Here is a 115,343-nt window from a genome sequence, read left to right on the forward strand (position 1 = left end):
ATCATAAGACTGAGGTTGGTTAATATTATTTTCTGGCATTTCTGACTCCACTGTCACGCTAAATTCCCTTTGCCAAAGTACAGTAATAACTTCGAAAAATATGATTTACCATGCAGATACAACAAGCGAAAGAGAATTGTTTAAAATTCGGAAAATATAAAGAGTCTCCCGACAAAAGATGAGATTGTGCATCCCATTAATGAAGAGATAAAAAATGGATCAAATGATATCTAAAACTTTAGTGCAGGCATGAAAACATAAACCAGACAAATAAACAATCACCTGCCTCGTTAATAATGACTTAAGCATTATTAAACTATTAATACAAGGCGCCCTTATTTTGTTAACAAATTTCTATCATTATCGTTAACCTAAATACGCGAAACCCATTCACTAAACTTATAAATCAATGAAAGTAAACACATTTCATTTCACATCATACCGGCATAAACAATATGTTTAATTGCTACCAATTATATTCAAATTATTCCAGAGATGAATCTCCAGTCCAATAATAGACAATTAAATCGGCCTTCCGTGTAAAAACCAGCACAATTAGCTAATGTGTTGCCGAGGCTCAGGCACGCCGTTTGGACCGATTTTACTGGCAGGGGTTGACATGGATCGCCGTATCCAGTACCACTAAAAGCATATCGCATTTACCTGGAGCACGATTCATGATCCGCACCCTTCGTTTCACCGGTCTACTACTACTAAACGCATTCACTGTGCGCGGTAGACTGGCGGGCGAAATTCAGCGTTGAATCGTCACCAGTAACACTAAAAACCCGCGCCACTGCGCGGGTTTTTTTATGCTCGTAGCAAGGCGCCCTAAGACTGACAAGGACCAAACCCATGAGCCAGCAAGTCGTTATTTTCGATACTACCTTACGTGACGGTGAACAGGCATTACAGGCGAGCCTGAGCGTTAAAGAAAAATTGCAGATTGCGCTGGCCCTCGAACGTATGGGCGTGGACGTGATGGAGGTGGGTTTTCCCGTCTCTTCGCCGGGAGATTTTGAGTCAGTACAGACCATCGCCCGCACCATCAAGAACAGCCGCGTGTGCGGCCTGGCACGCTGCGTAGAGAAAGATATCGACGTGGCCGCGGAATCGCTGAAGGTCGCTGAAGCTTTCCGTATCCATACGTTTATCGCCACCTCCCCCATGCACATTGCGACCAAGTTACGCAGCACGCTGGATGAAGTGATTGAACGTGCGGTGTACATGGTCAAGCGCGCGCGCAACTACACCGATGACGTCGAATTCTCCTGTGAAGATGCAGGCCGTACGCCGATTGAAGATCTGGCGCGCGTGGTGGAAGCCGCCATTAACGCGGGTGCCAGAACCATCAACATTCCTGACACCGTCGGCTACACCATGCCGTTTGAGTTCTCCAGGATCATTACCGGCCTGTACGACCGCGTGCCGAATATCGATAAAGCCATCATCTCCGTTCATACCCATGATGATTTGGGCCTGGCGGTGGGCAATGCCATCGCCGCCGTTCACGCCGGTGCGCGCCAGGTTGAAGGTGCGATGAACGGTATCGGCGAGCGCGCGGGCAACTGCTCGCTGGAAGAAGTGATCATGGCGATTAAAGTGCGCAAGGACATCATGAACGTGCACACCCGCATTAATCACCACGAAATCTGGCGCACCAGCCAGACCGTCAGCCAGATTTGTAATATGCCTATTCCGGCTAACAAGGCGATTGTCGGCACCGGCGCATTCGCGCACTCGTCCGGCATTCACCAGGACGGCGTGCTGAAGAACCGTGAAAACTACGAAATCATGACCCCGGAATCCATCGGCCTGAACCAGGTCCAGCTGAATCTGACCTCACGCTCTGGCCGTGCGGCGGTTAAACACCGTATGGAAGAGATGGGCTATCAGGAAAGCGACTACAACATGGATCAGCTGTACGACGCGTTCCTGAAGCTGGCCGACAAGAAAGGCCAGGTCTTCGATTACGACCTGGAGGCGCTGGCGTTCATCAACAAACAGCAGGAAGAGCCAGAGCACTTCCGCCTGGATTACTTCACCGTACAGTCAGGCTCCAGCGATATCGCAACCGCCTCAGTCAAGCTTGCCTGCGGCGATGAAGTTAAAGCGGAAGCGGCCAACGGTAACGGCCCTGTGGACGCCATCTATCAGGCGATTAACCGTGTCACCGAGTACGACGTTGAGCTGGTGAAATACGACCTGACGGCTAAAGGGCACGGTAAAGACGCCCTGGGCCAGGTTGATATCGTCGTCAACTACAGCGGCCGCCGCTTCCACGGCGTGGGTCTGGCAACGGATATCGTCGAATCCTCCGCGAAAGCGATGGTGCATGTCCTGAACAACATCTGGCGCGCCGCTGAAGTGGAAAAAGAGTTGCAACGCAAAGCTCAGAATAAAGAGAACAACAAGGAAACCGTGTGATGTCGAAGAATTACCATATTGCTGTGTTGCCGGGTGACGGTATTGGCCCGGAAGTGATGGCACAGGCGCTGAAAGTTCTGGAAGCCGTTCGTTCGCGTTTTGCGATGAAAATCACCACCAGCCACTACGACGTGGGCGGTATTGCGATTGATAACCACGGTACGCCGCTGCCAAAAGCGACCGTGGAGGGCTGCGAGAATGCCGATGCCGTGCTGTTCGGCTCCGTGGGCGGGCCAAAGTGGGAACACCTGCCGCCGGCAGAACAGCCGGAGCGCGGCGCGCTGCTGCCCCTGCGTAAACATTTTAAATTGTTCAGCAACCTGCGCCCGGCGAAGCTGTATCAGGGGCTGGAAGAGTTTTGCCCGCTGCGTGCGGACATCGCGGCCAACGGCTTCGACATTCTTTGCGTGCGTGAGCTGACGGGCGGCATCTATTTCGGCCAGCCTAAAGGTCGCGAAGGCAGCGGCCAGCATGAAAAAGCGTTTGATACCGAGGTCTATCACCGCTTCGAAATTGAACGTATCGCCCACATCGCTTTTGAGTCTGCGCGCAAGCGCCGCCGTAAAGTGTCGTCCATCGATAAAGCGAACGTGCTCCAGTCGTCTATTTTGTGGCGCGAGATCGTCAGCGAAGTCGCGAAGCAGTACCCGGACGTCGAGGTATCGCACATGTACATCGACAACGCGACGATGCAGCTGATTAAGGATCCGTCTCAGTTTGACGTGCTGCTCTGCTCCAACCTGTTCGGCGATATTTTGTCTGACGAGTGCGCGATGATCACCGGCTCTATGGGCATGCTGCCGTCGGCCAGCCTGAATGACGAAGGCTTTGGCCTGTACGAACCGGCGGGCGGCTCCGCGCCGGATATCGCAGGTAAAAACATTGCCAACCCGATTGCGCAAATTTTGTCTCTGGCCCTGCTGCTGCGCTACAGCCTGGACGCAGGCGATGCAGCAGCCGCAATAGAAAACGCCATCAACCGTGCGTTAGAAGAAGGCGTCCGTACCGGTGATTTAGCACGCGGTGCGGCGGCAGTCAGTACTGATGAAATGGGCGACATCATTGCCCGCTATGTCGCTGAAGGGGTGTAACATGGCTAAGACGTTATATGAAAAGTTGTTTGATGCGCACGTTGTCTACGAGGCGCCAAACGAAACCCCGCTGCTGTACATTGACCGTCATCTGGTACACGAAGTGACCTCACCTCAGGCCTTCGACGGGCTGCGCGCGCACAAGCGCCCGGTTCGCCAGCCGGGTAAAACCTTCGCCACGATGGACCACAACGTCTCCACTCAGACCAAAGACATCAACGCGTCCGGCGAAATGGCGCGCATCCAGATGCAGGAACTGATCAAGAACTGCAACGAGTTTGGCGTTGAGCTGTACGATTTAAACCACCCGTATCAGGGCATCGTCCACGTTATGGGCCCTGAGCAGGGCATTACCCTGCCGGGCATGACCATCGTCTGCGGCGACTCTCATACCGCGACGCACGGCGCGTTTGGTGCCCTGGCGTTCGGGATTGGTACCTCTGAAGTTGAACACGTTCTGGCGACGCAGACCCTGAAACAGGGCCGCGCCAAAACCATGAAGATTGAAGTGAAGGGCAAGGCCGCGCCGGGCATCACCGCGAAAGATATCGTGCTGGCGATTATCGGCAAAACCGGCAGCGCAGGCGGCACCGGGCACGTTGTGGAATTTTGCGGTGACGCTATCCGGGCGCTGAGCATGGAGGGTCGTATGACCCTGTGCAACATGGCCATTGAAATGGGCGCCAAAGCGGGCCTGGTTGCGCCAGATGAAACCACCTTCAGCTACGTGAAGGGTCGTTTGCATGCCCCTAAAGATCGAGATTTTGTGGATGCCGTTGAGTACTGGAAAACCCTGAAAACGGACGACGGTGCCACCTTCGATACCGTGGTGACGCTGCAGGCGGAAGACATCGCGCCGCAGGTAACCTGGGGCACTAACCCGGGACAGGTGATCTCCGTCAACGACAGCATTCCCGATCCGGCGTCCTTCGCCGATCCGGTCGAACGCGCCAGTGCGGAAAAAGCGCTGGCCTATATGGGGCTTAAGCCAGGCGTGCCGCTGACCGACGTAAACATTGATAAAGTGTTCATCGGTTCCTGCACCAACTCCCGTATCGAAGATTTACGCGCGGCGGCAGAGATTGCCAAAGGTCGCAAAGTGGCCCCGGGCGTGCAGGCGCTGGTAGTGCCGGGTTCCGGCCCGGTGAAAGCTCAGGCGGAAGCGGAAGGCCTGGATAAGATCTTTATTGAAGCGGGCTTCGAGTGGCGCTTGCCGGGCTGCTCCATGTGTCTGGCGATGAACAACGACCGACTGAATCCGGGCGAGCGCTGCGCTTCTACCAGCAACCGTAACTTTGAAGGCCGCCAGGGCCGCGGTGGGCGTACCCATCTGGTCAGCCCGGCTATGGCCGCCGCTGCGGCTGTCACCGGCCATTTCGCCGATATTCGCAGCCTGAAATAAGGAGACAATCATGGCAGAGAAATTTACCCAACATACGGGCCGGGTTGTCCCACTGGACGCCGCAAACGTCGATACTGACGCCATCATTCCTAAACAGTTTTTGCAGAAAGTGACCCGCACGGGCTTTGGTGCGCACCTGTTCAACGACTGGCGTTTTCTCGACGATAAGGGCGAAGTGCCCAACCCCGAGTTCGTCCTGAACTTCCCGGAATACGAAGGCGCATCCATTCTGCTGGCGCGGGAAAACTTTGGCTGCGGTTCATCCCGTGAGCATGCGCCATGGGCACTGACCGACTACGGCTTTAAGGTGGTAATCGCCCCGAGCTTTGCGGATATCTTCTACGGCAACAGCTTCAACAACCAGCTGCTGCCGGTGACGCTGAGCGACGAACAGGTGGATGAGCTGTTTGCGCTGGTGCAGGCGAATCCGGGCATGGCGTTTGAAGTGGATCTGGAAGCTGAAGTGGTAAAAGCAGGTGAAAAGACCTACAGCTTCAGCATCGACGCTTTCCGTCGCCACTGCATGCTGAACGGTCTGGACAGCATTGGCCTGACGCTGCAGCACGAAGACGCTATCTCCGCCTACGAGAAGCAACAGCCTGCGTTTATGGGCTAAAGGCAATGGCCCGCAGCATGCGGGCCATTGATAAGGGTGCGTTGAGGCGTAACCACGCTGGAGAGGCGAGGAAAATCCCCGCCAATACCGCTAACGTTTTGCTTCGTAAGCCAACACTGCCGCCAGCTCCGTTTTCTCCTGTCTGAAATGCAGCTCACACAGCGAGTCGCGTACCATCCAGGTGAAGATCAACAGCGTTGAACAGATCAGAAACAAACCTAACAGCAGAGTACGTTTTGGCATTCCAGCCTCCTTATTGCTTTTCGGCAATGAAGAGACTAACCTCGCAATGATGGTTGTGAAGTTGGTCTCCCCATCAGTTTTTTTGATGTGGGACTCTCCACTGTTTGCCTCTTGCGAAAGCCTGAGGCAAACAGCCTCAAGCACCCGCCACGCACTCTATGCTCCTTAGCCGCACCTGTCAGAAAGTCATTTCATTTCGTGAAGCAGCCTTCCAGAATCAGACGTCTTTAACCCTGCACGTCAGGGCCAGCGTGACGACGGATATCGCCGCAATCATCCAGTAAACCGAGGCGTGGCCATAGCTTTGCGCCAGCGCGCCCTGAATCACACCCGCAAGAATGACGCCCGTCGAGATGCTGTTGGTAAAAAGCGTGGTCGCAGAGCCCGCACGGCCGGGCATTAAATCCTGGAACCAGAGCATGCCGATCCCGGCGACAATCCCGATGAAAACGGCGTTAAACAGCTGAAGCGCCAGTAACGCCTCACGGGAATGGAAAAGGAGTAGCCCCGCGTAGAACAGCACGCCGGCCGCCACGGCGACAATCATCATCCGGCGCTTTCCGAAACGCTTAACGTAATACCCCGCCAGAATCATCGCCGGGATTTCCAGCCCGGCGGCGGTCCCCATTAAGATCCCGGCGAGCTTGTCCGGCAGGCCCAGATCGCTGCTGATCCACAGCGGCATATCGATGATATACATGGTGTTGCAGGTCCACATCAGCGTGGAAGCAATAAACAGCATGCGGACGTTTTTATCCTGCCAGCCGCTCACCTGGGTTAACGGTTTATCCGTCGTTTGCTCAACCCGGGCAACAGACGGCAGCGCAAAAGCAATCAGCGCCAGGCTAACGGCAAAAATCCCCGCCGCGATGGAAAACATGGCGGTGAAGCCATAGTTCAGGGCCAGCATGAACGCCAGCGGCGGGCCGATAACCCAGGCGAGGGAGAGCTGGGCACGCATCACCGAGCTGAACATCACCACTTCACGCGCCGAGTTATCGGCATATTCCCGGGCCAGCGCGAACAGCTGCGGCATGGCGGTGTTGGCCAGCGAGGCAAGCAGTACGCCACAGGTGATTAGCGTCAGGTAGTGGCGGTTGAAGGCAAAAAGCAGCGCGTTGCCCACGGCCATGGCGCAGCAAAAGAGGATTAATTTGCGGCGATCGCCCCGGCTGTCGGATCGTTTCGCCAGCCACAGGCTGACCAGGATCCCGGCGATAGCGTTGACGGTATAAAACAGGCCGACCCAAAACGGCTGCGCCCCCACCTCGCGGCTGAGAAACAGGCTCAGCGTCGGTGCCTGAAGCGCGCCGGCTACGCCCATCATGAAGGCCACCAGCATAAAAGCGGCATACACGCCGTTCAGGCGTCGCCCCATCGTCATCAACCAGAGCATGCGCAAATCCTTATGAAAGCGAATCGAAATTAGGTGAAATAGTAAACGAAAAAAGCCAGCAAAAACATTTTGCTGGCGGGTGATTAGCACCAATACTCAGTCACACATGATCGAGGCGAGTTAGCGAGAAGAGGTCGGTTTCGTAACGTCCCACTGCATCAGATCTTCCAGTATTCTCAGCCGCTGCTCTGCGCACTGGCGGGCCAGCCAGGACACTCCTTTTGTCGCTGAAAAATAGTGCTGATAAAACTGACGTGCGGTAGACCTCTTCATAATTTACCTCCTCGCTTCATCGGGAAGAATTATTGGCTTAATATAGGGATTAATAAATTGCTGATTTTTTGTCAGGAGTTCCTCTTTTATGCCGTCTGGTCGTCTGCAACAACAATTTATCCGCCTGTGGCAGTGCTGCGAGGGGCAATCGCAGGAGACCACGCTGAACGAGCTGGCAGAACTCCTCAACTGCTCTCGCCGCCACATGCGTACGCTGCTTAATACCATGCAGCAGCAGGGCTGGCTTAACTGGGAGGCCGAGGCCGGTCGCGGCAAGCGTTCACGCCTTACCTTCCTCTATACCGGGCTGGCGCTGCAGCAACAGCGGGCGGAGGATCTGCTGGAGCAGGACCGCATCGATCAGCTGGTACAGCTGGTGGGCGACAAGGCCGCCGTGCGCCAGATGCTGGTCTCGCATCTTGGGCGCAGCTTTCGCCAGGGGCGCCATATTCTGCGGGTGCTCTACTACCGTCCGATGAAAAATCTGCTGCCCGGCACGGCGCTGCGCCGCTCTGAAACCCACATGGCCCGGCAGATATTCAGCGGCCTGACGAAAATAAATGAGGAAAATGGGGAACTGGAAGCGGATATTGCCCACCACTGGCAGCAGCTGTCCCCGCTGCACTGGCGCTTCTTTTTACGCCCCGGGATCCACTTCCACCACGGACGCGAGCTGGAGATGCGGGACGTCATCGGCTCCCTGGAGCGGGCCCGCACGCTCCCGCTCTATTCGCATATCGCGCGGATCCACTCCCCGACGGCCTGGACGCTGGACATTGAGCTGTCGCAGCCGGACAAATGGCTTCCGTGGCTGCTGGGCTATGTGCCCTCGATGATCCTGCCCGGCGAGTGGGGATCGCTCAACAATTTTGCCAGCCTGCCGATCGGTACGGGCCCCTACTCCGTTTCGCGCAATAACAATAATCAGCTCAAGATCCGCGCCTTTGATGACTATTTTGGCTATCGGGCGCTGATTGACGAAGTTAACGTCTGGGTATTACCGGATCTCAACGAGGAGCTGAGCGCAGGCCTGACGCTGGAAGGGCCAACAACAAGCGAAAAGGCTTTCGAAAGTCGCCTGGAAGAGGGGTGTTATTACCTGCTCTTTGATAGCCGCAGCCATCGCGGCGCAAACCACGACGTTCGCAAGTGGATCAGCCATATTCTCGCCCCTGCTAACCTGATTTATCACGCAGAGGAGCAATACCAGACGTGGTGGTTCCCGGCCTATGGCCTGCTCCCGCGCTGGCACCATGCTCAGCCGGTACGCAGTGAAAAACCTGCCGGGCTTGAGACCATCACCCTCAGCTACTACCGCGATCACATTGAGCACCGGTTTATCGCAAGGATCATGAGTAAGCTGCTGGCGGCCGAGGGCGTGACGCTGGCGATACAGGAAGTGGACTATGATGAATGGCACCGCGGTGACGTCGTCAGCGATATCTGGCTCAACAGCGCAAACTTCACGCTGCCGCTTGATTTCTCCCTCTTTTCTCACCTGTATGAAGTGCCGCTCATTCAGCACTGCATCAACCGGGACTGGCAGCAGGACGCCGCGCGGTGGCGGGCAGGAGAAATGGATCTGGCCGCCTGGTGTCAGGAGCTGCTGGCCGGGCAGACGATCGTACCGCTGATCCACCACTGGCTGCTGATCCAGGGGCAGCGCAGCATGCGCGGCCTGCGGATGAATACCCTGGGCTGGTTTGATTTTAAATCCGCCTGGTTTGCGCCGCCGGAGCCATAACGCTTTCGTAATATTCACCAAATCATTACAATAGCGCCGTTCTCAACGGGGTGCTGCATCACTGATGTGCGCTGAGATAATACCCGTCGAACCTGATCCGGATAACGCCGGCGAAGGGATTTGAGGCTGTCTCTCAAAATCCTTTGCCACTCAACCCTGAGGTGCAAAGTGTTAAAAAACGTTCTTCCTCTGCTGGCGCTGTTTGCGCTGCCTGTTTTTGCCAAGCCCGTGCTCACGGTTTACACCTATGACTCTTTCTCCGCCGACTGGGGCCCCGGCCCGGCGGTAAAAAAAGCCTTTGAGGCCGACTGCGGCTGCGAGCTGAAGTTCGTGGCGCTGGAAGATGGCGTGTCGCTGCTTAACCGTCTGCGCATGGAAGGAAAAAACAGCAAAGCCGACGTGGTGCTCGGGCTGGATAACAACCTGCTGGAAGCCGCCACGCAAACCCGATTGTTTGCTAAAAGCGGCGTTGCGGCAGAGGCCGTTAAGGTGCCTGGCGGCTGGAAAAACGACACCTTCGTTCCCTTTGATTACGGCTACTTTGCTTTCGTCTACGACAAAAACAAGCTGAAAAACCCGCCGAAAAGCCTGAAAGAGCTGGTCGAAAGCGACCAGAAATGGCGCGTGATTTATGAAGATCCGCGAACCAGCACCCCGGGCCTTGGCCTGCTGCTGTGGATGCAAAAGGTCTATGGGGATAAAACGGCGGAAGCGTGGCAGAAACTGGCCGCAAAAACCGTGACCGTCACCAAAGGCTGGAGCGAGGCCTACGGCCTGTTCCTGAAAGGGGAAAGCGATCTTGTACTGAGCTACACCACCTCCCCGGCCTACCACATTATTGCCGAGAAGAAAGACAATTACGCTGCCGCGAACTTTGCTGAAGGGCATTATCTGCAGGTGGAAGTGGCGGCGCGCACCGCCGCCAGCAAACAGCCGGAGCTGGCCGAAAAATTCCTGAAATTTATGGTCTCACCGGCATTCCAGAACGCCATTCCGACAGGCAACTGGATGTACCCGGTGACTGACGTTGCGCTGCCGCCGGGCTTTGAGCAGCTGAACAAACCGCAAACCGCGCTGGAGTTTACGCCGCAGCAGGTTGCTGCCCAGCGCGCCGCATGGATAAGTGAATGGCAACGCGCCGTCAGCCGCTGATCCCCGGCTGGTTACTCCCGGGGCTGCTCGCCGCCATGCTGATGGTGGCGGTCAGCCTGGGCGCATTCCTTGCGCTGTGGTTTAACGCGCCGGAGAGCGATCTGCTCGCGCTCTGGCACGACGGCTATCTCTGGCACGTTATCCGCTTCTCCTTCTGGCAGGCGTTTCTTTCCGCGCTGCTGTCGACGATCCCGGCAATTTTTCTCGCGCGCGCCCTGTATCGGCGGCGTTTCCCCGGCAGGCAGGCCCTGCTGCGCCTGTGCGCCATGACGCTGATCCTCCCCGTGCTGGTCGCGGTGTTTGGCATCCTGAGCGTATACGGCAGGCAGGGCTGGCTGGCATCCCTGTTCAGCCTGCTTGGCCTGGAGTGGACCTTCTCTCCCTACGGGCTGCAGGGCATTCTGCTGGCGCACGTTTTCTTCAACATGCCGATGGCAACGCGCCTCTTTTTGCAGGCCCTGGAAAACATTCCCGGCGAGCAGCGCCAGATTGCCGCCCAGCTCGGCATGCGCGGCTGGTCGTTCTTCCGCTTTGTCGAATGGCCCTGGCTGCGACGCCAGATTGCCCCGGTTGCCGCGCTAATCTTTATGCTCTGCTTCGCCAGCTTTGCGACCGTGCTCTCTCTCGGCGGCGGGCCGCAGGCCACCACGATTGAGCTGGCTATCTATCAGGCGTTAAGTTACGACTACGATCCTGGCCGCGCCGCGCTGCTGGCCCTCGTACAGATGATTTGCTGTCTGGCGCTGGTGTTATTGAGCCAGCGTCTGAGCAAAGCGATCCCCGCAGGAAGCAATAACATTACCGGCTGGCGCGATCCGCAGGACAGCCTGCACAGCCGCCTCACGGATGTAATGCTGATCGCACTGGCCCTCCTGCTTCTGCTCCCGCCGCTGCTGGCCGTCATCGCTGATGGGCTGAATAGCAATGTGCTGTCGGTATTGCAACAGCCTGTCCTGTGGCAGGCTACGTGGACCTCATTGCGCATCGCCCTGGCAGCCGGGCTGGTCTGCGTGCTCCTGACCATGATGCTGCTCTGGAGCAGCCGCGAGCTTTATGCGCGCCACGCCCGCAAGGCCGGAAACGCGCTGGAGCTGACAGGCATGCTGATTCTGGCAATGCCCGGCATCGTGCTGGCGACCGGTTTCTTTTTACTGTTTAACAGCACCATCGGCCTGCCGGAAAGCGCCGACGGGATCGTTATCTTTACCAACGCCCTCATGGCTATCCCATATGCGCTTAAGGTACTGGAAAACCCGATGCGGGATGTGAACAGCCGGTATAGCGTCCTGTGTCAGTCCCTTGGGATAGCGGGCTGGCGGCGTTTGAAGGTGGTCGAGCTACGCGCCCTGAAGCGCCCGCTCGCCCAGGCGCTGGCCTTCGCCTGCGTGCTGTCGATTGGCGATTTTGGCGCAGTGGCCCTCTTTGGCAACGAAGATTTCCGCACGCTGCCGTTCTGGCTTTATCAGCAAATTGGCTCTTACCGCAGCCAGGACGGTGCCGTCACGGCGCTGCTGCTGCTGATCCTGTGCTTTGCCTTATTTACCGTTATCGAAAAATTTCCGGGGCGTGATGCTAAAACTGACTGATGTAACCTGGCTTTACGAGCACCTGCCTATGCGCTTTACCCTCTCCGTTCGCCAGGGTGAGCGAATTGCGGTGCTTGGCCCAAGCGGTGCCGGAAAAAGTACCCTGCTCAATTTAATTGCCGGTTTCTTGCAGCCTGCCAGCGGATCGATAGCAATCGATAATCGTGATTTTACCCACGCCCCTCCGGCTAAACGTCCGGTGTCGATGCTGTTTCAGGAAAACAACCTGTTCAATCACCTCACGGTGTGGCAGAACATCGCGCTGGGGATGGATCCGGGGCTGAAGCTCAATACCGCGCAGCGGCAGAAGCTGGGAGCAATCGCTGAACAAATGGGCCTGTCCGCGCTTGTCGACAGGCTGCCCGGCGAACTCTCCGGCGGCCAGCGCCAGCGGGTGGCGCTGGCGCGTTGCCTGGTGCGCGAACGGCCGCTGCTGCTGCTTGACGAACCTTTCTCGGCGCTCGACCCAGCCCTGCGCCAGGAGATGCTCTCGCTGGTGGAGGAGGTTTGCCAGCGCCAGCAGATCGCGATGCTGATGGTCTCGCACAGCATTGAGGATGCCGCGCGCATCGCGCCGCGATCGGTGGTGATCGCGGAGGGGCGCATACTCTGGGATGGCAAAACGGAAGAGCTTCTTAGCGGGAAGGCTGGGGCGTCTTCACTGCTGGGAATTTCTGCGGTCTGATACCCTCTCCCCGTGGGAGAGGGAAAACACGCTAACGGCTCACCACCTTCAACAGGATCTCGCCGTACACGGGCATCAGAGGATGGCGAATCAATGCCACCAGCGCCACCACCGCAACGCCCAGCGTCAGCGGGGCCAGCCACATCAGGCGAGCGCGCGGGAGATAGTGCGTCAGGCGATCGACGCTGGCTTTTGCGCTGCGCCACAGCCGCCAGCAGAGCCAGGCCGCCAGCCAGAGCAGCACCGCCGTTGCCAGCAGCAGCCACTTAAACTCACCGCTTTGCATACCGTCAGGAATATCAATGGCCGCGCCCGCGAGGATCCCCGGCAGGAAGTAGAACGGCGGCCAGAAGACGCAGCCGATGATGTTCGGCACCACGAATTTCGCCACGGGCAGATCCAGCATGCCGGCAACCATCGGCACCAGCGGACGCGTTGGCCCGACAAAACGCCCCACGAGGATAGTAAACATGCTGTGCTGGTGCAGGGCGTGCTCGGTCTTATCCAGCAGCGCTTTGTGTTTTTTCAAAAACGACCAGCGGTGGAGCGGCTTCTTAAAGCGCCAGCCCAGCCAGAAGGAGATCCAGTCCCCCAGAAAACAGCCGATCGTACCGGCCAGCCACGCCTGCCAGAAATTGACCTCACCGCTGCCAATCAGCGCTCCAAGCCCCGCCATCAGTACGGTGCCGGGCAGGATCAGCCCGACCAGCGCCAGCGATTCGAGAAACGCCACCAGAGTTACCGCGATGAGCGAATACATAACGGACTGGGTAATAAAATGTTCCAGCAATGCCTGCATAACTATTCCGGTCAGAAAACGAATCAGCGATTCTGCTTAGCGCCCTGCACCGCGTCAAGGCAACAATTGTCTGAATAGTTTACAGGGTGCTTTCTGAGTTCACCTGTATGTTTAGCTTTTTTTACCGATTATTCACATCCAGCGCGAAATTCACTGGGGCTGGCGCCGGTGCATTTTTTAAACACGCGGGAAAAATAGAGCTGATCTTCAAAGCCCACGTTGCGCCCAACGGTAGCAATCGGCATTCGGGTTGTGCTGAGCAGCAGTTTCGCCTGGCTGATGCGCTGATCCTCACGCCAGCTCAGCACGCTGACGCCAAGCTGCTGGCGAAACAGATGCGACAGGCGTGACGGCGACAGGCAGACGTGCTGGGCGACGCTGGCGATATCAAACTGGCTGTCGGCCAGGTGGTCGCTGATGTACTGACAGGCGTCACGCACGCGGTTGTCCAGCGGCGGGTTAAGCGACTCGTTGATGGCCTCCATGCGCCGCAGCAGCACCTGCTCCAGCAGGTTAATGGCCAGCAGTTCGGCATAGCGCCCGCCCGCCTGCCCCGCCTCTATAATCTGCGCGAAAAGTTCACGGAACTGTGCCAGATGCGCTTCATCCGGACGATAAAAGCCGGTATGGGCGAAAATGGCCGGCCACGACAGCCACTCCTGCCAGTAGGCGCGCGGACGGAAATAGACCCACTGGTGATACCACTCTTTGGCGTCCGGGTGTCGGCCGTAGTGGTGGATCTCCCCAGGCGGGAACAGCAGCATATCGCCGGGACGGCAGACGAATTGCCGATCGCCGTTTTTGATCACCCCCTCCCCGCGTACGGTAAGGTTCAAAATATACCCTTTCATGCCGAGCGGTCGATCGACGTAAAAATCGAGATAACCCTCGGCCTCAATTGGCGTCAGCCCCGCCACCAGATGGGCGTTAAATGAGTAGCCCGGCAGTAAGGGATCGTTTTGCGGTTCGGCCATAGATTCAGTTCTCCCAAGGGTCCTGAAGGAAACCAATTGTCCATATCGTTAAAAGCAGTATAAAAAGGGGCCGCGAAAAGATCCAAAAAGCATCACGCTTCTTTTACGTCCGCCATGTTTCAGCCTTTTCCCCTGATTTATCTGCCGACAGGGACAGATAAGCAGTAACAAAAGTGTCTATAAGTACGGCAGAAATGTCCACATTGAATATTTGCACGGCGTCACACTTTCCGTTGCTACAGCAATTTTATCCATAAGATTAGCGGATCCTGCCTGACGATTTTTGTCCCCAGTCTCTAATGTTCTTCCATACCTGTTTTCTGGATGGAGCAACACCATGGCAATTGCAATTGGCCTCGATTTTGGCAGCGACTCGGTTCGCGCGCTGGCAGTGGACTGTACGACTGGCCAGGAGATAGCAACCAGCGTTGAGTGGTACCCGCGCTGGCAAGAGGGGCGCTACTGCGATGCGCCGAATAACCAGTTCCGCCACCACCCGCGTGATTACATCGAATCTATGGAAGCGGCGATGAAAGCCGTGCTGGCTGAACTGACGGATGCCCAGCGGGCCGACGTGGTGGGGATTGGCGTCGACAGCACCGGTTCAACGCCGGCCCCGGTTGATGCCGAAGGCCGCGTGCTGGCGCTGCGCCCGGAGTTTGCCGACAACCCGAACGCCATGTTCGTGCTGTGGAAAGACCATACCGCCGTGGAAGAGGCGGAAGCCATCACCCGCCAGTGCCATCAGCCAGGCCACACCGACTACTCCCGCTACATCGGTGGGATTTACTCCAGCGAATGGTTCTGGGCCAAGATCCTTCACGTTACCCGCGCGGACGCCTCCATTGCGCAGGCGGCGGCATCGTGGATTGAGCTGTGCGACTGGGTACCGGCCCTGCTCTCCGGCACCACGCGCCCGCAGGATATCCGCCGCGGTCGCTGCAGCGCCGGGCATAAATCCCTGTGGCATGAAAGCTGGGGCGGCCTGCCTCCGGCAGCGTTCTTCGACGAGCTCGACCCGATTATCAACAAGAACCTGACATATCCGCTGTTTACCGACACCTTCACCGCCGATATTCCGGTCGGCACGCTCTGCGAAGAGTGGGCAAAGCGTCTCGGCCTGCCGCAAAACGTGGCGATCTCCGGCGGCGCGTTTGACTGCCACATGGGCGCCGTGGGCGCGGGTGCGCAGCCCAATACGCTGGTGAAAGTGATCGGCACCTCTACATGCGACATTCTGACGGCGGACAAAACGACCGTTGGCGACCGCGCGGTGAAGGGTATCTGCGGCCAGGTTGACGGCAGCGTGGTGCCGGACTTCATCGGCCTCGAAGCCGGTCAGTCCGCTTTCGGCGACATCTACGCCTGGTTTGGCCGCGTGCTCGGCTGGCCGCTGGATCGCCTGGCGGCGGCGCATCCCGAGCTGAAAACCCAGATTGACGAGAGCAAAAAACAGCTTCTGCCGCAGCTCACGGAGGCCTGGGCAAAAAATCCGTCTCTCGACCACCTGCCGGTAGTGCTGGACTGGTTTAACGGTCGCCGCACGCCGTTTGCGAACCAGCGTCTGAAAGGGGTGATTACCGACCTCAACCTGGCGACCGACGCGCCGGCGCTGTTTGGTGGCCTGATTGCAGCCACCGCATTCGGCGCGCGCGCCATCATGGAGTGCTTCACCGAACAGGGCATCGACGTGAACAACGTGATGGCTCTGGGCGGTATCGCCCGTAAAAACCCGGTGATCATGCAGGCCTGCTGCGACGTGCTCAACCGTCCGCTGCAGATTGTGGCCTCCGATCAGTGCTGTGCGCTGGGCGCAGCGATTTTCGCGGCCGTAGCCGCAGGCGTTCATGCCGATATTCCGACCGCGCAACGGCATATGGCGAGCGCCGTCGAAACCACGCTCCAGCCGCGTGCCGGACAGGCACAACGCTTCGAACAGCTTTATCAGCGCTACCAGCAATGGGCAAAAAGCGCCGAACTTCACTATCTCCCTGTCGCCGCCCCGGCCAAACGCACCGCGGACACTACGGCAACCCTGACCCATTAAGGACACGATGATGACCATTTTTAATAATTATGAAGTGTGGTTTGTGATTGGCAGCCAGCATCTGTACGGACCGGAAGCGTTACAGCAGGTGACGAAACACGCGGAGCACGTGGTCAACGCCATGAACGCCGAAGCCAAACTGCCGTGCAAACTGGTGTTAAAGCCGCTGGGGACCACCCCGGATGAAATCACCAACATCTGCCGTGACGCCAACTACGACGACAAATGCGCCGGTCTGGTGGTGTGGCTTCACACCTTCTCACCGGCCAAAATGTGGATCAACGGCCTGGCCATCCTCAACAAGCCGCTGCTGCAGTTCCATACCCAGTTCAACGCCTCCCTGCCGTGGGACAGCATCGACATGGACTTCATGAACCTGAACCAGACCGCGCACGGCGGTCGCGAATTCGGCTTCATCGGCGCGCGTATGCGTCAGCAGCATGCCGTCGTGACCGGCCACTGGCAGGACGGTCAGGCGCAGCAGCGTATCGGCGCGTGGATGCGTCAGGCGGTCTCTAAGCAGGATACCCGTCACCTTAAAGTGGTGCGTTTCGGCGACAACATGCGTGAAGTTGCCGTAACCGACGGCGACAAAGTGGCCGCGCAGATCAAGTTCGGCTTCTCCGTGAATACCTGGGCGGTGGGCGACCTGGTGCAGGTGGTGAATGACATCAGCGATGGCGACGTGAACGCGCTGGTGGACGAATACGAAAGCAGCTACCGCCTGACGCCTGCGGCACAAATCAACGGCGACAAGCGCCAGAACGTGCTGGATGCCGCGCGCATTGAGCTGGGCATGAAGCGCTTCCTGGAACAGGGCGGCTTCCACGCCTTTACCACAACCTTTGAAGATCTCCACGGCCTGAAGCAGCTACCGGGCCTGGCGGTACAACGCCTGATGCAGCAGGGCTACGGCTTTGCGGGCGAAGGCGACTGGAAAACTGCCGCTCTGCTTCGCATCATGAAGGTGATGTCGACCGGTCTGCAGGGCGGCACCTCCTTTATGGAGGACTATACCTACCACTTCGAGAACGGTAACGACCTGGTGCTCGGCTCGCACATGCTGGAAGTTTGCCCCTCCATCGCGGTTGAAGAGAAGCCGCTCCTCGACGTACAGCACCTCGGCATCGGCGGCAAGGCGGACCCGGCTCGTCTGATCTTCAATACCCGTACCGGCCCGGCCATCAACGCCAGCCTGATCGACCTCGGCGATCGTTTCCGCCTGCTGGTGAACTGCGTCGATGCGGTTGAAACCCCGCACTCCCTGCCAAAACTGCCGGTCGCGAACGCCCTGTGGAAAGCACAGCCTGACCTGCCAACCGCGTCAGAAGCGTGGATCGTGGCGGGCGGCGCGCACCACACCGTCTTCAGCCACGCGCTGGATCTTAACGACATGCGTCAGTTCGCCGAGCTGCACGATATCGAGCTGACCGTTATCGATAACGATACCCGCCTGCCTGCCTTTAAGGACGCGCTGCGCTGGAACGAAGTCTATTACGGTTCAAAACGTTAAGTACGGAGAGCCCGGCGGCGCAGCGCTTGCCGGGCCTGGAGACAGCAATGCTAGAAGATCTTAAACGTCAGGTTCTCGAAGCCAACCTGGCGCTGCCAAAACATAACCTGGTGACGCTTACCTGGGGGAACGTCAGCGCCGTCGATCGCGAAAAAGGCGTGTTCGTGATCAAGCCATCGGGCGTGGATTACACGGTGATGACCGCGGAAGATATGGTGGTGGTCAGCATCGAAACGGGCGAAGTGGTTGAAGGCAACAAAAAGCCCTCCTCCGATACGCCCACGCATCGCCTGCTGTACCAGTCATTCCCGACCATCGGCGGCATCGTGCATACCCATTCGCGTCACGCCACCATCTGGGCGCAGGCCGGCCAGTCCATTCCGGCCACCGGCACCACCCACGCGGACTACTTTTACGGCACCATTCCGTGCACGCGGCTGATGACCGACGCGGAGATCGACGGCGAGTACGAATGGGAAACCGGCAACGTGATTGTCGAAACCTTCGAAAAACAGGGTATCGACGCGGCGCAAATGCCCGGCGTGCTGGTGCACTCCCACGGCCCGTTTGCCTGGGGCAAAAACGCGGAAGATGCGGTGCATAACGCGATAGTGCTGGAAGAGGTAGCCTATATGGGGATCTTCTGCCGCCAGCTGGCGCCGCAGCTGCCGGATATGCAGCAGACCCTGCTGGATAAACACTACCTGCGCAAGCACGGCGCGAAGGCCTATTACGGGCAATAAACTGTATATAAACCCAGCTTAAAAACGTTAACCAGGCTATAATCAGGCCTGGTTTGTTTTATGGGATAACGGCGTGGCACAGGCGCAAGAAGGCTTTTTACTGACCCGACACTGGCGGGACACCCCTCAGGGTACCGAGGTCGCGTTCTGGCTGGCCACGGATAACGGCCCGCTGCACGTTACTCTGCCGCCCCAGGAGTCCGTGGCGTTTATCCCTGAACACCACGTCGAAAAAGTAAAGCAGCTCCTGCACGGTGAAAACGGCTGGCGCCTTACTCCCCTTGAGCTGAAAGATTTCCACCGCCAGCCGGTTTATGGCCTCTACTGTCGCGCCCATCGCCAGCTGATGCGCTATGAAAAATTGCTCCGCGAAGCGGGCGTGACGCTCTATGAAGCCGACATCCGCCCGCCGGAACGTTTTCTGATGGAGCGGTTTATTACCGCTCCCGTCTGGGTGGACGGCGCTGAGCAGAACGGTTGTCTCGTGCACGCGCGCCTGAAACCTAACCCGCTCTATCGCCCGCCGCTGAAGTGGGTCTCGCTGGATATCGAAACCACCCGCCACGGTGAACTGTACTGCATCGGCCTGGAGGGCTGCGGGCAGCGGGTTGTCTATATGCTCGGCCCGCCAAACGGCGACGCGTCTGCGCTGGATTTTCATCTGGAATACGTTACCAGCCGACCACAGCTGCTGGAGAAGCTTAACCAGTGGTTTGCCGAGCACGACCCGGACGTGCTGATCGGCTGGAACGTGGTGCAGTTTGACCTGCGCGTGCTGCAAAAGCATGCCGAGCGGTACCGCATTCCCCTGACGTTAGGGCGCGGAAACACGGAGCTGGAGTGGCGTGAGCACGGTTTCAAAAACGGCGTTTTCTTCGCGCAGGCCAGTGGCCGCCTGATAATCGACGGCATCGAGGCGCTGAAATCCGCCTTCTGGAACTTCTCTTCCTTCTCTCTGGAAGCGGTGGCGCAGGAGCTGCTCGGTGAAGGTAAATCCATCGATAACCCCTGGGACCGGATGGACGAGATCGAGCGGCGCTTTAACGAGGATAAGCCGGCGCTCGCCACCTACAACCTGAAGGACTGCGAGCTGGTAACGCAGATTTTCCACAAAACCGAGATCATGCCGTTCCTGCTGGAGCGCTCGACGGTGAACGGTCTGGCGGTCGACAGGCACGGCGGCTCGGTAGCGGCCTTCAGCCACCTCTATTTTCCACGAATGCACCGTGCGGGCTACGTCGCCCCTAACCTCGGCGACGTGCCGCCGCAGGCCAGCCCCGGCGGTTACGTGATGGATTCACGGCCCGGGCTGTATGACTCGGTTCTGGTGCTGGACTATAAAAGCCTGTACCCGTCCATTATTCGCACGTTCCTGATCGACCCGGTGGGGCTGGTAGAGGGGATGGCGCAGCCAGACGACGCCCACAGCACCGAAGGTTTTCTCGGCGCCCGTTTTTCGCGCGAGAAACACTGCCTGCCAGAGATCGTGGGAAACATCTGGCACGGCCGCGACGAGGCAAAACGCCACGGCAACAAGCCGCTCTCGCAGGCGCTGAAGATCATTATGAACGCCTTTTACGGCGTGCTGGGAACCAGCGCCTGCCGCTTCTTTGATCCTCGCCTGGCGTCATCCATCACCATGCGCGGGCACGACATCATGCGTCAGACCAAAGCGCTGATTGAGTCCCGGGGCTATGACGTCATTTACGGCGATACCGACTCCACCTTTGTCTGGCTGAAAGCCGCCCATTCGGAAGACGACGCCGCGCGAATCGGCCACGAGCTGGTCGCCTTCGTGAACGGCTGGTGGCGTGAAAATTTGCAAAAAGAGCGGTTAACCAGCGCGCTGGAGCTGGAGTTTGAAACCCATTTCGCCCGTTTTTTAATGCCCACCATTCGCGGCACCGACCAGGGCAGCAAGAAGCGCTACGCCGGGCTCATTCAGGAGGGCGAAACGCAGCGGATGGTCTTTAAGGGGCTGGAGACGGTGCGCACCGACTGGACGCCGCTGGCGCAGCAGTTCCAGCAGTCGCTCTACCTGCGGGTATTCCGCAACGAGCCTTACCAGGATTACGTGCGCGAGACCATCGCCAGCCTGATGGCGGGGGAGCTGGACGATCGGCTGGTCTACCGCAAGCGCCTGCGCCGCCCGCTGGCGGAGTACCAGCGTAACGTGCCGCCCCACGTGCGCGCCGCGCGGCTGGCGGACGAAGAGAACGTTCGTCGGGGCCGCGCGCCGCAGTATCAGAACCGGGGGACCATCAAATACGTCTGGACAATTAACGGTCCGGAACCGGTTGATTACCAGCAGTCTCCGCTCGATTACGATCACTACCTGACGCGCCAGCTTCAGCCGGTTGCGGAGGGAATATTACCGTTCATCGACGATGACTTTGCTACACTAGTGACAGGACAACTGGGGCTATTTTGACGCGTGACGAAACCGTTGCCATCCAGTACCATAGCGCCCTTTCCATTCCCGGACCCATTTTTCGATGACCGTCTTTTTTGACGGGGTCGAACTATTGCCTGCAATTAGAGATTAGAGCCGAACAACTATGCCTTTTACACTTGGTCAACGCTGGATCAGCGATACAGAAAGCGAACTTGGATTAGGAACCGTCGTTGCCGTTGATGCGCGCATGGTTACCCTCCTTTTCCCTGCTACCGGTGAAAACCGCCTGTACGCTCGCAATGACTCCCCTGTTACCCGCGTGATGTTTAATCCGGGTGACACCGTGACCAGCCACGACGGCTGGCAACTGAAGGTTGAAGACGTAAAAGAAGAGAATGGACTGCTCGCCTACATTGGTACTCGTCTTGATACGGATGAAGCCAATGTCGTCCTGCGTGAAGTGCTGCTCGACAGCAAGCTGGTCTTCAGCAAGCCGCAGGATCGCCTGTTTGCCGGGCAAATCGACCGTATGGACCGCTTCTCCCTGCGCTACCGCGCGCGTAAGTTCCAGAGCGAACAGTACCGCATGCCGTGGAGCGGACTGCGCGGTCAGCGTACCAGCCTGATCCCCCACCAGCTGAACATCGCCCATGACGTGGGCCGTCGACATGCGCCTCGCGTGCTGCTGGCTGACGAAGTGGGCCTGGGTAAAACCATCGAAGCAGGCATGATCCTGCACCAGCAGCTGCTCTCTGGCGCCGCCGAGCGCGTGCTGATTGTGGTTCCAGAAACGCTGCAGCATCAGTGGCTGGTTGAAATGCTGCGCCGCTTCAACCTGCGCTTCTCCCTGTTCGACGATGAGCGCTATGCCGAAGCCCAGCACGACGCGGACAACCCGTTTGAAACCGAACAGCTGGTCATCTGCTCGCTGGACTTTGTGCGCCGCAGCAAGCAGCGCCTGGAGCACCTGTGCGACGCCGAATGGGATCTGATGGTGGTCGATGAAGCGCACCATCTCGTCTGGAGCGAGGACGCGCCGAGCCGTGAATACATGGCGATTGAGCAGCTTGCCGAACGCGTGCCCGGCGTGCTGCTGCTGACCGCCACGCCGGAGCAGCTGGGGCTGGAGAGCCACTTCGCCCGTCTGCGCCTGCTCGACCCGAACCGTTTCCATGATTTCGAGCAGTTCGTTGAGGAGCAGCAAAACTACCGTCCGGTTGCGGACGCCGTCGCGCTGCTGCTGGCGGGCAATCGTCTCTCTAACGAAGAGCTCAATACCCTGAGCGACCTGATCGGCGAGCAGGACATCGAGCCGCTGCTTCAGGCTGCAAACAGCGACAGCGATGACGCGGGATCCGCGCGTAAAGAGCTGATTGACATGCTGATGGATCGCCACGGCACCAGCCGCGTGCTGTTCAGAAATACCCGCAACGGCGTAAAAGGGTTCCCGAAACGCGAACTCCACACCATCAAGCTGCCGCTGCCGACCCAGTATCAGACGGCGATTAAAGTCTCCGGCATCATGGGTGCGCGTAAAACTCAGGAAGAGCGTGCTCGCGACATGCTTTACCCGGAGCAAATTTATCAGGAATTTGAAGGCGACACCGGCACCTGGTGGAACTTCGATCCGCGCGTGGAGTGGCTGATGGGCTACCTGACCGCGCACCGTTCCCAGAAGGTGCTGGTGATCTGCGCCAAAGCCGCCACCGCGCTGCAGCTGGAACAGGTTCTGCGCGAGCGTGAAGGTATTCGCGCAGCCGTGTTCCACGAAGGCATGTCCATTGTCGAACGCGACCGCGCTGCGGCCTGGTTTGGCGAAGAAGACAGCGGCGCGCAGGTTCTGCTGTGTTCCGAAATCGGCTCAGAAGGCCGTAACTTCCAGTTCGCCAGCAATCTGGTGATGTTCGATCTGCCGTTTAACCCGGATCTGCTGGAGCAGCGTATCGGGCGTCTGGATCGTATCGGCCAGGCGCACGATATTCAGATCCACGTTCCGTATCTGGAAAAAACCGCCCAGTCCGTTCTGGTTCGCTGGTACCACGAAGGTCTGGATGCGTTTGAGCATACCTGCCCGACGGGCCGCACCATTTACGATCGGGTACATACGGATCTGATCGCTTATCTCGCCGCTCCGGAAAACACCGACGGTTTTGATGAGCTGATCAAATCCTGCCGCGAGAAGCACGACGCGCTAAAAGCCCAGCTGGAACAGGGCCGCGACCGTCTGCTGGAGATCCACTCCAACGGCGGCGAAAAAGCGCAGCAGCTTGCTGAAAGCATTGAAGAGCAGGATGACGATACCAGCCTGATTAGCTTCTCCATGAACCTGTTCGACATCGTCGGCATTAACCAGGACGATCGCGGCGAGAACCTGATTGTGTTGACCCCGTCCGATCACATGCTGGTTCCGGATTTCCCGGGCCTGCCGGAAGACGGCTGCACCATCACCTTTGAGCGTGATGTGGCGCTGTCCCGCGAAGACGCACAGTTCATCACCTGGGAGCATCCGCTGATCCGCAACGGTCTGGATCTGATCCTCTCCGGCGATACCGGCAGCAGCACCATCTCCCTGCTGAAGAACAAAGCGCTGCCGGTGGGGACCCTGCTGGTGGAGCTGATCTACGTTGTGGAAGCTCAGGCGCCGAAACAGCTTCAGCTTAACCGCTTCCTGCCGCCAACGCCGGTGCGTCTGCTGCTGGATAAAAACGGTACGAATCTGGCCGGTCAGGTGGAGTTTGAAAGCTTTAACCGTCAGCTGAGTGCGGTAAACCGTCACACCGGCAGCAAGCTGGTGAATGCGGTGCAGCAGGACGTGCATGCCATTCTGCAACTGGGCGAAGCCCAGGCCGAGAAAGCGGCCAGAGCGCTGATCGACGCGGCGCGCGGCGAAGCCGATGAGAAGCTCTCAGCCGAGCTGTCGCGTCTGGAAGCGCTGAAGGCGGTGAACCCGAACATTCGTGACGATGAACTGGCCGCGATTGAGAGCAACCGCCAGCAGGTGCTGGAAAGCCTGAATCAGGCGGGATGGCGTCTCGACGCCCTGCGTCTTATCGTTGTGACGCATCAGTAAGCGGAGCGCAAGATGGTAATGGAGCCCTACAATCCCCCGACGGATCCCTGGCTGGTCATTCTCTATCAGGATGAGCACATTATGGTGGTCAACAAGCCGAGCGGCCTGTTGTCCGTGCCCGGGCGCCTGGATGAGCATAAAGACAGCGTGATGACGCGTATCCAGCGTGATTATCCGCAGGCCGAGTCCGTCCATCGCCTGGATATGGCGACCAGCGGCGTGATTGTGGTGGCTCTGAATAAGCCGGCGGAACGCGAGCTGAAACGCCAGTTCCGCGAGCGTGAACCGAAAAAGCAGTACGTCGCCCGCGTGTGGGGCCATCCGGCGCAGGCGGAAGGGCTGGTGGATTTACCGCTGATTTGCGACTGGCCGAACCGGCCTAAGCAGAAGGTGTGTTATGAAACCGGCAAGGCCGCACAAACCGAGTATGAAGTGCTGGAGTACGCGCCGGATAACACCGCGCGCGTTCTCCTGAAGCCGATTACCGGGCGCTCCCACCAGCTGCGCGTGCATATGCTGGCGATGGGTCACCCTATTCTGGGCGACAGATTCTATGCGCCGGCGGAAGCGCTGGCACTCGCGCCGCGCCTGCAGCTGCATGCGCAGACGCTCACCATCACCCACCCCGCGTTTGGCAACGCGATGACGTTTAAAGCCCCGGTAGACTTCTGAAAAAATGGCCCGACGCTGTCGGGCCATTTTTTTATTTAAAACCTTTCTGCTCTTTAATCAGCTCGTAGGCTTTCTGGATTTCCTGCGCTTTCTGTTTCGCCATCTCCATCATCTCTGGCGGTAAGCCTTTCGCCACCAGCTTGTCCGGATGGTGCTCGCTCATCAGTTTACGATAGGCGCGTTTGATGGTCGTGACATCGTCAGACGGCTTCACGCCGAGCACGTTACAGGCATCTTCCAGCGTGGGACCACGCTGCGCCTGCTGCCAGCCGCCGCCGGAGGAGTGCTGCTGATATCCACCGCCAAAGTGCGCGCCGCCCTGCATCATGCGCAGGAACTGGTCGAACTGCATGCGGGATATGCCCAGCTCTTCGGCAATGACGTACAGGACGTCCCGTTCATTCGGATGCAGAGAGCCGTCCGCAAAGGCTGCCTGGATTTGAATTTCCAGAAACATCCGAATTAAATCAAAACGCCCGAAACAGATGCTACGGAACTGGCGCATTTTTTCACGCAGCGGATAGTTATCCGATTTCCCAATCCTGAACGCATTTTGCGCGGCCACGCGTGATTCGCCGTGCAGGTTCATGCGATCCATAAAGACGCTGGCAACCTGAATATCGGCCTCCGTTACGCGTCCTTTCGATTTGGTTAAGTGCCCCATCACCTCAAAGGTGGTGGAGAAAAAGAGTGACTGGCGCTCGCGCTGATTGGCAAACCAGGCCATTTTGCGGCTGCGTGCTTTATCAAACATATGGCCGATAATGAGGCCAAGAACGACGCCCCAGAATCCGGCACCCATAATAATTGCGAACGCAACGCCGATTATTTTACCCCAATACTGCATATACTCCCCGAATGGTCATGTTCCTGGCCGACGCAACGCCATCATTACAGTGGTCGCGCCACGGTCAATTGAGGGACATCGCCTATAATTTGCATTATCATACTCGTCATTCGATAGCGAGCCTAACACTCTGGCGCGCAAACGGGCAGGATTAACGCTGGTACTGCGCTGATGAGTAAGATAGTCTCTGAGCGTTTGTAAGCCGTAGCCACTGATGACGGAACAATAAAATACAACGTATGAAAAAACGTATCCCCACCCTTCTGGCCACTATGATTGGCACCGCCCTGTATAGCCAACAGGGGCTCGCAGCCGATCTCGCCTCGCAGTGTATGCTTGGCGTTCCAAGTTACAATCGCCCACTGGTGAAAGGCGATACGAATGATTTACCCGTCACCATTAATGCCGACAGCGCGAAAGGTAATTATCCTGACAATGCGACCTTTACGGGCAATGTCGATATTAACCAGGGAAACAGCCGACTGCAGGCTGACGAAGTGCAACTGCACCAGAAGCAACCCGAAGGTGCTCAGGCACCCGTTCGTACGGTGGATGCGCTGGGTAATGTGCACTATGACGACAATCAGGTCATCCTGAAAGGTCCGAAAGCCTGGTCAAATCTGAATACAAAAGATACCAACGTCTGGGAGGGTGATTACCAGATGGTGGGTCGTCAGGGGCGCGGTACCGCAGACCTGATGAAGCAGCGTGGTGAAAACCGCTACACCATTCTTGAGAACGGCTCGTTCACGTCCTGTTTGCCTGGGTCAAATACCTGGAGCGTGGTGGGGAGCGAAGTGATCCACGACCGTGAGGAACAGGTTGCTGAGATCTGGAACGCCCGTTTCAAACTCGGCCCGGTACCCATTTTCTATAGCCCTTACCTGCAGCTTCCCGTGGGTGACAAACGTCGTTCAGGCTTCCTGATCCCGAACGCGAAGTACAGCACGTCGAACTACTTTGAGTTCTACCTACCGTACTACTGGAACATCGCGCCCAACATGGACGCCACGATCACGCCGCACTATATCCACAAGCGCGGCAATATCATGTGGGAGAACGAGTTCCGCTATCTAACCAAAGCGGGCGCGGGTCTGATGGAGTTCGATTATCTGCCGTCCGATAAAGTGTTCCAGGACGAGCACCCAACCGAAGGCGATAAACACCGCTGGATGTATTACTGGCAGCACGCCGGGGTGCTGAATCAGGTGTGGCGCTTCAACATTGACTACACCAAAGTCAGCGATCCGTATTACTTCAACGACTTTGACTCTAAATACGGTTCCAGTACCGATGGATACGCCACGCAGAAATTCAGCGTGGGCTACGCCATTGAGAACTTTGACGCGACGGTGTCGACCAAGCAGTTCCAGGTGTTTGATACGCAAACAAACAGCACCTATGGTGCCGAGCCGCAGCTGGACGTGAACTGGTACCAGAACGACGTCGGGCCTTTCGACACGCGCGTTTACGCTCAGGCGGTGCATTTCGTCAACACCAACTCGGATATGCCGGAATCAACGCGTCTGCATATTGAGCCGACGATCAACCTGCCATGGTCAAACAACTGGGCGAGCCTGAATACCGAAGCCAAGCTGATGGCAACCCATTACCAGCAGAAAAACCTGGACTGGTATAACAATCGCTATGGCACCGATCTTGAAGAATCGGTAAACCGTACGCTTCCGCAATTCAAGATGGACGGTAAGCTGATCTTCGAACGTGATATGGGCCTTCTCGCGGACGGATACACCCAGACGCTTGAGCCGCGCATGCAGTACCTGTACGTGCCTTATCGCGATCAGAGCAAAATTCAAAACTACGACTCGTCCTTCCTCCAGTCTGACTACAGCGGCCTGTTCCGCGACCGTACCTACGGCGGGCTTGACCGTATTGCATCTGCTAACCAGTTGACGACCGGCGTCACAACCCGCGTTTATGATGATGCTGCCGTTGAACGTTTTAATGTTTCTGTTGGTCAAATCTACTATTTCACCGAGTCTCGTACCGGTGATGACGACATAAACTGGGAGAAAGACAACAAAACGGGTTCACTGGTTTGGGCGGGCGATACCTACTGGCGCATGACGGATCGCTGGGGTCTGCGTGGTGGGGTTCAGTACGATACGCGACTGGACAATATCGCGACGAGCAGTGCCGCTATCGAGTACCGTCGTGATGAAGATCGTATGATTCAGTTGACGTATCGTTACGCCAGCCCAGAGTATATCCAGGCGACATTACCTAAAAACAGTAGAGATACAACCTGGAATGCGCCTCAGTATAAGGAAGGTATTTCACAGGTAGGTACCGCCGCAAGCTGGCCGATTGCCGATCGTTGGTCAATCGTCGGAGCCTACTACTATGACACGAATGCCCAAAAACCTGCTGACCAGATGTTAGGTCTGCAATATAACTCCTGCTGTTACGCAGTACGTGTCGGTTACGAACGCAAACTTAACGGCTGGGATACACAAAACAGTCAGGGCAAATACGATAACGTGATTGGCTTTAACATCGAGCTGCGCGGCCTGAGTTCTAACTACGGTCTGGGCACGCAGCAGATGCTGCGCTCGAACATTCTGCCATATCGCAGTTCCTTGTAATGTGCTTGATTTACAACGTAATCCGCTTTGCGGTTAATTGAAATGGAAAAAGTATGAAGAACTGGAAAACGCTGCTACTCGGTGTCGCTATGGTTGCGAATACCAGCTTCGCGGCCCCACAGGTTGTCGATAAAGTCGCGGCCGTGGTTAACAACGGCGTCGTGCTTGAAAGTGACGTTGACGGTTTGATGAAATCTGTAAAGCTCAACTCGGGTGAAGCAGGTCAGCAACTTCCGGATGACGCTACGCTGCGCCACCAGATCCTGGAACGTCTGATCATGGATCAGATTGTCCTGCAGATGGGCCAGAAAATGGGCGTGAAGATCTCTGACGAGCAGCTCGATCAGGCGATCGCAAACATTGCTAAGCAGAACAACATTACCCTGGATCAGATGCGTAGCCGCCTGGCCTACGACGGCATCAGCTACGCCACCTACCGTAATCAGATCCGCAAAGAGATGCTGATTTCCGAAGTGCGTAACAACGAAGTTCGCCGCCGCGTCACCATCCTGCCTCAGGAAGTGGATGCGCTGGCAAAACAGGTGGGTAATCAGAACGACGCCAGCACCGAGCTGAACCTGAGCCACATCCTGATCCCGCTCCCGGAAAACCCAACCTCCGATCAGGCTGCTGAGGCGGAAAGCCAGGCACGCGCTATCGTGGAACAGGCGCGCAACGGTGATGACTTCGGTAAGCTGGCAATCACGTATTCTGCTGACCAGCAGGCGCTGAAAGGCGGCCAGATGGGCTGGGGCCGCATTCAGGAGCTGCCATCCCTGTTTGCTCAGGCGCTGAGCACGGCGAAGAAAGGCGACATCGTCGGTCCAATCCGTTCCGGTGTTGGCTTCCACATCCTGAAGGTGAACGACCTGCGCGGCCAGAGCCAGAGCATTTCCGTCACCGAAGTTCACGCGCGTCATATTCTGCTTAAGCCATCGCCGATCATGACTGACGATCAGGCCCGTGCGAAGCTGGAGCAGATTGCAGCTGACATCAGGAGCGGTAAAACCAGCTTTGACAAGGCGGCAAAAGAGTTCTCCCAGGATCCTGGCTCAGCTAACCAGGGCGGCGATCTCGGTTGGGCGGCTGCCGATATTTACGATCCGGCTTTCCGCGACGCGTTGATGAAGCTGAATAAAGGCCAAATGAGCGCCCCTGTGCACTCCTCCTTCGGCTGGCATCTGATTGAACTGATGGATACCCGCAACGTGGATAAAACCGATGCGGCGCAGAAAGACCGCGCTTATCGCATGCTGTTTAACCGTAAGTTCTCTGAAGAAGCGGCAACATGGATGCAGGAACAGCGCGCCAGCGCTTATGTGAAAGTGCTGAGCAACTGATGAAACCGCATCGTGTGGCGATCACCCCCGGCGAACCCGCCGGGATTGGGCCTGATCTTGTCGTCCAGCTTGCCCAGCGCAGCTGGCCGGTAGAGCTGGTTGTCTGCGCCGATGCAACACTGTTACAGGACCGGGCGACGTTGCTCGGTCTGCCCTTAACGCTTATCCCCTACGTCGAAGGCCAACAGCCTGCACCGCAGCAGGCGGGTACCCTCACCCTGCTTTCGGTTCCGCTTCGCGCCCCGGCTGTTCCCGGTGAGTTAAACCCTGGAAACGGCCACTACGTTGTCGAGACGCTGGCGCGCGCCTGTGACGGCTGTCTGAACGGTGAATTTGCCGCTCTGATCACCGGACCGGTGCACAAAGGGGTTATCAACGACGCGGGCATTCCGTTTACCGGGCATACCGAATTTTTCGAAGAGCGCTCGCACAGCCCGAAAGTGGTGATGATGCTGGCAACCGAAGAAATGCGCGTAGCCCTGGTGACGACTCACCTGCCCATCAAAGCGATTCCGGACGCCATTACGCCTGAACTTCTGCGCGAAATTATTGGGATTCTGCATCACGATTTGCAAACCAAATTCGGCATCCCGCAGCCCCATGTCCTCGTCTGCGGCCTGAATCCGCACGCGGGCGAAGGCGGACATATGGGAACCGAAGAGATCGACACCATCATTCCGGTGCTCGAGGAAATGCGGGCGAAGGGAATGAACCTCAGCGGGCCACTGCCTGCCGACACCCTTTTCCAGCCCAAATACCTGGATAATGCCGACGCCGTGCTCGCGATGTACCACGATCAGGGCCTGCCCGTGCTAAAATACCAGGGCTTTGGCCGCGGTGTGAATATCACCCTCGGTTTACCCTTTATTCGAACGTCCGTTGACCACGGTACTGCGCTGGATCTGGCAGGCCGGGGAGAAGCGGATGTCGGCAGTTTTATTACGGCGCTTAATCTCGCCATCAAAATGATTGTTAATACTCAATGACTAATCGAGTCCATCAGGGCCACTTAGCCCGTAAACGCTTCGGGCAAAACTTTTTAAACGATCAGTTTGTGATCGACAGTATCGTCTCTGCCATTAATCCGCAGAAAGGCCAGGCCATGGTCGAAATCGGCCCGGGTCTTGCCGCGCTGACCGAGCCGGTAGGCGAACGTCTGGACGAACTGACCGTTATCGAACTCGACCGCGATCTGGCCGCGCGTCTGCAAACGCACCCATTCCTGGGGCCAAAGCTGACGATCTATCAGCAAGATGCGATGACCATGAACTTTGGCGAACTGTCAGAAAAAATGGGCCAGCCGCTGCGCGTGTTCGGTAACCTGCCGTACAATATCTCCACCCCGCTGATGTTCCATCTGTTTAGCTATACTGATGCCATTGCCGACATGCACTTCATGTTGCAAAAAGAGGTCGTTAACCGTCTGGTTGCAGGCCCGAACAGTAAAGCGTATGGTCGTTTAAGCGTGATGGCGCAGTATTACTGCAACGTGATCCCGGTATTAGAAGTACCGCCTTCCGCGTTTACGCCACCACCAAAAGTGGATTCTGCGGTTGTGCGCCTGGTGCCGCATAAAACGATGCCGTACCCGGTGAAAGACCTGCGCGTGCTGAGCCGCATCACCACGGAAGCCTTTAACCAGCGCCGGAAAACGATTCGTAACAGCCTTGGCAATCTGTTTACCGTTGAAGTGTTAGCTGAGTTGGGCATCGACCCGGCAATGCGAGCGGAGAACATTTCCGTAGAGCAGTACTGCAAGCTGGCTAATTACATCAGCGACAATGCGCCGCCGAAGGAGAGCTAAGCCATGATTGATTCGCCCCGCGTCTGTGTTCAGGTTCAAAGCGTCTACATTGAGTCCCAATCCACACCGGATGAAGAACGTTTTGTCTTTGCTTATACCGTAACCATTCGCAATCTGGGGCGGATGCCTGTGCAGCTGCTCGGGCGCTACTGGCTTATCACCAACGGCAATGGCCGTGAAATTGAAGTCCAGGGCGAAGGTGTGGTCGGTGAACAACCTCATATCGCCCCTGGCGAAGAGTATCAGTACACCAGCGGCGCGGTGATTGAGACGCCGCTGGGTACCATGCAGGGCCATTACGAAATGGTCGATGCCGACGGTAATGCCTTCCGCATTGCCATTCCTGTGTTCCGTCTCGCCGTTCCTACACTTATTCATTAATCTAATGGCTACATATCTGATTGGCGACGTTCACGGTTGCTACGATGAACTGATCGCATTATTAAAGCAGGTCGACTTTACCCCGGCGCAGGACACGCTCTGGTTAACGGGCGATTTAGTGGCACGCGGCCCCGGCTCCCTCGACGTCCTTCGCTATGTTAAATCTCTGGGCGACAGCGTGCGGCTGGTGCTGGGTAACCACGATCTTCATCTGCTTGCCGTTTACGCCGGGATCAGCCGCAATAAGCCGAAAGATCGCGTTACCCCTCTGCTGGAGGCGCCGGATGCGGACGAATTGCTTAACTGGCTGCGCCGCCAGCCGCTGCTCCAGATTGATGAAGAGAAAAAGCTGGTGATGGCCCATGCCGGCATCACGCCTCAGTGGGATCTTGAGACGGCAAAAATCTGCGCGCGCGACGCTGAAGCGGTTCTGGCGAGCGACTCCTACCCGTTCTTCCTTGATGCCATGTACGGCGATATGCCGAACAACTGGAGCGAGGATCTCAGCGGTCTGGCGCGGCTGCGTTTTATCACCAACGCGTTTACGCGGATGCGCTACTGTTTCCCGAACGGACAGCTGGATATGTATTGCAAAGACACGCCGGAAAATGCGCCTGCGCCGCTTAAGCCGTGGTTTGCCATCCCGGGCCCCGTGGCTGATGAATACAGTATTGTGTTCGGGCACTGGGCATCGCTGGAGGGGAAAGGTACGCCGGAAAATATATATGCGCTGGACACCGGATGCTGCTGGGGCGGGGATCTAACCTGCTTACGCTGGGAAGATAAACGTTATTTTGTGCAGCCGTCCAACCGACAGCTGGATCTGGGAGAAGGCGAGGCCGTTGCCTCCTGAATAATCCGCTTCCCCTCACCCCAGCCAGGGGTGAGGGGAACTATCGCTTAACGACGCTCCAGAATTTCGAAGCAGTAGCTGTGTGAGTTCTGCGCATCCGCGTCGTGAAATTCGCTGAACACTGATTCCCACTCGTCCGGATCGTAATCCGGGAAATGGGTATCCCCTTCCACTTCGGCATCAATATGGGTCAGATACAGCTTCTGCGCTTTCGGCAGGAACTGCTCATACACGCGTCCGCCGCCGATCACCATGATCTCTTCGGCATCACCGCAGGCGGCAATCGCTTCATCAACGGACTTAACCCACTGAACGCGATCGTCAGTGCCCGCCTGGCTACTGATAACGATATTCTTACGGCCCGGCAATGGACGACCAATCGACTCCCAGGTCAGGCGGCCCATCACTACCGGCTTGTTTAACGTAGTACGTTTAAACCATGCGAGATCGGCAGGCAGGTTCCACGGCATGGCGTTTTCCATACCGATAACGCGGTCTACCGCCAGTGCTGCAATCAGACTGATCATTGAAAATTTCCCGGATGCAAAAAATTGCCGCCACTATACGGAAAGCTTAATCTTTCGTCGACTGGCGGCAGGGTAAAGAATCAGAAATTTTTTAATATTGCTGGCAACTCCTCTTCACGCAGACGGTTTACTCTCCGGTTCATCGGCAGGATCGCCGGTATGCTTGCCCTCTTCCGTCCCTTGCCAGCCGTGACGCTGTACCAGCGACAGGTGATTACGATCCTCGTTAATAATCTCCGTCAGCATGGTGCTGGTGCGCTTAAATACCGCCGCACGCTCGGATGCCGTACTGCTGGCCATCGCCACCATCTCTTCCACCATGTCAGTATTAAAACGACGGAACAGATCGGCACGTTCACGCGCTTCATACGCGCCAAGCCCCAGGCTTTCCAGCGCCATGCGGCCAGACTTGAGCGCACCTTCGAAGGTTTCACGCTCTGGCGCGGCCACCCCTGCCTGGCGCAGCTGGATGTAATGATCCACATCGCGCGCGCGCGAGATGATAGTCAGATGCGGGAAGTGCTCTTTGACAAGCTCTACCAGCTGCATGCTGGCCTGCGGATCGTCGATGGCGTTAATCAGCACTTCAGCCTTTGCCGCCCCCGCCGACTCGAGCAGGTCGACGCGGGTCGCATCGCCGTAAAAGACCTTCATGTCGAATTTACGCAGCGTATCAACATGGTCGGGATCGTGATCGAGGATAACCATTTTCACACCGCTGGAGAGCAGTAAACGGCCGGTAATCTGTCCGAAGCGGCCGAATCCGGCAATAATGACCCGCGGCTGCTCTTCATCGATCTCATCGGCTTCGCGCTCCTGTTCGCTGCCGGTTTTTTCCAGACGCGTCAGCAGGACCAGCAGGACCGGCGTTGCGGCCATCGACAGCGCAACCGCCAGCGTCAGCGCTTTTGCCCATTCCGGATCGAGTACGTTGGCCATCTGCGCGGCACCAAAGACCACGAACGCAAATTCACTCCCCTGCCCCAGCAGCACGGCAAACCAGCGGCGCTGCGGCTTTGGCACGTTCAACGGGCGGGCAATAAGCCACAGCATACCCATTTTTATGACCAGGAAGCCCACCAGCAGAATGATGATCCGCAGGGGATGCGTCACCAGCGTACCGAAGTCGATTGACATCCCGACGCCGATGAAAAACAGCCCCAGCAGCAGCCCTTTAAACGGCTCGATATCGCTTTCCAGCGCATGGCGGTATTCGGAGCTAGCCAGTAACACCCCGGCGAGGAAGGCCCCCATCGCCATCGACAGCCCGGCCTCTTCCAGCAGCAGGCCAAAGCCAAACACCAGGAATAGCGCCACGGCGCTGAACACCTCGCGCAGGCCGGAGCGCGCCACAAAGCGCAGCAGCGGCCGCGTTACGTAACGCCCCAGCAGAATAACCAGCGCCAGCGCGCCGACCACCTTCAGCGCCGAAAGGGCAAACGCCCCCATCGTCGTCGAGGCGCCGCTGGCTGCCAGCAGCGGGATCATCGCCACCAGCGGGATTGCGGCAATATCCTGGAACAGCAGCACGGAGAAGGCGCTACGGCCCATTTGCGTCACCGTCAGGTTACGCTCGTTCATTGCCTGCATGGCAATTGCCGTTGAGGAGAGCGCCAGCGTCATGCCGATAAGCTCCGCGACTTTCCACTCCATGCCCAGCAGAATGCAGAACCCGCCGAGCAGCAGACCGCAGGCCAGCATTTGCAGAGCGCCGCCTCCAAATACCGAGGCGCGCAGTTTCCACAGGCGCTGCGGATCGAGCTCCAGGCCAATCACAAACAGCATCAGCACAACGCCAATTTCAGCGAAATGGAGAATCGCTTCTGCATCCGTGACCAGACGAAAACCCCACGGCCCGATGACGCAGCCAGCAATCAGATAGCCGAGAACCGAGCCCAGCCCCAGGCGTACCGCCACGGGCACAATCAGCGCCGCCGCGCCGAGGTAAATCAGCGCCTGTATTAGCGTATGGCTATCCATGATGCGTCTCCTGCCACTCAAGTAAGCGTTGTTTATAATGTCGAGCCTGCGCCTGGAGCGTTTCATCGTCGCAGACAAACGTGCAGTGCATGGCAAAAGGCGGGAGCCAGTTCAGGCCACAGTAGAGGGACGTCGCCTGTAGCGGCTGTGCCAGCACGTCAAACCCCGGAAACGCGCCGACAGAAAAATGGCTTTCACCACCGCCGGTAGTGACCGCCCACATCAGGCTTTTCCCTTTTAGCGCATTGCCGTTATGACCATACGCCCAGCCGTGAGAAAAGACTTTATCGATCCACAGCTTCAGGAGCGGGGGCACGCTGTACCACTGCATGGGATGCTGCCAGATAATCAGATCGGCACGGGAGAGCGCCTCCTGTTCGGCGGCGACATCGATATTAAAGTCGGGATAAAGTTGATAGAGGGAACGTATCTCTACGTTATCAAGCGTCCTTACCTGTTCAAGCATCCGTTTATTCGCATGCGAATGGTGCGGATAAGGATGCGCGTAAATTATCAGAATCATGAATGGGCCTGTCTTCTTCTATTCTTGTAGCAGTGAGTGTAGACAGTTACCTTCCCGACTGAAAGGGGTTAACGAGCGCATTAAAGCAAAACGCAATTTTTGGCAATCGACGCCGCCATGCCATTTTGCTGGCGCGAAAGTAAGAAAACGACGCACTAAATAAATTCACCCCATAAAATAGAATCAATAACTCATATAATTAACCGATATTTTTAGATTGTCTTAACTCATTATTTAACAAATCAACCTGTACATAAACCCTTGAAAAATTAATAATTTTATGCTCTGTTTTTTGAGCTCACTCTTTAACGCGGTCAATATACATTTTCACCCACGTTACCTGATGTTCCTTCTCACTCAAATGGATGTGTACATGAGCAACAAATTCTTCACATTAAATAATACAACCCAAAGTCTTGGAAAGATATTTCCTGCCTTGTTGATATGCACCCCAGCAGTTGCGTTTTCTGCAACTATTGAACAATCAACGTCTGTTCCGCAAACCTTTTCAGACGATGCTGAATACGTTATCAATAAAGACGTCACAATTACCTCCGCCGGTAGTGAAGCGGCCGTGACCGTATCAGGTTTTACCGTCACCAAAGCCACTAACCAGGGGAATATTTCCGGTACCGGAAATGGCATGGATGTTAATACTGGCGCACAACGCGTCGTTATTAATAATGACAGCGGTGCGACCATTTCCTCCACTACAAAGAATGCAGTAAATATTCAGTCATTGCTCGGTGATTTTAATAATAGCGGGAGCATAATTGGCGCCGAAAATGGCATTTTTGTCAGCGAAAGCTCCTCCGCGTTAAACATTACCAATACAAGCAGTGGAGTGATCAAGGGTAAAACAGGCCTGAATTCTCAGATTGGTATTGGCATAAATAACAGCGGAACAATTATCGGAACAAACGGTGACGCCAGTACGTTTAGCGACGGCAATACCAAAATTTTAAACAGCGGCACCGTGCAGGGAACCCAGTACGGCATTCATGTAAAAAACACTGCAAAAGTCGACATCACGAATAGCGGAACCATTAGCGGCGATTCAGCCGCCATTCTGTTTGCCAGCGATAAAAATAACACCCTTGTTCTTAATACTGGCTCCTCCCTCGTCGGTGACGTTATTTCCACAAATTCAACAGGGAACACCCTGACCCTGATCGGCACCGGTACGGAAGACAGTAACTTCGTTGGGCTAAATGAAGGCGAGGGCTTTGCCAGCGTCAAAATGAACGGTGAGAACTGGACGCTTACGGGCGATCTCGACATTATCGGTACCGATGATTCTCTGCAGGTGAATAGCGGTGATTTAACGCTAGCGGGTGCCGTCTCTAATAGCGGTAATACCCTGGTTGCAAACGACAGCACGTTACGTTTAGGCGATGGTAAAAATACCGCCAGCCTTAGCGGTGGTCTGGAAAACAACGGTACCGTCATTTTCAATCAGGGCAGCGATTTCACCTTCGCCACCAGCATGACCGGCAGCGGTAACGTAGAGAAAGCGGATTCCAACACCCTGACGCTGACGGGTAACAACAGCTACACAGGAAATACGGTCCTGCACGGCGGCACCACGCTGGTCTCCGCCGGAGCAACGCTCGGCGTCAAAGGCAGCAACGCCACCGTCACCGTGGAAAACGGTGCAACCTTTGCCACCGCAGGCGAAGTTAACAACAACGTCGCCGTTCTTACCGGCGGTACGCTGGCAGCGTGGAATGCGATTGCGGGTAACTCAACGCTAAGGGATGCCGGAGTTGATACGGTGAACGGCAACGTGACGAACGGCGGCACGCTGCTGCTCAGCGCGGCCGATCGTAGCGTTGGCAATGATTTCACGATTAACGGCGACTACACCGGTTCTGACGGCAGCCAGATTGTGATGAACAGCACTCTGGGTGAAGATGATGCGCCAACCGACCACCTCACCATTACCGGCAGCAGCTTCGGTCAGTCCGGCGTACGCATTACCAATATTGGTGGCGCAGGCGCGCAAACCGTTAACGGTATGGAAATTGTAAGCGTAGGCGGCAGCTCCGAAGCCCAGCTGACCCTGGCTGCACCGGTTGTTGCCGGCGCTTATGAATACAACCTTTATCAGCACGACGACGGCAACTGGTACCTGGAATCAAAGGCGACACCTTCTGATGAGCCTTCTGACGGCGGGGATAACACCGATGGCGGTGATAATACCGATGACGGTGGTAACGCTGATGGTGGCGGTAATACCGACGGTGGTGGCAATACCGATGACGGCGGAAATAACGACGGTGGCGGCAATACAGACGGCGGCGATAACAGCGACAAGGGTGACAATACCGACAACGGCGGCAGCAATGCCCCGGAAGTGATGGCGCCTGAAGTAGGGGCTTACTTAGGCAACTACCTCGCCGCACAAAGCATGTTCCTGCATAAGCGCGACGATCGCGACCAGCTTACCTTCCGCAATGAAGACGATCTGAACACCTGGATGTACGTTAAGGGTCGCTATCACGAGAACGATGCCGGTGGCGACAAAGTCAGCTACGACACTACGACCACCGTTCTGCAAGTCGGCAGCGATTTCCTGAGCAAGCCAATGGATAGCGGTATCCTGCATGCCGGCGGCATGTTCGGTGCAGGCCAGGCGAAGACCCACTCGGATGCGAAACACAACGTGCGTGACGCACAGGGTAAGGTCGATGGCTTCAACGTTGGGCTCTACGCCACCTGGCAGGAAGATCAGAAGTTACGTCTGGGCAGCTACATTGATACCTGGGCCGCCTACAGCTGGTACAACAACAAAGTGACCAGCAACCGCAATGATGAAGACTACAACAGCGAAGGTTTTGCCGCGTCTGTTGAGGTCGGCCACGCGTGGGTTATCCCGTCTGAAAACGAACGTACCTGGAAGATCGAGCCGCAGGCGCAGGTGATCTACAGCTATCTCGATCAGGAAAATCACACCGATCGCGACGGCGTACGCGTAACCACGCTGGACAATGACAGCGTCTTTGGTCGTCTGGGTGTGAAATCCAGCTACTTCCAGCAGAAGGACGTTAAGGCGTGGCAGCCATACGTGGCGGTTAACTGGCTGAAAGGTGCGGGTCAGAACGACCTTGCGTTTAACGACGAGACCGTCAGCAACGATACGCCGGAAGATCGCGGTCAGTTAGAGCTGGGCGTCACCGGCAACCTGAACGAAACGACGACCATCTCTCTGCGCGCCAGCGGCGAGTGGGGTGAAAACAGCTACGCCGCTTACGGTGGTCATATCCTGTTAAACCACCGCTGGTAATCTGTCAGCATGAAGCAAAAAAGCAGTGGCATTCGCCACTGCTTTTTTTTAGTTATCCAGCTCACCCATGGATTTAACCTGGTCACGGTTAATCTGCTCAGTTTGGCCCGTTTCGGCGTTTTTGTACGACACCAGACCGGTATCGTCATCCACCTGCGGCTTCCCGTCAGTGACAATGGTTTTGCCATCGGTGGTTTTGACGGCCTGATTGGACGAACAGCCCGCTACGGTGAACATTGCAGTGGCAGCCAGAATGGAAGCGATCAGTAGTTTATTTTGCATGGTGTTTTCCCCTGCTCTCAGTTGAATTTCGTTATCGACCTAACCATTTTAGGCTAACTGACTGAAAGCGGATGAAAAACCAGAAGGTTCCGAAGATGGAAACAGAGCCCGGCAACCGAACGGTGCCGGGCAATTTGTCTTACTTGTTAATCTGGGCGTGCATTTCCTGCACCGAAATGACCTTCTCGGTGGCATCCGCATTCAGCGCCATGGCCGTTGCGAAACCGCCGTTCAGGGTGGTGTCGTAATGCACTTTGTACTGCAGCGCGCTGCGGCGAATCAGCTTGGAGTCTTCAATCGCCTGGCGGCCCGCAGTGGTATTAATGATGTAGGTGTATTCGCCATTCTTGATGCGGTCCTGAATGTGCGGACGACCTTCATGCACCTTGTTAACCAGACGCGGGTTGATTCCCGCTTCGCCCAGCACAATCGCCGTACCGTGGGTTGCATCCAGCTCGAAGCCCTGTTTCAGCAGCTTGGCGGCCAGGTCAACCACGCGCTCTTTATCGCCTTCGCGAACGGAGAGCAGCGCACGGCCCGATTTTCTCATGGTGGAGCTACTGCCAAGCTGCGCCTTGGCGAACGCTTCTGCGAAGGTGCGGCCTACGCCCATTACTTCCCCGGTAGAGCGCATTTCTGGCCCCAGCAGCGGGTCAACGCCCGGGAATTTGTTGAACGGCAGCACCACTTCTTTCACCGAGTAGTACGGCGGGATGATTTCTTTGGTCACGCCCTGCTGAGCCAGCGTCTGGCCCGCCATCACGCGCGCCGCAACCTTGGCCAGCGGGATGCCGGTTGCTTTGGAGACGAACGGAACGGTACGCGCCGCGCGCGGGTTCACTTCAATCAGGTAGACTTCGTTGTCTTTCACCGCAAACTGGACGTTCATCAGGCCGCGTACCTGCAGCTCAAAGGCCAGCTTCTGAACCTGCTGGCGCATCACGTCCTGAATTTCCTGGCTCAGGGTGTACGCTGGCAGAGAACATGCAGAGTCACCGGAGTGAACGCCCGCCTGCTCGATATGCTCCATAATGCCGCCAATCAGCACCATTTCGCCGTCGCAGATGGCGTCAACGTCCACTTCAACCGCGTCGTCGAGGAAACGGTCAAGCAGCACCGGCGCATCGTTGGAGACGCTTACCGCCGTCTGGAAGTAGCGGCGCAGGTCGGCTTCGTCATAGACAATTTCCATCGCGCGGCCGCCCAGCACGTAGGAAGGACGTACCACCAGCGGGTAACCAATCTCTTTCGCCTTCTCAACTGCCATTTCAATGGCCGTTACGGTGGCGTTCGCCGGCTGCTTCAGCTTCAGACGGTCAACCGCCTGCTGGAAACGCTCGCGGTCTTCCGCACGGTCAATGGCATCCGGGCTGGTGCCGATAACCGGCACGCCTGCCGCTTCCAGCGCGCGCGCCAGCTTCAGCGGAGTCTGGCCGCCGTACTGCACGATAACGCCTTTCGGCTTCTCGATGCGCACGATTTCCAGCACGTCTTCCAGGGTTACCGGCTCGAAGTAGAGGCGGTCAGACGTGTCGTAGTCGGTAGACACGGTTTCCGGGTTACAGTTGACCATAATGGTCTCGTAACCGTCTTCGCGCAGCGCCAGCGAGGCGTGTACGCAGCAGTAGTCGAACTCAATGCCCTGGCCGATACGGTTTGGACCGCCGCCCAGTACCATAATCTTGTCGCGGTCGACGGAAGGGTTCGCCTCGCACTCTTCTTCATAGGTGGAGTACATATAGGCGGTGTCGGTGGAGAACTCAGCCGCACAGGTATCCACGCGCTTGTAAACCGGGTGCAGGTCATACTGGTCGCGCAGCTTGCGGATTTCCGCTTCACGCACGCCCGCCAGCTTAGCCAGACGCGCGTCGGCGAAGCCTTTACGCTTCAGCACGCGTAGGAAGTCAGCGTCCAGGCCGTTGATGCCCAGCTCCGCGACTTTCTCTTCCAGACGCACCAGCTCTTCAATCTGCACCAGGAACCAGCGGTCGATGTTGGTCAGGTTGAATACGCCGTCAACGGACAGACCCGCGCGGAAGGCATCGGCGATGTACCAGATACGCTCTGCGCCCGCGTCTTTCAGCTCGCGGCGAATTTTGGTCAGCGCTTCCGGGTCGTCCAGGCTGACTTTCGGATCGAAGCCGGTCGCGCCCACTTCGAGGCCGCGCAGCGCTTTCTGCAGGGATTCCTGCTGCGTGCGGCCAATCGCCATGACTTCACCCACGGACTTCATCTGGGTGGTCAGACGGTCGTTCGCGCCTGCGAACTTCTCGAAGTTGAAGCGTGGAATTTTGGTCACAACGTAGTCGATGGACGGTTCGAAGGACGCAGGCGTGCGGCCACCGGTGATGTCGTTCATCAGCTCGTCGAGGGTGTAACCGACCGCCAGTTTCGCCGCCACTTTCGCAATCGGGAAGCCGGTCGCTTTAGAGGCCAGCGCGGAGGAGCGGGACACGCGCGGGTTCATTTCGATAACAATCAGACGGCCGGTTTTCGGGTTCACCGAGAACTGCACGTTAGAGCCACCGGTTTCTACGCCGATTTCACGCAGTACCGCCATCGAGGCGTTACGCATGATTTGATACTCTTTGTCGGTCAGCGTTTGCGCTGGCGCAACGGTGATGGAGTCGCCGGTGTGGATCCCCATCGCATCGAAGTTTTCGATGGAGCAGACGATGATGCAGTTGTCGTTTTTATCACGCACCACCTCCATCTCGTACTCTTTCCAGCCAATCAGCGATTCATCAATCAGCAGCTCTTTGGTTGGGGAGAGATCCAGCCCGCGCTCGCAAATCTCTTCGAACTCTTCGCGGTTGTAGGCGATACCGCCGCCGGTGCCGCCCATGGTGAAGGAAGGACGGATGATGCACGGATAGCCAACTTCAGCCGCAACGGCCAGCGCTTCTTCCATGTTGTGCGCGATGCCGGAACGCGCGGTGTCGAGGCCGATTTTTTTCATCGCCACGTCGAAGCGGCGACGGTCTTCTGCTTTATCAATCGCGTCGGCGGTTGCACCAATCATGGTCACGCCGAACTCTTCCAGCACGCCCTGACGCTCCAGCTCCAGCGCACAGTTCAGCGCCGTCTGGCCGCCCATGGTCGGCAGCACCGCGTCCGGACGCTCTTTCTCAATGATTTTACGCACCACTTCCCAGTGAATTGGCTCGATGTAGGTCGCATCGGCCATTTCCGGGTCGGTCATGATGGTGGCCGGGTTAGAGTTGACCAGGATAACGCGGTAACCCTCTTCACGCAGGGCTTTACACGCCTGCGCGCCGGAGTAGTCAAATTCACAGGCCTGGCCGATGACAATCGGGCCAGCGCCAAGGATCAGGATGCTTTTTATGTCTGTACGTTTTGGCATGGTCTTTTCGGCTCCTGATTATTTAGCGGTCTTACGGTATTGCTCGATAAGTTCGATAAAGTGATCGAACAGCGGCGCGGCGTCGTGCGGGCCCGGGCTGGCTTCCGGGTGGCCCTGGAAGCTGAACGCTGGCTTATCGGTACGATGAATACCCTGCAGGGTGCCATCGAACAGCGATTTGTGCGTTACGCGCAGGGTAGCCGGCATTGACGCTTCGTCTACGGCGAAACCGTGGTTCTGCGCGGTAATCATCACCGTGTTGTTGTCGATATCTTTAACCGGGTGGTTGCCACCGTGGTGGCCGAACTTCATCTTGAGGGTATTCGCACCGCTCGCCAGCGCCAGCAGCTGATGGCCGAGGCAGATGCCGAATACCGGAATATCGGTTTCGAGGAAGGACTTGATGGCGGCGATGGCGTAATCGCACGGCGCCGGATCGCCAGGACCGTTTGAGAGGAAAATGCCGTCCGGGTTCATCTTCAGCACGTCTTCAGCGGACGTTTGCGCCGGCACCACCGTCAGGCGGCAGCCGCGGTCAACCAGCATGCGCAGGATGTTGCGCTTGGCACCGAAATCGTAGGCCACCACGTGGAACGGCAGCTCGCTCTCTTTTTTCGCTTCCGGCAGGTCGCCTTCCAGCGTCCAGCTCCCCTGCGCCCAGCTGTAGGCTTCCGCCGTGGTCACTTCTTTCGCCAGGTCCATGCCGTTCAGGCCAGGGAAGGCTTTCGCTTTTTCCAGCGCCAGCGTCGCATCGAGGTTATCACCCGCGATGATGCAGCCGTTCTGGGCACCCTTCTCGCGCAGCAGACGCGTTAACTTACGGGTATCGATATCGGCAATCGCCACGATGTTATGGCGCTTCAGCCAGGAAGAGAGATCTTCGGTATTGCGGAAGTTGCTGGCAATCAGCGGCAGGTCGCGAATGACCAGACCCTGCGCGTGTACCTGAGAAGATTCGTCGTCAGCAGCATTGGTGCCGACATTGCCGATATGAGGATAAGTAAGAGTAACGATTTGGCGAGAATAGGAAGGATCAGTGAGGATTTCTTGATAACCGGTCATTGAAGTATTGAAAACGACTTCCCCAACCGCCGAACCCGTTGCCCCTATGGCCCGACCGATAAACTGGGTTCCGTCTTCCAGAACCAATAGCGCTGACTTAATCAAAACACCCTCCAGAGAATATTCACTCACTTTATTTGCATATTAATTCATAACCACGTCATGAATCAATGCAAATGTGTTGCCAGCGGATTTTTGGCAAACGGCGGCATTCTGGGGATTTGCCGGGTAAAAGTCAACTCAAAACGGCTTTTTTGCTTATTCTTTTGCAGCCCTGGCTGCTGAAATACGTTTTAACGGGCAAAAAGATCATGCAAATCATTCTGGAAAACGCTTGCGCGGCAGGTTTAATGAGATTTTTGAAATGAGAGCATTAAAAAGTGGACCAGATGGTCAAAATTTACATTCATTTCACACAAAACGGAGAGAAGATGGAAGCTTATAGCGATTATGTGATTTATTTCATCTTAAACAGGAAAAATAAGAGGGCAATAAATTATTGCCCTATGCAATCAATACATTACGACTGCAATAACCACATCACGATGGGTAATAACGCTTACAAATTATTGAGATCGAGGACATCTCGCATATCAAAAAGACCGTGTTCTTTGGATTTCAGCCACAAAGCGGAGCGAACCGCACCGTTGGCAAACGTCATGCGGCTGGAGGCTTTATGGGTGATCTCTACGCGCTCGCCAATATCGGCGAACATCGCCGTATGTTCGCCGACGATATCCCCGGCACGCACGGTAGCAAAACCAATAGTACCCGGCACGCGTTCACCGGTATGGCCTTCACGGGTGTAAACCGCGCACGCTTTCAAATCTTTATCCATGGCATGAGCAATCGCTTCGCCCATCGCCAGCGCCGTGCCCGAAGGGGCATCAACTTTATGACGGTGATGCGCTTCAATAATCTCAATGTCGGTATAGTCGCCCATCACCTTCGCCGCTTTCTCCAGCAGCTTCAGCATGACGTTAACGCCTACGCTGAAGTTCGCGGCGAAGACGATAGCAATCTCGTTTGACGCATCCTGAATGGCCTGTTTACCGGCATCGTCAAAACCCGTGGTGCCGATGACCATGCCTTTACCGTGCTGCCGACAAAATGCCAGATGCGCCAGCGTGCCTTCCGGACGGGTAAAATCGATAAACACATCAAAATCATCCTTCACCGCGTCAAGGCTGCTCTGAACGGTTACGCCCGTCCTGCCCGTGCCGGCCAGCTCACCCGCATCGGCACCCAGCAGGGATGAACCTTCACGCTCCAGCGCCGCGCCCAGCGCCACGCCGTCCATCTGTAGTGCCGCCTGAATCAGCTGGCGGCCCATACGTCCACCCGCGCCCGCAATGGCGACGCGGATCTGTGCATCATGCATAGTTATTCTCTTACGTTAAAATGATGTAAACCGTTTTCAGATTAACCAGCCTTCGCAAAGGGTGCCACTGAAAACGCCAATAATTAGAATTTAATGATAAACAGGGAGAGATATCAGTGAAAGACATGATCGTCAGCGAAAACCGCATGATTCCCGCACCACCAGCCGCTGTGCTGGCTGATACGGTGAACGTGCCCCTGGCTGCGAACCGGCTCATCGCCGAGCGTGCCTGCGGCGCAGGTGACCACGCCAAACAGCAGCATCCGCTTTTCGAGCTCCGGCCTGTCCGCCTGGCGCGCCACGTCCATCGCGATGGCATACACCTGCTCTGGCCCTTCGCAGTCCGGATTGCGCAGCGACGGTCGGATCTGATCCAGCGTTCGGATCTCCGGCATTGGGCCAGTGACGTCGCCTCCGTAGCTAAAGCCCAACGGCCGATGCGTGATGGTCATATCCAGCCCAACGTTAAGCATGGCTGACCTCCCGTACCTGGAGGTGACGTTCAGAGGCTAACAGGCGGTATGCGGTAAGTAGAATAATGTGAGGTTTCATGTTTATCTCCGGCCCGAGGAGAACAACACGACAAGCTTACCAGATTTACCGCTTCCCCTCCTGTGAAGCCTCCCGCTCTGTCGGGTTAATCACACTCCGGCTACGCCTGCTCGTTGAGGGCGTAAGTGACCACCAGCTGTCCTTTTTTTATTTTCATCCCCGAGATCTGCATTTCACCGATTTCCGCCAGCTGGGTAACGTGCGTTCCGCCGCACGAGTAGGCCGGGAGATCGCCGAAGCGCACCGTGCGTCTGCCCGCTTCCGTTTCGGTATAACAACGCAGATTGTCGGCCTTCCAGCCGTTGATGAGGGCGATCAGGGAGCCGGCATCAGGCACTGAGGCCTGCTGCTCCCTGGCCGTAAAGGTAATCCGGCCTTCACCCGGCCAGTGGTGGGCTTTTACCGGTTGCCAGCCAAATCGCTCGCCGGCATAGCCAATCAAATGGCCCGCGCTGTGCCAGCGGGAGTGACGCACGCGCGCGCTTTTATCGACCTGAATCTCCACCTCCCCTGGCGCCAGCGGTTTAGCCAGAATATGAACGAGCTGCTCCCCCCGCAGGCTCACGCCCTCCACGGCGATCCCCGCGATTAAGCCCCGATCGGCTGGCTGCCCTCCTCCCTGCGGATGGAAAAGCGTCTGATCCAGCTCGACGGCGTAGCGGCCATCAGCTTCTTCAGTGCAGCGGATCGCCTTCACCCGGGCTTCTGTCGCGTCACTGGCGTAATAAAGTCGTTCTGTCATGGTTGTTCTCCTCTGTACCCTGACAGTATATTCATTACTTACGCATAGATAATCTGCCTTTCAAACAATACACTCTTGCCTGGTATGCACAAATGAAACCTGCACTGCTTCCCGATCTCGCCACCTTCGTTTCCATCGTTGAACACGGTAATTTTTCAACCGCGGCCCGCATTGCGGGCGCGACCCCCTCGGCGATCAGCCGCTGTGTTTCACGCCTGGAAAAGGAGATGGCATGTAAGTTACTGAACCGCACCACGCGCAAGCTGGCACTTACCGAAACCGGAAAATCCGTTTATGAACATGCACTGGAGATGCTGGAAGCAGCACAGCAGGCATTAGATTCCGGCAGCAGTCTGCAAACCATCGCGCAGGGAAAGCTCACATTGAGCGTGCCGAAAGCGGTGGGAAGGTTTGTGATCCATCCGCTGATACCCGCCTTTCTGGAGCGCTATCCGCAAATAGACGTCTGCCTGCGCCTGGAAGATCGCTACATGGATCTGATCGATGATGGTGTCGATCTGGCCTTACGGATCACCAACTCACCTTCTCCAGGCCTGTACGGAAAACCGCTGATGCCGGTAAGCCATATTATTTGCGCTACGCCAGAATACCTTCGTCGCGCGGGCACGCCTCAGCATCCGCAGGACCTCCTGGCGCATAGCTGTATTTCGCTCGGTGAAACCCCGGCCGATTCACGCTGGAAATTTACGCTGCAGGGGAAAACGGAGGTGGTACAGACGCACGGTCGCTACGCGGCTAACCACACGGGCGTGCGGCTTGACGCGGTTAAACGTCATGTTGGTATCGGAAGCTTACCGCTGTTTACGGCGCGTGAGGCGCTTGAAAATGGGGAAATTGTGCAGGTTCTGCCGGAGTGGAATTTCATCGGCAGCTATTCAGGTGAGCTATGGCTGCTGTGGACGCGTAACAAGCATATGCCAGCCAGAATGCGGGCTATGATTAACTATCTGAATGAAAAAATGCCAGTCACCTGATGACTGGCATTTTTTAAAGCTTATTCCACTTCACGCGCGTCGATACGCAGCTCTTTCGGGACTTCGAAGACAATATTCTCTTCCCGGCCTTCCAGCGGAACGGCTTCACCACCGCCCAGCTCCTGCAGGCGGACAATCACGTTCTGCACGAGGATATCCGGCGCGGAAGCCCCGGCGGTGACGCCAACGCAGGCCGCGTTTTTCACCCACGCTTCCTGGATGTCCGTCGCGTCGTCGATCAGGAACGCCGCCTTGCCCATCCGCTGTGCCAGTTCGGCCAGGCGGTTGGAGTTAGAGGAGTTTTTCGAGCCGACCACCAGCACCACGTCGGCCTGTTCAGCCAGCGCACGCACCGCTTCCTGACGGTTAGTGGTTGCGTAGCAGATATCATCTTTACGCGGCCCGACGATTTTCGGAAAACGCTGGCGCAGCGCGTCAATCACGTCCGACGTATCATCAACCGAAAGCGTGGTCTGCGTCATGAACGACAGGCGGCCTTCGTTTTTCACGTTGAGCGTCAGGACATCTTCCGGCGATTCAACCAGGTACATCCCCCCTTCCGGGTTGCTGTACTGGCCCATCGTGCCTTCGACTTCCGGGTGACCGGCGTGACCAATCAGGATCGACTCTTCACCACGACGGCTGGCGCGCGCCACTTCCATATGCACTTTCGTCACCAGCGGACAGGTAGCGTCGAATACGGTCAGATCGCGGCTTTTGGCTTCGTTACGCACTGCCTGTGACACGCCGTGCGCGGAGAAGATCAGGATAGCGCCGTCCGGCACTTCGCTGATTTGCTCGATGAAGATCGCCCCGCGCTCGCGCAGGCTGTCGACCACGTAGCGGTTATGCACCACTTCATGACGCACGTAAATCGGCGCGCCGTAAATCTCCAGCGCGTTTTCAACAATGCTGATAGCGCGGTCTACACCGGCGCAGAAGCCGCGCGGGTTAGCCAACAGGATCTGCATTTCAGGCCTCCAGTGCCGGATCGATCTCCAGCACTTCTACATCAAAATGAACGGTACGCCCGGCAAGCGGATGGTTGAAGTCAACGGTAATCGAGTCGCCGTTGATTTCGCGGATCACGCCAGGCATTTCGCTGCCGTCCATAGCGGTGAAGAGCATAATCGCCCCGATTTCCGGTTCGCCCGCGTCCATAAACTCACGACGCGAAAAGTACTGAATCAGGTCCGGGCTTGGTACGCCGAATGCCGCATCCGGCTCCAGCGAGAACGCCTTTTTTTCACCCTCTTTCAGGCCGAGAAGCTGTTGCTCCAGCCCTTCAGAGAGGGAGGTGTCGCCCAGGCGAAACAGCGCGGGTTTACCGTTGTTGCGGGTGGACTCAGCAGTGGAGCCATCGTCCAGCTTCAGCGTGAAGTGAACGAGGAGTGCGCTGTTGCTCTGTACGGATTTAGACATGCAAATTGCTCGCTGGTTTTCGCCCGGCGGCGCTACGCTTGCCTGACCTGCGATAACCGCAGGCTGGTGCAGACGTAGCGCCGCCGGGCAGGTTTGTTACGCCTGCTCTTTCGCCGCCGGTTTAGGCAAGAAGCCTTCCAGCACGATTAACGCCGCACCGATACAAATTGCGCTATCGGCGAGGTTAAAGGTCGCGAAGTGCCAGTTGCCGACGTAGAAGTCGATCATGTCGACCACAAAGCCGTGCCACAGGCGGTCAAACAGGTTGCCCAGTGCGCCACCAATGATCAGCGCATAGGCGATATTATTCAGCTTTTGTGTTGCCTTCGAGCGGTACATCAGCACCGCCAGCACGACGCAGATACCCATTGCGATACCTGCGAAGAACCAGCGCTGCCAGCCACCGCTGTCAGCAAGGAAACTAAACGCCGCGCCGTAGTTACGTGCATAGTGCAGGTTAAGCGACGGGAACAGCGGAACCGTATCCCCCAGAGCGAAATTCTGCAGGATCAGGAACTTGCTGCCCAGATCGATAATCAGCACCACCACAACCAGCCACAGCCAGCGCAGTCCTGTTGAACAGAGAGTTTTACTCATCAGGCAAACTTACGTTTTTCGCCGTCACCGGCGACGTTGCTTACACAGCGTCCGCAGATGTCTGCGTGTTCCGCCACCTGACCGACATCGGTAGTGTAATGCCAGCAACGCGGGCATTTCTCACCGTCGGCTTTGCTCAGCGCGACCTTCAGTCCTTTGAGCAGTTCGCTCTGCTGAGCATCAGCAGAAGCATCGGCATAATCCGCAACTTTCGCACCGGAGGTCAACAGGACAAATCGTAATTCATCGCCCAGCGCCGTCAGTTTTGCCGCCAGCTCCGGTTCGGCGTACAGGGTCACTGCCGCTTCCAGGGAGCCGCCGACTTTCTTGTCAGCTCGCGCCTGCTCGATAACCTTGTTCACTTCGCCACGCACCTTCAGCAGCTCGTCCCAGAAGGCGTCGTTCATCGCTTCGGTGCTGGAGAGATCGAACAGACCTTCGTACCACTCGCCGGTGAAGACATACTTCTCGCGGTCGCCTGGCAGGTAGCCCCAGATTTCATCTGCGGTGAAGGACATGATCGGCGCCATCCAGCGCACCAGCGCTTCTGCGATATGGTACAGCGCAGACTGGCAGCTACGGCGCGCCACGCTGTCCGCTTTCGCGGTGTACTGGCGGTCTTTGATGATGTCGAGGTAGAACGAGCCCATCTCGATGGAGCAGAAGCGCATCAGGCGCTGCACCACTTCATGGAAATCGTAAGACTCATATGCCTTAACGATGTCTTCCTGCGCCGCTTTCGCGCAGCCGACCGCCCAGCGATCCAGCACCACCATCTCTTCCGGCTTCACCATGTCTTTCACCGGATCGAAACCGTTCAGGTTTGCCAGCAGGAAGCGCGCGGTGTTACGGATACGACGATAGCTGTCGGCAGCACGCTTCAGGATCTCGTCAGACACCGCCATTTCGCCGGTGTAGTCGGTAGACGCCACCCACAGACGCAGAATATCTGCGCCCAGCTTGTTCATCACGTCCTGCGGAGAAACGGTGTTACCGATGGACTTGGACATCTTGCGGCCCTGGCCATCAACGGTGAAGCCGTGGGTCAGAACCTGACGGTAAGGCGCTTTGCCCTTCATGGCGGTGGAGATCATCAGGGATGACATGAACCAGCCGCGGTGTTGGTCGGACCCTTCCAGATACATGTCGGCAGCGTGACCGGCGAACTCAGGGCGCACGTCAACCACGGAGGCGTGGGTTGAACCGGAGTCAAACCATACGTCCAGGGTATCGGGTACTTTCTCGTAGTTATCCGCGTCCGCGCCCAGGATGTCGCGGGCGTCGAGATCCCACCACGCCTGAATGCCGTCGATTTCGACGCGCTTCGCCACTTCTTCCATCAGCTCCAGCGTGTTTGGATGCAGTTCCTGCGTCTCTTTATGCACGAACAGAGACATCGGCACGCCCCAGGTACGCTGACGGGAGATACACCAGTCAGGACGGTTAGCCACCATGGATTCAATACGCGCCTGCCCCCAGTCCGGGATCCACTGCACGCCCTTGATCTCCTTCAGAGACTGCTCGCGCAGGCCCTTCTGATCCATGCTCACGAACCACTGCGGCGTAGCGCGGAAGATGATCGGCGACTTGTGACGCCAGCAGCACGGATAGCTGTGCTGCATTTTCTCAACGTGCAGCAGCGCGCCGCGCTCACGCAGCATCTCAACGATGATGTCGTTCGCCTTGAAGACGTTGATACCGTCCAGCGCCGGGTAAGTACCTGGCAGGTATGAACCGTCCGGACCAACCGGGTTAGCGATTTCCAGACCGTATTTCAGGCTGATGTTGTAGTCGTCAGGGCCGTGGCCACCGGCGGTATGTACCGCACCGGTACCCGCGTCCAGCGTGACGTGGTCGCCCAGGATCGCCGGAACGTCGAAGTCCAGGAACGGATGTTTAAAGCGCATCAGTTCCAGCGCGTCACCTTTCACGGTGCCCAGCACGGCGTAGTCGGTGATGTTCGCGCGTTTCAGCACGCTTTCAACCAGATCTTTCGCCAGAATCAGCGCACGACCTTCAACCTGCACCAGCGCGTATTCGAACTCAGCGGACAGGGAGATGGCACGGTTCGCCGGCAGGGTCCACGGGGTGGTGGTCCAGATAACAAGAGAGATCGGGCCGTTTACGCCAGGCAGGCCGAATTTACCTTTGATCGCATCCTGATCGACCGCTTCGAAGGCCACGTCGATTGAAGGCGAGGTTTTGTCGTAATACTCAACTTCCGCTTCTGCCAGGGCAGAACGGCAGTCCACGCACCAGTGCACCGGCTTCGCACCTTTGTGCAGGTGTCCGTTACCGATGATTTTGCCCAGCGCACGGATGATGTTGGCTTCGGTTTTGAAGTCCATGGTCAGGTACGGGTGCGACCAGTCGCCCAGCACGCCCAGACGGATAAAGTCCGCGCGCTGGCCGTCAACCTGGGTGGCTGCGTATTCGCGGCACTTCGCGCGGAACTCTGCGGCGGTGAACTTCTCACCCGGCTTGCCAAACTCTTGTTCCACCTTCAGCTCGATTGGCAGACCGTGGCAGTCCCAGCCCGGAACGTAAGGCGAGTCATATCCCGCGAGCCCTTTGGACTTCACGATAATGTCTTTCAGAATCTTGTTTACAGAGTGACCAATATGAATGCTGCCATTCGCATATGGAGGGCCATCATGCAGAATGAAGGTTTTTTTGCCTTTTTTGGCTGCACGAATGATGCCGTACAGATCATCATCGGTCCAACGCGCCAGCATTCCCGGTTCGCGCTTGGCGAGATCGCCGCGCATCGGGAACCCTGTTTCCGGCAAATTCAGGGTTGATTTATAGTCACTCATCAGATTCTCGGTTCCGTATTTATCACGTAGGCAGTTAAGCCGGTTCTAAAGCCCAAAAAACTCGCGGGCCGTTAATTCATCTCGCGCGATTTGCGCCTTAAGTTCATCCAGCGAAGCGAATCGCTGCTCGTTGCGTATTTTTTTACGCAGTATCACATCTATATGGCGACCGTAGAGGTCCATTACAACGTCCAGCAGGTGTACTTCTAACTGTTGACGTACACCGGCAACCGTTGGACGTGTGCCAATGTTGGCGACACCGTAGAAAGGCTTATCGCCCAGTCCTGCCACTTCCACCGCATACACCCCTTTCACCGGGGAGACCTGACGGCGCAGCGGTATATTCGCCGTCGGGAAACCTATCGTGCGGCCCAGCGCATCGCCATGAACCACACGGCCTGAAATCGTGAACGGATGGCCCAGCAGCGTTTCTGCCGTATCCAGTTCATCATTCGCCAGCGCCTGGCGTACCGCCGTGCTGCTGACGCGAACGCCGCCCTCGCAGAAGGTCATCGTACTGGTGACGTCAAATCCGTACTCCAGGCCAGCCTTCTGTAATAACAAGAAATCGCCCTGACGACCAGCGCCAAAGCGGAAATCATCGCCCACGGCGAGAAACTGCACGCCAAGCTGTCTGACCAACAGGTCGCTGACAAAGTTTTGTGCGGTCAGTGCGGCAAAGCGACGATCGAATCGTACGCACAGGACGTAGTCCACACCTGACTCTGCCAGATAGCGTAACTTCTCGCGCAGACGGGTCAGGCGTGCGGGTGATTTTTCGCCTGCAAACAGCTCCAGCGGCTGCGGTTCGAAAATCATCACCACGACGGGCAGGCCACGCGCCTCGCCTTCTTTACGCAATCCCTGCAGCAGCGCCTGATGCCCACGATGCACGCCGTCGAAATTACCAATGGTCAGCACGCACCCGTGCGGGGCTTGACTGAGATTATGTATGCCGCGTATCAGCTTCATGACTGGCTCAAGACAGTGAAAATCGCCAAAGTATACCTTGTACAGCGGTTAAGGTTAACCGGCGATTGTTCACGCTAAACAGAAAGCCGTATGATTTCATCGCGCTGACCTTTCACAGCAAAAAAATCTGCCCGCGAACTGCGATTTTTACGCCGAAAAGCTGTATTCACGAACGACAAGCTGGTAGAATCCTGCGCCATCACTACGTAACGTAGCGTCGCCATATTAACGGCGCTTATTTGCACAAATCCATTGACAAAAGAAGGTATAGAGGGCATATTCCTCGGCCTTTGAATTGTCCACATAGATCATATTTGGGAGTTGGACCTTGGCTAATATCAAATCAGCTAAGAAACGTGCCGTTCAGTCTGAAAAGGCTCGTAAGCACAATGCAAGCCGTCGCTCTATGATGCGTACTTTCATCAAGAAAGTATACGCAGCAATCGAAGCTGGCGACAAAGCTGCAGCGCAGAACGCATTTAACGAAATGCAACCAATCGTGGATCGTCAGGCTGCTAAAGGTCTGATCCACAAAAACAAAGCAGCGCGTCATAAAGCAAACCTGACCGCGCAGATCAACAAACTGGCTTAATCGCTACTTGTTGTTGCTTGTTTGAAAGAACCCGCTTAACGCGGGTTTTTTTATGTCTTCAGAACGCCGGCGGCGTAAACAGCGCCGAGTAGTCACGGTTGCAGATACGCTGCACCGCCGGATGCTGAATCATCCTTTCGGCGAATATGGCGTGATACTCCTCCATCACGTTATCCACTCTGCCAATCTCCGTAATCTTATCGTCTGAATAGAGATCGTGTGCGTACAGCGTCGGGGCAACGAAGATAGCGTTGTGCGCCTCGCCGAAGGCTTTCATCAGCGCGGCATCGTCGAACTCGCCGAGGATTTCCACGTTCAGCCCCTGCGAGTTAAACCAGTTCAGCAGCTTACGCCCGAGCATGGAGCGTCTTCCCGGCACCAGCAGGCGGCGCTCTTCCAGACAGGCCGGGAACGGTTTTTCCGGCGGCGGATTAATGCACCAGAAGCTGACGCCGCACTCGCCAATTTTCACCGAGAACAGCCCTTCCTGCTGCGTGGAGTCGATCGGGCAGTCCGAGATAATCATATCCAGCTTGTGCTGGCTCAGCTGTTCCAGCAGCATCTCGTGAGTGGATTCGAAGCAGCGCAAATGAATCTGCTCATCTTCCACTACCGCCGCATCCAGCACGCCGCTTACCAGCCGTTTTGACAGCGCATCCGCCACGCCCACGTCAAACAGCAGGTTGGACTCTTTGCGGTAGTTGACGATATCCAGCATCTCCTGGCTTAGGGTGAACATTTTGTCCGCGTAGCGGAAAACCAGCTCGCCCAGCTCGCTCGGCTCAATCCCGCGCCCTTTCCGCTTGAACAGTTTTCCCTGCAGGCGCTCTTCCAGAGCCTTGATTTGCCCGGTGATGGTCTGCGGCGTCAGGTAGAGCGCCTCAGCGGCTCCCACGACGGATCCCTGCTTGTAGACATGCCAGAAGTAGTAGAGATGGTTGTAGTTCAAATGAGACATCACGTTTTCACTCCCTGATAACCGATCGGGAGAAGGCTTCCCTTCTCCCGGCTCCCGTTATGCCCGGACAGCCTGTCCGGACAGCTTAACCTTCAATAAGGTATAACCCACCACCGCGGCCAGTAACGACCCGATGAGAATGCCCAGCTTCGCCCAGACGATAAGCTCGGGCGCGTTTGCGCCAAACGCCAGCGTCGAGATAAAGATCGACATGGTAAATCCAATACCGCACAGCACGCCGACCGCCATAATCTGACTAAACGAGGTCCCGTTTGGCAATGACGCCAGCTTCAGCTTCAGCGCCAGCCAGCAGAACAGGCTGATCCCCAGCGGCTTGCCGATAAACAGCCCGGCAATAATACCCAGCGGCAGCACGGAGGTGAGCCCCTCCAGCGTAACCCCGCCAAGGGAAACGCCCGCGTTGGCAAACGCAAACAGCGGCAGGATCATAAAGCCAACCCACGGGTGAAGCACGTGTTCCAGCTGTCCGGCAGGTGATTTGCCATCCTGCTCCTTCAGCGGGATAAAGAAACCAACGATGACGCCGGCCAGCGTGGCGTGCACGCCGGATTTCAGCACCGCCGTCCACAGCACCATGCCCACCAGAATATAGATACCGGTGCGTCGGACGTTAAAGATGTTCATCAGCGCCAGCGCCGCAATCGCCACTGCCGCCACGCTCAGCGACAGAATCGACAGCTCGCTGGTGTAGAACAGCGCGATAATCACGATAGCGCCGAGGTCATCGATAATCGCCAGCGCCATCAGGAAAATTTTGAGTGCTGCGGGGACGCGGCTTCCGAGCAAGGCCAGCACCCCAAGGGCAAACGCGATATCCGTTGCAGCCGGGATCGCCCAGCCGTCACGCGCAATCGGATCCTGCCAGGCAAACGCGAGGAACAGCAGCGCCGGCACCACCATCCCGCCAATCGCAGCGATCACCGGAAACGCCGCCCGCTGACGGCTGGCAAGCGAGCCAATCACCAGCTCACGTTTGACCTCCAGCCCCACCAGCAGGAAGAACACCGCCATCAGCGCATCGTTGATCCACAGCAGCATGTTCTTGTTAATCTCCAGCGGCCCGACCTTAAGCTCGACGGGGGTTTCCAGAAATGCGTGATAGAGATCGCGGGTCATGCCCATGTTGGCAAGCAACATGGCGGCCGCAGCAGCGATTATCAGGATAACGCCGCCGGATGCCTCACTGCTAAAGAAACGGTGTAGTAATTTCACGTTAATTCTCTCTTTTACAACAATACCTCGATAAAACCATAATATCAGCGCAAACAAATCGGTAAAAACAGATTAATATTGAAGATAAACTCAGTTTAACCGAGCATTTAAGCCAGAAATAAAAAAGCCCGGAATCGCTTCCGGGCTTTAAAGGATAGTAACCAGCTGGCGGTTTAGCGGGTCAAATCGTCGAAGAATTTTTTGACGCCATCGAAGAAGCTTTTGGAGCGTGGGCTGTTTTTCTCGCCCGTTGGGCCGCCAAAGCTCTCCTGTAGCTCTTTCAGCAGCTGTTTCTGCTTGTCATTCAGGCCGACCGGCGTTTCCACCACCACGCGGCATAGCAGGTCGCCCTGCGCGCCACCGCGAACGGATTTAACGCCTTTGCCGCGCATGCGGAACAGCTTGCCGGTCTGCGTTTCACCAGGCACTTTCAGGTTCACGCGCCCGTCCAGCGTCGGCACTTCGATTTCGCCGCCCAGCGCCGCCATCGCAAAGTTGATCGGCACTTCGCAGTACAGGTTGTTACCTTCACGCTCGAAAATGGCGTGCTGTTTCACCTGTACCTGAACGTACAGATCGCCTGCCGGTGCGCCGTGCTCGCCGGCTTCACCCTCGCCTGCCAGGCGGATGCGGTCGCCCGTATCAACGCCTCCCGGGATCTTAACGGACAGGGTTTTGGTTTTCTCAACGCGACCGTGACCGTGACACTTGTTGCACGGATCTTTAATCAGCGTACCGCGACCATGACAGTGTGGACAGGCCTGCTGTACCGCGAAGAAGCCCTGGCGCATCTGCACCTGACCGGAACCGTGACAGGTTGGACAGGTCTGTGGCTGAGTCCCCGCTTTCGCGCCGCTGCCGTGGCAAACGTCACACTCTTCCAGCGTCGGGATACGGATCTCTTTGGTGACGCCACGAACCGCTTCTTCCAGCGTCAGCTCCATGTTGTAGCGCAGGTCTGCGCCGCGCGCCGCGCGCTGACGACCACGCCCACCGCCGAAGATGTCGCCGAACACATCACCAAAGATATCGCTGAAATCAGCGCCGCCGCCGAAGCCGCCGCCACCAAATCCACCGCCGCCCATGCCGCCCTGTTCAAAGGCTGCGTGACCGTACTGGTCATAGGCCGCACGTTTTTGTGAATCGGTCAGGACTTCGTAGGCTTCTTTAATTTCTTTAAATTTAGCTTCAGCCTCTTTATCACCCTGATTGCGGTCCGGGTGATACTTCATGGCCAGGCGCTTATATGCCTTTTTGATTTCACGCTCTTCCGCAGTTTTCGGAACGCCTAAAATCTCGTAATAGTCTTGCTTTGCCATTGGTTTTTTTAAGCCCCTTAACATGCGAGCACGGGCGTGGAGAGTTCTCCTACGCCCGTGCCGATTAATTACCCTGCATCAGGGCGATTATTTTTTATCTTTCACTTCTTCGAACTCAGCGTCGACAACGTCGTCGTCTTTCGCGTTGTTCTGGGAAGCATCAGCGCCCGCCTGCTGCTGTGCGTGCTGCTGCTGAGCGATTTCCATCAGCTTCTGAGAAACCTGTGCCAGCTCCTGCATCTTCGCTTCGATATCCGCTTTGTCTTCGCCTTTCAGAGACGTTTCCAGCGCGCTCAGTGCAGTTTCGATAGCCGTTTTGTCTTCCGCTGGCAGTTTATCGCCCGCTTCCTCAACCTGCTTACGGGTGCTGTGCAGCAGATGGTCACCCTGGTTACGGGTCTGAACCAGCTCTTCGAACTTACGGTCGGATTCCGCGTTAGCTTCGGCATCACGAACCATTTTTTCGATTTCCGCTTCGTTCAGGCCAGAAGATGCCTTGATGGTGATCTTCTGCTCTTTACCGCTGTTTTTGTCTTTCGCAGACACGTGCAGGATACCGTCAGCATCGATGTCGAAGGTTACTTCGATCTGAGGCATGCCGCGCGGAGCCGGGTTGATACCGTCCAGGTTGAACTGACCCAGAGATTTGTTATCCGCCGCACGCTTACGCTCACCCTGAATCACATGGATGGTTACCGCAGACTGGTTGTCTTCAGCGGTAGAGAACACCTGGCTGTGTTTCGTTGGGATAGTGGTGTTTTTGTTGATGAGCGGAGTCATCACACCGCCCATGGTTTCGATACCCAGGGACAGCGGGGTAACGTCCAGCAGCAGTACGTCTTTCACTTCACCCGTCAGTACACCACCCTGAACCGCAGCACCGATAGCAACCGCTTCGTCCGGGTTCACGTCTTTACGCGGCTCTTTGCCAAAGAATTCAGCTACTTTCTTCTGAACCATTGGCATACGGGTCTGACCACCTACCAGGATAACGTCCTGAATGTCAGACACGGACAGGCCAGCGTCCTGCAGTGCAACTTTCAGCGGCTCGATAGAACGGTTAACCAGGTCTTCTACCAGGCTTTCCAGTTTCGCACGGGTCACTTTAATGTTCATGTGTTTCGGACCGGTCGCGTCTGCGGTGATGTACGGCAGGTTCACGTCGGTCTGCTGAGCGGAAGACAGTTCGATCTTCGCTTTCTCAGCCGCTTCTTTCAGGCGCTGCATGGCCAGCGGGTCGTTACGCAGGTCAATGCCCTGATCTTTCTTGAACTCGTCAACGAGGTAGTTGATGAGACGAGTATCGAAGTCTTCACCACCCAGGTGGGTATCACCGTTGGTTGCCAGAACTTCGAAGGTTTTTTCGCCGTCAACGTCGTCGATTTCGATAATAGAGATATCGAAAGTACCACCACCCAGGTCGTAAACCGCGATAGTACGGTTGCCAACTTCTTTATCCAGACCGTAAGCCAGTGCAGCGGCGGTTGGTTCGTTGATGATACGTTTGACTTCCAGACCTGCGATACGGCCAGCATCTTTGGTTGCCTGACGCTGAGCATCGTTGAAGTAGGCTGGAACGGTGATAACAGCTTCAGTTACCGGCTCACCCAGGTAATCTTCCGCGGTTTTCTTCATTTTTTTCAGCACTTCAGCAGAAATCTGCGGCGGTGCAGTTTTGGTGCCTTTCACATCAAGCCATGCATCGCCGTTATCTGCTGCGATGATTTTGTAAGGCATGATAGAAACGTCACGCTGAACTTCTTCGTCCTGGAAGCGGCGGCCAATCAGGCGTTTGATCGCAAACAGGGTGTTTTGCGGGTTTGTCACTGCCTGACGTTTAGCCGGCTGACCAACCAGAGTTTCACCATCCTGGGTATAAGCAATGATAGAAGGCGTGGTGCGATCGCCCTCGGCGTTCTCCAGCACACGTGCAGTAGTGCCATCCATAATCGCTACACAAGAGTTGGTAGTACCCAGGTCGATACCAATAATTTTACCCATCTAAACGTCTCCACTAAAAATTCAGTCAACATGTGGTTGTGTACCTGTAATAAGGGCAGAACGTGCTTTTTCAACTGCCCAGATTTGATTTTTTTCAGGTCCACACACTGCGGTTGCTTACAAGATGGGGTCGCAACGTCATCCATCAAGGGGGAGACATAAAAAAATTTTAATTTCACCCTGATGAGATCATAGACGGCGTCGATGCCGCCCATTATGATGCCGCGCCCCGTCAGGGAGAATTGACGCGGGTTTAACCATTTCACCATTTTGATGATGATTTTTTGAGGACTTATGGGCAACACTAAGTTGGCTAATCCGGCTCCGCTGGGCCTGATGGGTTTTGGCATGACCACCATTCTGCTGAACCTGCACAATATCGGGATGTTCCCGATGGACGGCATTATCCTGGCGATGGGCATTTTTTACGGCGGTATCGCACAAATCTTCGCGGGCCTGCTGGAATATAAGAAAGGCAACACCTTCGGCTTAACCGCCTTCACCTCTTACGGTTCGTTCTGGCTGACCCTGGTCGCGATTCTGCTGATGCCAAAAATGGGCCTGGCGGATGCGGCAAACGCCCACTTCCTGGGCGTGTACCTGGGCCTGTGGGGCGTGTTCACCCTGTTCATGTTCTTCGGCACGTTAAAAGGCAACCGCGCGCTCCAGTTCGTCTTCCTGAGCCTGACCGTACTGTTCGCCCTGCTGGCAGTTGGCCACCTGGCGGATAACGAAGGCATCGTTCACGTTGCCGGCTGGATTGGCCTGGTGTGCGGCGCAAGCGCTATCTACCTGGCAATGGGTGAAGTGCTGAACGAGCAGTTCGGCCGCACCATTTTACCGATTGGTGAAAAACACTGATCCCTCTGTCGTGTCCGCCTCGCGGGCACGACATCCCTCTGACTGGCGCAGCCAAATCCCCAGTACCAGCCCCATCAGCGATAACGCCAGCACGTACCAGGCAGGCGCCAGGGGTGACACGCCCATCAGTACCGTGACCACAATCGGCGTCAGCCCACCAAAAATGGCATACGAGACGTTATAAGAGAAAGAGATCCCGGTGAAGCGAACCTCAGGCGGAAACGCGCGCACCATCACGTACGGTACGGCGCCCACCACGCCCACGCACAGCCCCACGATGCCGTACAGCAGGAACAGCTGTTCAGGATGGCTGCCCGCAAGATGGTAGAACGCCCAGCTCGACGCGGCCAGCAGCAGGCTGCCGACAATAAAGGTCACGCTGGCCCCGAAACGATCCGCCGCCAGCCCGGCGGCCAGACAGCCAAAACAGAGCATAACGGTGGCGATACTGTTCGCCTGTAGCGTCACGGCAGGGGCGAAGCCGTACTGCTTTTGCAGCCAGACCGGCGACATTAAAATCACCACCACGATACCCGCCGACAGCAGCCAGGTCAGCAGCATCGACACCACCACCGCTTTTTTATGCCGCACCACCACCGTCTTCACCGGCAGCTCCCGGGCCAGCGCCTTGCGCTGCTGCATTTCCAGGAATATCGGCGTCTCCTGCAGCCAACGGCGCAGATACATTGCCACCAGGCCAAACGCCCCGCCCAGCAGGAAAGGAATACGCCAGCCCCAGTCGTGAACGGCCTGCTGCGTCATGCTGGTATTGATGATGGTTGCGACCACGGAGCCAAGCAGGATCCCAATCGTCAGCCCTGCGGTCAGGGTTCCGCAAGCAATACCGATGCGGCGCGCCGGGACGTGCTCAGCGACAAATACCCAGGCGCCCGGCACTTCTCCGCCAATCGCCGCCCCCTGAAGAATACGCATCAGCAGCAGCAATAGCGGGGCGATAATGCCCATTGAGTCATAGGTCGGCAGCAGGCCAATGGCCAGCGTCGGCACGGCCATCAGCAGAATACTGAGGGTAAACATCTTCTTACGCCCCACCAGATCGCCGAAGTGCGCCATCACAATACCGCCCAGCGGGCGCGCCAGGTACCCGGCGGCGAAAATGCCGAAGGTTTGCACCTGACGCAGCCATTCCGGTATATCCGCCGGGAAGAACAGTGCTCCCACCACGGCGGCGAAGAAGACGAAGATGATGAAGTCGTAAAACTCCAGCGCGCCGCCCAGGGCGGCGAGCGTAAGGGTTTTGTAGTCCTGGCGATTCAGAGGTCGGGTGTTATGTGACATAGCGAACCATTGTGCATGTATTGTGGATTATTTTTTACAGTAATCGTAAAGAAAAAATTACTATATCGTAAATCCATTTACACGCTACTGCGGCTGGCGCAAATGTCACATTTTAGCTAACTTCAGGATATTGTCTCGCGGCGCGCGCTTTTAGGGCGAAATGCTGCTACCACCTTGTCGTCCGTTTCCACGTACGGCCCGTCGAGCAACTGTATACAATACGGTACACTCGCGAATATGCCGTGAACAATGACGCTGCCATCCTCGGCTTTTAACCCTTCCAGCGTCTCTTTGATCGACTTCGGCTGCCCCGGCAGGTTCAGGATCAGCGCCTGCTTGCGGATCACCCCGACCTGACGGGAAAGAATTGCCGTCGGGACAAAGTGTAGACCGATCTGCCGCATCTGTTCACCGAAGCCCGGCATTTCACGATCGGCGATTGCCAGCGTTGCGTCCGGCGTCACATCGCGGCGCGCGGGGCCGGTTCCGCCGGTCGTCAGCACGAGGTGACAGCTCATCTCATCCACCAGCTCACACAGGGTCTGCTCGATGATCGGCTGCTCGTCGGGGATCAGGCGAGTCTGGATCTCGAACGGGGTGGTCAGCGCGCTGCGCAGCCATTCTTCGAGAGCAGGGATGCCTTTATCCTGATAAACACCGCTGGAGGCGCGGTCAGAAATCGACACCAGGCCGATGCGTAAGGTATTCATATCCAATTCATCCAAAAAGTACTGATTAACGGGAATGATACACGCAGAGAGGAATTTCAGACAGAGGCGGAGGGAGAAGACGCGTGACCGGCAGCCCGGTCACGCGGAATGATTACAGCAGGTCGCCGATCATTTTTTCCAGTTTTTCCTGGTCGACAGCAAACTTACGGATACCGTCCGCCAGTTTGTCTACCGCCATTGGATCCTGGTTGTGCTGCCACAGGAACTCGGATTCGGTGATGCGCTCAGGACGCGCCTTCACTTCGCCGGTGTAGGACAGCTTGCGCTCGATAGCGCCTTCGCTTTCCGCCAGCTCTTTCAGCAGCGCAGGGGCGATGGTCAGGCGGTCGCAGCCCGCCAGCTCGATGATTTCACCGACGTTACGGAAGCTTGCGCCCATAACAACGGTTTCATAGCCGTGCTGCTTGTAGTATTCGTAGATTTCAGTTACGGAAATCACGCCCGGATCTTCAGACGCCGCGTACTCTTTCTTGTCGGTGTTGGCTTTGTACCAGTCCAGAATACGGCCCACGAACGGAGAAATCAGGTATACGCCTGCTTCAGCACACGCACGCGCCTGCGCGAAGGAGAACAGCAGGGTCAGGTTACAGTTGATGCCTTCTTTTTCCAGCTGCTCAGCAGCGCGAATGCCCTGCCAGGTAGAGGCCAGTTTGATCAGGATGCGGTCGTTGCTGATGCCAGCATCGTTGTACAGTTTGATCAGACGTTTTGCTTTGGCGATAGAGGCTTCGGTGTCGTAGGACAGACGTGCGTCTACTTCGGTAGAGATACGGCCAGGAACGAGTTTCAGAATTTCCAGACCGATGTTCACTGCCAGTTTGTCAGTGGCATCCACAACCTGCTGCGCGCGGTCATTGCTCTGTGCTTTCGCCCAGGTCACCGCCTCGTCGATCAGTTTGCGGTACTCAGGGATCTGCGCAGCGTTAAGGATCAGAGAAGGGTTGGTTGTGGCATCCTGCGGCTGGTACAGCTTCATTGCCGCGATATCTCCGGTGTCAGCGACGACAGTGGTGAACTGACGAAGGGAGGTCAATTTATCCGTCATGATAGTGTTTCTCTTTTAACGTTCCCTGGATAATTCACACTACCGACAGCTTGCCAGCAGCGGAAAAATGACAGGTTTACTTGTTAGGGGGATGTAACCGGTCTGCCCTGATGATAACACGAGTGAGAGGCAGCGCAACCGCAGACAGTGCGCTTAGGCAGAGTATGATAAACTCAGAATATTAACAGGCTGCTAAGTAACGGCATGCCCAATCAGTGGTAGCGCTTACATATTCACGTTGGCATCAACAAGAGGGACGTTAGTGCCTGATTTCTTTTTCTTTATCAATGAAGTTCTCTGGGGTTCGATAATGATATACCTGCTTTCAGGAGCAGGTATCTGGTTTACGTGGCGCAGCGGGCTGATTCAGTTTCGCTATATCCGCAAGTTTGGCAGAAGTCTGAAAAACAGCGTCACTCCGCAACCGGGCGGTCTGACCTCCTTTCAGGCGCTCTGTACCAGCCTCGCCGCCCGCGTCGGCAGCGGTAATCTTGCCGGCGTAGCGCTGGCAATCGGCGCCGGCGGCCCGGGCGCGGTATTCTGGATGTGGGTCACGGCCATCATCGGCATGGCCACCTCCTTTGCCGAGTGCTCGCTTGCGCAGCTCTACAAAGAAAAGGACGACAGCGGTCAGTTTCGCGGCGGCCCCGCCTGGTACATGGCTCGCGGGCTGGGAATGCGCTGGATGGGCGTCCTGTTCTCGATCTTTTTGCTGATTGCCTACGGCCTTATATTCAACACCGTACAGGCAAACTCCGTCGCCCACGCGCTGCGCTTTGCCTTCAACTGTCCCGAGTGGCTGACGGGCGGCGCGCTTGCCCTTCTCACCCTGCTGACCATTGTGACCGGGCTGAAAGGGGTTGCCCGCCTGATGCAGTGGCTGGTTCCCGTTATGGCGCTGCTGTGGGTGTCCACCAGCCTGCTGGTGTGCGCGATCCATATCGATGAGGTGCCTAACGTCATCGCCACCATCTTCAAAAGCGCGTTCGGCTGGCGCGAAGCGGCCTCCGGCGCGCTGGGCTACACCATTAGCCAGGCGCTCACGGCGGGCTTTCAGCGGGGGATGTTCTCAAACGAAGCGGGAATGGGCTCCACGCCGAACGCTGCCGCCACGGCCGCATCCTGGCCTCCGCACCCCGCCGCGCAGGGCATTGTGCAGATGATTGGCGTCTTCACGGACACGATTGTTATCTGCTCCGCCAGCGCGATGATAATGCTGCTGGCCGATGCCGTTCAGCAACCGTCCGGCACGGCCGGCATTCACTGGGTACAACAGGCGCTGGTCAGCCACGTCGGCGGATGGGGTGCGGGCCTTGTCGCGCTCGTGCTGGGGCTTTTCGCCTTCAGCTCCATTGCGGTGAACTATATCTATGCCGAAAACAATCTTATCTTCCTGAACGTCAATTCCCGCCTTAGCCGCACTGTGCTTCGCGCGGGGGTGCTGGTGATGGTGATCGTCGGCTCCATGCTCAGCATGCCGATGGTCTGGCAGCTGGCGGACGTCATCATGGCGCTGATGGCCATCACCAACCTGACGGCAATTTTGCTCCTGTCGCCCGTTGTGACGCTCATCGCGCGCGATTACCTGCGCCAGCGCAAGCTCGGCGTTCCGCCCGTCTTTGACGCCTCGCGCTATCCCGAAATTGAGTCGCAACTCGCTCCCGGCACCTGGGATGATTTGCCGCGGCAATAACAGCTATCGATCAATTCAGGGCGATTTTTTGTTAAAGTCGCTCTAAATTTCCTGCAAGGACTGGATATGCTGATTCTGATTTCACCTGCAAAAACGCTCGACTACCAGAGCCCGCTCGCCACCGAGCGCTATACCCAGCCAGAACTGCTGGATTATTCACAACAGCTGATCCGCGAGGCGCGTAAGCTGTCCGCCCCGCAGATCGCCTCGCTGATGGGCATCAGCGATAAACTCGCAGACCTGAACGCCACCCGCTTCCATGAGTGGCAGCCGGACTTCACGCCGGCCAACGCCCGCCAGGCGCTGCTGGCCTTCAAAGGTGACGTGTATGCCGGCCTGCAGGCAGAAACGTTTAGCGAAGCGGACTTCGATTTTGCCCAGCAGCATCTGCGCATGCTGTCCGGCCTGTACGGCGTGCTGCGCCCGCTGGATCTGATGCAGCCGTATCGTCTGGAGATGGGTATCCGCCTCGAAAACGCCAAAGGCAAGGATCTGTATCATTTCTGGGGCGATATCATCACCGGGACGCTTAACGCGGCGCTCCAGGCTCAGGGCGATAACGTGGTGATTAATCTGGCCTCCGATGAGTACTTCAAATCGGTGAAGCCGAAAAAGCTGAATGCGGACATTATCAAGCCGGTGTTCCTCGACGAGAAGAACGGCAAATTCAAAGTCATCAGCTTCTACGCCAAAAAAGCGCGCGGCCTGATGAGCCGCTACATCATTCAAAACCGCCTGACGAAGCCGGAGCAGCTTACCGGATTCAACAGCGAAGGCTATTTCTTTGATGAAGCATCGTCAGGGAAAAACGAGCTGGTGTTTAAGCGCCACGAGCAGTAAAGCCAAACCCCGCCAGCTGGCGGGGTTTGCGTTAATGGTGTTTGCGGTCCGGCCCCGGACGACGCTCGTCATGACGGTGATGGTCGTGACGGTCGCGTCGTTCATCATGCGGACGCCAGCGGTTATCGCGCCAGTCATAGTGTGCCTTCCACCAGTCATGGTCGCGCCAGCGTCCGCCATCCCAGTAGTGCCCGCTATTGTCCCGATCGCCAATGTGCAGTTTTACCGCAGGCACGAGGGTGATCTCGGCTGCCTGTACCGCCATGGGAACGGCCAGCATCAGTGAAAGCGCGATGAGTGCAGGTTTCAGTGTAGACATCGATGACTCCTTATTCTTCTTGCCCAGCGTGGGCCGATGTAAGGAGAGTACGTGAAGGGAACGGGGGATGTTATTCTCTGCAATCCTAAACGCTAAGTGACCGCATTTATTGGGAATTTCTGCTTTTTTCCTGCTTATTTCCTCCTTAATTTCTTCACAAAAAAGCCGGGTAGCGCTGCGCTTGCCCGGCCTCTGTTCAGAGCTGATGTAGATCGGGTCAGGCGTAGCCGCCACCCAACAAAAATTATCCGCGCGTCATCATCAGCTTACGCAGCGCCGCGAAATCTGCCGGCAGCTCATGGGAAAGTAGCGGCAGGTCGGCGCGCTCGGCCAGCTCTTTTGGCAGCGGCAGCGTTTCGCCCAGAATAGCTTCCACGCTCTCTTTGAACTTGGCAGGATGCGCCGTGCCGAGGAACAGGCCATACTCCCCCGGTTGAAGACTGTCGCGCAGCGCACGGTAGGCAATCGCCGCGTGCGGCTCAGAGGTATAGCCCACCGCCTTCAGCTCGCGCATGGTGGCTTTGGTGGTTTCGTCCGTCACTGCCGCATAGCCGAGGTCGCTCAGGCGCCAGATCTTGCGGCGGAAGAGTTCTTCCACGCGCGGCCAGTTGTTTGGCTGTGACACATCCATCGCGTTAGAGAGCGTCGCCTGGGTGGCGTTTGGCGCCCACTTACCGTCCTTCAGGAAGCGCGGCACGGTGTCGTTGGCGTTGGTGGCGGCGATAAAGCGCTTCACCGGCAGACCGAGCGATTTCGCCAGCAGGCCCGCCGTCAGGTCGCCGAAGTTACCGCTTGGCACGGAAACCACCAGCTGATTGCGCGCCTCCTGCGGGAGCTGGGCCACCGCCTCGAAGTAGTAGCAAATCTGCGCCAGCAGGCGGCTGATGTTGATGGAGTTGGCGGAGTTCAGCCCCAGCGCAGCCTTCAGCTCTTCATCATCGAAGGCCTGCTTCACCAGCGCCTGGCAGGCATCGAAGTCACCGTCGATCGCCACGGTTTCAATGTTGCCGCCGAGCGTGCAGAACAGTTTTTCCTGCAGCGGGCTGATTTTGCCTTTCGGATAGAGGATCACCACGCGCACGTTTTTCAGGCCGTAGAACGCATGGGCGACCGCCGCACCGGTATCGCCGGAGGTTGCGGTCAGGATGGTCACCGGTTTGTCGCCGCTGATGTGGGTCAGCATCTGCGCCATAAAGCGACCGCCGAAGTCTTTGAACGCCAGCGTAGGGCCGTGGAACAGCTCCAGACAGCCGACGTCCGGCTCCACCTGCTTAACCGGAGCCGGGAAAGCAAACGCCGCACGCACGCGCTCTTCCAGCAGCTCCTGTGGGATTTCGTCCCCGATAAACGCGGAGAGAATTTTGGTGCTGCGGGTGACAAAGTCCTGCTTCAGCAGCTCATCAATGTCGGTCAGCTGAAATTCAGGCAGGTCATGGGGGAAAAACAGCCCCTGATTTTTGCCCAGCCCCTGAGTCACCGCCTGCGCGAAGCTGACCTGCTCGTTATGATCTTTAAGGTTGTAGAGTTTCATTCGTTATCCCAGTACTCGTGCGCCAGCCGTGTCCAGACGGCAAATATGAACAAAGCCTTCCTGATTTTGCAGGTAGTGTTTAGAGAGCCAGTCCGCCACGCGCTGCGCGGTGTCTGGCTTGTCGCATAAGGCAAACAGCGTCGGGCCGGAGCCAGAGATGCCGCACGCCTGCGCGCCGATATCCATAGACGCCTGTCGCGCCTCGTTAAAGCCGGGCAGCAGCTTAGTGCGGTACGGCTCGGCAATCACGTCTTTCATCAGCTTCGCCGCCAGCTGCGGCTGACGGGTATAGCAGGCGTGGATAAAGCCCGCCAGATGACGCCCGTGGGCAATGCAGTCCTGACGACGATACTGCGCGGGCAGGATCGCGCGCGCTTCGGCGGTAGAAACTTTAATTCCCGGATAGGCCAGCACCCACAGCCACTCATCAAACCCTGGCACCTGCTGGCTGATGATGCCATTTTCTTCGATCATCAGCTGCATGCCGCCGAGGAAGCAGGGAGCGACGTTATCATAATGAATGCTGCCGGAGATGCGCCCTTCCAGCTCGCCCATCAGCGCCAGCAGGCGGCTGTTATTTAACGGCTTGCCGCAATGCTCGTTCATCGCCACCAGCGCGGCGACCACCGAGCAGGCGCTGGAGCCCAGCCCGGAGCCAATCGGCATGCTTTTTTCCAGCGTCATGGTCACCGGCACGCTTTTGCCGATCTCCTGACAGAAGCGTTCCCAGCACTGATAAACGATGTTCTCGCGCGGGTCAGACGGCAGCTTGCTGGCGAAGCGGCCCACGTTATTCAGGCTGAAGCTGTCTGCCGCTTCTACCGTAACCGTATCGCCCAGCAGCGAACCATCAACCGGCGTCACCGCCGCGCCCAGCACGTCAAACCCAACGCTCATGTTAGCGCTGGAAGCCGGGGCATAAACTTTGACCATGTTAAACTCCTAACTTCCATGACAGGGTACGCAGCAGATCGGCAAACACGCCCGCCGCCGTCACATCATTCCCTGCACCATAGCCGCGAAGCACCAGCGGCAGTGGCTGATAATAGTGGCTGTAAAACGCCAGCGCGTTCTCGCCGTTTTTCACCTTGTACAGCGGATCGTTGCCGTCCACTTCGGCAATCTTCACGCGGCACACGCCATCTTCCTCAATGTTGCCAACATAGCGCAATACCTTACCTTCATCACGGGCTTTCGCAACGCGAGCGGCAAAGGCGTCGTCCAGCTGAGGGAGTTTCGCCATAAAGGCATCAACGTTCCCGCTGCCGTCAAACTCCGCCGGCAGTACCGGTTCAATCACAATGTCCGACAGCTCCAGCTCGCGGCCGGTTTCGCGCACCAGGATCAGCAGCTTGCGCGCCACGTCCATGCCGGAGAGATCGTCACGCGGGTCCGGCTCGGTGTAGCCCAGCTCGCGCGCGGCGCGGGTGGCCTCCGACAGGCTCATGCCTTCATCAAGCTTGCCGAAGATAAACGACAGGGAGCCGGAGAGAATGCCGGAGAATCGCTGCAGTTCGTCGCCCGCGTTCAGCAGGTTTTGCAGGTTCTCGATGACCGGCAGACCCGCGCCCACGTTGGTGTCGTACAGGAACTTGCGGCGGGACTTGCTCGCCGCCAGGCGCAGCTGGTGATAGTAATCCATCGACGAGGTGTTGGCCTTTTTGTTCGGCGTTACCACGTGGAACCCTTCGCGCAGGAAGTCCGCGTACTGATCGGCAACCGCCTGGCTGGAGGTACAGTCGACGATCACCGGGTTAAGCAGGTGATACTCTTTCACCAGCCGGATCAGGCGGCCCAGGTTGAACGGCTCTTTTGCCTCTTCCAGCTCCGCCTGCCAGTTTTCCAGGTTAAGGCCATGAACGTTAGTCAGCAAAGCCCTGGAGTTAGCGATACCGCAGACGCGCAGATCGATATGTTTCTTCTTAAGCCACTCCTGCTGGCGCTTCACCTGCTCCAGCAGCGCGCCGCCGACGCCGCCGACGCCAACCAGGAACAGCTCGATCACCTGATCGGTGTTGAACAGCATCTGGTGAACCACGCGTACGCCGGTGGTGGCATCATCGTTATTCACAACCACGGAAATTGAACGCTCAGACGAGCCCTGCGCAATCGCCACGATATTAATATTGGCCCGCGCCAGCGCGGCAAAGAATTTGGCAGAAATACCGCGCAGGGTGCGCATGCCGTCGCCAACGACGGAGATCACGGCCAGACGCTCCTGAATGGAGAGCGGCTCCAGCAGCTCCTCTTTCAGCTCAAGGTAGAACTCTTCTTCCAGCGCGCGGCGGGCGCGCAGGCAGTCGCCCTGCGGCACGCAGAAGCTGATGCTGTATTCGGAAGAGGACTGGGTGATCAGCACGACGGAAATGCCGTTGCGGGACATGGCGGCAAACACGCGGGCTGCCATGCCGACCATGCCCTTCATCCCGGGGCCGGAGACGCTGAACATCGCCATATTGTTCAGGTTAGAAATGCCTTTCACCGGCAGGCCATCTTCATCCGAGCTGGCGCCAATCAGCGTGCCCGGCGCCTGCGGGTTACCGGTATTTTTAATCAGGCAAGGGATCTGGAACTGGGCAATCGGAGAGATGGTACGCGGGTGAAGCACTTTAGCGCCGAAGTAAGAAAGCTCCATCGCTTCCTGATACGACATCGACTTCAGCAGCCTGGCGTCCGGCACCTGACGCGGGTCACAGGTATATACGCCGTCGACGTCGGTCCAGATCTCACAGCAGTCTGCGCGTAAGCAGGCCGCCAGTACGGCAGCAGAGTAATCGGAGCCGTTACGGCCCAGCACCACCAGCTCGCCCTTCTCGTTTCCGGCGGTGAAGCCCGCCATCAGGATCATATGGTCAGACGGAATTTTGCTCGCGACAATGCGGCGAGTCGACTCGGCAATGTCGACGGTGGATTCGAGGTAGTGGCCGACCGCCAGCAGTTTTTCAACGGGATCGATTACGGTCACGCCGTGTCCGCGCGCTTCCAGCACGCCCGCCATAATGGCGATAGAGAGTTTTTCACCCCGGCAGATCAGCGCCGCGTTGATGCTGTCCGGGCACTGGCCCAGCAGGCTGATACCGTGCAGAACGTGTTTGATCTGGGCAAATTCATGTTCAACGGTGGTTTTCAGCTGCGCCAGCGGGAAGCCTGGCTGGGCGTCTGCCAGCCCCTGCAGCAGTTCTGCAAAAATACGCTCGGCGTCGCTGATGTTCGGAAGTGCATCCTGGCCACCGATGGTTTTTTCAATCATCGCCACCAGGTGGTTCGTTATTTTGGCCGGGGCAGAGAGCACGGTGGCAACCTGCCCCTGCCTGGCGTTACTTTCCAGGATATCGGCAACGCGCAGAAAACGCTCTGCATTTGCCACTGACGTACCGCCGAACTTCAACACTCGCATGGGTTCTACCTCATTTCCTTTAGCCGAAAAAAAAGCCCGCACTGTTCAGGTGCGGGCTTTTTTCTGTTTTTCCTGTACGCGTCAGCCCGCATCGTTACCTGTGGTAATGATGATGGTTGTGGTAATGGTGGTGATGCTGATGCGTTTCATGGATGTTGTGTACTCTGTCATTATTATCTGTCTGTGCTGTATTCTTTTAGGGTTAAAGGATCGGGCACCTTAAGTCAATGAATTTTTAATTCGATCACAGTTTGTGACGTTCTCACGTCCCGCTGCGCGCAGATTTATTTTCATCGGAATAACCCAGATGCAACCCCAGACATCAGCAGGATCGGCCATAATAAAAACCTATGACACTATTTTACTCGGTCAATTTTTTTTCAATATCATGCAGCAATCGGTGCAACATTGCCGTGTCGCGCTGTTCAAGTCGGCCTAAGCGCTGCTGCAGCCAGTCCACCAGTTTTTGATCGTCCGCTACGCCCAGCTGCCCAAGCAGGTTTTCCACGCGCGCGCGCAGCGCAGCCAGCTGGTTTTCATCCGTTCCCGTCACTGGCGGCTGAGAAATTTGTATTAAGGATGCTAATTGATAGCAATAGACCATGACCGCCTGCCCGAGATTTAGCGATGGATAATCCGCCACCATTGGCGCGCCCGTCAGCACGTCAGCCAGCGCCAGCTCATCGTTGGTCAGCCCGGAATCTTCGCGGCCAAAAACCAGCGCCGCTTTCTCCAGCCACTGGCTTTTCTCGCTCAGCATCGGCACCAGCTCGGCGGGCGTGGCGTAGTAATGAAACTTCGCCCGGCTGCGTGCGGTCGTGGCGACGGTAAAAGAAATATCGTGCAGCGCGTCGGCGAGCGTAGCGTAAGTGGTTATATTATCGAGAATATCCCCCGAACCGTGCGCCACCCAGCGCGCGGCAGGCTCCAGATGCGCCGTGCTGTCCACAATACGCAAATCCGTAAAACCCATGGTCTTCATGGCGCGCGCCGCAGCGCCAATATTCTCGGCTCTTGCTGGCGCCACCAGCACAATCGACAGATGCATTTATGCTCTCTTTTTAAGCAGTTAGCGGATAAAAATGTGATTCACTTCAACATATTACGCAGCACGAATTTACAAAATTGCAACACAAATCACCGAAATAGCGTTTCATAACAAATTAAAAACGCTACACTATTTTGTGACTGAACAATTAGTTAGAATGTTAACAGAACCTGATTATCCTTATGTTTTATAATGATAATGAGCCTGTGAATACTCATTCTCAATTGGATTCGTACCGTTTATCAATTAATGTCCGCAACTAGTTGGTTTATTGAAAAATTGTGACAAAGGCTAGCATTCGGCTACGATGATTTCATCAAACTGTTAACGTGCTACAATTGAACTTGATATATGTCAACGAAGCGTAGTTTTATTGGGTGTCCGGTGTCACTTAGCCTGTTATGTTGCTGTTAAAATGGTTAGGATGACAGCCGTTTTTGACACTGTCGGGTCCTGAGGAAAAGTACCCACGACCAAGCTAATGATGTTGTTGACGTTGATGGAAAGTGCATCAAGAACGCAATTACGTACTTTAGTCACGTTAGGCCGATCATGTTAATTTGCGACATGCATCAGGCAGGTCAGGGACTTTTGTACTTCCTGTTTCGATTTAGTTGGCAATTTAGGTAGCAAACATGCAGACCCCGCACATTCTTATCGTTGAAGACGAGTTGGTAACACGCAACACGTTAAAGAGCATTTTCGAAGCAGAAGGCTACGATGTCTTTGAAGCGACCGATGGCGCAGAGATGCATCAGATCCTTTCTGAAAATGATATCAACCTGGTGATTATGGATATCAACCTGCCGGGCAAAAACGGCCTTCTTCTGGCGCGCGAGCTGCGTGAACAGGCGAACGTCGCGTTGATGTTCCTGACAGGCCGTGACAACGAGGTTGATAAAATTCTTGGTCTGGAAATCGGCGCGGATGACTACATCACCAAGCCGTTCAACCCTCGCGAGTTAACCATTCGTGCACGCAACCTGCTGTCCCGTACCATGAATCTGGGCACGGTCAGCGAAGAGCGTCGTAGCGTTGAAAGCTACAAGTTCAACGGCTGGGAACTTGATATCAATAGCCGTTCGCTGATTAGCCCGAACGGTGAGCAGTATAAACTGCCGCGCAGTGAATTCCGCGCGATGCTGCACTTCTGCGAAAACCCGGGCAAAATTCAGTCCCGTGCAGAACTGCTGAAGAAAATGACCGGCCGTGAGCTGAAGCCACACGATCGTACCGTTGACGTGACCATCCGTCGTATTCGTAAGCATTTCGAATCTACGCCTGATACGCCGGAAATCATCGCCACTATCCATGGCGAAGGTTATCGTTTCTGCGGCGATCTTCAGGAGTAATCCGGCTCGTCACGCAGTAAAAAACGGCGCTTTTAGCGCCGTTTTTTTATCAGTGCCACGGCATAATCGGCACCGCGCTAATCGCGTTTTTCGGTGAGCCTTCCACCACTTTGTCCGAGTAGGCCAGATAAGCCAGGGTGTTGCGTTTCGCGTCATAAAAACGCACCACCTGCAGCTTTTTGAACACCAGCGAGGTCCGTTTCTGGAACACGACGTCGCCCTGCGCTTTGCCGTTTTTGATTTTGTCGCTTAGCTCAACCGGACCAACCTGCTGGCAGGAAATGGCCGCGTCGGAAGTGTCTTCAGCCAGCCCCAGACCGCCCTTAATGCCGCCCGTTTTCGCCCGGCTGACATAGCAGGTGACGTTTTTCACGTCCGGATCGTCAAACGCCTCCACCACAATTTTGTGGTCCGGCCCAAACATTTTAAACACGGTATCCACGGAGCCAATTTGCTCCGCCTGCGCCGCGCGCCCGGCCATCAAAGCCAGTGCCGCAAAGAGTAAAGCCTTGTATTTCATATTGTTACCATTCATAAAAATTACGCTGAGCGATTATTCAACAGGTGAGGCAAAAATGTAGCAAGATCACAGGATTAGAATATATTTGCGTATAAATCACCACAAAAAGCATTAATGCGCAAAAAAAACACTGAATGCTAAAACGTCAAAAAATGCTATTATCCGCTAACCTGTAATCAGGCACCTGCAGCAGTTTTAAGGATGAGGATAGTATATGGATCAGGCTGGAATTATTCGCGACCTGCTCACCTGGCTGGAAGGTCATCTCGACCAGCCTTTGTCACTGGATAATGTGGCGGCAAAAGCAGGCTATTCCAAGTGGCATCTGCAACGGATGTTCAAGGATGTCACCGGTCATGCTATCGGTGCCTATATTCGTGCCCGTCGTTTGTCAAAGTCTGCCGTCGCTTTGCGTCTGACCGCACGGCCGATTCTGGATATTGCCCTGCAATATCGCTTCGATTCGCAGCAAACCTTCACCCGCGCCTTTAAAAAACAGTTCTCGTTAACGCCGGCGCTCTATCGCCGCTCGCCCGACTGGAGCTCGTTTGGCATGCGTCCGCCGCTTCGTCTGGGCGAGTTTGCGATGCCAAAATATGAAATCGTCACCCTGCCGGAAACGCACCTGATCGGCACCACGCAGAGCTACGCCTGCTCTCTGGAGCAGATCTCAGAGTTCCGTCATCAGATGCGGGTTCAGTTCTGGCGCGAATTTTTAAGCCACGCCCCGGCTATTCCGCCGATTCTGTATGGCCTGAACGAAACGCACCCGAGTCAGGAAAAAGACGACGAGCAGGAGGTGTTTTACACCACCGCGCTCACCCCTGACATGGCAAATGGCTACATTCAGGGCGCTAAGCCTGTCGTGCTGGAAGGCGGCGAGTACGTCATGTTCTCTTACGAGGGCTTAGGAACGGGCGTTCAGGAGTTTATCCTGACCGTTTACGGGACCTGCATGCCAATGCTGAATCTGAATCGCCGTAAAGGTCAGGACATCGAGCGCTACTATCCGGCGCAGGACGCTAAGCCGGAAGAAGGCCCTATCAATCTGCGGATGGAATTCCTTATCCCGGTACGGCGTTAACGCTGCAATTCGTCCAGCGCAGGGGCATCGAGATGCGAAATGTCCCCTGCCATCTCAACCACCCAACCTGACGCCAGCCAGGCGCTTTCCTGATAGTCGATGCGGGAAATGGAGCAGTTGCGCAGACGCAGTCGGCGTTCGGCATATGCCGGCAGCCCCAGAATGGTGCTCACCAGGCAACCCAGCGCGATGCCGTGACTCACCAGCAGCGGACGGCTGCCTGCCGGAAGCTTCAGGCACTCGGCCAGCGCGGCATGCATGCGCACGCTCAGCTCCTGCATGGACTCTCCCTCAGGGATACGCCCCTCTTCCGTACCGTTCACCAGCGCACGACGCCAGCCTTCTTCGGTTTCCGTCAGCGTATCGATAGGACGTTTTTCCAGCACGCCCATGTCCAGCTCGCGCAGGCGCGGCTCGAGAGTGACGTCGCAGCCGCAGGCATCAGCGATAATGCGTGCCGTCTGCTGCGTGCGGCCTAAATCACTGGAGATAACGTGAGTGATACCCAGCGTTCTGGCGCGTTCCGCCACCTGCCACGCCTGTTGCACTCCCTTCTCGGTGAGAGGACTGTCTGACTGGCCTTGAATACGTCGCTCGGCGTTCCACTGCGTTTCACCGTGGCGAACAAGGTATACCTGTAACATGCTTTTTTTCCGTTATACTGCGATGAGTTTTTTTGAATCGAGCTTAATTATGCACCATGTTGTCTCTGCTACCACCAATCCTGCCAAAATTCAGGCAATTCTAAGGGCATTTGAAGAGATCTTCGGCGAAGGATCCTGCCATATTGACGCCATCGGCGTCGAGAGCGGCGTACCGGAACAGCCGTTTGGCAGCGAGGAAACGCGCGCTGGCGCACGAAATCGCGTGGCGAATGCCAAAGCCGCCGCACCAGGCGCTGACTTCTGGGTCGCGATTGAAGCGGGAATCGACGAAGGCGCAACCTTCAGCTGGGTTGTCATCGAAAGCCGCGAGCAGCGCGGTGAAGCGCGTTCAGCCACCCTGCCGCTGCCGGAAATCATTCTGAATAAAGTGCGCGAAGGCGAAGCGCTCGGGCCGGTGATGTCGCAGTACACCGGCATTGACGAGATTGGCCGTAAAGAAGGGGCAATTGGCGTCTTCACCAAAGGCGTTTTGACCCGCTCAGGCGTGTATCACCAGGCGGTAGTTTTAGCGCTGAGCCCGTTCCATAACGCGATTTATCGCTGAGCGCCCAAGAGGATCTGCTCCAGCCACTGGCGCAGCTCAACCGGCGCAGATTTCAGGCTGTTCGATCCGCGGGTGATTGTCGCAATGCCCGCGCCCAGCTCGTTTTTCAGCTCGCGCTGGCTCATTTCGCCGCGCAGCAGCTCTTCAATAATGCGTACCCGCGTGCCCAGCGCTTCGCGTTCATCGGGCGTCAGCATAAGCTGTAATAGCGGTAAATGCAGATCCTTGTCATAAGACTGGCGGAGCAACTCCACAAAACGAAGCCACTCCTGATGACGCTGTTCGGCCATTGCCGAGGAATACGGGGAATGCTGGGTCATGTTATGCTGCCTCTTGTACTCATTAACGAGTACAGCATAACACAACCCGCGCCGATCAGTAACGTCTCTGCCACTCGGCATCGCTCATCAGCGCATCTTTCTCCCCCATGAAGTGGCGATAGTAAGCGTCATAAGCCAGCACGTTCTTCACGTAGCCACGCGTTTCAGAGAACGGAATACTCTCGACGAACGCCACGGCGTCGATACGCCCTGCGCTGTTGCCAAGCCAGGTGCGCACGCGCCCCGGCCCCGCGTTGTACGCCGCTGACGCGAAGATGCGGTTATTGCCAAACTGCTGATAGACGTACTGCAGGTAGCTGGTACCGATGTTGATGTTGGTCTCCGGATCCAGCAGCTGCGACGGGCTGCTGTAGCCTGGGATATTAAACATCTTCACCGTGTGCGTCGCGGTGCCCGGCATGATCTGCATCAGGCCGCTGGCGCCTACCGGAGAACGGACTTTCGGGTTCCAGGCGCTCTCCTGACGGGCAATGGCCATCGCGTAGCTTTGCGGAATATCTTTGCCGCTGGTGTAGCGCTCAAAGAGATCGCTGTAAGCCAGCGGGAAACGCTCCTCAAGGTGATCCCACAGCTTGCCGGAGATCGTCGCCTGCACGCTCAGATCCCACCAGCGGTTATTGAACGCATAGCGGGCAAGCTGCGCTTTCTCATCCGTGGTGCGGCTGGTGACCAGATTGGCCCACTCGCTGCGCGCGGTGTTATCCAGATTCCAGTACATCAGCTCGCGAACGCGCGCCATTTCCGGCCCCTGCGTCAGCGCCGGGTTCGCGGTGGCTGGCGCTTTGTCGATCTTAAGCGTGTACGTCTCGCCCAGACGCTGCGCCGCCGCCATCGGGTAGAATCCGCGCTGCTGCATCAGGGAGTGAAGGATATCTTTGGCTTCGTCTTCACGACCGCGCTCCAGCAGCAGATCCGCCTGCCAGTAGCGCCATTCGTCTTTCTCTTTGGCGTCCATCGGCAGGCGCGCCAGCCAGGTATTCAGGCCGCGGCGGTCGCCCGTTCCCAGCGCCATACGCACGCGACGCTCGACCAGCGAGACAGAGTTTGAGCGCATGACCGCATCGTCACGCCAGCGGGCCTGCTCATCGGTGACGTCTGCTCCCATCAGTCGCCACGCCACAATGTCGCGCAGCTCCTGGGTTTGAACGTCATTAAGCTGTTGGGCCTGCACCAGCTGCGGGATCATCAGCCGCGCGTTTTCCACATCATCACGCGCCACGCTGGCAAAGGCGACTGCCGCCATCTGCCGGGTAAAGTCGGTCGCGCCGGTGGTGCGCGCAAACGTCAGGACGGTGTTCGGATCGTTTGCCAGGCCGATAACGGCAGAAGCAATGGTCTGATAATCCGCCGGCATTTGCCCCGCCAGCACGGTGACCAGCCGCGTGTTCCCGGCCTTCATAGCCAGGCGGATGCGTTCGAGGTAGGAGAGCGGATCCTGCTGCCCCGACGCGCGCCAGGCGCTGAAAAGCGGATCGCAGGCGTTGGGCTGGCTTTTGCCCGTCAGCCACAGCTCTTTTGCGCCGGCCCACGCTTCTTCCTGCTGGCCGGTAGCCCATTTCGCGTAATAGTAATTACACTGCGCTTCCGTCGCGCCCGGCTTGTCCGGGCTGAAGGCCAGCAGGCCGCGCCAGTCTTCGCGACGGGCAAGCTCGTTCACGAACCGGGACTTCAGGGTGCGCGCAGGCGGCAGGGTCGGGTTCGCCTGAATGAAGTTGTTCACGGTGACGGTTGGTTGATTCATCAGATCGTCAGTAATCTGGCGATACTCCAGATACGGATACAGCGGATAATCCTTCAGCGTCGGCATCAGCGCCTGCACGGTATCCATCTGCTTGTTGTCCCATGCCTGCTTAATCTGGGCATAGCGGCTACGTTGTTCGTCCAGTGAATCGGCATGCACCGCCTGGCTTACCGCCATTACGCATACGCTGGCAGCCAGCAGACGCCAGACCACCCGTTTGGCTTTTTCCACAAGCTCTTCCTCATTGTTTTTCGTTAGTTGCAGCGTCTTGCCACGTCAAAGTCACATCAACTTATGCTAACCAGGCATCCCGCAACGCGCCACGTCATGGACACTTTTTTACCTTTCTTGCGCGTTTTAACACTCCCGACGTTCCTGGCTGGGATTAGGGCGTGAAAAAGGCTACACTTCGAGGCTGAAATTCATTCTCATCACGATAAAAGAGGCGAAGTCCAACGTGGCTCAATTCGTTTATACCATGCATCGTGTCGGCAAAGTTGTCCCGCCGAAACGTCATATTCTTAAAAATATCTCGCTGAGCTTCTTCCCGGGCGCAAAAATCGGTGTCCTGGGTCTCAACGGTGCCGGTAAGTCCACCCTGCTGCGCATCATGGCCGGCATCGATACAGACATCGAAGGTGAAGCCCGTCCGCAGCCAGGCATCAAGATCGGCTACCTGCCGCAGGAACCTCAGCTGAACCCGGAGCACACCGTGCGTGAATCCGTTGAAGAAGCGGTGTCCGAAGTGGTTAACGCGCTGAAGGGCCTGGATGAAGTGTATGCCAAATACGCCGAGCCGGATGCGGACTTCGACAAGCTGGCCGCTCAGCAGGGCAAATACGAAGAGATTATCCAGGCGCACGACGGTCACAACCTGAACGTGCAGCTGGAGCGCGCGGCTGATGCCCTGCGCCTGCCGGACTGGGATGCGAAAATCGCTAACCTCTCCGGTGGTGAGCGTCGCCGCGTGGCGCTGTGCCGCCTGTTGCTGGAAAAACCAGACATGCTGCTGCTCGACGAACCTACCAACCACCTGGATGCAGAGTCCGTAGCGTGGCTGGAACGCTTCCTGCACGACTTCGAAGGCACCGTGGTGGCGATCACCCACGACCGTTACTTCCTCGACAACGTGGCGGGCTGGATCCTGGAGCTGGACCGCGGTGAAGGTATTCCGTGGGAAGGCAACTACTCCTCCTGGCTGGAGCAGAAAGATCAGCGTCTGGCGCAGGAAGCGTCTCAGGAAGCGGCGCGTCGCAAGTCTATCGAGAAAGAGCTGGAGTGGGTGCGTCAGGGCGCGAAAGGCCGTCAGTCCAAGGGCAAAGCCCGTCTGGCGCGCTTTGAAGAGCTTAACAATACCGAATACCAGAAACGTAACGAAACCAACGAACTGTTTATTCCACCTGGAGCGCGTCTGGGGGATAAAGTGGTTGAAGTGACCAACCTGCGGAAGTCCTACGGCGACCGCCTGCTGATCGACGACCTGACCTTCTCCGTACCGAAGGGCGCTATCGTCGGTATCATCGGTCCGAACGGCGCGGGTAAATCCACGCTGTTCCGCATGATGTCCGGTCAGGAACAGCCTGACAGCGGCTCTATCACCCTGGGTGAGACCGTGAAGCTGGCGTCCGTTGACCAGTTCCGTGACGCAATGGATAACAGCAAAACCGTGTGGGAAGAAGTGTCCGGCGGTCTGGATATCATGCGTATCGGCAACACCGAAATGCCAAGCCGCGCCTACGTTGGCCGCTTTAACTTCAAGGGCACCGACCAGGGCAAACGCGTGGGCGAGCTGTCCGGCGGTGAGCGCGGTCGTCTGCACCTGGCGAAGCTGCTGCAGGTTGGCGGTAACGTCCTGCTGCTCGATGAACCAACCAACGACCTGGACATCGAAACCCTGCGCGCGCTGGAAAACGCCCTGCTGGAGTTCCCGGGCTGTGCAATGGTTATCTCGCACGACCGCTGGTTCCTGGACCGTATCGCAACCCACATCCTGGATTACCAGGACGAAGGTAAGGTAGAGTTCTTCGAAGGTAACTTCACCGAATACGAAGAGTACAAGAAACGCACGCTGGGCGCAGACGCGCTGGAGCCGAAGCGTATTAAGTACAAGCGTATCGCGAAATAAAAGCACAACGGCAACTTCGGTTGCCGTTTTTATGTTTGTTCCCTCTCCCCGAGGAAGAGGGTCAGGGTGAGGGCATCAGGCCGCACATAATTACCTTCCCACGTAGTACCGCCTCACCTCATCAAACTGCATCGCAAACTCGATATAGCTCATCAGCGCGGGCGAATTAAGCTTACGGCTCGGATAGGCCAGCCACAGGTCGTTCCCCTCCACGCTCCACGCCGGCAGCACCTTCACCAGCGCCCCCTTTTCAACCTTGTCTTCCAGCAGAAATGCGGGCAACAGCGTGATCCCCGCCCCGGCAATCGCACACTCGCGGGCGTACACCAGGTTATCGGTTAAATGCGCGTTGTCCGGCAGGTAGCGATAGTCTTCGCTCTCGCTTCTCAGCAGCCACTCAGACCAGGACCTGTGGGTAATGCAGCGATGCTCCACCAGCTGACGCGGATGGACTAACGGTTCACGACGCGCCAGATAATCGGGCGATGCCAGCATATAGCGCGGGCAGTGTCCGATCATACGGCCAATCAGGGATGAATCCTGCGGCTTGCCGGTACGTAGCGCCACGTCAAAACCGGACTCGACCAGATCCACCACGTCGTCAGAAATTGATACATCGAGCGAAACGTCAGGGTAGCGAAGCTGAAATTCGGCATTAAGATGTGCCAGAAGCGTTGCCCCGATCCCCGCAGGACAAGTGATCCGCAGCCGTCCGCTGGGGTTGTCGCGCAGGCGCTGGATGGCATACTCCGCCCGCTCGCTGGCCGCCAGCATCTCGCGGCAGTGCACCAGATAGTGCTCGCCGGCAAAGGTCAGGTTGATCCTGCGCGTCGTCCGATTGAGCAAGCGGATCCCCAGCTGCTGTTCAAGCTGGCTAATGCGCTGGCTGACGCTGGATTTAGGCAGCTCCGCCTTCCGGGCCGCCGCGGTAAAGCTGCCCGTCTCCGCCACCAGCGCAAACAGCGCCATATCCTGAAGCTGTTTAAACATGATTGTTCATCCTGTACGAACGCTGAGTTCTCGATTGTCCATCTTATCACGCGCGTGACCACTTAATAGACTAGTCTCAACAAAACGCATGCCATTGAGGAGCACACCATGTCCGTTAAAGCCATTGCCGTTAACCCCGCCAATCCCTCCGCTTTCATTGAAATCGCCCCGCCGATGCCGCAGCCCGGCGAGCACGATCTGCTGGTGGAAGTGAAAGCCGTCTCCGTTAACCCGGTCGATACTAAGGTGCATGCAGGCCTTGTCAAAAATGGGCTGAAAGCGCCACGTATTCTCGGGTGGGACGCCAGCGGGATCGTCAAAGCCGTTGGGGCAGGCGTCACCGGGTTCAAACCGGGCGACGAAGTGTGGTACGCGGGCGACATTACCCGTCCGGGCAGTAATACCACGCACCAGCTGATTGACGCGCGCATTGTTGGGCGTAAGCCTGCAAGCCTGGGCTGGGATGCGGCTGCCGCATTGCCGCTGACCGCGCTGACCGCCTGGGAAGGGCTGTTCGAGCGTCTGAACATTCAGGATGCCGGATCGGACAACACGCTGCTGATCGTCGGCGGTGCTGGCGGAGTGGGATCGCTGGCGATCCCGTTCGCAAAACACGGCAGCAAGGTTAAGGTGATCGCCACCGCGTCGCGGGAAGACTCCGCCCGGTGGTGCCGCGATCGCGGAGCGGATCTGGTGGTGGATTATCGCGATCTTAAAGGTGAGCTGGCAAAGCAGGGCATTAGCTTTGTGGATTACATTTTCATTCTTAATGATACCGATGGCCACTGGGATACGGTCAGCGAACTGATTGCGCCGCAGGGGCACATTTGCTCCATCGTCGAAAATGCGCATCCGCTGAACCAGGATAAGCTGAAATCTAAGTCCGCCGCGCTGCACTGGGAATTTATGTATACCCGCAGCATGTACCAGACCGCCGATATGGCGCGTCAGGGTGAGATCTTAAACGAGGTGGCGAAGCTGGTGGATAACGGCGTGGTGACAAGTTCGCTGAGCGAAACGCTGCACGGTCTGAGCGTGGAAAGCATTACCGAGGCGCACCGCAGGGTGCTGGAAGGGCATATGCGCGGGAAGGTGGTGGTTGCGTTCTGAGTGGTTTGATTCCCCTCACCCTAACCCTCTCACCATAGGGGATGTAACGGGGCCGTCTTTACCCTCTCCCCTATGGGGAGAGGGCAGGGTGAGGGGCAAGCCTGTGAATTTACCCCTGCTCCCCCATCATCTCCTTCACCAGCTCGACGCAGCGCAGGAAACGGGTGTCGTAATCCGATGCTTCCACGTGCACAAACTCAACGTTGTTCTCGTTAAGCATCTCCACCAGCATCGTCTGGAACTCTCGCCTGTCCACCGAGCTGCCCAGGCTGCGCATGCCGTCGGCCACCCATGGCGTGTTGTTTTCCAGCAGGATCACCAGGTCGAAGCGATATTCATCAATCAGCGCCTGCACAAACGGGTGCTCGCGGCCTTCGTACTTTTTACAGAACGCCTGAGTGGTGACGAAATCGGTATCGATGAACGCCACTTTATTGGCGTACTTCACCGCGAAATCAATGTACTGGGCATGGCCGAGCGCGATTTTGTCGTAGTCGGAATACTGCAATGCCATCTCGTCACCGCCGAGATGTGAGAAAACATAATCGCGGCCATACTCCCACGCGCTGGTGGTGTTGAAGATGTTCGCCAGCTTATTCACCAGCGTCGATTTTCCGCTCGACTCGCCGCCAAGAATGGCTACCGTACGCACGAAGAACGGCTTTACTTCGGTTGGAATGTAGTCCCAGTAGCGGAACGGGTTCTCGCGGATCTGCGCCCCGCTGATGTTCATGAAGGTACGCTTCGGATCGATAAGCACCGTCTCGATGCCCAGATGCTCGCGGAACTGCGGCGCGTCGGATTCTTCAGAGGTGTAGATCCAGTTAGGCGCAATGCCCTTCTCTTCCATAAACGCTTTGATGCCGTTACTCCACACGTCCCAGCCGTGCGGATACGGCTCCATGCCCTCCTCGTTAAAGGCATGAATGCGAATGTTTTTTTGATACTTAAAGGTCTGAAGCAGCCAGCGCAGACGATCCGGCACCGTGGGCTGCTGCGACATGGCGCTGTCTTCAAACAGCAGGCGATCGCGGGTTTCATCGTAACCCATGATGATGTGCAGTTCGTCCACCTGGCTACAGGCGCGCTGGATCAGGTAGATATGCCCGGTATGCAGCGGGTAGAACTTACCGAACACCACGCCGATGTTCTTTTGCATGCGTGGAAATTCAAGCCCCAGAAAGCGGTGCAGCGCTTCGAGCTTTTGCGCGCTGGGGCTTTTGATTTTGGCGTTAAGCAGTTGGCTCAGGTAGCCTTTGGTCATTCCGCTGGCGTCCGCCACCTGCTGCAGCGTGCAGCCCTTCTGGCGGATTGCGGTCTTGATGTAGTCAAATGATGACATAAATTACGGTGCCTCCTGCAAAATCGAATACGTAATTATAAGTCGTCAAAGACATTTAACGCATCTGCGAGTTTCTTAACGCCAAAGACCTGCATCCCTTCCGGGATTTTTTTCGGCACGTTGGCGGCAGGAACAATCGCGCGGCGGAAGCCATGCTTTGCCGCTTCGGAGATGCGCTCCTGGCCGCTCGGCACCGGGCGGATCTCGCCAGCCAGCCCCACTTCGCCAAATACAACCAGATCCTGCGGCAGCGGCCTGTCGCGCAGGCTGGAGACCATCGCCAGCAGCAGCGCCAGATCCGCGCTGGTCTCTGAAACCTTCACGCCGCCGACCACGTTGACGAACACGTCCTGATCCGCCATCTGCAGGCCGCCGTGGCGGTGCAGCACCGCCAGCAGGATCGCCAGACGGTTTTGCTCCAGGCCGACCGCCACGCGACGGGGGTTGCCCATCATGGAGTGATCCACCAGCGCCTGAATTTCCACGAGCAGCGGACGCGTCCCTTCCCACAGCACCATCACGGAGCTGCCGGAGGTGACCTCATCGCCACGGCTCAGGAAGATGGCCGAGGGGTTGCTGACCTCGCGAAGCCCCTGCTCGGTCATGGCAAATACGCCCAGCTCGTTCACCGCACCAAAGCGGTTTTTATGGCTGCGCAGGGTACGGAAGCGGGAGTCCGCGTCGCCGTCGAGCATGACGGAGCAGTCAATACAGTGCTCAAGCACTTTCGGCCCCGCCAGCGAGCCGTCTTTGGTGACGTGGCCGACCATCACAATCGCCACGCCGCGGGTTTTGGCGAAGCGCGTCAGGTAGGCGGCGGTTTCGCGCACCTGCGCCACGCTGCCCGGCGAGGACTGAATGTCCGCCATGTGCATGACCTGAATGGAGTCGATCACCATCAGCTTCGGCTGCTCTTCTTCGGCGATCATGCAGATCTGCTCGATGCTGGTTTCCGAAAGCATATTCAGGTTGCCCGTCGGCAGGCCAAGACGATGGGCGCGCATCGCCACCTGCTGGAGTGATTCCTCGCCCGTGACGTAAAGGGTTTTCATCTGCTCGGCAAGCTTGCAGAGCGTTTGCAGCAGGAGCGTCGATTTACCCGCGCCCGGGTTACCGCCGATCAGAATGGCGCTGCCCGGCACTACGCCGCCGCCGAGCACGCGGTCAAACTCCTTGAACCCGGTGGAGAAGCGCGGCAGCGCTTCCAGGCTGATATCGGAAAGTTTTTGTACCTTCGACACGCCTGCATTGCCCGCATAGCCGCTCAGGCGTTCGTTGCGGGCCACGCTCGGCGAAGCCGCCACACCACGCACTTCGGTGATGGTGTTCCAGGCATGACAGGCGCTGCATTGCCCCTGCCAGCGCGGATAATCCGCACCACATTCATTACAGACAAATGCGCGTTTTGGAGCTTTCGCCACGGTTTACCTCGTTATTTCTGGTTAATGCTGCCGGAGAGAATGCAGAACACCCCCATCAGATCGGCATGACGGACAGTGACTTCCGTCTTTTCATTCACTTTCGGCTTAGCATGGTAGGCAATGCCAAGACCGGCAACTTTAATCATCGGCAGATCGTTCGCGCCATCGCCGATGGCGACGGTCTGCTCGACCGGAATCTCATATTTCTGCGCCAGACGCGTCAGCGTGTTGGCTTTGTACTGCGCGTCCACGATGTCGCCGGTGACCTGTCCGGTCAGCCTGCCGTCCACGATCTCCAGCTCGTTAGCCACAACCGTGGTCAGGTGCAATTTTTCCCGCAGATAATCCGCGAAGAAGGTAAAGCCCCCGGAGGCGATTGCCACCTTCCAGCCCAGAGACTGGAGCTTTAATACCAGCTGCGTCAGCCCGGGCATGAGCGGCAGCTCATCGCGCACCTGACGCAGAATAGTGGCGTCGGCCCCTTTGAGGGTCGCCACGCGCTGCCTCAGGCTGGCGTTGAAATCCAGCTCGCCTCGCATCGCGCGCTCGGTGACTTCAGCCACCAGCTCACCGCTCCCCGCCAGCCTGGCGATCTCGTCGATACATTCGATCTGAATGGCGGTAGAGTCCATATCCATCACCAGCAGGCCCGGCGTTTTCAGGTGCGGGATCTTGCCGAGTGGCGCAACGTCCAGTCCAGCGTCGTGCGCCAGCCGCGTGGCGCGCTGCGTCAGGGAACCCGCCAGGCGAATAACCTGGTAATCTTCCACGCACCAGGCGGCAACGATAACCATCGCCGCGCCGAGCGTGGTTTGATACTGGGTGAGACGTTGCTTATCCAGGCCGCGTCCATACAGCAGCCAGCCGCTACGGCCAGCGTGGTAATCCAGAGGCATCACCTCATCGCCACTTAACGAGAGCGGCAATCCTGGCCATAAAGAGACATCCGTTGGCAGGTCACACCAGGTAATGTTCGGCATTAAAGCTCCTGTAATTTGGTTCGCGCCGGAAGGTTCCAGAGGGAAAATAACGCATGAGGCTACCCTGTAACCATCACTTCTGGCAACATTAAGCCGTAAATTTTAAGCAGGTGGAATATGGCTCGCGCAAAACTGAAATTCCGGCTTCATCGCGCCGTGATTGTCCTGATCTGTCTCGCACTATTAGTGGCGCTGATGCAGGGGGCATCCTGGTTTAGCCAGAATCACCAACGGCAACGCAACCCGCAATTTGAAGAGCTGGCCCGCACCCTGGCGCGTCAGGTAACGCTCAATATTGCCCCGTCAATGCGTACCGAAACGCCGGACGAGAAGCGCATATCCCAGGTATTACGCCAGCTTACGGAAAACAGCCGCATTCTGGATGCGGGCGTGTACGATGAACAGGGCGACCTGATCGCCCGCGCCGGTGAACATGTCGAGGTGCGCGATCGGCTGGCGCTGGACGGTAAAAAAGCCGGCGGCTATTTCAACCAGCAGATCGTCGAACCGATTCAGGGCAAGAATGGTCCGCTGGGGTATCTGCGCCTCACCCTTGATACCCACACTCTGCCTACCGAAGCCAAACAGGTGGACAATACCACCAATATTCTGCGCCTGATGCTACTCCTCTCGCTGGCAACAGGCGTGGTGCTGGCGCGCACGCTGCTCCAGGGCAAGCGCACCCGCTGGCAGCAGTCACCGTTCCTGTTGACCGCCAGCAAGTCGGTTCCCGAAGACGAAGAGAGCGAGAAGAAGGAATAGTGATAAAGTAGGCAGACGATTCGGAAAAGGAACTTTGCCATGACGACGTTACGCCTGCTTATCTCTGACTCTTACGATCCCTGGTTTAATCTCGCGGTGGAAGAGTGCATCTTCCGCCAGATGCCCGCCACGCAGCGCGTGCTGTTTCTCTGGCGCAACGCCGATACGGTGGTCATTGGCCGCGCGCAAAACCCGTGGAAAGAGTGTAATACCCGCCGCATGGAAGAGGATAACGTGCGTCTGGCGCGCCGGAGCAGCGGTGGCGGCGCGGTGTTTCACGATCTGGGAAATACCTGCTTTACCTTTATGGCAGGCAAGCCGGAGTATGACAAAACCATCTCAACGTCCATCGTCCTCAACGCGCTCAATTCGCTCGGTGTCACCGCCGAGGCCTCGGGGCGTAACGATCTGGTGGTCAAAACGCCCGACGGGGATCGCAAAGTATCGGGTTCTGCCTATCGCGAAACGATGGATCGCGGCTTCCATCACGGCACCCTGCTGCTTAACGCCGATCTGAGCCGTCTGGCGAACTACCTTAATCCCGACAGGAAAAAGCTTCAGGCCAAGGGGATCACCTCTGTGCGCGGCCGCGTGGCGAATCTGGTGGAGCTACTGCCGGGGATTACGCACGAGCAGATTTGCGATGCGATCCGCGAGGCGTTCTTTGCGCACTACGGCGAGCGCGTGGAGGCGGAGGTAATTTCTCCTGATAAAACCCCGGACCTGCCCAACTTTGCTGAAACCTTTGCCCGCCAGAGCAGCTGGGAGTGGAACTTCGGCCAGGCGCCGGCGTTCTCCCATCTGCTGGACGAGCGTTTTACCTGGGGCGGCGTGGAACTGCATTTTGACGTAGAGAAAGGCCACATCACCCGCACGCAGGTATTCACGGACAGCCTTAATCCCGCGCCGTTAGAGGCGCTGGCAGCGCGTTTGCAGGGCTGTTTGTATCGGGCGGATACGCTGCAGCAGGAGTGCGATGCGTTGACAGGTGATTTTCCCGGACAGGAAACCGAATTACGGGAATTATCGGCATGGATTGCGAGAGAGGTAAAATAATTGAGAATAATAATATTCTGTAAAGGCTTTTTTAAAAAAAGCACATTTATAATGTAAATAGATTAAATAGACGGAATAGCTCAGCGCGTAAGAAAATCCTGACGCAGGGGGAACAATTAATGTTCCCTTTAATTATACGTTAAGGATGAAACGTGAAAAAAATTCTATTAGCAGCGTCTGTTATTTTAGCGATGTCGTCTGCCGCTCACGCGGCGGGAACCGCAGAATTAAAGGTTACCGGGGTATTAACCAACTCCGCGTGTACGCCCACGTTAAGCGGTGGGGGTATCGTTGATTTTGGCACGACCAATATTGGTAATATGTCTGCCACAGCGACTAACCAGCTCGGCAATAAAGATCTTTCCCTCTCCATCAGCTGCGTTGCCCCGACAAAAGTAGGCTGGAGCATTATCGACGACCGTGCGGATTCTAAACAGAACCTGATCGTCGAAAATACCGACTGGAGCGGCTCAGGTTCCGTATGGAGCAGTAATAGCCTGTTCGGCGCGGGGAAAACCGCGGGCGGCGTCAATCTGGGCGCTTATTCCGTCACGATGCAGTTGAGCAACGTCACTGCGGACGGAAAAACCACCGGTATGATTTCGGGTGCCAATTCCACAGGAAGTTATTCATGGGGCCAGATGGTGGGCGACAGCGCACCCGTTCGTAATGACGGCATAGTTTACACGGTTGCGGGTGACGCAAGCGTCGATCCGCTGGCGTTTACCAGTGCGGTATTCCCGCTGCGCGTCGCGCTGGCCGTACAGGATACGACGACGCTTGCCCTGACCGATGACACGCAGATTGACGGACAGGCAACAATCAGTCTTGTTTATCTGTAAGGTGTGAACAGTAAAAAAGAGTGTAGCCAGGGCTACACTCTTTCTTTTTATATTACGCTTTGTCGCCCAGAAGAACGGATTCCAGCGCGATTTTGATCATGTCGTTGAAGGTGGTCTGACGCTCGGCAGCCGTGGTCTGCTCATGGGTACGGATGTGGTCAGACACGGTGCAGATGGTCAGCGCTTTCGCGCCAAACTCAGCCGCGACGCCGTAGATACCTGCCGCTTCCATTTCCACGCCCAGGATGCCGTATTTTTCCATCACGTCGAACATCTCGCCGCCGTCTGGTGCGTAGAACAGGTCAGCAGAGAAGATGTTACCCACGCGCGCCTCAACGCCCAGCGCTTTTGCCGCGTCAACCGCATCACGCACCATGCCGAAGTCCGCAATCGCGGCGAAGTCATGGTCTTTAAAACGCATGCGGTTAACTTTCGAATCGGTGCAGGCACCCATACCGATAACGATATCGCGCAGCTTAACGTCCATGCGCACCGCGCCGCAGGAGCCGACGCGGATGATTTTCTTCACGCCGAAATCGGTGATCAGCTCTTTGGTGTAGATGGAGCAGGATGGGATACCCATGCCGTGGCCCATAACGGAAATTTTGCGGCCTTTGTAGGTACCGGTGAAGCCCAGCATGCCGCGAACGTTGTTCACTTCACGCACGTCTTCAAGGAAGGTTTCTGCAATGTGCTTCGCGCGCAGCGGGTCGCCAGGCATCAATACGACGTCAGCGAAATCACCCATTTCTGCATTAATGTGAGGAGTTGCCATCTTCAGTTCCTTTTCATTTAAATTCTCCCTCTCCCTGTGGGAGAGGGTTGGGGTGAGGGCATCAGGCCGCACCCATATCTCTCGCGGGAGAGGATCGGGGTGAGGGCATCAGGCCGCACCCCTTGTCATTCAGAACATAGCCTTGCCATATTCCATGTCAGACGTGCCGAAGTATTTCGCAATGGTCTGGCCAATGTCTGCGAAGGTGTCACGGTGGCCCAGCGAACCTGGTTTCACTTTCGGGCCGTACACCAGCACCGGAATATGCTCGCGGGTGTGGTCGGTGCCGGTCCAGGTTGGGTCACAGCCGTGATCCGCGGTCAGGATCAGAATGTCATCTTCACCCACCAGCTCCATCAGCTCCGGCAGGCGGCGGTCGAACAGCTCCAGACCGGCAGCGTAGCCTGCGACGTCGCGACGGTGGCCCCAGGAGGAGTCGAAGTCCACGAAGTTGGTGAAGACAATCGTGTTGTCGCCCGCTTCCTTCATCTCTTTGACGGTAGCGTCGAACAGCGCGTCCAGACCGGTCGCTTTCACTTTTTTGGTGATGCCGCAGTTTGCGTAGATGTCCGCAATTTTACCCACTGACACCACGTGCCCGCCCTTCTCGTCGACCAGTTTTTGCAGCACGGTGGGTGCCGGTGGCTCAACGGCCAGGTCGTGGCGGTTGCCGGTACGCTGGAAGTTACCCGCTTTGTCGCCGATAAACGGACGCGCGATAACGCGGCCAATGTTGTAGCCGCCTTCGGTCAGCTCTTCACGGGCGATTTCGCACAGCTCGTAGAGTTTATCCAGACCAAACGTCTCTTCGTGGCAGGCAATCTGGAACACGGAGTCAGCAGAGGTGTAGAAAATCGGCTTGCCGGTTTTCATGTGCTCTTCGCCGAGCTGATCCAGAATCACGGTACCGGATGAGTGGCAGTTACCAAGGTAGCCCGGCAGATTGGCACGCTTCACCAGCTTATCGAGCAGCTCCTGCGGGAAGCTGTTCTCGTGATCGGAGAAGTAGCCCCAGTCGAACAGCACCGGCACACCGGCGATTTCCCAGTGACCGGACGGGGTATCTTTACCGGAAGAGAGCTCGTGCGCCCAGGCGTAAGCGCCCACCACTTCCGCGTTGCCGTCCATACCGGCTGCGATTTTACCGGTAGAGCCTTCATGCGCTTTTACCAGCCCGAGGCGGGTCAGATTTGGCAGGTTCAGAGGGCCTTTACGACCGTTATCCGCTTCGCCTTTTGCACAGGCTTCCGCGATGTGACCCATGGTATCGGAACCCACGTCACCAAAACGTTCTGCATCTTCGGTTGCGCCGATGCCGAATGAGTCCAGCACCATAATAAATGCACGTTTCATAATTGTTCTCCGTACTTAGTGCTTCATAAAAATGCGATCAGATCAGTATACCGCTATTCGGTGATACGACGATAGACCGTCGGTGTGGTTTCCGGTGCTTTATCGTCAAGAGATATTGCCGCTTTCACCGCTTTCGCCGCGTCCTGCCAGCTGGCTTCGTCTTTGGCGTGGATCACCGCCAGCGGACGTTGGCCGTCAACGCTGTCGCCCAGACGGGCCATATCGGTAAAGCCAACGCTGTAATCAATGGTGTCGGACGCCTGACGACGACCGCCGCCCATTGAGACCACCGCCATGCCGAGCGCGCGGGTATCCATTGCGGAGACAAAACCTTCGCTGTCCGCGTAGACCGCTTTGCTGAGCATCGCGGTTGGCAGATATTTGGCGTAGTTTTCCACGAAGTCGGTCGGGCCTTTCTGCGCCGCCACCATACGGCCAAAAATCTCCGCCGCTTTACCGTTGTCCAGAACCGCCTGAAGCTTGGCGCGGGCTTCCGTATCGTCTTTGGCAAGCTTGCCGGAGATCAGCATCTCCACGCACAGCGACATGGTCACGTCGAGCAGACGCGGGTTGCGGTATTCACCCGTCAGGAACTGCACGGCCTCGCGCACTTCCACGGCGTTACCGGCGCTGGATGCCAGCACCTGGTTCATGTCCGTCAGCAGTGCGGTGGTGCGCACGCCCGCGTCGTTGGAGACGCCAACGATCGCTTCAGCCAGCGCTTCAGAGAGCTCGTAGGTCGGCATAAACGCGCCGCTGCCTACCTTCACGTCCATGACCAGCGCGTCCAGACCTTCCGCCAGCTTTTTGGCGAGGATAGAGGCGGTGATCAGCGGGATGGAGTCTACGGTTGCGGTAATATCGCGGGTCGCGTAGAAACGCTTGTCTGCCGGAGCAAGCGAGCTGGTCTGGCCGATAATCGCCACACCAACGTCTTTAATAATGTCGCGGAAGCGGTTGTCGTCCGGGAAGATATCGAAGCCCGGAATGGCTTCCAGTTTGTCGAGCGTACCGCCGGTATGGCCCAGGCCACGCCCGGAGATCATCGGGATGTAGCCGCCGCAGGCTGCGACCATAGGGCCAAGCATCAGCGACGTCACGTCACCCACGCCGCCGGTGGAGTGTTTGTCCACAATCGGCCCGTTGAGGTTAAGGCTCTTCCAGTCCAGCACGGTTCCTGAATCTCGCATCGCCATGGTCAGCGACACGCGCTCAGGCATCGACATATCGTGGAAGAAAATGGTCATCGCCAGGGCAGCAATCTGACCTTCAGAGACGGTGTTGTCGCGAATGCCGTTGATAAAGAAGCGGATCTCTTCGTCGCTCAGGGCAAGACCATCACGTTTTTTACGAATAATTTCTTGTGCGAGAAACACGGTAACCCCCATGCGGAATCGGGTGAATTGTGGCGGGCAGCGCCCGCCCTACGTTCCTGTAGGCCGGATAAGCGAATCGCCATCCGGCATTTTTTAGCTATTAGTAGCTGCTTACGCTCTTACCGTCGCCATGGCCCAGCGCTTTCAGCAGGCTCGCCAGCAGGCTGGAGGCGCCGAAGCGGTAGTGGCGGGAGTCCGCCCACTCTGCGCCGAACAGCTCGTCGGCAATCGCCAGGAACTGCTGCGCGTCTTCAGCGGTACGCACGCCGCCAGCCGGTTTGAAGCCCACGGTTTTGGACACCCCCATATCGCGGATCACTTCCATCATGATGCGCGCGCTTTCCGGCGTGGCGTTAACCGGCACTTTACCGGTAGAGGTTTTAATGAAATCAGCCCCGGCTTTGATGGAGATTTCAGACGCTTTACGGATCAGCGCCTCTTCTTTCAGTTCGCCGGTTTCGATGATCACTTTGAGCAGCACGTTTGCCGCCGCGCACGCGTCTTTACAGGCCTTCACCAGGTCAAAACCGACCTGCTCGTTGCCGGCGATCAGCGCGCGGTACGGGAACACCACGTCAACTTCGTCTGCGCCGTAAGCAATTGCCGCACGGGTTTCTGCCAGGGCGATCTCGATGTCGTCATTGCCGTGCGGGAAGTTAGTCACGGTTGCAATGCGCACGTCCGGCGTGCCCTGCTCTTTCAGCGTCTTGCGGGCAATCGGAATAAAGCGCGGGTAGATACAAACGGCGGCGGTGTTACCCACTGGCGTTTTCGCCTGATGGCACAGGGCGATGACTTTTTCATTGGTATCGTCATCGTTCAGGGTGGTCAGGTCCATCAGCTTCAACGCGCGCAGGCTGCTTGCAGTTAAATCGGTCATAACATTCTCCAACGGCAGTGCCGTATCAATTTTACCTTGCGGGTCTGTGAGTATTCTAACATTCACCCGCATCCACACTTCGATATTCATCACAGTTAATGAAAACTGCGTGCAAATTTGCATTACTGTAATGAGATCTTCTTCAAACTTTAGCGTACAGGTTGCTGACTAAAGCAGCGATACCCCCTGCCGGATCAAAAGCCCCGCCAGGCTGGCTTCCTACAATTCGTTCACCATCCGCAGAATAATCCAGGAAGTGAACATGCCCGACGCCCTGCAACAACGTTGCCAGCACATTGTGACAAGCCCGGTGTTAACCCCGGAACAAAAACGTCATTTTCTGGCGCTGGAAGCAGAGAACAATCTGCCTTACCCTGCTCTGCCAGAGGCGGCACGCGCCGCGCTGGACGAAGGATTTATCTGCGACATGTTCGAAGGCCATGCGCCCTACAAACCGCGCTACGTGCTTCCGGACTACGCTAAATTCCTGGCAAACGGCTCAGAGTGGCTGGAGCTGGAAGGGGCGAAAGATCTGGATGATGCCCTCTCGCTGCTCGCTATCCTCTACCATCATGTTCCGTCCGTCACATCAATGCCGGTCTATCTGGGCCAGCTCGATGAAATCCTCACTCCGTATGTTAAAATTCTAACACAGGATGAAATCGATAGCCGAATAAAACGTTTCTGGCGCTATCTCGACAGAACCCTGCCGGATGCCTTTATGCATGCCAATATCGGCCCGGCGGATACGCCCGTTACGCGTGCTATTTTGCGAGCGGACGCAGAGCTGAAGCAGGTCGCGCCGAACCTGACCTTTATTTACGACCCGGACGTTACCCCTGACGACCTGCTGCTGAGCGTGGCGAAAAACATTTGCGAGTGCAGTAAACCGCATATTTCCAATGGCCCGCTGAATGATAAAATTTTCACAAAAGGCCGCTATGGCGTGGTGAGCTGCTACAACTCCCTGCCGCTGGCGGGCGGCGGCAGCACGCTGGTGCGCCTTAACCTGAAAGCGATTGCAGAGCACAGCCACTCTCCCGAAGACTTTTTCACCCGTACCCTGCCGCACTACTGTCAGCAGCAAATGGCGATCGTTAACGCGCGCTGCGATTTTTTATATGAACAATCCGGCTTCTTTGAGAATAGCTTCCTCGTAAAAGAGGGGCTGATCGATGCCGATCGTTTCGTGCCGATGTTTGGCATGTACGGGCTGGCCGAAGCGGTGAACGTGCTGTGCGAAAAAGCAGGTATTGCGGGGCGTTACGGAAAAGACGAGCAGGCCAACGCGCTGGGCTACCGCATCAGTGAACAGCTTGCGGCATTTGTTGAGAACACGCCGGTGAAGCACGGCTGGAAGCACCGCGCGATGCTGCATGCCCAGTCTGGCATCAGTTCTGATTCAGGCACCACGCCGGGGGCGCGCCTGCCTTACGGCGACGAGCCGGATCCCATCAGCCACCTGCTGGCCGTGGCGCCACATCACCAGCACTATCATTCGGGTATCAGCGATATTCTCACCCTGGATGAGACGGTCAAACGCAATCCTCAGGCGGTGGTACAGCTTTGCCTGGGGGCGTTTCGCGCCGGTATGCGCGAATTTACCGCCAACGTCGCCGGAAACGACCTGGTGCGCGTCACCGGGTATATGGTGCGGCTCTCCGATCTGGAAAAGTACCGGGAGGCCGGTTCTCGCACCAACACCACCTGGCTCGGCGAGGAGGCCGCGCGCAATACCCGCATTCTGGAACGTCAGCCACGCGTGATTAGCCATGAACAGCAGATGCGCTTTAGTTAGTCAGGTTATTCCCTTCTCCTGCGTGGACGGGCCGGGCAGCCGCCTGGCGCTGTTCCTCCAGGGCTGTAACCTGCGCTGCAAAACCTGCCACAACCCGTGGACCATCGGGCGCTGCAACGACTGCGGGGACTGCGTGCCCCGCTGCCCCCACGATGCGCTGACCATGCAGGCCGGGCGCGTCTGGTGGCAGGAGAGCGACTGCCACCAGTGCGACACCTGCCTGCGCCTGTGCCCGCGGCAGGCCACGCCGATGGCGCAACGCTTTAGCGTAGAGGAGATCCTCATCCAGGTTCGCAAGTCCGCGCCTTTTATTGAAGGCGTGACCGTCAGCGGGGGCGAGGCCACCACGCAGCTGCCGTTTGTGGTTGCGCTATTCAACGCGATAAAGGCCGATCCGGCCCTGCGGCATCTGACGTGTCTGGTGGACAGCAACGGCCTGTTAAGCGAAACCGGCTGGCAAAAGCTGCTGCCGGTGTTTGACGGCGCGATGGTGGATCTGAAGGCCTGGGGCAATGAGCATCACCGCTTTCTGACCGGGCGCGAAAATACGCAAATCAAGCAGAGCATTCGCTGGCTGGCTGAACATCATCGTCTTGCCGAGCTGCGCCTGCTGGCGATCCCCGAGCGGTGCGATTATCTGCAAAATCTGCCTTCACTGACCGCGTTTATCCATAGCCTGGGGAATATTCCGGTGCGGATTAACGCCTTTCACGCTCACGGGGTTTACGGGGAGGCGGCGCTCTGGCGGAGCGCCACGCCGGAGGATATCGAGCCGCTGGCGCTGGCCCTGGAACAGCAGCAGATTACGGTGATCCGCCCGGCGCTGTATCTATAGCGTGATGCCGAAGACCGCACGGGTATTTTCCAGCAGCGCGCCGGCAATGACGTCCTCAGGCTCCTGGCGCAGCTCACACAGCACGTCAAAAACGCGCGCCGCCTGCTCCGGGCGGTTCGGCTGGCCCTGAAAACCATTCAGCGGCATATCGGGCGCATCCGTTTCAAGCAGTAGCGAAGACAGCGGGAGTTGCGCCATCACGTCGCGGGTTTTGCTGGCGCGCGGGTAGGTAATGGTGCCGCCGACGCCAATTTTATAGCCCAGGTCGATAAAACGCTGCGCCTGCTGAAGGCTGCCTGCGAAACCGTGCACGACGCCCCTGCGCGGCAGATCGATGCGCTTCAGATGCATCGCCAGCTTGTCATGGGTGCGTCGGGAATGGAGGATCACCGGCAGATCGTGACGTTTTGCCAGCCTGAGCTGCGCGTCCAGGATCGCCTGCTGGCGTTCAAAGTGCGGATCCTCGCGATAGAGATCGAGGCCGATCTCACCGACGGCAACCAGCTTCTCACCCGCGGCCTGCAGCGCGGCATCAAGCCTGTCGAGGTGTTCATCAAGATGGTGCTCAATCACGATCGGATGCAGCCCCAGCGCCGCATACAGCGCATCGTGATGGCGGGCGAGCGCCAGCACGGTATCAAACCGCGCCGCTTCAATGGCGGGCACAATTATGGCTTTTACGCCTGCCTGCGCCGCCCGTTCGATGGATGATGCTTCCTCGCCGCTGAACGGCGGAAAATCAAAGTGGCAATGGGTATCAATAAAGCCGTGCCTCACGCCAGATCCTCATTATCGAGTAAGCCATCGTTCGCCTGCGGAGCATCCACCAGCGGCATCGCCACCGCGTCATTGGCCACTACCGCAGGCGGCAAAATAATACGCTTATGCCGGTGAAGCGGCGGCTGGCCGGCCAGCATTTTACCCACCGTCGCGAGGAAGTAGCGACCGCAGAGCCGCCCCGTTTTATAGTCCATACGCAACGCCGGCAGGCGGCTGCCCAGCGCCATGCTTAGCAGCGGCCTGGGCGGATAAATTTCAAAGATGCGCAGCTTACCCGGCGGCTTTTCGATAAAGCGCTGCATCGCGCCGTAGGTCGTTTCATGCTGTTTTGCGATATTCACCAGCGGCTGCAGGCTGCTGTCGCCCAGCCAGCGCTCCATGCGCTTAAACCACTGCGGGGTGTAATACATCTGCGAAGGCACCGTGCGGATCACCACGATAGTTTTGGCCCCACGCCGCGCGGCCTCCTGCACCGGCACCGCGTCGCTGATGCCGCCATCAAGATAGTTAACTCCCTCCAGCAGCGCGCCGGTACGGTAGAAACCGGGGATCGCGCTTGAGGCGCGAATGATATCCAGCCAGTTCTCTTTCTGCGGCGAAAAATAGCCCGGGGAATAGTCGTCGCCACGGCTGGCGCACATCCAGAACGACTTTCCGGCGTCGAACAGCCGCGACGCGGTATCCATTGCCAGCGGCATCTGGCTGGAGGTGGCATCCAGTAACCAGTCGAGATCGATCAGGTTCCCGCCGCGCACGAAGCGCACCGGGTTAAAAAATTCTTTGGACGTGGTGTAGCGCATAATAACTTTGCGCGCGTAGCCGGGCTGGTTGCAGACGTAGGCCGAAAGATTCTGCGCCCCGGCAGAAGTACCAAAATAGAGATCGAACGGGTTGAACTGCGCGCGCATAAATTCGTCGAGCACGCCAGCGGTGAAAATACCGCGCTGACCGCCCCCTTCACAGACCAGCGCAAGCTGGCCTGCATGAAACGGTTTTAACGTCAGCGGCGCAATATTGCCGAGCGTAACGGGAATTCGTTGCCCCACCTCTGCCTTCCTGTTTTCATTATTTTGATAAGACACAGTAACGCACATCCCCGCCACTTCTCAAACGAGAAAAAGCCAGTCACAAGGACTGGCTTTAGTTTGTTTAATCAATATTGCGTTTGCTACGGGCGACGTCGGCCCGTAAACAGGCTGACCAGGAACAGAATAATACCTACGACGAAGACAATTTTAGCTGCCCATGCCGCTGTACCCGCCAGTCCACCAAAGCCCAATGCGGCGGCAATTAACGCGATAACCAGAAAAATAATGCCCCAACGAAACATAAGCCTCTCCTTTACCATAGTTAATGTCGGCCGCTAAACGTGAGCGCTCAGGTCACTCACCGGCGATTTTCCAGAGTCGTTTTTATTTCGCCCGCAGGGCTAAGCCTGACGGGCGAGTGATGTTGCTTTACTTCGTTTTCAGATCGTTTTTAACGCTTTTCACACCATCAATCGCTTTCGCAATTGACTCAGCACGATCGCTTTGTGCCTGGTTCTCTACCGTACCGGACAGCTGTACCACGCCATCGGTGGTTTCAACTTTCACCATACGGGACGGCACGATGTCGTCAGCTAACAGTTTAGCTTTGATTTCGCTGGTGGTTGCTGCATCCCCGGCATAACCCTTCACCGAAGATTCTTTACTGTCACGTACGTGCAGTTTGTCGCTGACGGAGCTTACGCCTTCAACGCCTTTGGCCACTTTCACGGCCTCTTCAGCCTGGGTCTGGCTTTCAACGAAACCACTCAGGGTGACAACTTTGTTGTCGGTTTTGACGGAAATATCGGTGCTCTTGATGGCTTCATGATCCACCAGTGCGGCTTTCACTTTTGCTGTGATGGAGCTGTCATCCATGAAATTACCGACTTTATTCATAGAGCTATCGATTTTTTCCCCTGCGGTATTAGCGGTGTTTTGCGCTTTATCCATGGTGCTGGTTTCCGCCAGAGCAGAACCGCTTACCAGGACGCTACCTAACGTTACAGCCAGCAGAGTTTTAGAAATCTTCAGTCTTGTCATATTCATCGATTTATTCCTGTGTTTTGCCCGTTATTTGGGCGACATACTTCCCTAAATCTTGGTTTTATATATTGCGAATTAACACACGGGCGAAATGGAGAACCAGTGGACATGCATTGAACAGTTAATTCATCCACGCCCGGTGCTAAACACTGAGTTAAATATAGATCACAATTACGGAGGTGCATTCAGAATTGGGGAAAAAACGAACGAATAGCGAAAAATTGCGTTGAATTAAGAACATTCCGCAAGGGTTTAATAACACAGGGATTAAAGCAGAGCACGGCGGCTGCCGTGCTCTGAGAGGGAATTAATGCTCGCGGGTTTTGCGGAACTGAACGTCAGGATAACGCTCTTGCGTCAGGTTCAGGTTAACCATGGTCGGGGCGATATAGGTCAGGTTGTCGCCGCCGTCCAGCGCCAGCTGAATTTCGTTCTTACGCTTAAATTCTTCGAATTTCTTCACGTCTGAACACTCAACCCAGCGCGCGGTCGCCACGTTCACCGATTCGTAAATCGCTTCCACGTTGTACTCGCTTTTCAGGCGGGCAACGACCACGTCAAACTGAAGCACGCCCACCGCCCCAACGATCAGATCGTTGTTGGCGATTGGCCGGAACACCTGGACTGCCCCCTCTTCGGAAAGCTGTACCAGGCCTTTCAGCAGCTGCTTCTGCTTCAGCGGATCGCGCAGGCGAATGCGGCGGAACAGCTCCGGCGCGAAGTTCGGGATACCGGTGAACTTCATCATCTCGCCCTGCGTGAAGGTATCGCCGATCTGAATGGTGCCGTGGTTGTGCAGGCCAATGATGTCGCCCGGATAGGCTTCTTCCACGTGCGAACGGTCGCCCGCCATAAAGGTCAGCGCGTCGGAGATCACCACGTCTTTACCGATACGTACCTGACGCAGCTTCATGCCCTTCTCGTACTTACCGGACACCACGCGCATAAAGGCAACGCGGTCGCGGTGTTTCGGGTCCATGTTGGCCTGAATTTTAAAGACGAAGCCGGAGAACTTCTCTTCCTTCGCTTCCACTTCGCGCGTGTCGGTTTTACGCGGCATCGGCTGCGGCGCCCACTCAACCAGACCGTCGAGCATATGATCGACGCCGAAGTTACCGAGCGCGGTACCGAAGAAGACCGGGGTGATTTCACCGCTCAGGAACAGTTCTCTGTCGAACTCGTGAGACGCGCCTTTAACCAGCTCAAGCTCGTCGCGCAGCTGCGCGGCCAGCTCTTCACCGACGGCAGCGTCCAGCTCCGGGTTATCCAGACCTTTTACAATGCGCACTTCCTGAATGGTGTGGCCTTTACCGGTCTGATACAGATAGGTTTCGTCTTTATAGAGGTGGTAAACCCCTTTGAACAGCTTACCGCAGCCGATTGGCCAGGTGATTGGCGCGCAGGCAATCTTCAGCTCGTTTTCCACTTCATCCATCAGCTCCATCGGGTCGCGGATGTCACGGTCGAGTTTGTTCATAAAGGTGAGGATCGGCGTATCGCGCAGCCGGGTAACTTCCATCAGCTTGCGGGTACGATCTTCAACACCTTTCGCGGCGTCGATCACCATCAGGCAGCAGTCGACCGCCGTCAGGGTACGGTAGGTATCTTCGGAGAAGTCTTCGTGGCCCGGGGTGTCCAGCAGGTTCACCAGGCAGTCGTGATACGGAAACTGCATCACGGAGGTGGTAATCGAAATACCACGCTGCTTTTCCATCTCCATCCAGTCGGATTTTGCGTGCTGGCTGGAGCCACGGCCTTTCACCGTACCGGCGGTCTGGATCGCCTGTCCGAACAGCAATACCTTCTCGGTGATGGTCGTTTTACCGGCATCCGGGTGCGAGATAATGGCAAAAGTGCGGCGTTTGGCCACCTCTTGCAGATAAGGAGACAACGTCATAATCAAATCTTCTTAGGTAAGCGCGGCAGCAGGCCGCGCATCATGGAATACGAAAAATGCGGCTATTTTACCCATCAGCAGGGGGCAGGCAATCATTGTTTACACAGGAGCTGCTCCAGTTCGTTCAATGACGTAACGGTCCAGGTCGGCTCGATGCCTTCCGGCAGCACGCGACCGTGCGCGTTCAGCCAGACGGTCGACAGACCCGATCTCATACCACCAAGAATATCAGATTCTGCGGTATCCCCCACCATCAGCACGCGATCGCGGTCAGGATTTCCGGCCTGCGCCAGCGCATAATCGAAAATACGCGGATCCGGCTTCGGTACGCCTACCTCTTCGGAGATCACCAGCGCGTCGAAATGATCGCGCAGGCCGGTGCGCTCAAGGCGGATCTGCTGCAGGGCGGTAAAGCCGTTGGTGATGATCCCGAGCTTCACCTTCCCTTTCAGCGAATCCAGCAGAGAAACGGCACCGGGTAGCGGCGCGCAGATATCCGCCATTGCGTTGAGGAAGGCCTCGTTCAGCGCTCCCGGGCTGACCTTCAACCGTTCTGCCCACACGTCAAAACGCTGATGCTGAAGCTGTAACGCGGTGATGGCTCCGTTCTGGTAATCTACCCACAGCGGTTTGTTCACCGCCTGATAGTTCTGAAAATCTTCAGCGGTGAAGGTCACGCTATAGTCGAGAAACATCCGCTGCAGGCCACCGAACGAGTCAAACGTAAACAGCGTTTCGTCAGCGTCAAAGAAAATCCAGTCCCATTTCATCGTTACAACCTTATTTTTCGTTATCCAATCGGCAGAGCCATGATAATGGCGTCTTCACGTCCCTCTGCGGTGGGGTAGTAGTTACGGCGGATTGTCGCCTTGTTGAAGCCTAAGCTTTCATAGAGTGCGATGGCGGCGACATTCGACGCGCGCACCTCCAGCCACAGGGTGAAAACGTCACGGGTCTCAAGCTCGCGAATGAGGTGCTCAAGCAGTTCCCTGCCCAACCCGCGGCGTTGATAAGCAGGATCGACCGCGATATTAAACAGCGTCGCCTCGTCCAGAACGACCTGGGTAATGGCAAACGCGGCCATCGTACCGGCTACGTCCAGGCGGAGATTTAAATAGCGGTCGCCCTGATTGCTGGCAAACGTCTTTTCGCTCCACGGAAAGGCATGGGCGCGCGTTTCAATCGCGAACGCGGTGGACAGGTCAGCCGTCGTGAGGGAAGAAATCGTGTTCATATTCGCAAATTTGTTGCCATAGCGCGCAGCGCGCTTTTGGGTTGGCCTTCAGTTCATCCAGCGCCGGGGAGCTGATCTGGCTCCCTTCGAGGGGTAGCGCATCAACCGTCCCGATTCTCCAGCTGTTACAGCGGCTGTCAGGAGGAAGCATCGCGACGCTTTCGGGCGCCAGCTGTAGTACCTGATCGGCCGTCAACTTCAGGCTGCGAAGGACATCTCCGATAAGGGGGTCATTCAGGGCAGGCAGCGCTTCTGCCACCATCACCAGGCGGACATGCTCAGGGATGGAGATTGCGATTTCGCCGCGCAACGCCGTCGGGCGACGCAAAGCCCACTGGGTGATGCCCAGCTGCTGCAGCTGCCAGTCTCGTCGGGATGTCATAGCGAAAACTCCTGTCTCTCAGGCGCGCAAATATAGCAAATGTGTCGAAACTGCGCCATCTACCTACTATAATCCCCGCCTGAGTTTATTGAGGAACAATTCATGTCTGCATTTACCCCGGCAAGTGAAGTCTTGCTGCGTCACAGTGATGATTTCGAAGAAAGCCGTATTCTGTTTGCCGGAGATATGCAGGATGACCTGCCCGCGCGTTTCGACTGTGCTGAAAGCCGTGCCCACACCCAATACTATCACCACTGGCAGGTGCTGAGCCGCCAGATGGGCGAGCGCGCGCGCTTTAGCCTGGCGGCGGAGCAGAGCGATATTGCTGACTGCGACACGCTGATTTACTACTGGCCGAAGAACAAACCGGAAGCCCAGTTCCAGCTGATGAACCTGCTTTCTCTGCTGCCGATCGGCTGCGATATTTTCGTTGTCGGGGAGAACCGCAGCGGCGTGCGCAGCGCGGAGCAGATGCTGGAGGATTACGCGCCGCTGACCAAAATCGACAGCGCCCGCCGCTGCGGCCTGTATCACGGGCGTCTGGAAAAACAGACCGCCTTTGATGCCAACGCCTTCTGGGACGAGTACCAGCTTGACGGCCTGACCATTAAAACCCTGCCGGGCGTATTCAGCCGTGACGCGCTGGATACCGGCAGCAAGCTGCTGCTTTCTACCCTGACGCCACATACCAAAGGCAAGGTGCTGGACGTGGGCTGCGGCGCGGGCGTGCTTTCAACGGTTCTCGCCAGCCACTCGCCAAAAGTTCGTTTAACCCTGTGTGACGTGAGCGCCCCGGCGGTAGAGGCCAGCCGCGCCACGCTTGCAGCTAACGGCATTGAAGGCGACGTGATTGCCAGCAACGTCTTCTCCGACGTGACCGGCCGCTTTGACATGATCATCTCTAACCCACCGTTCCACGACGGAATGGAGACCAGCCTGGAAGCCGCGCAGGCGCTGATCCGCGGCGCAACCCGCCACCTCAACAGCGGCGGTGAGCTGCGTATCGTGGCAAACGCCTTCCTGGCCTACCCGAAAGTGCTGGATGAGACCTTTGGCTTCCACGAAGTGATCGCCCAGACTGGCCGCTTTAAGGTCTATCGCACCGTAATGACGCGCCAGGCGAAAAAGTAAGACTCGCCCTGCACCGGCGATGGCTGACGCTGCCATCGCCCATTTTTGCAGCAATCAAAACAACGCGCGCATTTTTCTGTTGACGTAAAGCTGAAAACATCTAGAATGCGCCTCCGTGGTTACGATACTTTTACAGTATCGATGGTATGCGAAGGTGGCGGAATTGGTAGACGCGCTAGCTTCAGGTGTTAGTGTCCTTACGGACGTGGGGGTTCAAGTCCCCCCCCTCGCACCATAAATCACGTTGATATTGCTCGCACTGGGCGAAGGTGGCGGAATTGGTAGACGCGCTAGCTTCAGGTGTTAGTGTCCTTAGGATGTGGGGGTTCGAGTCCCCCCCCTCGCACCAACGAGGCGATATCAAAAAAAGTAAGATGACTGTGCGAAGGTGGCGGAATTGGTAGACGCGCTAGCTTCAGGTGTTAGTGTCCTTACGGACGTGGGGGTTCAAGTCCCCCCCCTCGCACCAATTATCTTACATCCCTTCAGCAGCACCTCTGGTTTTCCCTTTTATTTCAAACTCATCATAATGACCAGTATTGCACTGACCAGCGCAACGCATGACGGCAGCAGCACGTAATGCCGTAACTGCTTGTGCCATATCATCGCGGACGTCACCAGCAGTCCTGAAACAATCATTGCTTTCCATACATCAATGGGGAGATCGGCGAACGTCAGGCCACCGATGATGAAGCCGGGCAGCAAAATACCCCACCCGCTTCCCAGCGCTTTGCTCAACATGGTTTAACCTCTCGCATCGATAATGATAACCAATATCATATGATAGTAATTATCACTTGTCAGCATGCGAAGCAAGAAATAGCACCGACAATTTGCTTTCCTATAATGACAGAGAATGTGTAAGGTGATAAATTGCCCACCTGTTAACTTCTCATAAAGTTTTTCTGATAATAAAAATTCAATTGAGTTGCATCTAATATTACATAACAACACCTTGCTTCTTGTTTTAATTGAGTTTTAATAAAAACGCACGCATATGACATCACAAACCTGGCGGTCTTTAGTCGATAAGAAATATCAATTATCTTTACGTTTGTTCTTATTTCTGAATGCCGCATCCGCCCTGTTCTCGGTAACAAACCCGCTGTATTCCGTTCGCGTGTTATCCGTTCCCCTGTTTGCGGTATTTATTTTCAGCTCAGGCTTACTTATCTGGCACTGGAAAAACTGCGCGCGAAAAATAAATATCCCTGTTGTTTCAGGTATTTTCGGGTTTTTATGGGCCTGGCAGATCGTCTCTAAATTTTCGTTAATTACGCACGATCACGCGAATTTTTTAATGATGGCCCTATTAACGGTGCTTTTTATAGGGTCTCTGGCGTTTGCCAGTAATATCAAGGCATTTACGCTCCATTCATTTCCCGCTTTTATTGCCTGCCTGTGGCTTAGCGATTCCGAATACTGGCTGCGAATGGCGTATTCTTTCGCCCTGCCGGTGGTGGCCATCGGCATTCATCACGTTCTTCAGCGGCGCAACGACCGTTTCGCCCAGGAACTCCTCTCCGAACTGCTGGAGGAGCGCGAAACCCTGACCGATCTCAGCATGATGGATCCGCTCACCGGCCTGTATAACCGCCGCGGGCTGCAAAGCCGGCTGGAGAATCTTCCCACCCCGGACAGCGGCGAGCACTTTGTGCTGCTGATGGATATCGACCACTTCAAAGCCTACAACGACCATTACGGCCATATGATGGGCGATCAGGCCTTAATCAGAGTCTCGGCTGCGATCCGCGACGCCGTGCGTTCACGCGATATTGTCGCCCGCTTCGGTGGAGAAGAATTTATGGTGCTGCTCAGTAATATCCCGATTGAGCAAGCGCGGCAGACGGCGGAACGCATCCGGCAGAAGGTGTACGACCTTAAGATCCCGCACATGTTTAATGAAAGCGTCGCCACCAACGTGACCATCAGTATCGGCATCGCCATGTTTGAAGGCGAAGACGTGGAAGGCGCGCTGGCGAAGGCGGATAAAGCCCTCTACGAAGCCAAGCATATGGGACGCAACAGCATATTGCTGAGCGAGGAGCTGCACACCGCCTGACGGCGCGTTCACAGAGCCAGGATAAAAGTCTTGCGCTCGGTTTTATCTATAGTTAGGATTGGCAATCATTATCATTTAGATTTGTAATCCACACTATGGCTACTCGTACCGCACACATCGTTGAGCCCTTACTCTGGCGAGCACCGCTCTCCGCCGGGGAGACAACGCTTGCGGATGCCATACGCGAGAAAATTGCCGTTACCCGCGCCCACCTGCTGGATTTCATCAAGCTGGATGAAGCGCCTCCGCACCATGCGCTGACGCTGGCGCAGTGGCAGCGCCCTGCCGAGCTTCGCTCGCTGCTGGCAACCTATTCCGACCATATTTACCGTAATCAACCGACGCTTGCGCGGGAAAACAAACCGCTGCTCTCCCTCTGGGCACAGTGGTACATCGGGCTGATGGTTCCCCCGGTCATGCTGGCATTGTTGACCCAGGAAACCGTGCTCGACCTGTCGTCAGAACATTTTCACGTCGAATTTCATGAAACCGGGCGCGCCGCCTGTTTCTGGATCGACGTCCATGAAGATCCGAGCGCGATTCACCTTTCCGCGCAGGCGCGTATGGAAATGCTGATCGCCAGAGCGCTGGTTCCGGTCGTTGACGCGCTGGAAGCGACGGGCGAGATCAACGGCAAGCTGATCTGGAGTAATACCGGGTATCTTATCCACTGGTATTTAACCGAGATGAAGCCGCTGCTTGGCGACGAGAAAGTGGAGGCGCTGCGCCAGAGCTGTTTCTTTGCCAAACAGCTTTCGGATGGGCGCGATAATCCTCTTTACCGCACCGTGGTCCCGCGCGAGGGGCTTCTGGTCCGTCGCACCTGCTGCCAGCGCTATCGCCTGCCGGATGTACAGCAGTGCGGCGACTGCACGCTGAAATAGTCGGGCGGGAGCGTAATCCCTCTCGTTAAACAACGCTGAAAGCGGCAACCGACGCTGCCGCTTTGCGTTTACTCAGGCAATCTGCTGATTTTCCTCTTCCGCGTTACGCTGTGCTTCTTCCGCTTCCTGCTGGAGGAGCTGTTTCTCGTACACCTTGAAGAACGGGAAGTAGATGATGGCTGAAACGCAGGCCAGCACCAGCACCAGAATAGCGGCACGGAAATCCCAACCCAACGCCCAGGCTGCACCAACCGGAGCCGGCGCCGTCCACGGCACAACGGAAATCACGCGGCCAATCAGATCGAACTTCATCGCCGCCCACGCCAGCACGGCGTTAACCATCGGCGCCAGCAGGAAAGGAATGAAGAAGACCGGGTTCATCACAATCGGCGTACCAAAAATGACCGGTTCATTGATGTTGAAAATGCTTGGCACCACGCTCAGGCGGCCAATCGAGCGCAGGTGCGCGGAGCGGCTGCGCAGGTAGCAGAACACCAGCCCCATCGTCGCCCCTGACCCGCCGATCACGATAAAGAACGTCCAGAAGGCTTCCATGAAGATGTGCGGCAAAGGCAGGCTCGCCGCAAGCGCGGTCTGGTTAGCCCCCAGATTTGTCAGCCAGAACATTTGCAGCATCCCGGATACAATCGCGGCGCCGTGGATCCCGGCAAACCACAGCAGGTGCCCAATCAGCACCGCCAGCAGTATCGCAGGCAGAGAGTCAGCGGCGGACACCAGCGGTTTAAAGATCGACATAATCGCCTGCGGGATCAGCATACCGAACTGCGACTGAATCAGCAGGCTCAGCGGATAGAGCGTCAGCACCACCACCAGCACCGGAATCAGCAGATCAAACGAGTTTTTGATCATCGGTGGAACCTGGTCCGGCAGGCGAATCCCGATGTTGTGTGCTTTCAGGAAGCGCATCATCTCAACGCAGTAGATCGCCACCAGAATCGCGGTAAAAATACCGGTTCCGCCGAGGCTATCAACCGGCAGCGTGCCCTTGGTTTTAGGGGCTGCCACCAGCAGAAACGCCATCAGCGACAGCATCGCGCACATAAACGGATCCAGCTGATGCGTTTTAACGTAATGCTTGCCCAGGTTATAGGCGATGGCCGCGCAGATATAGAGGGACATCACGCCCATCGTCATATCAAACGGCGTCAGAATTTGGCCTTCAAACTGCTTCGCCATATCCAGCCAGGCGCGAGCAAAGCCCCACGTGGTATCAGGCGAAAAAGGTGGGTAAGCAAACACTAACAAGAATGAGCCTACAATCATGAACGGCATCGCCGAGATAAATCCGTCACGAATAGCCATAACATGACGCTGGGAAGAGATCCGCCCGGCAATCGGACTGACGTAATTCTCAACGAAACGGAAAATCAGATTAAACGCAGCATGGTTGGCAGACATATCAGATCTCCTTTCAGACGTTCGTTTCAGGCGTGTTCACGCCACACGCTGTGCCATAAATCCACTTCACAACCTTGCCGGATCGTGTACCAGCGGTACTGCTCAAACGGATTGGTTTCATAATTAGCTCTTATTATTAGATACAGGGGAAGTTACACCCTCAGTATTAATCTCTGCATCACGCTCTGCAACCGGTTACTGTAACCGGTTTCTGTGAATGTGAAGGCGATCCAGAAATCGCCCCTGACGGATATTTGTTACTTAAGGGATATTTACAGCGACTAATTTGTTGTGACAGATTACGCAGGATATTTGTCAGGAGGAATCAATGAGTTTGCAGTCTGTACAGCAGTTTTTTGCCGACAACGCTCCGGATATAGAGATCATTGAGCTTAACCAAAGCACGGCGACCGTTGCGCTGGCTGCGGCCGCGCACAACGTTGAGCCAGGCCAAATTGCCAAGACCCTGTCGCTGAAAATTAAGAATGACGTGATTCTGGTGGTCGCCAAAGGGGATGCGCGTCTGGATAACAAAAAGCTCAAAGAGACATTCGGCGCAAAAGCCCGCATGCTCAGCAGTGATGAAGTGGTTACCCTGACGGGCCATCCTGTCGGCGGCGTCTGCCCTTTCGGACTGGAGAATCCTCTTTCGGTTTATTGTGACATCACGTTAAAACAGTACGCGGAAGTGTTACCCGCAGCGGGTGCCATCCACAGTGCGGTGAGAATATCGCCCGACAGGATGGCGGAACTGACCGCGGCAAAATGGGTAGATGTCTGTATCTGAACGTTGCGCCAGAAGTGCTCTGGCGCATCACGCGTTTCTATGAGAATGACGGAACGGTGAGAGCGGAACGACGCACTTCCCGCGCGGGAAGATGCGCGAGGATATCCGCCGCATCCAGTAACCCCACGTCAGAATTGACGCCCAGCTTTACCATCGCGTTAAACTTGTGCGCGCGGATGGTTTTGATATTGCGCTCAAGCTGTGCCGCTATTTCAGGTATCGAATAGCCAGACGACATGTAACGCAGTATTGCCCGCTCCGTTGGGCTCAGCATGCGGTTCTGGTTCACGCACCAGTGATTATAAATATTGTCATTCACCCGATGCGTCTCGCTGAGCAGCGTCCCAAGCTCCTCAACCAGCTGCTTCAGCGGAACCGATTTACTGATTATCCCATGCAGCTGGGACGGCGACAGATGGCTCACCAGCCTCGCCTCCATCTCATCCGAAACCAGCACGATACGCTGAACGCCGCCGTGAGTGAAGGTAAGGTCACGCAAGCATGCCAGACAGTTTCGGCGCTCCTCACGCGCATCGGACAAAGAATAGATTACCGCAAAAAATGAGGTATCAGAGAGCGCCGCTTTAAAGCTGTCGAATCCGCTAAACAGGTGCACCTGATAATGGCGCAGGGCCGGCATCGCAAAAAGATGCTTCAGCCCCACGGCGCTCATTGAGCAGCTTTCGATGACGGCGATATGTCCTGGTGCAGTGGTTTTTTCCATTCCTCAAACTCTCCATAAGCCGACATTAAACTGAGTTCTCGCATTCCCTGGGTACTGCTAATCCAGGCGTACATATCGGCATTGCTGCGAAGCGATAAACGGCGCATGGCACTGTTTTTCTGTGCGCTGATCGTTTTATTACTTTTCTTCAGCAGCGTCGCAATTTGGTTAATTCCCCAGCCCTTGCCTAACAGACGTAAAACCTTGCGTTCAGAGTGGGTGAGCGCAATCATTTGCTCACTCTCTTCTTCAATATCGGGATTTTCCGGCATTAATAGCGTCTGGCTTATTCGCTCAGCACGTTCGCTGCCCGCGCGAATGGCGTTAATCACGCCTTCAATAGGCTCCATATCCGACAGTAAGGTGCTTTCCGGACGCATAAGTAGCTCAACCGCCAGCGGATAAAGAGGACGAGAGACGAGGAAAATCCAGTGAATATCCCTGTATTGATTCATTAATCCATAATATTGCTCAAGCGTGCCGCGCGGATTACGGTACTCCCCTGAAATATCGGCAATCACAACCCCAGCACGACGCAATTGAAGTAGCGTTAACTCCTGCATGGAACGGCAGTACGTCAACTCAAATTCCGGAAAATGGCGGGCCATTAAGCCACCCAGCCCATTTTGCATAACCGGTACTCTACTAATCACCACTCCGTGTTTACCATTCAATGGCAACATAGACCCTCCATGTCATTAATTCATTATTTAAGAACGAGCTAACCCTACGAGATAAAACATATTTGCATCCCTAAGAACAAAACGGCTTAATACTCGTAAACGATATAAATGTCATATAGGTTAAGAAACGCCCAATACAGGCTTAATATCGCATAAAGACTATCGAAATTTAATTGAAGTTGCCTTAAAAGATCGAAAATATGAAATTAGAAATACTTAATATATTGCTTTTATAAATCCTTATTTCATATTCATTAGGCAAATAATAAGCCTGTCCCCTCCCGGCGCTAACCACGCCACCGATCGCATAAAAGTTGATCTGGCCCAGCGCAATGGGCCCTGCACTTTGTGTTAAAAGTAAGCAATCTCTCTTCTCTTCAGGGCATTACATGCAGGCAGATCGGTCTACGCAGCGAGCTACCACGCGGCTATGTATTCAGTGCGGGCTTTTTCTCTTACAGCACGGAGCAGAAAGCGCCCTCGTCGAAGAACTTTCCACGCGCCTTGGGCTGGCGCTGGGGATGGACAGCGTCGAAAGCTCCATCTCGTCAAATGCCATTGTGCTGACCACCATTAAAGACGGGCAGTGCCTCACCTCGACCCGTAAGAATCACGACCGCGGCATTAACATGCACGTCGTAACGGAGGTGCAGCACATCGTGATCCTCGCCGAGCATAAGCTGCTCGATCTTCATGAGATTGAAAAACGTTTCAATCAAATCAAGCCGCTTCGCTACCCGCGCTGGCTGGTTGTGCTGATGGTAGGGCTCTCCTGCGCCTGTTTCTGCAAGCTCAATAACGGCGGCTGGGACGGCGCCGTCGTGACCTTCTTTGCCAGCAGCATCGCGATGTATGTCCGCCAGCTGTTAACGCACAGGCAGCTGCATCCGCAGATTAACTTCTGCATAACGGCCTTTGTGGCGACAACCGTCTCCGGCCTGCTCCTGCGCCAGCCCGTCTTCGCCAGCACGCCTACGGTTGCGATGGCCGCCAGTGTGCTGCTGCTGGTGCCGGGGTTTCCCCTCATCAACGCCGTCGCCGATATGTTTAAAGGCCATATCAACACCGGTCTGGCGCGCTGGGCGATAGCCAGCCTGCTAACGCTGGCGACCTGTATCGGGGTCGTAATGGCCATGACGATGTGGGGGTTACGCGGATGGGCGTAATTGATTTTCTGCTCGCACTGGCGCAGGACATGCTCCTGGCAGCCCTACCCGCCGCTGGATTTGCGATGGTGTTTAACGTCCCACAGCGGGCGTTACCCTGGTGCGCGCTGCTCGGCGCCATTGGTCACGGCTCGCGTATGGCGATGATGACCGCTGGCTTTAATATCGAATGGTCGACGTTTATCGCCGCCATGCTGGTCGGAAGCATTGGTATTCAATGGTCCCGCTGGTATCTGGCACACCCGAAAGTGTTTACCGTGGCGGCAGTCATTCCCATGTTTCCCGGCATTTCGGCCTATACCGCAATGATTTCCGCCGTAAAAATCAGCCACTTTGGCTACAGCGAACCGCAAATGATCCTGCTGCTGAGTAACTTCCTCAAAGCCTCGTCAATCGTGGGCGCGCTCTCCATCGGCCTGTCGATTCCCGGCCTGTGGCTTTACCGCAAGCGTCCACGCGTTTGATAAAATCGCTTGCAATTATATCGCGCACTATCTATATTCATCCCATGGACGCAAAAATGAACGACACCACCGACGCGCTACTGCTGGATAACCAGCTCTGCTTCGCCCTTTATTCGGCGAACCTGGCGCTTAACAAGCTGTACCGGCAGCTGCTGGCACCGCTGAACCTGACCTACCCGCAATACCTGGTGATGCTGGTGCTGTGGGAGCAGGATGATATTACGGTGTCAGACATCGGCGAGCGGCTGTTCCTGGATTCCGCCACGCTAACGCCCCTGCTGAAGCGCCTGGAAAGCGCAGGATTGATCCTCCGCCAGCGTTCCCGTCAGGATGAACGTCAGGTCGCCGTGACCCTGAGCGACGCGGGCCGCAAGCTGCAACAGCAGGCCGTAGCCATCCCACACGCCGTGGGTTGTGCTGCGCAGTGTGATACCGACACCATGCTGGCGCTCAAGCAACAGCTCGAACTGCTTCGCCAGCAGCTGCATCGCGCGTAAGGCTATACTTTACGCGTCTTTATTTACCTTAAAACATCGCACGCTATTTAATAGCGCACTTAAATACAAGATGAGGAACCTGCCATGTCTTTAGAAAAAGTTGTCTACACTGCCAAAGCCAAAGCAACCGGGGGCCGCGACGGCCGCGCAACCTCTTCCGATGGCGTTCTGGACGTCAAGCTGGGCGTGCCAAAAGAGATGGGCGGCATGGGTGGCGAAGTGACTAACCCTGAACAGCTGTTCGCCGCGGGCTACTCCGCCTGCTTCCTGGGTGCGATGAAGTTCGTTGCGGCACGCGATAAGTTCGCGCTGCCAAAAGACGCCTTTATTGAAGGTGAAGTCGGCATTGGCCCGCTACCGACCGGTTTTGGTATCGAAGCGAAGCTGAACATCCACGTTGAGGGGATGGACGCAGCGGAAGCCAAAAAGCTGGTGGATGCAGCGCACATCGTCTGCCCTTACTCTAACGCGACGCGCGGCAATATCGACGTGACGCTGAACATCATCGCGTAATCAGCCTCTGTGACTGTAGCCCCGGTACGCGTAGCGCTACCGGGGAAATCCTCTCCTTTCCTGCCCTCTCTCTGTGCTACCATAACCCTCAATCACGCCCGTAGTAATAAGTTGAGAAAGTGTTATGTCCTCCAGAATTCTGACCACCAGCATTGCTGGCATTGATGCCTTTATGCGCGATCCTCGCGGTGTGTTGACGCACGCCGAAGGCGGCACGCTCGCGGTATTTGCCGACAACGCCCCGGCGTTTTACGCGGTTACGCCGGAACGTCTGGCGCAGCTTCTGGATATTGAAGCGCGGCTGTCGCGCCCGGCGAGTGACGTCACGCTGGACAATCAGTTTTTTGATGAACCCACCAGCACCCCGGTAGCCGTTCCGATGGGTAAATTCCCCATGTACGCCGGGTGGCAGCCGGACGCCGATTTTCAGCGCCAGGCGGCACTCTGGGGGATTGCCCTCTCGCAGCCCGCGACGCCGGAAGAGCTGGCGGCCTTTACCGCCTACTGGCAGGCTGAAGGGAAAGTATTCCATCACGTTCAGTGGCAGCAAAAGCTCGCACGAAGCCTGCAAATCAACCGCGCCAGCAGCAACGGCCAGCCAAAGCGTGATATTAATGCCTTTTCAGAACCGGATAAAAAAATCCCTGATGGATTCCGAGGTGCGAAATGAAAAACGTCGGCGACCTGATGAAGCGCTTGCAGAAGATGATGCCAGCCAACGTGAAGCCCGCCTTCACCACGGGCGAAGAGCTGCTGGCGTGGCAAAAAGAGCAGGGTGAAATCCGCGCGGCTGCCCTCGCCCGCGAAAACCGCGCGATGAAAATGCAGCGCACCTTTAACCGCTCGGGCATTCGTCCGCTGCACCAGAACTGCTCCTTCGAGAACTACAAGGTTGAGTCGCAGGGGCAGATGAACGCGCTTAGCCAGGCGCGCCAGTACGTGGACGAATTCGACGGCAACATCGCCAGCTTCATCTTTAGCGGAAAACCCGGTACCGGGAAAAATCACCTCGCGGCCGCTATCTGCAACGAGCTGCTGCTGCGCGGGAAGTCTGTGCTGATTATCACCGTGGCAGATATTATGTCCGCCATGAAGGACACCTTCAGCAACCGCGAAACCAGTGAAGAACAGCTGCTGAACGATCTGAGCAACGTAGATCTGCTGGTCATCGACGAGATCGGCGTCCAGACGGAATCCCGCTACGAAAAAGTGATCATTAACCAGATTGTCGATCGCCGTTCATCGTCGAAACGCCCAACCGGCATGCTGACGAACCACAATATCGACGAGATGACCCGGCTCCTGGGCGAGCGGGTTATGGATCGCATGAAGTTGGGCAACAGCCTGTACGTCATCTTCGACTGGGACAGCTACCGCAGCCGCGTCACCGGCAAAGAGTATTAAGATATTTCCAGGGAATACCGGTGGAGCGGAGGTATATACTGGACTCCCCTCCGGCTCAAAACGGACCTTTTCGGGTAAACCATTATGAAAAAACAGTTTCTTATCAGCGTTATTTCTGGCGTTCTGCTGGTGACGGGCGCAGCGCAGGCCGCGTCATGGCAGGAGTCGCTCTCCAGCGCAGCAGGTGAGCTTACCAAACAGAGCAGCGGCACCCAGGGCGGTCTTTCCGCGTCATCCCTCACCAGCCTGCTGGGTAACAGCTCCCAGAGCCTGAGCGCCGGTACGATGAACAACGCGGCGGGTATCCTGGAATACTGCGCGAAGCAGAAGCTGGCTTCCGTAACCGATACCGAAAACATCAAAAATCAGGTGTTGGGTAAGCTTGGCCTGGACACCCAGGAGCAGAAGGCGGACACCAACTATATGGACGGCATTCAGGGCCTGCTGAACGCGCAAAACGGCCAGCAGCTTAACCTCAGCACCCTGGGCAACTCCTCTCTGGCGAAACAGGTGAAAACCAAAGCCTGCGATCTGGTGCTGAAACAGGGCGTTAATTTCCTCTCCTGATCGCCCCCCCTTTTCGGCCCCTACACGCCCGGTTTCTCAGGTAAGTTTGAAACCGCGGCGTGAAGCGCACCTTTTTACGCCTCGCCACCGCCTCAGCATCCGTATGCCACGATGCGACGGCTTTCAAATAAACGATTTTATAAACCAAATCCTAACAACAGCACACTTTCGTGACACTAAAATTGCAGCTATACGACATCGCAATTACATTGTCTTACCCAAAAAATAATCAGTTAGCCGGCCGAGCGTCCGGCATGATGAGGATGTGCTGTTGTCAGAGTTAATGTCCCTTGTCCTTTTTCTGGCTTCGATTGGCGTTTACGCCTGGAAAGCCGGTCGTCACACCTGGTGGTTTGTTGCCACCCTGGCGGTGCTCGGCATTTTTATTATTTTGAACATTACGCTATATGCCAGCGATTACTTTACCGGCGACGGTATTAACGACGCCGTGCTCTACACCCTCACCAACAGCCTGACCGGCGCGGGCGTTGGTAAGTACATACTTCCCGGTCTGGGGCTGGTGGTCGCGCTGGTTGGCATCTTCGCCGCGCTGGCCTGGGTGCTGCGCCGTCGCCGCCACCGTCCACATCATCATGGCTACAGCCTGCTGGCGCTGTGTCTGGCGCTGGCCTCCGTCGACGCCAGCCCGGCCTTTCATCAGATTACCGAGCTGGTAAAATCTCAGTCGCGCGATGGCGATCCGGACTTTGCCGCGTATTACAAAGAGCCATCGAAGAAGATCGACAACCCCAGGCTCA

The 115,343-nt window shown here is 56.6% G+C and carries 107 protein-coding genes, 3 tRNA genes, 2 pseudogenes, 1 riboswitch and 1 other annotated feature (2 of these 114 cut by a window edge); of the genes and pseudogenes, 52 read left to right on the top strand and 60 right to left on the bottom strand.

The window, feature by feature from the left end; genetic code table 11:
* Positions 1-39: the beginning of a transcriptional regulator LeuO gene (leuO, locus tag OWK27_RS12660; protein ID WP_176608711.1), read on the bottom strand. 906 nt of this gene lie to the left of the window's left edge; the window shows 39 of its 945 coding nt (coding positions 1-39); the start codon lies at positions 37-39; the stop codon falls past the left edge of the window.
* Between the two features lie 638 nt (positions 40-677).
* On the opposite strand from leuO, the gene leuL reads away from it, so the two are divergent.
* From leuL to leuD, 5 genes are all read left to right on the top strand, one after another.
* Positions 678-764: a leu operon leader peptide gene (leuL, locus tag OWK27_RS24365; protein WP_148420167.1), complete on the top strand. Its 87-nt coding sequence runs from the start codon at positions 678-680 to the stop codon at positions 762-764.
* 91 nt (positions 765-855) lie between these two features.
* Entirely contained in the window at positions 856-2,427 is a 1,572-nt protein-coding gene (gene leuA / locus OWK27_RS12665) for a 2-isopropylmalate synthase (protein ID WP_148420069.1), read from the top strand.
* A complete protein-coding gene (gene leuB, locus OWK27_RS12670) occupies positions 2,427-3,518 on the top strand; it encodes a 3-isopropylmalate dehydrogenase (protein WP_242173626.1) in 1,092 nt (363 codons plus the stop codon). The genes leuA and leuB overlap by 1 nt, the downstream gene beginning before the upstream one ends.
* A 1-nt stretch (position 3,519) precedes the next feature.
* Entirely contained in the window at positions 3,520-4,920 is a 1,401-nt protein-coding gene (gene leuC / locus OWK27_RS12675; RefSeq protein ID WP_148420067.1) for a 3-isopropylmalate dehydratase large subunit, read from the top strand.
* A gap of 10 nt (positions 4,921-4,930) precedes the next feature.
* Entirely contained in the window at positions 4,931-5,536 is a 606-nt protein-coding gene (gene leuD / locus OWK27_RS12680) for a 3-isopropylmalate dehydratase small subunit (protein WP_176608715.1), read from the top strand.
* Positions 5,537-5,626: 90 nt separating this feature from the next.
* On the opposite strand, the gene OWK27_RS12685 is transcribed toward leuD, so the two are convergent.
* The 3 genes from OWK27_RS12685 to sgrT all read right to left on the bottom strand — a co-directional run bounded on the left by OWK27_RS12685 (position 5,627) and on the right by sgrT (position 7,448).
* Positions 5,627-5,779, bottom strand: coding sequence for a Hok/Gef family protein (locus tag OWK27_RS12685; protein WP_063867447.1), 153 nt, complete (start codon positions 5,777-5,779; stop codon positions 5,627-5,629).
* A gap of 217 nt (positions 5,780-5,996) precedes the next feature.
* A complete protein-coding gene (locus tag OWK27_RS12690; RefSeq protein WP_176608716.1) occupies positions 5,997-7,175 on the bottom strand; it encodes a sugar efflux transporter in 1,179 nt (392 codons plus the stop codon).
* Between the two features lie 120 nt (positions 7,176-7,295).
* On the bottom strand, positions 7,296-7,448 hold the full coding sequence (sgrT, locus tag OWK27_RS12695; protein WP_003856388.1) for a glucose uptake inhibitor SgrT: 153 nt from the start codon (positions 7,446-7,448) through the stop codon (positions 7,296-7,298).
* 88 nt (positions 7,449-7,536) lie between these two features.
* Here sgrT and sgrR point away from each other — a divergent pair, with 88 nt between their 5' ends.
* The 4 genes from sgrR (at position 7,537) to thiQ (ending at position 12,615) form a co-directional block, all read left to right on the top strand.
* The gene (gene sgrR, locus OWK27_RS12700; RefSeq protein ID WP_148420065.1) at positions 7,537-9,192 is read left to right on the top strand and encodes an HTH-type transcriptional regulator SgrR; all 1,656 of its coding nucleotides are present in this window, start codon (positions 7,537-7,539) and stop codon (positions 9,190-9,192) included.
* Positions 9,193-9,228: 36 nt separating this feature from the next.
* Positions 9,229-9,329, top strand: a riboswitch (TPP riboswitch).
* A 31-nt stretch (positions 9,330-9,360) separates the two neighbouring features.
* Entirely contained in the window at positions 9,361-10,344 is a 984-nt protein-coding gene (thiB, locus tag OWK27_RS12705) for a thiamine ABC transporter substrate binding subunit (RefSeq protein WP_252004689.1), read from the top strand.
* Positions 10,320-11,930 (top strand): thiamine/thiamine pyrophosphate ABC transporter permease ThiP, encoded by a 1,611-nt coding sequence (gene thiP / locus OWK27_RS12710; RefSeq protein ID WP_267590500.1) that lies wholly within the window; start codon positions 10,320-10,322, stop codon positions 11,928-11,930. The genes thiB and thiP overlap by 25 nt, the downstream gene beginning before the upstream one ends.
* Complete coding sequence (gene thiQ, locus OWK27_RS12715; RefSeq protein ID WP_193354746.1) at positions 11,914-12,615, top strand: thiamine ABC transporter ATP-binding protein ThiQ; 702 nt, start codon at positions 11,914-11,916, stop codon at positions 12,613-12,615. Before thiP ends, thiQ begins: the two co-directional genes overlap by 17 nt.
* Positions 12,616-12,646: 31 nt before the next feature.
* On the opposite strand, the gene OWK27_RS12720 is transcribed toward thiQ, so the two are convergent.
* A complete protein-coding gene (locus tag OWK27_RS12720) occupies positions 12,647-13,414 on the bottom strand; it encodes a DedA family protein (RefSeq protein ID WP_267590501.1) in 768 nt (255 codons plus the stop codon).
* 128 nt (positions 13,415-13,542) lie between these two features.
* Positions 13,543-14,388: an arabinose operon transcriptional regulator AraC gene (gene araC / locus OWK27_RS12725; RefSeq protein WP_176608722.1), complete on the bottom strand. Its 846-nt coding sequence runs from the start codon at positions 14,386-14,388 to the stop codon at positions 13,543-13,545.
* Between the two features lie 337 nt (positions 14,389-14,725).
* Between araC and araB the strand changes: the two genes are divergently transcribed.
* The 6 genes from araB to rluA all read left to right on the top strand — a co-directional run bounded on the left by araB (position 14,726) and on the right by rluA (position 24,828).
* Positions 14,726-16,435, top strand: a complete 1,710-nt coding sequence (araB, locus tag OWK27_RS12730; protein ID WP_252004686.1) for a ribulokinase — start codon at positions 14,726-14,728, stop codon at positions 16,433-16,435.
* Between the two features lie 10 nt (positions 16,436-16,445).
* Positions 16,446-17,948: an L-arabinose isomerase gene (araA, locus tag OWK27_RS12735; RefSeq protein ID WP_267590601.1), complete on the top strand. Its 1,503-nt coding sequence runs from the start codon at positions 16,446-16,448 to the stop codon at positions 17,946-17,948.
* Positions 17,949-17,995: 47 nt separating this feature from the next.
* Positions 17,996-18,691 carry an L-ribulose-5-phosphate 4-epimerase gene (gene araD / locus OWK27_RS12740; protein ID WP_267590502.1) on the top strand — a complete coding sequence of 232 codons (696 nt, stop codon included), beginning with the start codon at positions 17,996-17,998 and terminating at the stop codon, positions 18,689-18,691.
* Between the two features lie 73 nt (positions 18,692-18,764).
* A complete protein-coding gene (polB, locus tag OWK27_RS12745) occupies positions 18,765-21,122 on the top strand; it encodes a DNA polymerase II (protein ID WP_267590503.1) in 2,358 nt (785 codons plus the stop codon).
* Positions 21,123-21,249: 127 nt separating this feature from the next.
* Complete coding sequence (gene rapA / locus OWK27_RS12750; RefSeq protein ID WP_267590504.1) at positions 21,250-24,156, top strand: RNA polymerase-associated protein RapA; 2,907 nt, start codon at positions 21,250-21,252, stop codon at positions 24,154-24,156.
* 12 nt (positions 24,157-24,168) lie between these two features.
* Positions 24,169-24,828 (top strand): bifunctional tRNA pseudouridine(32) synthase/23S rRNA pseudouridine(746) synthase RluA, encoded by a 660-nt coding sequence (rluA, locus tag OWK27_RS12755; RefSeq protein WP_242173645.1) that lies wholly within the window; start codon positions 24,169-24,171, stop codon positions 24,826-24,828.
* Positions 24,829-24,859: 31 nt separating this feature from the next.
* Here the strand turns inward: rluA and djlA are convergent, their stop codons facing one another.
* Positions 24,860-25,675: a co-chaperone DjlA gene (gene djlA, locus OWK27_RS12760; RefSeq protein WP_176608728.1), complete on the bottom strand. Its 816-nt coding sequence runs from the start codon at positions 25,673-25,675 to the stop codon at positions 24,860-24,862.
* A gap of 239 nt (positions 25,676-25,914) precedes the next feature.
* Here djlA and lptD point away from each other — a divergent pair, with 239 nt between their 5' ends.
* Genes lptD through apaH form a run of 6 tightly spaced genes read left to right on the top strand, consistent with a single transcriptional unit; the run spans position 25,915 to position 32,659 of the window.
* Positions 25,915-28,281: an LPS assembly protein LptD gene (gene lptD / locus OWK27_RS12765; protein WP_267590505.1), complete on the top strand. Its 2,367-nt coding sequence runs from the start codon at positions 25,915-25,917 to the stop codon at positions 28,279-28,281.
* A 53-nt stretch (positions 28,282-28,334) separates the two neighbouring features.
* Positions 28,335-29,621: a peptidylprolyl isomerase SurA gene (gene surA, locus OWK27_RS12770; protein WP_148420052.1), complete on the top strand. Its 1,287-nt coding sequence runs from the start codon at positions 28,335-28,337 to the stop codon at positions 29,619-29,621.
* Positions 29,621-30,607: a 4-hydroxythreonine-4-phosphate dehydrogenase PdxA gene (gene pdxA, locus OWK27_RS12775; RefSeq protein WP_420712956.1), complete on the top strand. Its 987-nt coding sequence runs from the start codon at positions 29,621-29,623 to the stop codon at positions 30,605-30,607. Before surA ends, pdxA begins: the two co-directional genes overlap by 1 nt.
* A complete protein-coding gene (gene rsmA, locus OWK27_RS12780) occupies positions 30,604-31,425 on the top strand; it encodes a 16S rRNA (adenine(1518)-N(6)/adenine(1519)-N(6))-dimethyltransferase RsmA (RefSeq protein ID WP_148420050.1) in 822 nt (273 codons plus the stop codon). Before pdxA ends, rsmA begins: the two co-directional genes overlap by 4 nt.
* 3 nt (positions 31,426-31,428) lie before the next feature.
* Complete coding sequence (gene apaG, locus OWK27_RS12785) at positions 31,429-31,806, top strand: Co2+/Mg2+ efflux protein ApaG (protein WP_003856425.1); 378 nt, start codon at positions 31,429-31,431, stop codon at positions 31,804-31,806.
* Between the two features lie 4 nt (positions 31,807-31,810).
* The gene (gene apaH, locus OWK27_RS12790) at positions 31,811-32,659 is read left to right on the top strand and encodes a bis(5'-nucleosyl)-tetraphosphatase (symmetrical) ApaH (protein ID WP_176608730.1); all 849 of its coding nucleotides are present in this window, start codon (positions 31,811-31,813) and stop codon (positions 32,657-32,659) included.
* Positions 32,660-32,706: 47 nt separating this feature from the next.
* On the opposite strand, the gene folA is transcribed toward apaH, so the two are convergent.
* The 3 genes from folA to kefF all read right to left on the bottom strand — a co-directional run bounded on the left by folA (position 32,707) and on the right by kefF (position 35,689).
* Positions 32,707-33,186 (bottom strand): type 3 dihydrofolate reductase, encoded by a 480-nt coding sequence (gene folA / locus OWK27_RS12795; RefSeq protein WP_148420048.1) that lies wholly within the window; start codon positions 33,184-33,186, stop codon positions 32,707-32,709.
* 114 nt (positions 33,187-33,300) lie between these two features.
* Complete coding sequence (gene kefC / locus OWK27_RS12800) at positions 33,301-35,166, bottom strand: glutathione-regulated potassium-efflux system protein KefC (RefSeq protein ID WP_267590506.1); 1,866 nt, start codon at positions 35,164-35,166, stop codon at positions 33,301-33,303.
* Positions 35,159-35,689: a glutathione-regulated potassium-efflux system oxidoreductase KefF gene (gene kefF / locus OWK27_RS12805; RefSeq protein WP_267590507.1), complete on the bottom strand. Its 531-nt coding sequence runs from the start codon at positions 35,687-35,689 to the stop codon at positions 35,159-35,161. Before kefF ends, kefC begins: the two co-directional genes overlap by 8 nt.
* A gap of 373 nt (positions 35,690-36,062) precedes the next feature.
* Here kefF and OWK27_RS12810 point away from each other — a divergent pair, with 373 nt between their 5' ends.
* Positions 36,063-38,975 carry an autotransporter outer membrane beta-barrel domain-containing protein gene (locus OWK27_RS12810; RefSeq protein WP_267590508.1) on the top strand — a complete coding sequence of 971 codons (2,913 nt, stop codon included), beginning with the start codon at positions 36,063-36,065 and terminating at the stop codon, positions 38,973-38,975.
* A 48-nt stretch (positions 38,976-39,023) separates the two neighbouring features.
* Here the strand turns inward: OWK27_RS12810 and OWK27_RS12815 are convergent, their stop codons facing one another.
* The 6 genes and pseudogenes from OWK27_RS12815 to OWK27_RS12840 form a co-directional block, all read right to left on the bottom strand.
* On the bottom strand, positions 39,024-39,257 hold the full coding sequence (locus tag OWK27_RS12815; RefSeq protein WP_248038389.1) for a YgdI/YgdR family lipoprotein: 234 nt from the start codon (positions 39,255-39,257) through the stop codon (positions 39,024-39,026).
* 139 nt (positions 39,258-39,396) lie between these two features.
* Positions 39,397-42,621 carry a carbamoyl-phosphate synthase large subunit gene (gene carB / locus OWK27_RS12820; RefSeq protein WP_193354755.1) on the bottom strand — a complete coding sequence of 1,075 codons (3,225 nt, stop codon included), beginning with the start codon at positions 42,619-42,621 and terminating at the stop codon, positions 39,397-39,399.
* Between the two features lie 18 nt (positions 42,622-42,639).
* Positions 42,640-43,788 carry a glutamine-hydrolyzing carbamoyl-phosphate synthase small subunit gene (gene carA / locus OWK27_RS12825; protein ID WP_267590509.1) on the bottom strand — a complete coding sequence of 383 codons (1,149 nt, stop codon included), beginning with the start codon at positions 43,786-43,788 and terminating at the stop codon, positions 42,640-42,642.
* A 454-nt stretch (positions 43,789-44,242) separates the two neighbouring features.
* Positions 44,243-45,064: a 4-hydroxy-tetrahydrodipicolinate reductase gene (gene dapB, locus OWK27_RS12830; protein WP_267590510.1), complete on the bottom strand. Its 822-nt coding sequence runs from the start codon at positions 45,062-45,064 to the stop codon at positions 44,243-44,245.
* A 122-nt stretch (positions 45,065-45,186) separates the two neighbouring features.
* Positions 45,187-45,537, bottom strand: a pseudogene (locus OWK27_RS12835) (glucose-6-phosphate isomerase); the annotation flags it as partial.
* A gap of 179 nt (positions 45,538-45,716) precedes the next feature.
* Entirely contained in the window at positions 45,717-46,358 is a 642-nt protein-coding gene (locus OWK27_RS12840) for an alanyl-tRNA editing protein (RefSeq protein ID WP_267590511.1), read from the bottom strand.
* Between the two features lie 92 nt (positions 46,359-46,450).
* Between OWK27_RS12840 and OWK27_RS12845 the strand changes: the two genes are divergently transcribed.
* On the top strand, positions 46,451-47,353 hold the full coding sequence (locus OWK27_RS12845; protein ID WP_267590512.1) for a LysR family transcriptional regulator: 903 nt from the start codon (positions 46,451-46,453) through the stop codon (positions 47,351-47,353).
* A gap of 20 nt (positions 47,354-47,373) precedes the next feature.
* Here the strand turns inward: OWK27_RS12845 and ispH are convergent, their stop codons facing one another.
* From ispH to OWK27_RS12875, 6 genes and pseudogenes are all read right to left on the bottom strand, one after another.
* Entirely contained in the window at positions 47,374-48,324 is a 951-nt protein-coding gene (gene ispH, locus OWK27_RS12850; RefSeq protein WP_148420040.1) for a 4-hydroxy-3-methylbut-2-enyl diphosphate reductase, read from the bottom strand.
* Position 48,325: 1 nt separating this feature from the next.
* Positions 48,326-48,775, bottom strand: a complete 450-nt coding sequence (fkpB, locus tag OWK27_RS12855; RefSeq protein WP_148420039.1) for an FKBP-type peptidyl-prolyl cis-trans isomerase — start codon at positions 48,773-48,775, stop codon at positions 48,326-48,328.
* A 96-nt stretch (positions 48,776-48,871) separates the two neighbouring features.
* On the bottom strand, positions 48,872-49,372 hold the full coding sequence (lspA, locus tag OWK27_RS12860; RefSeq protein ID WP_063867426.1) for a signal peptidase II: 501 nt from the start codon (positions 49,370-49,372) through the stop codon (positions 48,872-48,874).
* On the bottom strand, positions 49,372-52,188 hold the full coding sequence (gene ileS / locus OWK27_RS12865) for an isoleucine--tRNA ligase (RefSeq protein WP_148420038.1): 2,817 nt from the start codon (positions 52,186-52,188) through the stop codon (positions 49,372-49,374). Before ileS ends, lspA begins: the two co-directional genes overlap by 1 nt.
* 45 nt (positions 52,189-52,233) lie before the next feature.
* Positions 52,234-53,160 carry a bifunctional riboflavin kinase/FAD synthetase gene (gene ribF / locus OWK27_RS12870; RefSeq protein WP_148420037.1) on the bottom strand — a complete coding sequence of 309 codons (927 nt, stop codon included), beginning with the start codon at positions 53,158-53,160 and terminating at the stop codon, positions 52,234-52,236.
* A gap of 7 nt (positions 53,161-53,167) precedes the next feature.
* Positions 53,168-53,373 (bottom strand): annotated as a pseudogene (locus OWK27_RS12875) (DUF2575 domain-containing protein); the annotation flags it as partial.
* A 115-nt stretch (positions 53,374-53,488) separates the two neighbouring features.
* Between OWK27_RS12875 and rpsT the strand changes: the two are divergent.
* The gene (gene rpsT / locus OWK27_RS12880; RefSeq protein ID WP_003856458.1) at positions 53,489-53,752 is read left to right on the top strand and encodes a 30S ribosomal protein S20; all 264 of its coding nucleotides are present in this window, start codon (positions 53,489-53,491) and stop codon (positions 53,750-53,752) included.
* Between the two features lie 58 nt (positions 53,753-53,810).
* Here the strand turns inward: rpsT and nhaR are convergent, their stop codons facing one another.
* The 4 genes from nhaR to dnaK form a co-directional block, all read right to left on the bottom strand.
* Complete coding sequence (gene nhaR / locus OWK27_RS12885) at positions 53,811-54,710, bottom strand: transcriptional activator NhaR (protein ID WP_080328999.1); 900 nt, start codon at positions 54,708-54,710, stop codon at positions 53,811-53,813.
* Between the two features lie 57 nt (positions 54,711-54,767).
* The gene (gene nhaA / locus OWK27_RS12890) at positions 54,768-55,943 is read right to left on the bottom strand and encodes a Na+/H+ antiporter NhaA (RefSeq protein WP_176608740.1); all 1,176 of its coding nucleotides are present in this window, start codon (positions 55,941-55,943) and stop codon (positions 54,768-54,770) included.
* 173 nt (positions 55,944-56,116) lie between these two features.
* On the bottom strand, positions 56,117-57,262 hold the full coding sequence (gene dnaJ, locus OWK27_RS12895) for a molecular chaperone DnaJ (protein WP_267590513.1): 1,146 nt from the start codon (positions 57,260-57,262) through the stop codon (positions 56,117-56,119).
* A gap of 87 nt (positions 57,263-57,349) precedes the next feature.
* Positions 57,350-59,263: a molecular chaperone DnaK gene (gene dnaK / locus OWK27_RS12900; protein WP_006810169.1), complete on the bottom strand. Its 1,914-nt coding sequence runs from the start codon at positions 59,261-59,263 to the stop codon at positions 57,350-57,352.
* 294 nt (positions 59,264-59,557) lie between these two features.
* On the opposite strand from dnaK, the gene satP reads away from it, so the two are divergent.
* Positions 59,558-60,124: an acetate uptake transporter gene (gene satP / locus OWK27_RS12905; protein WP_148420032.1), complete on the top strand. Its 567-nt coding sequence runs from the start codon at positions 59,558-59,560 to the stop codon at positions 60,122-60,124.
* Here satP and OWK27_RS12910 read toward each other — a convergent pair.
* The 3 genes from OWK27_RS12910 to tal all read right to left on the bottom strand — a co-directional run bounded on the left by OWK27_RS12910 (position 60,101) and on the right by tal (position 63,199).
* A complete protein-coding gene (locus tag OWK27_RS12910; RefSeq protein ID WP_148420031.1) occupies positions 60,101-61,423 on the bottom strand; it encodes an MFS transporter in 1,323 nt (440 codons plus the stop codon). The genes satP and OWK27_RS12910 overlap by 24 nt on opposite strands.
* 122 nt (positions 61,424-61,545) lie before the next feature.
* Positions 61,546-62,133, bottom strand: a complete 588-nt coding sequence (mog, locus tag OWK27_RS12915; RefSeq protein WP_176608742.1) for a molybdopterin adenylyltransferase — start codon at positions 62,131-62,133, stop codon at positions 61,546-61,548.
* A 112-nt stretch (positions 62,134-62,245) separates the two neighbouring features.
* A complete protein-coding gene (gene tal / locus OWK27_RS12920; RefSeq protein ID WP_148420029.1) occupies positions 62,246-63,199 on the bottom strand; it encodes a transaldolase in 954 nt (317 codons plus the stop codon).
* Between the two features lie 262 nt (positions 63,200-63,461).
* On the opposite strand from tal, the gene OWK27_RS12925 reads away from it, so the two are divergent.
* On the top strand, positions 63,462-64,892 hold the full coding sequence (locus OWK27_RS12925) for an alanine/glycine:cation symporter family protein (RefSeq protein ID WP_148420028.1): 1,431 nt from the start codon (positions 63,462-63,464) through the stop codon (positions 64,890-64,892).
* 66 nt (positions 64,893-64,958) lie between these two features.
* Positions 64,959-65,732 carry a peroxide stress protein YaaA gene (gene yaaA / locus OWK27_RS12930; protein ID WP_267590514.1) on the top strand — a complete coding sequence of 258 codons (774 nt, stop codon included), beginning with the start codon at positions 64,959-64,961 and terminating at the stop codon, positions 65,730-65,732.
* Between the two features lie 31 nt (positions 65,733-65,763).
* On the opposite strand, the gene OWK27_RS12935 is transcribed toward yaaA, so the two are convergent.
* The 7 genes from OWK27_RS12935 to yjjY form a co-directional block, all read right to left on the bottom strand.
* Complete coding sequence (locus tag OWK27_RS12935; RefSeq protein WP_148420026.1) at positions 65,764-66,051, bottom strand: DUF2502 domain-containing protein; 288 nt, start codon at positions 66,049-66,051, stop codon at positions 65,764-65,766.
* 244 nt (positions 66,052-66,295) lie between these two features.
* Positions 66,296-67,582 (bottom strand): threonine synthase, encoded by a 1,287-nt coding sequence (gene thrC, locus OWK27_RS12940; protein WP_148420025.1) that lies wholly within the window; start codon positions 67,580-67,582, stop codon positions 66,296-66,298.
* A gap of 3 nt (positions 67,583-67,585) precedes the next feature.
* Complete coding sequence (gene thrB / locus OWK27_RS12945; RefSeq protein ID WP_148420024.1) at positions 67,586-68,515, bottom strand: homoserine kinase; 930 nt, start codon at positions 68,513-68,515, stop codon at positions 67,586-67,588.
* 1 nt (position 68,516) lies between these two features.
* Positions 68,517-70,979, bottom strand: coding sequence for a bifunctional aspartate kinase/homoserine dehydrogenase I (gene thrA / locus OWK27_RS12950; RefSeq protein ID WP_267590515.1), 2,463 nt, complete (start codon positions 70,977-70,979; stop codon positions 68,517-68,519).
* 25 nt (positions 70,980-71,004) lie between these two features.
* Positions 71,005-71,122: a sequence feature (Thr leader region), on the bottom strand.
* Positions 71,061-71,129 carry a thr operon leader peptide gene (gene thrL, locus OWK27_RS12955; protein ID WP_015572623.1) on the bottom strand — a complete coding sequence of 23 codons (69 nt, stop codon included), beginning with the start codon at positions 71,127-71,129 and terminating at the stop codon, positions 71,061-71,063. Its footprint overlaps the feature before it by 62 nt.
* 211 nt (positions 71,130-71,340) lie before the next feature.
* Positions 71,341-72,027, bottom strand: coding sequence for a tRNA/rRNA methyltransferase (locus OWK27_RS12960; protein ID WP_148420022.1), 687 nt, complete (start codon positions 72,025-72,027; stop codon positions 71,341-71,343).
* Positions 72,028-72,426: 399 nt separating this feature from the next.
* Positions 72,427-72,567, bottom strand: coding sequence for a protein YjjY (gene yjjY / locus OWK27_RS12965; protein ID WP_001303782.1), 141 nt, complete (start codon positions 72,565-72,567; stop codon positions 72,427-72,429).
* Between the two features lie 95 nt (positions 72,568-72,662).
* On the opposite strand from yjjY, the gene arcA reads away from it, so the two are divergent.
* Positions 72,663-73,379 carry a two-component system response regulator ArcA gene (gene arcA / locus OWK27_RS12970; RefSeq protein ID WP_013367683.1) on the top strand — a complete coding sequence of 239 codons (717 nt, stop codon included), beginning with the start codon at positions 72,663-72,665 and terminating at the stop codon, positions 73,377-73,379.
* Between the two features lie 49 nt (positions 73,380-73,428).
* On the opposite strand, the gene creA is transcribed toward arcA, so the two are convergent.
* Positions 73,429-73,899, bottom strand: a complete 471-nt coding sequence (gene creA / locus OWK27_RS12975; protein WP_148420021.1) for a protein CreA — start codon at positions 73,897-73,899, stop codon at positions 73,429-73,431.
* Between the two features lie 214 nt (positions 73,900-74,113).
* Here creA and robA point away from each other — a divergent pair, with 214 nt between their 5' ends.
* Positions 74,114-74,983 carry an MDR efflux pump AcrAB transcriptional activator RobA gene (gene robA, locus OWK27_RS12980; RefSeq protein ID WP_148420020.1) on the top strand — a complete coding sequence of 290 codons (870 nt, stop codon included), beginning with the start codon at positions 74,114-74,116 and terminating at the stop codon, positions 74,981-74,983.
* On the opposite strand, the gene gpmB is transcribed toward robA, so the two are convergent.
* Positions 74,980-75,627, bottom strand: coding sequence for a 2,3-diphosphoglycerate-dependent phosphoglycerate mutase GpmB (gene gpmB / locus OWK27_RS12985; RefSeq protein WP_242173692.1), 648 nt, complete (start codon positions 75,625-75,627; stop codon positions 74,980-74,982). The two genes, robA and gpmB, sit on opposite strands and share 4 nt — an antisense overlap.
* 49 nt (positions 75,628-75,676) lie before the next feature.
* Between gpmB and yjjX the strand changes: the two genes are divergently transcribed.
* Positions 75,677-76,192 carry an inosine/xanthosine triphosphatase gene (yjjX, locus tag OWK27_RS12990; RefSeq protein WP_176608750.1) on the top strand — a complete coding sequence of 172 codons (516 nt, stop codon included), beginning with the start codon at positions 75,677-75,679 and terminating at the stop codon, positions 76,190-76,192.
* Here the strand turns inward: yjjX and trpR are convergent.
* Together trpR and sltY are read right to left on the bottom strand one after the other, a co-directional pair.
* Positions 76,183-76,512: a trp operon repressor gene (gene trpR, locus OWK27_RS12995; protein WP_176608751.1), complete on the bottom strand. Its 330-nt coding sequence runs from the start codon at positions 76,510-76,512 to the stop codon at positions 76,183-76,185. The two genes, yjjX and trpR, sit on opposite strands and share 10 nt — an antisense overlap.
* Before the next feature lie 55 nt (positions 76,513-76,567).
* Positions 76,568-78,505: a murein transglycosylase gene (sltY, locus tag OWK27_RS13000; RefSeq protein WP_267590516.1), complete on the bottom strand. Its 1,938-nt coding sequence runs from the start codon at positions 78,503-78,505 to the stop codon at positions 76,568-76,570.
* A gap of 226 nt (positions 78,506-78,731) precedes the next feature.
* Between sltY and ettA the strand changes: the two genes are divergently transcribed.
* Positions 78,732-80,399: an energy-dependent translational throttle protein EttA gene (gene ettA / locus OWK27_RS13005; RefSeq protein WP_006810191.1), complete on the top strand. Its 1,668-nt coding sequence runs from the start codon at positions 78,732-78,734 to the stop codon at positions 80,397-80,399.
* 90 nt (positions 80,400-80,489) lie between these two features.
* On the opposite strand, the gene OWK27_RS13010 is transcribed toward ettA, so the two are convergent.
* On the bottom strand, positions 80,490-81,389 hold the full coding sequence (locus tag OWK27_RS13010) for a LysR family transcriptional regulator (protein ID WP_148420016.1): 900 nt from the start codon (positions 81,387-81,389) through the stop codon (positions 80,490-80,492).
* A 108-nt stretch (positions 81,390-81,497) separates the two neighbouring features.
* On the opposite strand from OWK27_RS13010, the gene OWK27_RS13015 reads away from it, so the two are divergent.
* A complete protein-coding gene (locus OWK27_RS13015) occupies positions 81,498-82,499 on the top strand; it encodes a zinc-binding alcohol dehydrogenase family protein (protein WP_267590517.1) in 1,002 nt (333 codons plus the stop codon).
* A 109-nt stretch (positions 82,500-82,608) separates the two neighbouring features.
* Here OWK27_RS13015 and nadR read toward each other — a convergent pair whose 3' ends face one another.
* The 3 genes from nadR to serB are packed head-to-tail and all read right to left on the bottom strand — an operon-like array spanning position 82,609 to position 86,242.
* Complete coding sequence (gene nadR / locus OWK27_RS13020) at positions 82,609-83,841, bottom strand: multifunctional transcriptional regulator/nicotinamide-nucleotide adenylyltransferase/ribosylnicotinamide kinase NadR (RefSeq protein ID WP_148421962.1); 1,233 nt, start codon at positions 83,839-83,841, stop codon at positions 82,609-82,611.
* 35 nt (positions 83,842-83,876) lie between these two features.
* Entirely contained in the window at positions 83,877-85,262 is a 1,386-nt protein-coding gene (radA, locus tag OWK27_RS13025) for a DNA repair protein RadA (protein ID WP_014882467.1), read from the bottom strand.
* Positions 85,263-85,273: 11 nt separating this feature from the next.
* Positions 85,274-86,242 (bottom strand): phosphoserine phosphatase, encoded by a 969-nt coding sequence (gene serB / locus OWK27_RS13030; protein ID WP_267590518.1) that lies wholly within the window; start codon positions 86,240-86,242, stop codon positions 85,274-85,276.
* Between the two features lie 117 nt (positions 86,243-86,359).
* Between serB and OWK27_RS13035 the strand changes: the two genes are divergently transcribed.
* The 3 genes from OWK27_RS13035 to OWK27_RS13045 all read left to right on the top strand — a co-directional run bounded on the left by OWK27_RS13035 (position 86,360) and on the right by OWK27_RS13045 (position 88,902).
* Complete coding sequence (locus OWK27_RS13035; RefSeq protein WP_148421965.1) at positions 86,360-87,004, top strand: YtjB family periplasmic protein; 645 nt, start codon at positions 86,360-86,362, stop codon at positions 87,002-87,004.
* 39 nt (positions 87,005-87,043) lie between these two features.
* Positions 87,044-88,060, top strand: coding sequence for a lipoate--protein ligase LplA (gene lplA / locus OWK27_RS13040; protein ID WP_176608756.1), 1,017 nt, complete (start codon positions 87,044-87,046; stop codon positions 88,058-88,060).
* Between the two features lie 152 nt (positions 88,061-88,212).
* Positions 88,213-88,902, top strand: coding sequence for a DUF1120 domain-containing protein (locus OWK27_RS13045; RefSeq protein WP_176608757.1), 690 nt, complete (start codon positions 88,213-88,215; stop codon positions 88,900-88,902).
* Between the two features lie 52 nt (positions 88,903-88,954).
* Here the strand turns inward: OWK27_RS13045 and deoD are convergent, their stop codons facing one another.
* From deoD to deoC, 4 genes are all read right to left on the bottom strand, one after another.
* Entirely contained in the window at positions 88,955-89,677 is a 723-nt protein-coding gene (gene deoD, locus OWK27_RS13050; RefSeq protein WP_032643987.1) for a purine-nucleoside phosphorylase, read from the bottom strand.
* A gap of 129 nt (positions 89,678-89,806) precedes the next feature.
* Positions 89,807-91,030: a phosphopentomutase gene (gene deoB / locus OWK27_RS13055; RefSeq protein ID WP_148421971.1), complete on the bottom strand. Its 1,224-nt coding sequence runs from the start codon at positions 91,028-91,030 to the stop codon at positions 89,807-89,809.
* Positions 91,031-91,083: 53 nt separating this feature from the next.
* Complete coding sequence (gene deoA, locus OWK27_RS13060) at positions 91,084-92,406, bottom strand: thymidine phosphorylase (protein WP_267590519.1); 1,323 nt, start codon at positions 92,404-92,406, stop codon at positions 91,084-91,086.
* A gap of 100 nt (positions 92,407-92,506) precedes the next feature.
* Positions 92,507-93,286 carry a deoxyribose-phosphate aldolase gene (deoC, locus tag OWK27_RS13065; protein WP_267590520.1) on the bottom strand — a complete coding sequence of 260 codons (780 nt, stop codon included), beginning with the start codon at positions 93,284-93,286 and terminating at the stop codon, positions 92,507-92,509.
* Positions 93,287-93,548: 262 nt separating this feature from the next.
* Between deoC and OWK27_RS13070 the strand changes: the two genes are divergently transcribed.
* Both OWK27_RS13070 and OWK27_RS13075 read left to right on the top strand, forming a co-directional pair.
* Positions 93,549-95,084, top strand: coding sequence for a YjjI family glycine radical enzyme (locus OWK27_RS13070; RefSeq protein WP_267590521.1), 1,536 nt, complete (start codon positions 93,549-93,551; stop codon positions 95,082-95,084).
* A complete protein-coding gene (locus tag OWK27_RS13075; RefSeq protein ID WP_267590522.1) occupies positions 95,059-95,919 on the top strand; it encodes a YjjW family glycine radical enzyme activase in 861 nt (286 codons plus the stop codon). Before OWK27_RS13070 ends, OWK27_RS13075 begins: the two co-directional genes overlap by 26 nt.
* Here the strand turns inward: OWK27_RS13075 and OWK27_RS13080 are convergent.
* The 8 genes from OWK27_RS13080 to OWK27_RS13115 form a co-directional block, all read right to left on the bottom strand.
* On the bottom strand, positions 95,914-96,696 hold the full coding sequence (locus OWK27_RS13080) for a TatD family hydrolase (RefSeq protein ID WP_267590523.1): 783 nt from the start codon (positions 96,694-96,696) through the stop codon (positions 95,914-95,916). The two genes, OWK27_RS13075 and OWK27_RS13080, sit on opposite strands and share 6 nt — an antisense overlap.
* A complete protein-coding gene (locus tag OWK27_RS13085; RefSeq protein ID WP_176608762.1) occupies positions 96,693-97,745 on the bottom strand; it encodes a patatin-like phospholipase family protein in 1,053 nt (350 codons plus the stop codon). The genes OWK27_RS13080 and OWK27_RS13085 overlap by 4 nt, the downstream gene beginning before the upstream one ends.
* A 122-nt stretch (positions 97,746-97,867) precedes the next feature.
* Entirely contained in the window at positions 97,868-98,029 is a 162-nt protein-coding gene (locus tag OWK27_RS13090) for a DUF1328 domain-containing protein (protein WP_003856556.1), read from the bottom strand.
* A gap of 127 nt (positions 98,030-98,156) precedes the next feature.
* The gene (gene osmY, locus OWK27_RS13095) at positions 98,157-98,774 is read right to left on the bottom strand and encodes a molecular chaperone OsmY (protein ID WP_148421982.1); all 618 of its coding nucleotides are present in this window, start codon (positions 98,772-98,774) and stop codon (positions 98,157-98,159) included.
* Between the two features lie 304 nt (positions 98,775-99,078).
* Positions 99,079-100,668 (bottom strand): peptide chain release factor 3, encoded by a 1,590-nt coding sequence (gene prfC, locus OWK27_RS13100; RefSeq protein ID WP_148421984.1) that lies wholly within the window; start codon positions 100,666-100,668, stop codon positions 99,079-99,081.
* A gap of 92 nt (positions 100,669-100,760) precedes the next feature.
* Positions 100,761-101,438, bottom strand: coding sequence for a pyrimidine 5'-nucleotidase (gene yjjG / locus OWK27_RS13105; RefSeq protein ID WP_176608764.1), 678 nt, complete (start codon positions 101,436-101,438; stop codon positions 100,761-100,763).
* Positions 101,439-101,458: 20 nt separating this feature from the next.
* Entirely contained in the window at positions 101,459-101,902 is a 444-nt protein-coding gene (gene rimI / locus OWK27_RS13110; protein WP_267590524.1) for a ribosomal protein S18-alanine N-acetyltransferase, read from the bottom strand.
* Positions 101,871-102,284 carry a DNA polymerase III subunit psi gene (locus OWK27_RS13115; RefSeq protein ID WP_267590525.1) on the bottom strand — a complete coding sequence of 138 codons (414 nt, stop codon included), beginning with the start codon at positions 102,282-102,284 and terminating at the stop codon, positions 101,871-101,873. The genes rimI and OWK27_RS13115 overlap by 32 nt, the downstream gene beginning before the upstream one ends.
* 102 nt (positions 102,285-102,386) lie before the next feature.
* Here OWK27_RS13115 and rsmC point away from each other — a divergent pair, with 102 nt between their 5' ends.
* From rsmC to OWK27_RS13135, 4 genes are all read left to right on the top strand, one after another.
* A complete protein-coding gene (gene rsmC / locus OWK27_RS13120; protein ID WP_148421990.1) occupies positions 102,387-103,415 on the top strand; it encodes a 16S rRNA (guanine(1207)-N(2))-methyltransferase RsmC in 1,029 nt (342 codons plus the stop codon).
* A gap of 148 nt (positions 103,416-103,563) precedes the next feature.
* Positions 103,564-103,650: transfer RNA gene (locus OWK27_RS13125), tRNA-Leu, on the top strand.
* A 28-nt stretch (positions 103,651-103,678) separates the two neighbouring features.
* A tRNA-Leu gene (locus tag OWK27_RS13130) sits at positions 103,679-103,764 on the top strand.
* A gap of 33 nt (positions 103,765-103,797) precedes the next feature.
* Positions 103,798-103,884 (top strand) — tRNA-Leu (locus OWK27_RS13135).
* A 41-nt stretch (positions 103,885-103,925) separates the two neighbouring features.
* Here the strand turns inward: OWK27_RS13135 and OWK27_RS13140 are convergent.
* Positions 103,926-104,156: a DUF1435 domain-containing protein gene (locus tag OWK27_RS13140; RefSeq protein ID WP_267590526.1), complete on the bottom strand. Its 231-nt coding sequence runs from the start codon at positions 104,154-104,156 to the stop codon at positions 103,926-103,928.
* A gap of 256 nt (positions 104,157-104,412) precedes the next feature.
* On the opposite strand from OWK27_RS13140, the gene OWK27_RS13145 reads away from it, so the two are divergent.
* Both OWK27_RS13145 and fhuF read left to right on the top strand, forming a co-directional pair.
* A complete protein-coding gene (locus OWK27_RS13145) occupies positions 104,413-105,477 on the top strand; it encodes a GGDEF domain-containing protein (RefSeq protein ID WP_193354775.1) in 1,065 nt (354 codons plus the stop codon).
* 95 nt (positions 105,478-105,572) lie between these two features.
* Complete coding sequence (gene fhuF / locus OWK27_RS13150; protein WP_267590527.1) at positions 105,573-106,361, top strand: siderophore-iron reductase FhuF; 789 nt, start codon at positions 105,573-105,575, stop codon at positions 106,359-106,361.
* 72 nt (positions 106,362-106,433) lie between these two features.
* Here the strand turns inward: fhuF and OWK27_RS13155 are convergent, their stop codons facing one another.
* On the bottom strand, positions 106,434-107,780 hold the full coding sequence (locus OWK27_RS13155) for a PTS sugar transporter subunit IIC (protein ID WP_148421998.1): 1,347 nt from the start codon (positions 107,778-107,780) through the stop codon (positions 106,434-106,436).
* A 328-nt stretch (positions 107,781-108,108) separates the two neighbouring features.
* On the opposite strand from OWK27_RS13155, the gene OWK27_RS13160 reads away from it, so the two are divergent.
* Complete coding sequence (locus tag OWK27_RS13160; protein ID WP_148421999.1) at positions 108,109-108,567, top strand: YbaK/EbsC family protein; 459 nt, start codon at positions 108,109-108,111, stop codon at positions 108,565-108,567.
* Between the two features lie 37 nt (positions 108,568-108,604).
* On the opposite strand, the gene bglJ is transcribed toward OWK27_RS13160, so the two are convergent.
* Together bglJ and OWK27_RS13170 are read right to left on the bottom strand one after the other, a co-directional pair.
* Positions 108,605-109,240 (bottom strand): DNA-binding transcriptional activator BglJ, encoded by a 636-nt coding sequence (bglJ, locus tag OWK27_RS13165; RefSeq protein ID WP_148422130.1) that lies wholly within the window; start codon positions 109,238-109,240, stop codon positions 108,605-108,607.
* Entirely contained in the window at positions 109,237-109,974 is a 738-nt protein-coding gene (locus OWK27_RS13170) for a helix-turn-helix transcriptional regulator (protein ID WP_148422001.1), read from the bottom strand. Before OWK27_RS13170 ends, bglJ begins: the two co-directional genes overlap by 4 nt.
* Positions 109,975-110,363: 389 nt before the next feature.
* Here OWK27_RS13170 and OWK27_RS13175 point away from each other — a divergent pair, with 389 nt between their 5' ends.
* The 8 genes from OWK27_RS13175 to opgB all read left to right on the top strand — a co-directional run.
* On the top strand, positions 110,364-111,140 hold the full coding sequence (locus tag OWK27_RS13175; RefSeq protein ID WP_148422002.1) for a threonine/serine ThrE exporter family protein: 777 nt from the start codon (positions 110,364-110,366) through the stop codon (positions 111,138-111,140).
* Positions 111,131-111,604 (top strand): threonine/serine exporter, encoded by a 474-nt coding sequence (locus OWK27_RS13180; protein ID WP_176608772.1) that lies wholly within the window; start codon positions 111,131-111,133, stop codon positions 111,602-111,604. The genes OWK27_RS13175 and OWK27_RS13180 overlap by 10 nt, the downstream gene beginning before the upstream one ends.
* 44 nt (positions 111,605-111,648) lie before the next feature.
* The gene (locus tag OWK27_RS13185; protein WP_148422006.1) at positions 111,649-112,101 is read left to right on the top strand and encodes a MarR family winged helix-turn-helix transcriptional regulator; all 453 of its coding nucleotides are present in this window, start codon (positions 111,649-111,651) and stop codon (positions 112,099-112,101) included.
* Between the two features lie 84 nt (positions 112,102-112,185).
* Positions 112,186-112,614 carry an organic hydroperoxide resistance protein gene (locus OWK27_RS13190; RefSeq protein WP_003856578.1) on the top strand — a complete coding sequence of 143 codons (429 nt, stop codon included), beginning with the start codon at positions 112,186-112,188 and terminating at the stop codon, positions 112,612-112,614.
* 124 nt (positions 112,615-112,738) lie between these two features.
* On the top strand, positions 112,739-113,284 hold the full coding sequence (dnaT, locus tag OWK27_RS13195; protein WP_193354779.1) for a primosomal protein DnaT: 546 nt from the start codon (positions 112,739-112,741) through the stop codon (positions 113,282-113,284).
* Positions 113,281-114,018 (top strand): DNA replication protein DnaC, encoded by a 738-nt coding sequence (gene dnaC / locus OWK27_RS13200; protein WP_148422010.1) that lies wholly within the window; start codon positions 113,281-113,283, stop codon positions 114,016-114,018. Before dnaT ends, dnaC begins: the two co-directional genes overlap by 4 nt.
* A gap of 84 nt (positions 114,019-114,102) precedes the next feature.
* The gene (locus OWK27_RS13205; protein ID WP_267590528.1) at positions 114,103-114,585 is read left to right on the top strand and encodes a DUF2501 domain-containing protein; all 483 of its coding nucleotides are present in this window, start codon (positions 114,103-114,105) and stop codon (positions 114,583-114,585) included.
* Between the two features lie 271 nt (positions 114,586-114,856).
* Positions 114,857-115,343, top strand: the beginning of a protein-coding gene (opgB, locus tag OWK27_RS13210) for a phosphatidylglycerol--membrane-oligosaccharide glycerophosphotransferase (RefSeq protein ID WP_267590529.1). Its footprint extends 1,805 nt past the window's final position; only the first 487 of its 2,292 coding nucleotides appear in the window; it begins with the start codon at positions 114,857-114,859; its stop codon lies off the right edge, out of view.

The sequence above is a fragment of the Enterobacter cloacae complex sp. 2022EL-00788 genome (assembly GCF_026627565.1).
GTDB lineage: Bacteria > Pseudomonadota > Gammaproteobacteria > Enterobacterales > Enterobacteriaceae > Enterobacter > Enterobacter pasteurii.

Bases quoted from the DNA above. Each gene is read 5' to 3' on its own strand.
- OWK27_RS12690 (WP_176608716.1), bottom strand. From the start codon at position 7,175: ATGCTCTGGTTGATGACGATGGGGCGACGCCTGAACGGCGTGTATGCC.
- mog (WP_176608742.1), bottom strand. From the start codon at position 62,133: ATGAATACCTTACGCATCGGCCTGGTGTCGATTTCTGACCGCGCCTCC.
- rsmA (WP_148420050.1), top strand. From the start codon at position 30,604: ATGACTAATCGAGTCCATCAGGGCCACTTAGCCCGTAAACGCTTCGGG.
- OWK27_RS13185 (WP_148422006.1), top strand. From the start codon at position 111,649: ATGGACGCAAAAATGAACGACACCACCGACGCGCTACTGCTGGATAAC.
- OWK27_RS13090 (WP_003856556.1), bottom strand. From the start codon at position 98,029: ATGTTTCGTTGGGGCATTATTTTTCTGGTTATCGCGTTAATTGCCGCC.
- creA (WP_148420021.1), bottom strand. From the start codon at position 73,899: ATGAAATACAAGGCTTTACTCTTTGCGGCACTGGCTTTGATGGCCGGG.
- tal (WP_148420029.1), bottom strand. From the start codon at position 63,199: ATGACGGATAAATTGACCTCCCTTCGTCAGTTCACCACTGTCGTCGCT.
- araC (WP_176608722.1), bottom strand. From the start codon at position 14,388: ATGGCCGAACCGCAAAACGATCCCTTACTGCCGGGCTACTCATTTAAC.
- dapB (WP_267590510.1), bottom strand. From the start codon at position 45,064: ATGCATGATGCACAGATCCGCGTCGCCATTGCGGGCGCGGGTGGACGT.
- yaaA (WP_267590514.1), top strand. From the start codon at position 64,959: ATGCTGATTCTGATTTCACCTGCAAAAACGCTCGACTACCAGAGCCCG.
- rsmC (WP_148421990.1), top strand. From the start codon at position 102,387: ATGTCTGCATTTACCCCGGCAAGTGAAGTCTTGCTGCGTCACAGTGAT.
- kefC (WP_267590506.1), bottom strand. From the start codon at position 35,166: ATGGATAGCCATACGCTAATACAGGCGCTGATTTACCTCGGCGCGGCG.
- OWK27_RS12845 (WP_267590512.1), top strand. From the start codon at position 46,451: ATGAAACCTGCACTGCTTCCCGATCTCGCCACCTTCGTTTCCATCGTT.
- fhuF (WP_267590527.1), top strand. From the start codon at position 105,573: ATGGCTACTCGTACCGCACACATCGTTGAGCCCTTACTCTGGCGAGCA.
- rluA (WP_242173645.1), top strand. From the start codon at position 24,169: ATGGTAATGGAGCCCTACAATCCCCCGACGGATCCCTGGCTGGTCATT.
- leuD (WP_176608715.1), top strand. From the start codon at position 4,931: ATGGCAGAGAAATTTACCCAACATACGGGCCGGGTTGTCCCACTGGAC.
- robA (WP_148420020.1), top strand. From the start codon at position 74,114: ATGGATCAGGCTGGAATTATTCGCGACCTGCTCACCTGGCTGGAAGGT.
- surA (WP_148420052.1), top strand. From the start codon at position 28,335: ATGAAGAACTGGAAAACGCTGCTACTCGGTGTCGCTATGGTTGCGAAT.
- OWK27_RS12815 (WP_248038389.1), bottom strand. From the start codon at position 39,257: ATGCAAAATAAACTACTGATCGCTTCCATTCTGGCTGCCACTGCAATG.
- kefF (WP_267590507.1), bottom strand. From the start codon at position 35,689: ATGATTCTGATAATTTACGCGCATCCTTATCCGCACCATTCGCATGCG.
- dnaK (WP_006810169.1), bottom strand. From the start codon at position 59,263: ATGGGTAAAATTATTGGTATCGACCTGGGTACTACCAACTCTTGTGTA.
- OWK27_RS13175 (WP_148422002.1), top strand. From the start codon at position 110,364: ATGCAGGCAGATCGGTCTACGCAGCGAGCTACCACGCGGCTATGTATT.
- OWK27_RS12960 (WP_148420022.1), bottom strand. From the start codon at position 72,027: ATGCATCTGTCGATTGTGCTGGTGGCGCCAGCAAGAGCCGAGAATATT.
- sgrR (WP_148420065.1), top strand. From the start codon at position 7,537: ATGCCGTCTGGTCGTCTGCAACAACAATTTATCCGCCTGTGGCAGTGC.
- deoD (WP_032643987.1), bottom strand. From the start codon at position 89,677: ATGGCAACTCCTCACATTAATGCAGAAATGGGTGATTTCGCTGACGTC.
- folA (WP_148420048.1), bottom strand. From the start codon at position 33,186: ATGATCAGTCTGATTGCAGCACTGGCGGTAGACCGCGTTATCGGTATG.
- OWK27_RS13180 (WP_176608772.1), top strand. From the start codon at position 111,131: ATGGGCGTAATTGATTTTCTGCTCGCACTGGCGCAGGACATGCTCCTG.
- rimI (WP_267590524.1), bottom strand. From the start codon at position 101,902: ATGAACACGATTTCTTCCCTCACGACGGCTGACCTGTCCACCGCGTTC.
- dnaC (WP_148422010.1), top strand. From the start codon at position 113,281: ATGAAAAACGTCGGCGACCTGATGAAGCGCTTGCAGAAGATGATGCCA.
- apaG (WP_003856425.1), top strand. From the start codon at position 31,429: ATGATTGATTCGCCCCGCGTCTGTGTTCAGGTTCAAAGCGTCTACATT.
- arcA (WP_013367683.1), top strand. From the start codon at position 72,663: ATGCAGACCCCGCACATTCTTATCGTTGAAGACGAGTTGGTAACACGC.
- OWK27_RS13145 (WP_193354775.1), top strand. From the start codon at position 104,413: ATGACATCACAAACCTGGCGGTCTTTAGTCGATAAGAAATATCAATTA.
- OWK27_RS13010 (WP_148420016.1), bottom strand. From the start codon at position 81,389: ATGTTTAAACAGCTTCAGGATATGGCGCTGTTTGCGCTGGTGGCGGAG.
- leuB (WP_242173626.1), top strand. From the start codon at position 2,427: ATGTCGAAGAATTACCATATTGCTGTGTTGCCGGGTGACGGTATTGGC.
- osmY (WP_148421982.1), bottom strand. From the start codon at position 98,774: ATGAATATGACAAGACTGAAGATTTCTAAAACTCTGCTGGCTGTAACG.
- OWK27_RS13205 (WP_267590528.1), top strand. From the start codon at position 114,103: ATGAAAAAACAGTTTCTTATCAGCGTTATTTCTGGCGTTCTGCTGGTG.
- carB (WP_193354755.1), bottom strand. From the start codon at position 42,621: ATGCCAAAACGTACAGACATAAAAAGCATCCTGATCCTTGGCGCTGGC.
- leuA (WP_148420069.1), top strand. From the start codon at position 856: ATGAGCCAGCAAGTCGTTATTTTCGATACTACCTTACGTGACGGTGAA.
- trpR (WP_176608751.1), bottom strand. From the start codon at position 76,512: ATGACCCAGCATTCCCCGTATTCCTCGGCAATGGCCGAACAGCGTCAT.
- ispH (WP_148420040.1), bottom strand. From the start codon at position 48,324: ATGCAGATCCTGTTGGCTAACCCGCGCGGCTTCTGCGCCGGTGTAGAC.
- nadR (WP_148421962.1), bottom strand. From the start codon at position 83,841: ATGTCATCATTTGACTACATCAAGACCGCAATCCGCCAGAAGGGCTGC.
- ribF (WP_148420037.1), bottom strand. From the start codon at position 53,160: ATGAAGCTGATACGCGGCATACATAATCTCAGTCAAGCCCCGCACGGG.
- sgrT (WP_003856388.1), bottom strand. From the start codon at position 7,448: ATGAAGAGGTCTACCGCACGTCAGTTTTATCAGCACTATTTTTCAGCG.
- OWK27_RS13160 (WP_148421999.1), top strand. From the start codon at position 108,109: ATGAGTTTGCAGTCTGTACAGCAGTTTTTTGCCGACAACGCTCCGGAT.
- OWK27_RS12840 (WP_267590511.1), bottom strand. From the start codon at position 46,358: ATGACAGAACGACTTTATTACGCCAGTGACGCGACAGAAGCCCGGGTG.
- OWK27_RS13070 (WP_267590521.1), top strand. From the start codon at position 93,549: ATGCCCGACGCCCTGCAACAACGTTGCCAGCACATTGTGACAAGCCCG.
- OWK27_RS12720 (WP_267590501.1), bottom strand. From the start codon at position 13,414: ATGCAGGCATTGCTGGAACATTTTATTACCCAGTCCGTTATGTATTCG.
- fkpB (WP_148420039.1), bottom strand. From the start codon at position 48,775: ATGTCTAAATCCGTACAGAGCAACAGCGCACTCCTCGTTCACTTCACG.
- satP (WP_148420032.1), top strand. From the start codon at position 59,558: ATGGGCAACACTAAGTTGGCTAATCCGGCTCCGCTGGGCCTGATGGGT.
- leuC (WP_148420067.1), top strand. From the start codon at position 3,520: ATGGCTAAGACGTTATATGAAAAGTTGTTTGATGCGCACGTTGTCTAC.
- rapA (WP_267590504.1), top strand. From the start codon at position 21,250: ATGCCTTTTACACTTGGTCAACGCTGGATCAGCGATACAGAAAGCGAA.
- lplA (WP_176608756.1), top strand. From the start codon at position 87,044: ATGACGACGTTACGCCTGCTTATCTCTGACTCTTACGATCCCTGGTTT.
- thrB (WP_148420024.1), bottom strand. From the start codon at position 68,515: ATGGTCAAAGTTTATGCCCCGGCTTCCAGCGCTAACATGAGCGTTGGG.
- araB (WP_252004686.1), top strand. From the start codon at position 14,726: ATGGCAATTGCAATTGGCCTCGATTTTGGCAGCGACTCGGTTCGCGCG.
- OWK27_RS12910 (WP_148420031.1), bottom strand. From the start codon at position 61,423: ATGTCACATAACACCCGACCTCTGAATCGCCAGGACTACAAAACCCTT.
- araA (WP_267590601.1), top strand. From the start codon at position 16,446: ATGACCATTTTTAATAATTATGAAGTGTGGTTTGTGATTGGCAGCCAG.
- bglJ (WP_148422130.1), bottom strand. From the start codon at position 109,240: ATGAGCGCCGTGGGGCTGAAGCATCTTTTTGCGATGCCGGCCCTGCGC.
- dnaT (WP_193354779.1), top strand. From the start codon at position 112,739: ATGTCCTCCAGAATTCTGACCACCAGCATTGCTGGCATTGATGCCTTT.
- OWK27_RS12935 (WP_148420026.1), bottom strand. From the start codon at position 66,051: ATGTCTACACTGAAACCTGCACTCATCGCGCTTTCACTGATGCTGGCC.
- OWK27_RS12685 (WP_063867447.1), bottom strand. From the start codon at position 5,779: ATGCCAAAACGTACTCTGCTGTTAGGTTTGTTTCTGATCTGTTCAACG.
- OWK27_RS13155 (WP_148421998.1), bottom strand. From the start codon at position 107,780: ATGTCTGCCAACCATGCTGCGTTTAATCTGATTTTCCGTTTCGTTGAG.
- OWK27_RS13015 (WP_267590517.1), top strand. From the start codon at position 81,498: ATGTCCGTTAAAGCCATTGCCGTTAACCCCGCCAATCCCTCCGCTTTC.
- OWK27_RS13170 (WP_148422001.1), bottom strand. From the start codon at position 109,974: ATGTTGCCATTGAATGGTAAACACGGAGTGGTGATTAGTAGAGTACCG.
- ileS (WP_148420038.1), bottom strand. From the start codon at position 52,188: ATGAGTGACTATAAATCAACCCTGAATTTGCCGGAAACAGGGTTCCCG.
- OWK27_RS13115 (WP_267590525.1), bottom strand. From the start codon at position 102,284: ATGACATCCCGACGAGACTGGCAGCTGCAGCAGCTGGGCATCACCCAG.
- thrA (WP_267590515.1), bottom strand. From the start codon at position 70,979: ATGCGAGTGTTGAAGTTCGGCGGTACGTCAGTGGCAAATGCAGAGCGT.
- deoC (WP_267590520.1), bottom strand. From the start codon at position 93,286: ATGACCGATTTAACTGCAAGCAGCCTGCGCGCGTTGAAGCTGATGGAC.
- gpmB (WP_242173692.1), bottom strand. From the start codon at position 75,627: ATGTTACAGGTATACCTTGTTCGCCACGGTGAAACGCAGTGGAACGCC.
- leuL (WP_148420167.1), top strand. From the start codon at position 678: ATGATCCGCACCCTTCGTTTCACCGGTCTACTACTACTAAACGCATTC.
- OWK27_RS13035 (WP_148421965.1), top strand. From the start codon at position 86,360: ATGGCTCGCGCAAAACTGAAATTCCGGCTTCATCGCGCCGTGATTGTC.
- apaH (WP_176608730.1), top strand. From the start codon at position 31,811: ATGGCTACATATCTGATTGGCGACGTTCACGGTTGCTACGATGAACTG.
- OWK27_RS12810 (WP_267590508.1), top strand. From the start codon at position 36,063: ATGAGCAACAAATTCTTCACATTAAATAATACAACCCAAAGTCTTGGA.
- OWK27_RS13075 (WP_267590522.1), top strand. From the start codon at position 95,059: ATGAACAGCAGATGCGCTTTAGTTAGTCAGGTTATTCCCTTCTCCTGC.
- yjjX (WP_176608750.1), top strand. From the start codon at position 75,677: ATGCACCATGTTGTCTCTGCTACCACCAATCCTGCCAAAATTCAGGCA.
- djlA (WP_176608728.1), bottom strand. From the start codon at position 25,675: ATGCAGTATTGGGGTAAAATAATCGGCGTTGCGTTCGCAATTATTATG.
- OWK27_RS13140 (WP_267590526.1), bottom strand. From the start codon at position 104,156: ATGTTGAGCAAAGCGCTGGGAAGCGGGTGGGGTATTTTGCTGCCCGGC.
- lptD (WP_267590505.1), top strand. From the start codon at position 25,915: ATGAAAAAACGTATCCCCACCCTTCTGGCCACTATGATTGGCACCGCC.
- thiQ (WP_193354746.1), top strand. From the start codon at position 11,914: ATGCTAAAACTGACTGATGTAACCTGGCTTTACGAGCACCTGCCTATG.
- yjjG (WP_176608764.1), bottom strand. From the start codon at position 101,438: ATGAAATGGGACTGGATTTTCTTTGACGCTGACGAAACGCTGTTTACG.
- deoB (WP_148421971.1), bottom strand. From the start codon at position 91,030: ATGAAACGTGCATTTATTATGGTGCTGGACTCATTCGGCATCGGCGCA.
- OWK27_RS13190 (WP_003856578.1), top strand. From the start codon at position 112,186: ATGTCTTTAGAAAAAGTTGTCTACACTGCCAAAGCCAAAGCAACCGGG.
- pdxA (WP_420712956.1), top strand. From the start codon at position 29,621: ATGAAACCGCATCGTGTGGCGATCACCCCCGGCGAACCCGCCGGGATT.
- nhaR (WP_080328999.1), bottom strand. From the start codon at position 54,710: ATGTCTCATTTGAACTACAACCATCTCTACTACTTCTGGCATGTCTAC.
- araD (WP_267590502.1), top strand. From the start codon at position 17,996: ATGCTAGAAGATCTTAAACGTCAGGTTCTCGAAGCCAACCTGGCGCTG.
- dnaJ (WP_267590513.1), bottom strand. From the start codon at position 57,262: ATGGCAAAGCAAGACTATTACGAGATTTTAGGCGTTCCGAAAACTGCG.
- serB (WP_267590518.1), bottom strand. From the start codon at position 86,242: ATGCCGAACATTACCTGGTGTGACCTGCCAACGGATGTCTCTTTATGG.
- prfC (WP_148421984.1), bottom strand. From the start codon at position 100,668: ATGACGTTGTCTCCTTATCTGCAAGAGGTGGCCAAACGCCGCACTTTT.
- lspA (WP_063867426.1), bottom strand. From the start codon at position 49,372: ATGAGTAAAACTCTCTGTTCAACAGGACTGCGCTGGCTGTGGCTGGTT.
- thrC (WP_148420025.1), bottom strand. From the start codon at position 67,582: ATGAAACTCTACAACCTTAAAGATCATAACGAGCAGGTCAGCTTCGCG.
- thiP (WP_267590500.1), top strand. From the start codon at position 10,320: ATGGCAACGCGCCGTCAGCCGCTGATCCCCGGCTGGTTACTCCCGGGG.